Source organism: Pseudoxanthomonas japonensis (assembly GCF_010093445.1).
In the GTDB taxonomy this organism is placed as follows: Bacteria; Pseudomonadota; Gammaproteobacteria; order Xanthomonadales; family Xanthomonadaceae; genus Pseudoxanthomonas_A; species Pseudoxanthomonas_A japonensis.
Genome location: NZ_PDWW01000004.1, coordinates 1 through 112,194, shown reverse-complemented (window position 1 = coordinate 112,194; position 112,194 = coordinate 1). Strand labels below are relative to the sequence as shown.

107 protein-coding genes, 1 other RNA gene and 1 pseudogene (1 of these 109 only partly in view) are annotated in these 112,194 nt (G+C 68.1%); 55 read left to right on the top strand and 54 right to left on the bottom strand.

Features of this window, described 5'->3' with window-relative positions; all coding sequences use genetic code 11:
- The 10 genes from CSC78_RS04940 to gap all read right to left on the bottom strand — a co-directional run.
- Positions 1–39, bottom strand: partial view of a DHA2 family efflux MFS transporter permease subunit gene (locus CSC78_RS04940; protein WP_162336793.1) — the 5' end (the start) only. 1,518 nt of this gene lie to the left of the window's left edge; 39 of the gene's 1,557 nt are visible here — the first part of the coding sequence; the start codon lies at positions 37–39; its stop codon lies beyond the left edge, outside the window.
- Between the two features lie 140 nt (positions 40–179).
- A complete protein-coding gene (locus CSC78_RS04935) occupies positions 180–1,271 on the bottom strand; it encodes an HlyD family secretion protein (RefSeq protein ID WP_162336792.1) in 1,092 nt (363 codons plus the stop codon).
- 8 nt (positions 1,272–1,279) lie between these two features.
- Positions 1,280–1,753, bottom strand: a complete 474-nt coding sequence (locus CSC78_RS04930; RefSeq protein ID WP_162336791.1) for a MarR family winged helix-turn-helix transcriptional regulator — start codon at positions 1,751–1,753, stop codon at positions 1,280–1,282.
- Between the two features lie 556 nt (positions 1,754–2,309).
- Positions 2,310–3,314 carry a class I fructose-bisphosphate aldolase gene (locus tag CSC78_RS04925; protein ID WP_162336790.1) on the bottom strand — a complete coding sequence of 335 codons (1,005 nt, stop codon included), beginning with the start codon at positions 3,312–3,314 and terminating at the stop codon, positions 2,310–2,312.
- Between the two features lie 137 nt (positions 3,315–3,451).
- Positions 3,452–4,921, bottom strand: coding sequence for a pyruvate kinase (gene pyk / locus CSC78_RS04920; protein WP_162336789.1), 1,470 nt, complete (start codon positions 4,919–4,921; stop codon positions 3,452–3,454).
- Positions 4,922–5,196: 275 nt separating this feature from the next.
- Positions 5,197–5,838 (bottom strand): HAD hydrolase-like protein, encoded by a 642-nt coding sequence (locus CSC78_RS04915; RefSeq protein WP_162336788.1) that lies wholly within the window; start codon positions 5,836–5,838, stop codon positions 5,197–5,199.
- Positions 5,835–7,010, bottom strand: a complete 1,176-nt coding sequence (locus CSC78_RS04910) for a phosphoglycerate kinase (RefSeq protein ID WP_162336787.1) — start codon at positions 7,008–7,010, stop codon at positions 5,835–5,837. Before CSC78_RS04910 ends, CSC78_RS04915 begins: the two co-directional genes overlap by 4 nt.
- Before the next feature lie 71 nt (positions 7,011–7,081).
- Positions 7,082–8,440: a DUF3999 family protein gene (locus tag CSC78_RS04905; RefSeq protein WP_162336786.1), complete on the bottom strand. Its 1,359-nt coding sequence runs from the start codon at positions 8,438–8,440 to the stop codon at positions 7,082–7,084.
- Complete coding sequence (locus CSC78_RS04900; protein WP_162336887.1) at positions 8,437–11,142, bottom strand: DUF2339 domain-containing protein; 2,706 nt, start codon at positions 11,140–11,142, stop codon at positions 8,437–8,439. The genes CSC78_RS04905 and CSC78_RS04900 overlap by 4 nt, the downstream gene beginning before the upstream one ends.
- A gap of 222 nt (positions 11,143–11,364) precedes the next feature.
- Positions 11,365–12,369 (bottom strand): type I glyceraldehyde-3-phosphate dehydrogenase, encoded by a 1,005-nt coding sequence (gene gap / locus CSC78_RS04895; protein ID WP_162336785.1) that lies wholly within the window; start codon positions 12,367–12,369, stop codon positions 11,365–11,367.
- A 163-nt stretch (positions 12,370–12,532) separates the two neighbouring features.
- On the opposite strand from gap, the gene CSC78_RS04890 reads away from it, so the two are divergent.
- From CSC78_RS04890 to CSC78_RS04860, 7 genes are all read left to right on the top strand, one after another.
- The gene (locus CSC78_RS04890) at positions 12,533–13,153 is read left to right on the top strand and encodes an OmpW/AlkL family protein (RefSeq protein ID WP_162336784.1); all 621 of its coding nucleotides are present in this window, start codon (positions 12,533–12,535) and stop codon (positions 13,151–13,153) included.
- Between the two features lie 64 nt (positions 13,154–13,217).
- On the top strand, positions 13,218–14,033 hold the full coding sequence (locus CSC78_RS04885; RefSeq protein ID WP_162336783.1) for a S1/P1 nuclease: 816 nt from the start codon (positions 13,218–13,220) through the stop codon (positions 14,031–14,033).
- A 54-nt stretch (positions 14,034–14,087) separates the two neighbouring features.
- Entirely contained in the window at positions 14,088–14,876 is a 789-nt protein-coding gene (gene modA / locus CSC78_RS04880) for a molybdate ABC transporter substrate-binding protein (RefSeq protein WP_162336782.1), read from the top strand.
- 7 nt (positions 14,877–14,883) lie between these two features.
- A complete protein-coding gene (gene modB / locus CSC78_RS04875) occupies positions 14,884–15,585 on the top strand; it encodes a molybdate ABC transporter permease subunit (RefSeq protein ID WP_162336781.1) in 702 nt (233 codons plus the stop codon).
- Positions 15,585–16,202 carry a molybdenum ABC transporter ATP-binding protein gene (gene modC, locus CSC78_RS04870; RefSeq protein WP_162336780.1) on the top strand — a complete coding sequence of 206 codons (618 nt, stop codon included), beginning with the start codon at positions 15,585–15,587 and terminating at the stop codon, positions 16,200–16,202. Before modB ends, modC begins: the two co-directional genes overlap by 1 nt.
- A 38-nt stretch (positions 16,203–16,240) precedes the next feature.
- On the top strand, positions 16,241–16,798 hold the full coding sequence (locus CSC78_RS04865; RefSeq protein ID WP_162336779.1) for a flavin reductase family protein: 558 nt from the start codon (positions 16,241–16,243) through the stop codon (positions 16,796–16,798).
- Between the two features lie 44 nt (positions 16,799–16,842).
- A complete protein-coding gene (locus CSC78_RS04860) occupies positions 16,843–18,783 on the top strand; it encodes an acetyl-CoA hydrolase/transferase C-terminal domain-containing protein (RefSeq protein WP_162336778.1) in 1,941 nt (646 codons plus the stop codon).
- A 185-nt stretch (positions 18,784–18,968) separates the two neighbouring features.
- On the opposite strand, the gene tkt is transcribed toward CSC78_RS04860, so the two are convergent.
- From tkt to CSC78_RS04795, 13 genes are all read right to left on the bottom strand, one after another.
- The gene (gene tkt / locus CSC78_RS04855; protein ID WP_162336777.1) at positions 18,969–20,966 is read right to left on the bottom strand and encodes a transketolase; all 1,998 of its coding nucleotides are present in this window, start codon (positions 20,964–20,966) and stop codon (positions 18,969–18,971) included.
- Between the two features lie 100 nt (positions 20,967–21,066).
- On the bottom strand, positions 21,067–22,380 hold the full coding sequence (locus tag CSC78_RS04850) for a dicarboxylate/amino acid:cation symporter (protein WP_202924119.1): 1,314 nt from the start codon (positions 22,378–22,380) through the stop codon (positions 21,067–21,069).
- A gap of 138 nt (positions 22,381–22,518) precedes the next feature.
- Positions 22,519–24,192, bottom strand: coding sequence for a BatD family protein (locus tag CSC78_RS04845; RefSeq protein ID WP_162336776.1), 1,674 nt, complete (start codon positions 24,190–24,192; stop codon positions 22,519–22,521).
- Positions 24,189–25,934, bottom strand: coding sequence for a VWA domain-containing protein (locus tag CSC78_RS04840; RefSeq protein WP_162336775.1), 1,746 nt, complete (start codon positions 25,932–25,934; stop codon positions 24,189–24,191). The genes CSC78_RS04845 and CSC78_RS04840 overlap by 4 nt, the downstream gene beginning before the upstream one ends.
- Positions 25,931–26,941 (bottom strand): vWA domain-containing protein, encoded by a 1,011-nt coding sequence (locus tag CSC78_RS04835; protein ID WP_379608828.1) that lies wholly within the window; start codon positions 26,939–26,941, stop codon positions 25,931–25,933. The genes CSC78_RS04840 and CSC78_RS04835 overlap by 4 nt, the downstream gene beginning before the upstream one ends.
- Before the next feature lie 8 nt (positions 26,942–26,949).
- The gene (locus tag CSC78_RS04830) at positions 26,950–27,402 is read right to left on the bottom strand and encodes a DUF4381 domain-containing protein (protein ID WP_162336773.1); all 453 of its coding nucleotides are present in this window, start codon (positions 27,400–27,402) and stop codon (positions 26,950–26,952) included.
- Between the two features lies 1 nt (position 27,403).
- On the bottom strand, positions 27,404–28,300 hold the full coding sequence (locus CSC78_RS04825) for a DUF58 domain-containing protein (protein WP_162336772.1): 897 nt from the start codon (positions 28,298–28,300) through the stop codon (positions 27,404–27,406).
- A gap of 19 nt (positions 28,301–28,319) precedes the next feature.
- On the bottom strand, positions 28,320–29,309 hold the full coding sequence (locus CSC78_RS04820) for an AAA family ATPase (protein ID WP_162336771.1): 990 nt from the start codon (positions 29,307–29,309) through the stop codon (positions 28,320–28,322).
- 168 nt (positions 29,310–29,477) lie between these two features.
- Positions 29,478–31,397, bottom strand: a complete 1,920-nt coding sequence (locus CSC78_RS04815; RefSeq protein ID WP_162336770.1) for a type IV pilus secretin PilQ — start codon at positions 31,395–31,397, stop codon at positions 29,478–29,480.
- 14 nt (positions 31,398–31,411) lie between these two features.
- Positions 31,412–31,936 (bottom strand): pilus assembly protein PilP, encoded by a 525-nt coding sequence (locus CSC78_RS04810; protein WP_162336769.1) that lies wholly within the window; start codon positions 31,934–31,936, stop codon positions 31,412–31,414.
- Entirely contained in the window at positions 31,936–32,625 is a 690-nt protein-coding gene (locus CSC78_RS04805; RefSeq protein ID WP_162336768.1) for a type IV pilus inner membrane component PilO, read from the bottom strand. Before CSC78_RS04805 ends, CSC78_RS04810 begins: the two co-directional genes overlap by 1 nt.
- Positions 32,622–33,386: a PilN domain-containing protein gene (locus CSC78_RS04800; RefSeq protein ID WP_162336767.1), complete on the bottom strand. Its 765-nt coding sequence runs from the start codon at positions 33,384–33,386 to the stop codon at positions 32,622–32,624. The genes CSC78_RS04805 and CSC78_RS04800 overlap by 4 nt, the downstream gene beginning before the upstream one ends.
- Positions 33,386–34,444: a pilus assembly protein PilM gene (locus CSC78_RS04795; RefSeq protein WP_162336766.1), complete on the bottom strand. Its 1,059-nt coding sequence runs from the start codon at positions 34,442–34,444 to the stop codon at positions 33,386–33,388. Before CSC78_RS04795 ends, CSC78_RS04800 begins: the two co-directional genes overlap by 1 nt.
- Before the next feature lie 216 nt (positions 34,445–34,660).
- Here CSC78_RS04795 and CSC78_RS04790 point away from each other — a divergent pair, with 216 nt between their 5' ends.
- Positions 34,661–37,084 carry a penicillin-binding protein 1A gene (locus tag CSC78_RS04790; RefSeq protein WP_162336765.1) on the top strand — a complete coding sequence of 808 codons (2,424 nt, stop codon included), beginning with the start codon at positions 34,661–34,663 and terminating at the stop codon, positions 37,082–37,084.
- Between the two features lie 104 nt (positions 37,085–37,188).
- Positions 37,189–37,845 carry a hypothetical protein gene (locus tag CSC78_RS04785; RefSeq protein WP_162336764.1) on the top strand — a complete coding sequence of 219 codons (657 nt, stop codon included), beginning with the start codon at positions 37,189–37,191 and terminating at the stop codon, positions 37,843–37,845.
- A gap of 97 nt (positions 37,846–37,942) precedes the next feature.
- On the opposite strand, the gene CSC78_RS04780 is transcribed toward CSC78_RS04785, so the two are convergent.
- The 7 genes from CSC78_RS04780 to CSC78_RS04750 form a co-directional block, all read right to left on the bottom strand.
- Complete coding sequence (locus tag CSC78_RS04780) at positions 37,943–39,232, bottom strand: citrate synthase (RefSeq protein WP_162336763.1); 1,290 nt, start codon at positions 39,230–39,232, stop codon at positions 37,943–37,945.
- 260 nt (positions 39,233–39,492) lie between these two features.
- Positions 39,493–39,735, bottom strand: coding sequence for a type B 50S ribosomal protein L31 (locus CSC78_RS04775; protein ID WP_162336762.1), 243 nt, complete (start codon positions 39,733–39,735; stop codon positions 39,493–39,495).
- A gap of 74 nt (positions 39,736–39,809) precedes the next feature.
- Positions 39,810–40,748, bottom strand: a complete 939-nt coding sequence (locus tag CSC78_RS04770; protein ID WP_162336761.1) for a nucleoside hydrolase — start codon at positions 40,746–40,748, stop codon at positions 39,810–39,812.
- A gap of 84 nt (positions 40,749–40,832) precedes the next feature.
- Positions 40,833–42,938 carry an ATP-dependent DNA helicase RecG gene (gene recG, locus CSC78_RS04765; protein ID WP_162336760.1) on the bottom strand — a complete coding sequence of 702 codons (2,106 nt, stop codon included), beginning with the start codon at positions 42,936–42,938 and terminating at the stop codon, positions 40,833–40,835.
- Between the two features lie 86 nt (positions 42,939–43,024).
- Positions 43,025–45,496, bottom strand: coding sequence for a TonB-dependent receptor (locus tag CSC78_RS04760; protein ID WP_162336759.1), 2,472 nt, complete (start codon positions 45,494–45,496; stop codon positions 43,025–43,027).
- Positions 45,497–45,540: 44 nt separating this feature from the next.
- The gene (locus CSC78_RS04755) at positions 45,541–46,713 is read right to left on the bottom strand and encodes an SO2930 family diheme c-type cytochrome (RefSeq protein ID WP_162336758.1); all 1,173 of its coding nucleotides are present in this window, start codon (positions 46,711–46,713) and stop codon (positions 45,541–45,543) included.
- A gap of 11 nt (positions 46,714–46,724) precedes the next feature.
- Positions 46,725–47,960: a parallel beta-helix domain-containing protein gene (locus tag CSC78_RS04750; RefSeq protein WP_202924118.1), complete on the bottom strand. Its 1,236-nt coding sequence runs from the start codon at positions 47,958–47,960 to the stop codon at positions 46,725–46,727.
- Between the two features lie 119 nt (positions 47,961–48,079).
- Here CSC78_RS04750 and CSC78_RS04745 point away from each other — a divergent pair, with 119 nt between their 5' ends.
- Positions 48,080–49,117 carry an AraC family transcriptional regulator gene (locus tag CSC78_RS04745; RefSeq protein ID WP_202924117.1) on the top strand — a complete coding sequence of 346 codons (1,038 nt, stop codon included), beginning with the start codon at positions 48,080–48,082 and terminating at the stop codon, positions 49,115–49,117.
- Positions 49,118–49,261: 144 nt separating this feature from the next.
- Here the strand turns inward: CSC78_RS04745 and CSC78_RS04740 are convergent, their stop codons facing one another.
- The 5 genes from CSC78_RS04740 to CSC78_RS04720 form a co-directional block, all read right to left on the bottom strand.
- Positions 49,262–49,645 (bottom strand): RidA family protein, encoded by a 384-nt coding sequence (locus CSC78_RS04740; RefSeq protein WP_162336757.1) that lies wholly within the window; start codon positions 49,643–49,645, stop codon positions 49,262–49,264.
- A gap of 158 nt (positions 49,646–49,803) precedes the next feature.
- Positions 49,804–51,975: a RelA/SpoT family protein gene (locus CSC78_RS04735; RefSeq protein WP_162336756.1), complete on the bottom strand. Its 2,172-nt coding sequence runs from the start codon at positions 51,973–51,975 to the stop codon at positions 49,804–49,806.
- Positions 51,976–52,100: 125 nt separating this feature from the next.
- Complete coding sequence (gene rpoZ / locus CSC78_RS04730; RefSeq protein WP_162108735.1) at positions 52,101–52,400, bottom strand: DNA-directed RNA polymerase subunit omega; 300 nt, start codon at positions 52,398–52,400, stop codon at positions 52,101–52,103.
- A gap of 261 nt (positions 52,401–52,661) precedes the next feature.
- Positions 52,662–53,276, bottom strand: a complete 615-nt coding sequence (gmk, locus tag CSC78_RS04725; RefSeq protein WP_162336755.1) for a guanylate kinase — start codon at positions 53,274–53,276, stop codon at positions 52,662–52,664.
- A gap of 132 nt (positions 53,277–53,408) precedes the next feature.
- Entirely contained in the window at positions 53,409–54,269 is an 861-nt protein-coding gene (locus tag CSC78_RS04720) for a YicC/YloC family endoribonuclease (RefSeq protein WP_162336754.1), read from the bottom strand.
- Positions 54,270–54,379: 110 nt separating this feature from the next.
- Here CSC78_RS04720 and rph point away from each other — a divergent pair, with 110 nt between their 5' ends.
- The 12 genes from rph to CSC78_RS04660 all read left to right on the top strand — a co-directional run bounded on the left by rph (position 54,380) and on the right by CSC78_RS04660 (position 64,451).
- The gene (rph, locus tag CSC78_RS04715; RefSeq protein ID WP_062357532.1) at positions 54,380–55,105 is read left to right on the top strand and encodes a ribonuclease PH; all 726 of its coding nucleotides are present in this window, start codon (positions 54,380–54,382) and stop codon (positions 55,103–55,105) included.
- A 107-nt stretch (positions 55,106–55,212) separates the two neighbouring features.
- Positions 55,213–55,602, top strand: coding sequence for a VOC family protein (locus CSC78_RS04710; protein ID WP_162336883.1), 390 nt, complete (start codon positions 55,213–55,215; stop codon positions 55,600–55,602).
- Positions 55,603–55,608: 6 nt separating this feature from the next.
- A complete protein-coding gene (gene rdgB / locus CSC78_RS04705) occupies positions 55,609–56,202 on the top strand; it encodes an RdgB/HAM1 family non-canonical purine NTP pyrophosphatase (protein WP_162336753.1) in 594 nt (197 codons plus the stop codon).
- Positions 56,203–56,205: 3 nt separating this feature from the next.
- Positions 56,206–57,360, top strand: coding sequence for a radical SAM family heme chaperone HemW (gene hemW, locus CSC78_RS04700; RefSeq protein WP_162336752.1), 1,155 nt, complete (start codon positions 56,206–56,208; stop codon positions 57,358–57,360).
- An 89-nt stretch (positions 57,361–57,449) separates the two neighbouring features.
- Positions 57,450–60,008, top strand: a complete 2,559-nt coding sequence (locus CSC78_RS04695) for a DUF1631 domain-containing protein (RefSeq protein ID WP_162336751.1) — start codon at positions 57,450–57,452, stop codon at positions 60,006–60,008.
- A complete protein-coding gene (locus CSC78_RS04690; RefSeq protein ID WP_162336750.1) occupies positions 60,005–60,352 on the top strand; it encodes a PilZ domain-containing protein in 348 nt (115 codons plus the stop codon). Before CSC78_RS04695 ends, CSC78_RS04690 begins: the two co-directional genes overlap by 4 nt.
- A 79-nt stretch (positions 60,353–60,431) precedes the next feature.
- Positions 60,432–61,772, top strand: coding sequence for a Xaa-Pro dipeptidase (gene pepQ, locus CSC78_RS04685; protein WP_162336749.1), 1,341 nt, complete (start codon positions 60,432–60,434; stop codon positions 61,770–61,772).
- Positions 61,773–62,556: 784 nt separating this feature from the next.
- Positions 62,557–62,889, top strand: a complete 333-nt coding sequence (locus tag CSC78_RS04680; RefSeq protein WP_338015128.1) for a hypothetical protein — start codon at positions 62,557–62,559, stop codon at positions 62,887–62,889.
- Positions 62,886–63,308: an MAPEG family protein gene (locus tag CSC78_RS04675; RefSeq protein ID WP_162336748.1), complete on the top strand. Its 423-nt coding sequence runs from the start codon at positions 62,886–62,888 to the stop codon at positions 63,306–63,308. The genes CSC78_RS04680 and CSC78_RS04675 overlap by 4 nt, the downstream gene beginning before the upstream one ends.
- A 29-nt stretch (positions 63,309–63,337) precedes the next feature.
- Entirely contained in the window at positions 63,338–63,553 is a 216-nt protein-coding gene (locus CSC78_RS04670; protein WP_162336747.1) for a hypothetical protein, read from the top strand.
- A gap of 39 nt (positions 63,554–63,592) precedes the next feature.
- The gene (locus CSC78_RS04665) at positions 63,593–63,976 is read left to right on the top strand and encodes a YciI family protein (RefSeq protein ID WP_162336746.1); all 384 of its coding nucleotides are present in this window, start codon (positions 63,593–63,595) and stop codon (positions 63,974–63,976) included.
- A gap of 19 nt (positions 63,977–63,995) precedes the next feature.
- Positions 63,996–64,451 carry a GFA family protein gene (locus CSC78_RS04660; protein WP_162336745.1) on the top strand — a complete coding sequence of 152 codons (456 nt, stop codon included), beginning with the start codon at positions 63,996–63,998 and terminating at the stop codon, positions 64,449–64,451.
- Between the two features lie 365 nt (positions 64,452–64,816).
- Here CSC78_RS04660 and CSC78_RS04655 read toward each other — a convergent pair whose 3' ends face one another.
- Together CSC78_RS04655 and CSC78_RS04650 are read right to left on the bottom strand one after the other, a co-directional pair.
- Positions 64,817–66,139 carry an aminopeptidase P N-terminal domain-containing protein gene (locus CSC78_RS04655; protein WP_162336744.1) on the bottom strand — a complete coding sequence of 441 codons (1,323 nt, stop codon included), beginning with the start codon at positions 66,137–66,139 and terminating at the stop codon, positions 64,817–64,819.
- Positions 66,139–66,681, bottom strand: a complete 543-nt coding sequence (locus tag CSC78_RS04650; RefSeq protein ID WP_162336743.1) for a UPF0149 family protein — start codon at positions 66,679–66,681, stop codon at positions 66,139–66,141. The genes CSC78_RS04655 and CSC78_RS04650 overlap by 1 nt, the downstream gene beginning before the upstream one ends.
- Before the next feature lie 136 nt (positions 66,682–66,817).
- On the opposite strand from CSC78_RS04650, the gene CSC78_RS04645 reads away from it, so the two are divergent.
- The 7 genes from CSC78_RS04645 to rpiA all read left to right on the top strand — a co-directional run bounded on the left by CSC78_RS04645 (position 66,818) and on the right by rpiA (position 71,956).
- Positions 66,818–69,076, top strand: a complete 2,259-nt coding sequence (locus CSC78_RS04645; RefSeq protein WP_238391160.1) for a putative bifunctional diguanylate cyclase/phosphodiesterase — start codon at positions 66,818–66,820, stop codon at positions 69,074–69,076.
- A gap of 113 nt (positions 69,077–69,189) precedes the next feature.
- Positions 69,190–69,411 carry a TIGR02449 family protein gene (locus CSC78_RS04640; RefSeq protein ID WP_162336742.1) on the top strand — a complete coding sequence of 74 codons (222 nt, stop codon included), beginning with the start codon at positions 69,190–69,192 and terminating at the stop codon, positions 69,409–69,411.
- Complete coding sequence (locus CSC78_RS04635; RefSeq protein WP_162336741.1) at positions 69,408–69,704, top strand: cell division protein ZapA; 297 nt, start codon at positions 69,408–69,410, stop codon at positions 69,702–69,704. The genes CSC78_RS04640 and CSC78_RS04635 overlap by 4 nt, the downstream gene beginning before the upstream one ends.
- Positions 69,705–69,788: 84 nt before the next feature.
- A non-coding RNA gene (gene ssrS, locus CSC78_RS04630) (6S RNA) lies at positions 69,789–69,974 on the top strand.
- Between the two features lie 206 nt (positions 69,975–70,180).
- Entirely contained in the window at positions 70,181–70,783 is a 603-nt protein-coding gene (locus CSC78_RS04625; RefSeq protein WP_162336740.1) for a 5-formyltetrahydrofolate cyclo-ligase, read from the top strand.
- A complete protein-coding gene (locus CSC78_RS04620; RefSeq protein ID WP_162336739.1) occupies positions 70,780–71,247 on the top strand; it encodes an EVE domain-containing protein in 468 nt (155 codons plus the stop codon). The genes CSC78_RS04625 and CSC78_RS04620 overlap by 4 nt, the downstream gene beginning before the upstream one ends.
- 58 nt (positions 71,248–71,305) lie before the next feature.
- Positions 71,306–71,956: a ribose-5-phosphate isomerase RpiA gene (gene rpiA, locus CSC78_RS04615; RefSeq protein WP_162336738.1), complete on the top strand. Its 651-nt coding sequence runs from the start codon at positions 71,306–71,308 to the stop codon at positions 71,954–71,956.
- 27 nt (positions 71,957–71,983) lie between these two features.
- Here the strand turns inward: rpiA and CSC78_RS04610 are convergent, their stop codons facing one another.
- Positions 71,984–72,373, bottom strand: coding sequence for a transcriptional regulator (locus CSC78_RS04610; protein ID WP_162336737.1), 390 nt, complete (start codon positions 72,371–72,373; stop codon positions 71,984–71,986).
- Between the two features lie 152 nt (positions 72,374–72,525).
- Here CSC78_RS04610 and CSC78_RS04605 point away from each other — a divergent pair, with 152 nt between their 5' ends.
- From CSC78_RS04605 to CSC78_RS04595, 3 genes are all read left to right on the top strand, one after another.
- The gene (locus tag CSC78_RS04605; protein ID WP_162336736.1) at positions 72,526–72,960 is read left to right on the top strand and encodes a hypothetical protein; all 435 of its coding nucleotides are present in this window, start codon (positions 72,526–72,528) and stop codon (positions 72,958–72,960) included.
- Between the two features lie 62 nt (positions 72,961–73,022).
- Positions 73,023–73,469 (top strand): DUF192 domain-containing protein, encoded by a 447-nt coding sequence (locus CSC78_RS04600; protein WP_162336735.1) that lies wholly within the window; start codon positions 73,023–73,025, stop codon positions 73,467–73,469.
- A gap of 38 nt (positions 73,470–73,507) precedes the next feature.
- Positions 73,508–74,356: a SirB1 family protein gene (locus CSC78_RS04595; protein WP_162336734.1), complete on the top strand. Its 849-nt coding sequence runs from the start codon at positions 73,508–73,510 to the stop codon at positions 74,354–74,356.
- Between the two features lie 94 nt (positions 74,357–74,450).
- Here the strand turns inward: CSC78_RS04595 and CSC78_RS04590 are convergent, their stop codons facing one another.
- Positions 74,451–74,672 carry a rubredoxin gene (locus CSC78_RS04590; RefSeq protein WP_083537922.1) on the bottom strand — a complete coding sequence of 74 codons (222 nt, stop codon included), beginning with the start codon at positions 74,670–74,672 and terminating at the stop codon, positions 74,451–74,453.
- 35 nt (positions 74,673–74,707) lie between these two features.
- Between CSC78_RS04590 and thiE the strand changes: the two genes are divergently transcribed.
- The 6 genes from thiE (at position 74,708) to CSC78_RS04560 (ending at position 80,524) form a co-directional block, all read left to right on the top strand.
- Complete coding sequence (gene thiE / locus CSC78_RS04585) at positions 74,708–75,346, top strand: thiamine phosphate synthase (protein ID WP_162336733.1); 639 nt, start codon at positions 74,708–74,710, stop codon at positions 75,344–75,346.
- A 101-nt stretch (positions 75,347–75,447) separates the two neighbouring features.
- Positions 75,448–76,740, top strand: coding sequence for a glutamate-1-semialdehyde 2,1-aminomutase (gene hemL / locus CSC78_RS04580; protein ID WP_162336732.1), 1,293 nt, complete (start codon positions 75,448–75,450; stop codon positions 76,738–76,740).
- A complete protein-coding gene (locus CSC78_RS04575) occupies positions 76,737–77,366 on the top strand; it encodes an HAD-IA family hydrolase (RefSeq protein ID WP_162336731.1) in 630 nt (209 codons plus the stop codon). Before hemL ends, CSC78_RS04575 begins: the two co-directional genes overlap by 4 nt.
- A gap of 66 nt (positions 77,367–77,432) precedes the next feature.
- Positions 77,433–78,551, top strand: a complete 1,119-nt coding sequence (locus CSC78_RS04570; RefSeq protein ID WP_162336730.1) for a DJ-1/PfpI family protein — start codon at positions 77,433–77,435, stop codon at positions 78,549–78,551.
- Positions 78,552–78,554: 3 nt separating this feature from the next.
- Complete coding sequence (locus CSC78_RS04565) at positions 78,555–79,244, top strand: response regulator transcription factor (protein WP_162336729.1); 690 nt, start codon at positions 78,555–78,557, stop codon at positions 79,242–79,244.
- Complete coding sequence (locus CSC78_RS04560; RefSeq protein WP_162336728.1) at positions 79,241–80,524, top strand: sensor histidine kinase; 1,284 nt, start codon at positions 79,241–79,243, stop codon at positions 80,522–80,524. The genes CSC78_RS04565 and CSC78_RS04560 overlap by 4 nt, the downstream gene beginning before the upstream one ends.
- Before the next feature lie 12 nt (positions 80,525–80,536).
- On the opposite strand, the gene CSC78_RS04555 is transcribed toward CSC78_RS04560, so the two are convergent.
- Entirely contained in the window at positions 80,537–81,760 is a 1,224-nt protein-coding gene (locus CSC78_RS04555) for an acetylornithine transaminase (RefSeq protein WP_162336727.1), read from the bottom strand.
- 109 nt (positions 81,761–81,869) lie between these two features.
- On the opposite strand from CSC78_RS04555, the gene CSC78_RS04550 reads away from it, so the two are divergent.
- Positions 81,870–82,754 carry an ion transporter gene (locus CSC78_RS04550; protein WP_162336726.1) on the top strand — a complete coding sequence of 295 codons (885 nt, stop codon included), beginning with the start codon at positions 81,870–81,872 and terminating at the stop codon, positions 82,752–82,754.
- Between the two features lie 8 nt (positions 82,755–82,762).
- Here the strand turns inward: CSC78_RS04550 and CSC78_RS04545 are convergent, their stop codons facing one another.
- From CSC78_RS04545 to CSC78_RS04525, 5 genes are read right to left on the bottom strand one after another with little or no spacing between them, the layout of a single operon-like run.
- On the bottom strand, positions 82,763–83,299 hold the full coding sequence (locus CSC78_RS04545; protein WP_162336725.1) for a cysteine hydrolase family protein: 537 nt from the start codon (positions 83,297–83,299) through the stop codon (positions 82,763–82,765).
- 25 nt (positions 83,300–83,324) lie between these two features.
- Positions 83,325–83,762, bottom strand: a complete 438-nt coding sequence (locus CSC78_RS04540; RefSeq protein WP_162336724.1) for a VOC family protein — start codon at positions 83,760–83,762, stop codon at positions 83,325–83,327.
- The gene (locus tag CSC78_RS04535) at positions 83,759–84,217 is read right to left on the bottom strand and encodes an HIT family protein (RefSeq protein WP_162336723.1); all 459 of its coding nucleotides are present in this window, start codon (positions 84,215–84,217) and stop codon (positions 83,759–83,761) included. Before CSC78_RS04535 ends, CSC78_RS04540 begins: the two co-directional genes overlap by 4 nt.
- Positions 84,214–85,035: an SDR family oxidoreductase gene (locus tag CSC78_RS04530; protein WP_162336722.1), complete on the bottom strand. Its 822-nt coding sequence runs from the start codon at positions 85,033–85,035 to the stop codon at positions 84,214–84,216. The genes CSC78_RS04535 and CSC78_RS04530 overlap by 4 nt, the downstream gene beginning before the upstream one ends.
- 34 nt (positions 85,036–85,069) lie before the next feature.
- Entirely contained in the window at positions 85,070–85,726 is a 657-nt protein-coding gene (locus tag CSC78_RS04525) for a protein kinase family protein (RefSeq protein ID WP_162336721.1), read from the bottom strand.
- A gap of 68 nt (positions 85,727–85,794) precedes the next feature.
- Here CSC78_RS04525 and CSC78_RS04520 point away from each other — a divergent pair, with 68 nt between their 5' ends.
- Positions 85,795–87,822 carry a bifunctional DedA family/phosphatase PAP2 family protein gene (locus CSC78_RS04520; protein ID WP_162336720.1) on the top strand — a complete coding sequence of 676 codons (2,028 nt, stop codon included), beginning with the start codon at positions 85,795–85,797 and terminating at the stop codon, positions 87,820–87,822.
- 125 nt (positions 87,823–87,947) lie between these two features.
- On the opposite strand, the gene CSC78_RS04515 is transcribed toward CSC78_RS04520, so the two are convergent.
- The 4 genes from CSC78_RS04515 to CSC78_RS04500 form a co-directional block, all read right to left on the bottom strand.
- Positions 87,948–88,526, bottom strand: a complete 579-nt coding sequence (locus CSC78_RS04515; RefSeq protein ID WP_162336719.1) for an LON peptidase substrate-binding domain-containing protein — start codon at positions 88,524–88,526, stop codon at positions 87,948–87,950.
- Positions 88,527–88,645: 119 nt separating this feature from the next.
- Positions 88,646–90,007 (bottom strand): UDP-N-acetylmuramate:L-alanyl-gamma-D-glutamyl-meso-diaminopimelate ligase, encoded by a 1,362-nt coding sequence (gene mpl / locus CSC78_RS04510; protein WP_274379344.1) that lies wholly within the window; start codon positions 90,005–90,007, stop codon positions 88,646–88,648.
- A gap of 48 nt (positions 90,008–90,055) precedes the next feature.
- Positions 90,056–91,765, bottom strand: coding sequence for a cellulase family glycosylhydrolase (locus CSC78_RS04505; RefSeq protein WP_162336718.1), 1,710 nt, complete (start codon positions 91,763–91,765; stop codon positions 90,056–90,058).
- A 141-nt stretch (positions 91,766–91,906) separates the two neighbouring features.
- Positions 91,907–92,485: an adenylate kinase gene (locus CSC78_RS04500; protein ID WP_162336717.1), complete on the bottom strand. Its 579-nt coding sequence runs from the start codon at positions 92,483–92,485 to the stop codon at positions 91,907–91,909.
- 122 nt (positions 92,486–92,607) lie between these two features.
- Between CSC78_RS04500 and CSC78_RS04495 the strand changes: the two genes are divergently transcribed.
- From CSC78_RS04495 to CSC78_RS04485, 4 genes are all read left to right on the top strand, one after another.
- A complete protein-coding gene (locus tag CSC78_RS04495; RefSeq protein ID WP_162336716.1) occupies positions 92,608–93,864 on the top strand; it encodes a 6-phosphofructokinase in 1,257 nt (418 codons plus the stop codon).
- A gap of 7 nt (positions 93,865–93,871) precedes the next feature.
- Positions 93,872–94,264 (top strand): DUF488 domain-containing protein, encoded by a 393-nt coding sequence (locus tag CSC78_RS04490; RefSeq protein ID WP_162336715.1) that lies wholly within the window; start codon positions 93,872–93,874, stop codon positions 94,262–94,264.
- A 70-nt stretch (positions 94,265–94,334) separates the two neighbouring features.
- A complete protein-coding gene (locus CSC78_RS19155; RefSeq protein WP_274379343.1) occupies positions 94,335–94,466 on the top strand; it encodes a hypothetical protein in 132 nt (43 codons plus the stop codon).
- 34 nt (positions 94,467–94,500) lie between these two features.
- Complete coding sequence (locus CSC78_RS04485; RefSeq protein WP_162336714.1) at positions 94,501–94,869, top strand: nuclear transport factor 2 family protein; 369 nt, start codon at positions 94,501–94,503, stop codon at positions 94,867–94,869.
- Positions 94,870–94,872: 3 nt separating this feature from the next.
- Here CSC78_RS04485 and CSC78_RS04480 read toward each other — a convergent pair whose 3' ends face one another.
- Positions 94,873–95,394 (bottom strand): hypothetical protein, encoded by a 522-nt coding sequence (locus tag CSC78_RS04480; protein ID WP_162336713.1) that lies wholly within the window; start codon positions 95,392–95,394, stop codon positions 94,873–94,875.
- A 260-nt stretch (positions 95,395–95,654) separates the two neighbouring features.
- On the opposite strand from CSC78_RS04480, the pseudogene CSC78_RS04475 reads away from it, so the two are divergent.
- Positions 95,655–97,682, top strand: a pseudogene (locus tag CSC78_RS04475) (sodium-translocating pyrophosphatase); the annotation flags it as partial.
- Between the two features lie 60 nt (positions 97,683–97,742).
- The gene (locus CSC78_RS18975; protein ID WP_238391164.1) at positions 97,743–98,078 is read left to right on the top strand and encodes an OmpA family protein; all 336 of its coding nucleotides are present in this window, start codon (positions 97,743–97,745) and stop codon (positions 98,076–98,078) included.
- 225 nt (positions 98,079–98,303) lie between these two features.
- On the opposite strand, the gene CSC78_RS04470 is transcribed toward CSC78_RS18975, so the two are convergent.
- Both CSC78_RS04470 and CSC78_RS04465 read right to left on the bottom strand, forming a co-directional pair.
- Positions 98,304–98,852 (bottom strand): hypothetical protein, encoded by a 549-nt coding sequence (locus CSC78_RS04470; protein ID WP_162336711.1) that lies wholly within the window; start codon positions 98,850–98,852, stop codon positions 98,304–98,306.
- Between the two features lie 459 nt (positions 98,853–99,311).
- Positions 99,312–100,340 carry a LysR family transcriptional regulator gene (locus tag CSC78_RS04465; RefSeq protein ID WP_162336710.1) on the bottom strand — a complete coding sequence of 343 codons (1,029 nt, stop codon included), beginning with the start codon at positions 100,338–100,340 and terminating at the stop codon, positions 99,312–99,314.
- A 131-nt stretch (positions 100,341–100,471) separates the two neighbouring features.
- Between CSC78_RS04465 and CSC78_RS04460 the strand changes: the two genes are divergently transcribed.
- The 8 genes from CSC78_RS04460 (at position 100,472) to CSC78_RS04425 (ending at position 109,545) form a co-directional block, all read left to right on the top strand.
- The gene (locus tag CSC78_RS04460) at positions 100,472–100,699 is read left to right on the top strand and encodes a hypothetical protein (RefSeq protein ID WP_162336709.1); all 228 of its coding nucleotides are present in this window, start codon (positions 100,472–100,474) and stop codon (positions 100,697–100,699) included.
- Positions 100,696–101,163 carry a hypothetical protein gene (locus tag CSC78_RS04455; RefSeq protein WP_162336708.1) on the top strand — a complete coding sequence of 156 codons (468 nt, stop codon included), beginning with the start codon at positions 100,696–100,698 and terminating at the stop codon, positions 101,161–101,163. Before CSC78_RS04460 ends, CSC78_RS04455 begins: the two co-directional genes overlap by 4 nt.
- 5 nt (positions 101,164–101,168) lie before the next feature.
- Positions 101,169–101,966, top strand: a complete 798-nt coding sequence (locus CSC78_RS04450; RefSeq protein WP_162336879.1) for an SDR family NAD(P)-dependent oxidoreductase — start codon at positions 101,169–101,171, stop codon at positions 101,964–101,966.
- 125 nt (positions 101,967–102,091) lie between these two features.
- Positions 102,092–103,297 (top strand): efflux RND transporter periplasmic adaptor subunit, encoded by a 1,206-nt coding sequence (locus CSC78_RS04445; protein ID WP_162336707.1) that lies wholly within the window; start codon positions 102,092–102,094, stop codon positions 103,295–103,297.
- Positions 103,298–103,512: 215 nt separating this feature from the next.
- Complete coding sequence (locus CSC78_RS04440; RefSeq protein ID WP_162336706.1) at positions 103,513–106,683, top strand: efflux RND transporter permease subunit; 3,171 nt, start codon at positions 103,513–103,515, stop codon at positions 106,681–106,683.
- 31 nt (positions 106,684–106,714) lie between these two features.
- Positions 106,715–107,464: an SDR family oxidoreductase gene (locus tag CSC78_RS04435; RefSeq protein WP_162336705.1), complete on the top strand. Its 750-nt coding sequence runs from the start codon at positions 106,715–106,717 to the stop codon at positions 107,462–107,464.
- Positions 107,458–108,873 (top strand): efflux transporter outer membrane subunit, encoded by a 1,416-nt coding sequence (locus CSC78_RS04430; protein WP_162336704.1) that lies wholly within the window; start codon positions 107,458–107,460, stop codon positions 108,871–108,873. Before CSC78_RS04435 ends, CSC78_RS04430 begins: the two co-directional genes overlap by 7 nt.
- A gap of 174 nt (positions 108,874–109,047) precedes the next feature.
- Positions 109,048–109,545 (top strand): acyloxyacyl hydrolase, encoded by a 498-nt coding sequence (locus CSC78_RS04425; protein ID WP_162336703.1) that lies wholly within the window; start codon positions 109,048–109,050, stop codon positions 109,543–109,545.
- Between the two features lie 153 nt (positions 109,546–109,698).
- Here the strand turns inward: CSC78_RS04425 and CSC78_RS04420 are convergent, their stop codons facing one another.
- Positions 109,699–110,205, bottom strand: a complete 507-nt coding sequence (locus CSC78_RS04420; RefSeq protein WP_379608831.1) for a lipocalin family protein — start codon at positions 110,203–110,205, stop codon at positions 109,699–109,701.
- A 153-nt stretch (positions 110,206–110,358) separates the two neighbouring features.
- The gene (locus CSC78_RS04415; RefSeq protein WP_162336701.1) at positions 110,359–110,712 is read right to left on the bottom strand and encodes a BON domain-containing protein; all 354 of its coding nucleotides are present in this window, start codon (positions 110,710–110,712) and stop codon (positions 110,359–110,361) included.
- A 169-nt stretch (positions 110,713–110,881) separates the two neighbouring features.
- Between CSC78_RS04415 and CSC78_RS04410 the strand changes: the two genes are divergently transcribed.
- Complete coding sequence (locus CSC78_RS04410) at positions 110,882–111,922, top strand: oxidoreductase (protein WP_162336700.1); 1,041 nt, start codon at positions 110,882–110,884, stop codon at positions 111,920–111,922.
- The last annotated feature ends 272 nt before the right edge of the window (positions 111,923–112,194 follow it).

The window sequence follows — 112,194 nt, the reverse complement described above, 5'->3', positions numbered from 1 at the left end:
TTCCTGCGCGGGGGCCGCGGTAGCGGTGGAAGTGCTCATGGGATAGTCCGGAACGGATCGACGCGCACGGAGCACGACGATCCAGAGGTCACCCGGGGCGCGGCGTCGGCGGGGCCGGGCCCCACCACAGTGCCCTCGCCCGCGTCCGCGCACGCCCGGGATGACATGGAAAAGAAGCCTCAGCGCGCGGCAGTCGCGCGACTGGAAGCGCTGCCGCCATCGCGCAGCTCGACATGCACGTCGGCGCTCATGCCGGCGCGCAGTTGCGGCGCATCGGCGTCGGCACTGTCGATCTCGAGGCGCACGGGAATGCGCTGCACGATCTTCACCCAGTTGCCGGTGGCGTTCTGCGGCGGCAGCACGCTGAACTCGGCGCCCGAGGCGGGCGCGATGGAGGCGACGTGCGCCTTCCACTTCACGCCCGGATACGAGTCGACCTCGACCGTCGCGGCCTGGCCGACCTGCATCTTCGTCAGTTCGGTTTCCTTGAAGTTGGCTTCGACCCAGATCGGCGAGGTGGCCACCAGGGGCATCGCCGTCTGGCCGACGTTGATGTATTCGCCCACCTGCAGGTCGTGCAGGCCGACGATGCCGTCGACCGGTGCGCGCACTTCGGCGTGCGCCAGGTCGAGCTTCGCCTTGGCCAACATGGCCATCGCGGCGCGGTATTCCGGAAGGTCCTGCGTCGGCGTCCCCGGGCTGCCGCTCAGCGACGCGGTGGCTTCGGACTGCGTGGCGATGGCGTCGGCCAGGTCGGTGCGCGCTTCGGCGACCGCGTGGCGCGCGTCGTCCAGCATCTTGCGCGAGACCAGCTGCTGTCCGGCGAGCTGCTGCATGCGCTGGAAATCGCGCTGCGCCCACGCCAGCGTCTCGCGCGCGGCCTGGATGGAGGTACCGGTGCCGACGACCTTCGCGCGGCTGGCGCTGGCGCTGTTCGCCATGCGCGCGACCAGCGCTTCGTTCTGCGCGACGGCGATCGTCAGCGGATCGGCGTCGATGCGGAACAACAGGTCGCCCTTCTTCACCGGCTGGTTCTGCTGCACGGCGACTTCGACGACGCGTCCGCCGACCTGCGGCGCGATCAGGATGCGCTCGGCCTTGATGTAGGCGTTGTCGGTGCTGACTTCGCGCTGCGAGGCGACGTATTCCCAGCCGAAGAAGCCGGCCACGGCGAGCGGGCCGGCGACCCACAGCCACACCGGCACGCGGCGACGCTTGGGAGCGGGAGTCCTGGCCGCGTTCTCGGCGGCCTCGTTGATCTTGCTGGTCATGGTGGGGGTCAGCTCTTGCGGAGGGAGGACTCGGCGCGACTGGCGCGGTCGAGCAGGGAGAGGTTTTCGCGGATCTGGCCGAGCACCTTCAGGGCCGTTTCCAGTTCGTCCGCATCGATGCCGGCCAGGCAGTCCTCGCGGACGGAGGTGGCCACCGCCTCGATGTCGTGCATCACCGCGTCGGATTGCGGCAGCAGGTGCAGGCGCCACACCCGGCGGTCGTCCGGATCGCTGCGGCGCTCGACGAAGCCGGCCTTCTGCAGGCGGTCGATCACGCGACCGACGGCGATCGGCTCCATGTCGAGCAGATCCGCCAGTTCGGACTGGGTGATGCCTTCGCTCTGATGGATGCGCTTGAGCGCACGCCACTGCACGCGGGTCAGGCCCAGGTGCGCGGCGCGGCGGTCGAAGACGCGGCCGAACAACCGGCTCAGGTCCGCGATCAGATAACCGATGGTGCTTTGGCCGGCAGGTGTCTTCATGGGTGCCTATGATATAGATGCTTAGGCAATTATATTCAAGGCGAAGAAACTTGTTCAGCCGCGCTTTCGCTACGGAGTAGGGTCTTCAGGGATGGCAGCCCGTCCTGCAGGACAGTCGCCGAGCCCTTCTTCAGGCTCGCAGCGGCGGGGCCGCATCGGGCGAAGGAAGGAGGCCCGTCCTCCCCGCGCAGGCGGAGACCCAGCGACTTTCCCGCCGTGAAGCCGAAGGCATTGGGTTCCCGCCTTCGCGGGAACGACGGTGTGCTGGGCCGGATGCCCCGCTGGCACGGAGCTTGAGCCCCGCAGAGGACGGTCGCCGCGTCCCTATTCAAGCGAACGGGTGCCCGCACTGAGTCGACGGAACGAGGGCTGTCATCCCCGCGCAGGCGGGGACCCAGCGACTTTCCGCCGTGAAGCCGAAGGCGCTGGGTTCCCGCCTGCGCGGGAATGACGCATCGGCGGAGCGGCGGACACGCTTGAATGTCGGATTCCGACCCCGGAAACGACGACGCCGGCACGAGGCCGGCGTCGGAATCACTTCAGGTGGCGCGGGCGATCAGCCTTCCCACTTGCCCAGCGCAGCCAGGCCGTTTTCCTTGGCGCGCTCGTACACCACGGCCTGGGCCTTGGCGAAGTTGCCGGTCAGGTCCTGCGACCACAGCTTCAGCGCGGCCTGCTGCATGGCGCGGCCGTAGGAGAAGCTCAGCGGCCACGGCAGGTTGCCGAGCTGGTTCATGGCGTTGAGGTGGGCGGTGGACTGCTCGTCGGTCTGGCCGCCGGACAGGAACACCACGCCCGGCAGGATCGCCGGCACGGTGCTCTTCAGGCACATCACGGTGGACTCGGCCACTTCGTCGACGTCGGCCTGCTCTTCGCAGTCCTTGCCGGCGATGACCATCGAGGCCTTCAGGATGGTGCCTTCCAGCAGCACGTTCTGCTCGTACAGCGCGCCGAACAGCGAGCGCAGCACGGCTTCGGTCACTTCATAGCAGACTTCGATGTTGTGGTCGCCGTCCATCAGCACTTCCGGCTCCACCATCGGCACCAGGCCGCATTCCTGGCACAGCGCGGCGTAGCGGGCCAGCGCGTGCGCATTCGCCTCGATGCAGGTGCCGGACGGGATGTCCTCGCCGATGGTGATGACCGCACGCCACTTGGCGAAGCGCGCGCCCAGCTTGTAGTACTCCTTCAGGCGGTCGCGCAGGCCGTCGAGGCCTTCGGTGACCACTTCACCCGGGCAGCCGGCCAGGGCATGCGTGCCCTTGTCGACCTTGATGCCGGGGATGATGCCGTGGTCGGCCATGTACTTGGCGAACGGCACGCCGTCCTTGGTGGACTGGCGCAGGGTTTCGTCGAACAGGATGGCACCGGAGATGTAGTCCGACAGCTTCGGCGTGGTGAGCAGCAGCTCGCGGTACGCGCGACGGTTCTCTTCCGTGTTCTCGATGCCCACGCCCTGGAACCGCTTGGCGATGGTGGTGGTGGACTCGTCGATCGCGATGATGCCCTTGCCCGCGGCGACCATGGCCTGGGCGGTTTCGGCAAGCTGTTCGATGCTCATGGGATTCCTGTGGCGGGACGAAAAAGAGACCAATTATAGACCGCACCCCGCCGAGAGCGGGCAATCACGGCGAAGAACGCGCCGCAGCGCGCCCGGCTCCGGCAGCCGCAGCGGTTGTGCCGCGCGGCCGGAACCGCTTACAGCTCGCCCAGACCCTCGGCCTTGCCACGCTCGCCCATCTGCAGCAGGCGCAGCGTGTTGGTGGCGCCGTGGCGTTCCATGTGGTCGCCGCTGGTGAAGATGACGCGGTCGCCCTCGGCCAGCAGTTCGCGGTCGTGCAGCACGCGCATCGCATCGCGCGCGGCCTCGCGAGGCGCCAGGCCGCGGCTGTCGAACGCGATCGGGAACACGTCGCGGATCATCGCCATCTTGCGGCGCGCGCCGTCGTGACGCGAGAACGCATAGATCGGCGCATTGGAGCGGAAGCGCGACAGGAAGCGCGCGGTGCCGCCGGATTCGGTCATCGCCACGATCGCACGCACGCCGATGTGCTCGGACAGGAACATCGTCGCCATCGCGATGGCCTGGTCGGCGCGTTCCAGGTTGCGCGGCGCCTTCTCGAAATCGGTGTCCATCTCAAACTGTTTCTCGGCGCCCAGGCAGATGCGCGCCATCGCCTCGACCGCGCGGACGGGATAGCTGCCCGCCGCAGTTTCCGCCGACAGCATCACCGCGTCGGTGCCGTCGATGACGGCGTTGGCCACGTCCAGCACTTCGGCGCGTGTGGGGATCGGGCTGTCCACCATCGACTGCAGCATCTGGGTGGCGGTGATGACCACCTTGTTGCGCGCCAGCGACTCGCGAATGATCTTCTTCTGCAGGCCGGGCAGTTCGGCATCGCCGATCTCCACGCCAAGATCGCCGCGCGCCACCATCACCACGTCGCTGGCGTCGACGATCTCGGCCAGGTTCTCGATGGCTTCGGTACGCTCGATCTTGGAGACGAGCGCGGCATCGCAGCCGTGTTCACGCGCGATGCGGCGCGCTTCGTTCATGTCGTCAGCGTTGCGGCAGAACGACACGGCGATGAAATCCACGCCGATGTTTTCGGCCACGTAGGCGATCAGTTCGCGGTCGCGCTCGGTCAGCGCGCCCAGCGACAGGCCGCCGCCCTGCTTGTTCAGGCCCTTGCGGTCGGACAGCACGCCGTCGTTGAGCACGGTGCAGACGATGCGCTCGCCTTCGACCGACACCACCTTCAGCTGCATCAGGCCGTCGTCGAGCAGCAGCACATCGCCGGCCTCCACGTCACCGGGCAGGCCGAGGTAGCTCACACCCACCTGCGAGACATCGCCGGGCGGCGCGTTGACATTGGCCACCAGGTCAAAGCGGTCGCCCGTCTTCAGCACCACCTTGCCTTCGGCGAACCGCTCGACGCGGATCTTCGGGCCCGGCAGGTCGGCGAGGATGCCGACCTCGGCGCCGACACGCTGCGCGGCGAGGCGCACCGCCGCGGCGCGCTTCGCCTGTCCGGAAGGATCGCCGTGCGAGAAGTTCAAGCGCACCACGTTGACGCCGGCACGGAACAGGTCTTCCAGCACGCCCGGCGGGTCCGTCGCCGGTCCGAGGGTGGCGAGGATCTTGGTGCGGCGCTGGCGTTCGGTCATGGTGCGGGTTCCGTGTGATCGCGCAAACGCTACCACAGCGAAACAGCGTCGTTGAGGCCGGGCTTCGCGACGTCATGCGACTGTCCCGGGACAGCGTGCCTCACGCTTGCGGCGACGTGCGGAAAGCGCTGTTTTCAAGCGCTTTGGTCAGCATCGCGCACACCGGACGACTGGTATTTTTTTGGTCTCTGCGCATGCGATGGATGCTGCGCACGCACACCCGACTGCGCAAAAAACGAGACGATGAAACGCGCGTTTGATCGCGCGCGTCCCGCTCAGGCGAACAGTGGCCGCAATTGGTCGGGGGCGCCCGCGAGCCGGTTCGCGCCCGCGTCGCGCAACTCCGCTTCACCGCCAAAGCCCCACAACACGCCGACGCTGCGCATGCCGTGGTGATGCGCGCCATCGATGTCCATGTGGCGGTCGCCGATCATCCAGCAAGCATCCGGCGTCAGCGCCAGACGACGCAGTGCTTCGCCGATCAGATCCTTCTTGTGGCTCAGGCGGCCATCGGCGGTGGCGCCGATGATGTCCTCGAAGCGGTGCCCGAACGGCAGATGCGCCAGGATCTTGCGCGCATGCGGTTCGTTCTTCGCGGTGACCACGGCGAGCCGGTGGCCATCGGCGTGCAGCGCCTCGATGGCCTCGCCGATGCCGGCATAGACCTGGTGCTCCAGCCAGCCGTGTGACTCGAAGCGCTCCCTGTAGTGTTCGACGGCGGCTTCGACCTTCACCGGATCGCCGAGCAGCGGCAGGAAGCTGGTTCGCAGCGACGGGCCAATCCAGCCACGCAGCTCGGCCTCCGGTGGAACCGGATGCTCGAGCTGCGTAAGCGCATGCGCGATGCAGCGGGTAATGCCGACGGCCGAATCGATCAGGGTGCCGTCGAGATCGAAGAACAGCGTATCGCGGCTCACTGCGCGCGTGCTTCCAGCGCGGCAACGGCCGGCAGCGTCTTGCCCTCCAGGAATTCCAGGAACGCGCCACCGCCGGTGGAGATGTAGCTGACGTCATCGGCGATGCCGTACTTGTCCACCGCCGCCAGCGTGTCACCGCCACCGGCGATGGAGAACGCCTTCGACTGCGCGATGGCGTGCGCCAACGTCTCGGTGCCCTTGCCGAAGGCATCGAATTCGAACACGCCCACCGGGCCGTTCCATACCACCGTGCCGGCCGACCTGATCAGCTCGGCGTAGCGCTGTGCGGTCTGCGGACCGATATCGAGGATCAGGTCGTCGGCCGCGACCGCATCGACGGCCTTCACCGTCGCCGGCGCATCGGCGGCGAACGCGGTGGCGACCACCACGTCGGTCGGCAGCGGAATCTCGGCACCGCGCGCCTTGGCGTCGGCGTCGATCTTCTTCGCGGTATCGATCAGGTCGGCTTCGTACAGCGACTTGCCGACCGCATGGCCTTCAGCCGCGATGAAGGTGTTGGCGATCCCGCCGCCGACGATCAGCTGATCGACCTTGCCGACCAGGCTGGTCAGCAGTTCCAGCTTGGTGGAGACCTTGCTGCCGGCGACGATGGCGAGCAGCGGACGCGCGGGGTTGGCGAGCGCCTTGTCCAGCGCATCCAGTTCGGCCATCAACAGCGGGCCGCCGGCGGCGACCGGGGCGAAGCGGATCACGCCGTGGGTCGAGGCCTGTGCGCGGTGTGCGGTGCCGAAGGCGTCCATGACGAACACGTCGCAAAGCGCGGCGTACTGCTTCGACAGTGCCTCGTCGTCCTTGCCCTCGCCGACGTTCATGCGGCAGTTCTCGAGCAGGACGATCTGCCCGGGTGCGACATCGACGCCTTCCACCCAATCCTTCACCAGCGGCACGTCGACGCCGAGCAGTTCCGACAGGCGCGCGGCGACCGGCGCCAGCGAATCGGCTTCGCTCCACACGCCTTCCTTGGGTCGCCCGAGGTGCGAGGTGACCATGACCGCCGCGCCCTTCTGCAGCGCCAGCTTCAGCGTCGGCAGGGACGCGGTGATGCGCTGCTCGGAAGTGATGCGGCCACCGTCGATCGGCACGTTCAGATCCTGGCGGATCAGCACGCGCTTGCCGGCGAGGTCGAGGTCGGTCATGCGGACGATGGGCATGGGAGGTCCTGGGCAGCGGGAAAGACCGCTATTGTCCCGCCTGCCCCCGCATGCCGCAAACGAAGCGCGGACTACGCCGGTGGACGGCTGCGCAACAGGCTGAAGGCGAAGGCCGCCACCAGTGCGGCGCCCAGCACCAGCAGGCCCCACAGCAGCCAGGTCTTCCAGTCGCGCGGCGTGGGCGGTGCGATCAGCGCCGCATCACCGGCGAGCGCCGAGGCCGGCGACAGGTACGCAGGCGCAGGCTGCCAGTCTTCGCCCCGGTCACGACGCAGCGCATCCACCAGCGCCGGCATCGGCACGACGGCTCTGCGTGCCGTTGCGCTGCCTGCCACCAGCGCGTACGGCGGCGTGCCCTGCGCAAGGAAGACCATCACCTCGGGGCGGTACCCCAGCCTCAGCGTAGGCACCTGATCGGGCAATGCGCTGCGATTGCGCAGGCGCCAGTAGCGGTCGCGTGCCGGCTCGCTCGCCAGCGGCTGCGCGGGCGACGCGCTCGGACGATCGCCACCGACCCGATACGCCACCCACGGACCGGCACGAAGCCGCCATGGCGCATCGGTCGCGTCGCGGCTTTCCAGCGTCCACTCGCCCACCGCGTAGTCTTCCATCGCCAGGTCGGCGAAGGCGACCGGATGGCGACCGGTGTTCTCGTAGATGAACGCGTCGACGCCCTGCTCGGACACGCGCTTTCCCTGCAGTTCCGACCACTGCACGGCCTGTTGCAGATGCACGGCGTCCAGGCGCACGCGGACTTCGCGGATCGGCAGTGCGGGCGACGCATCCAGCGGCACGAAGCGCACGTAGCGCAGGCCGCTCTGGATCGGCACGTCGTCGCGCAGCAGGCGTTGCGCGCCCCGCTGCAGTTCCACCAGCGTCACCCGATCCTGCACCACGTCCCAGGCCTGCAGGTCGTGGCTGCCCTCCACGCGATAGCTCGCCTCGCGCGGCGTGCCGGTGTCCCAGGTGAATTCCAGCGCTTCGGCACGGTCGCGGATGCCGCTCAGGTCGACCAGGAAGGCTCGCGATGGACCCGCCCCGGTGGCGGCGCCGGTGTCGGCTTCGATGCGGACGATGCGCCCGTTCTCGCCGAACTGGGCCGACACGCGCGACGACGTGCCGGCATCCTGCATCGACGCCGGCAGCGGGAACCACGGCACGACGATGCGTCGCGCCGGCAAGGCCGTCGGTTGCTCGGGGCCGAACAGCGCCGCCGCGACCGGCTTGCCGTGCGCATCCAGCACGTCCACGTCGCGGAGGTCGGGCCACGCAGTGGTGGCGTAGACCTCGGGGGCCAGCACGACGCGATACGCGCCGGCCTGCTCGCCGGACAGCACCAGCGGCCAGCGCTTCGCGTAGGGCGCGGGCGCGGGCGCCTGCGCGGCCGCCATCAGCGGCAGCAGGCCGAGGAGCATCAGGAACTTCTTCATGCGGTCGCTTCCTCGTTCTCGACGCGGCGCGGCGGTGCCGGCGCCAGGTAACCCACCACCGTGCACAGCAGGCCGTACGCGATGAACGAACCGATGCCCAGCAAGTTGCCCAGGTGCTGACGGTCGACGAACACCAGTTTCGCCAGTACCACGCCCATCAGCACCGCACCGCCCAGCCACAGCATGCGCTGGCCGCGACGCGACCCGATCACCCAGCCGAGCACGCCCAGCACGCTCCAGGTGATGGTCAGGCTGGTCTGCGCCAGGCTGCCGGAGACCAGGCTGTCGTTCCACGGCACGCCACCCCAGTGATGGACGGCATGCAGCACCACCGAGGTGATCCACACGAACGCCAGCGACGACAGCAGCACGATGCGCGACGGCGGCAGCACGCGCGCCTCCGGCATCCACCAGCGCAGCAGCAGTACCAGTGTAGCGAGTTGCGCCAGTTCCATCGGATTCAGCACCGGAATCCAGGGCAACGGATGCGCGTCACCGGACATGAAGAGCGAAACCAACCACCAGAGTCCGAGCACGACGAACAGCACGCTGAACAAGGGCGTGCGCCATGCGTCGAAGCGCCCGCCCAATGGGGCCGCCAGCCAGTCCCAGCGGAACAGCGCCAGCGCAACGACCACCAGCCACGGCAGCGCGACGAGGCCGGTCTGCCAACCGCCGCCCATGCCCTCCACGTGGCCGGGCAACCAGGCCAGAAGCAGGCTCGCGACCAGCGGCCACACCAGCCACCACACGAACTGCGCCGCGCCGGCAAGGCGATGATCGCTGTCGCGCAGGCACATCAGGCTGCGCACACCCAGCACGGCGTAGGCGAGCCACGCCCAGGCGCCGTGACCCGCGAACGGCTGCTGGTGCACCTCCGATTGCCACAGCGCGAACGGAGCCGCGGATGCCAATGCGGCCAGCGTCGTCCACGCCAACGCGGTGGATGGACGATGACGATGCACTTCGGCCGCCAGCCAGCCGGTCAGCGCGGCGAATGCCAGCAGTGCGTCGGGTTCGGCGCGATAGGCGACATGCGTATCGATCTCGACCATGCCGTTGCCCAGCCACCACGCGAGGGCCCACAGGTAGTAGACCAGCGCCACGCCATGGCCACGCGCGCGGTACGCCCACGCACTGGCGAAACCGGCCACCGTGATCAGCAGGGCGCTCATGAACGACGCATTGGCGAACATCGTCGCGTCCACGGTCTCGCGCCACGAGGCAACGTCGACCTGGGCGATGAAGAACGCCACCGCCGCCGCGATCTGCAGACCGGCACCGGTCAGCTGCGGCAACAACCGCGACTGCCGCAGTCCCAGCCACGCCAGCGCGGCGCCTTCCAGCGCGAACACGCACGCCGTGGCCTGCGCCGACAGCGCCAAGGGGACCGACAGGGTGGCGAAACCGACCGCCAGCAACGCGTACGACTGTGCGAGCACGTCGTAGTTCGCGCGGCGACGCAATGTCCACGACAGCCCCGCATACAGCACCCCCAGGCCCAGCGCGCAGAACGCCAGCGGCAGGCGGCTGTCCTCGAAGCTGCCGCCCTGCATCAGGCCCGCCTGCAGCGAGAACGCCACCAGCGGTATGCCGAACACCAGGCAGCCATCGATGAAGTCGCGGCGACCGGCCGGCTGGCGACGCGCAAACAGCAACGGGATCAGCAGATAGAAGACGAAGAACAAGGCCAGGAACGGCTGCGTACTGGCGTACTTCTCCGGTGCGTAATCGAACAGCCCCCATGCGGTGCCGATGCCGAAGGTGAAGACGAAGCCGAGCAGGTTGAGAATCCGCCAGGATCTGTACCAGGCGATACCGACGATGGCCGCATTCAATACCGCGTAGTACGAGAACAGCGCGACATGGTTGCCGCTGCCGGTGGAAAGCCAGATCGGCGCGAGGAAACCCGCGAGCAGCGCGAACACGGCCAGCGACTTAGCGTCCTGCAGGACGGCCAGCATGCCCGCGCCGGCGATCAGCACGATGCTCAGCGCGAAGGCCGCGCCGGCCGGGATCACCCCGAAGATCTTGACCGCGGCGAACACCACCAGCAGCAGCACACCGATGGCGCCACCCTGCAGGCTGAGCGCGAACGTGCGGTTGCTGTCGCGCTTGCGCCACGCGAACACCAGCGCGCCCAGCGCCGCGGCGGCGATGCCGGCCAGGCGCAGCTCCGGCGGCAGCGAGAACCAGCCCTGGTCGGCGCCGTATTTCAGCAGCGCAGCCACACCGGCGAACAGCACCAGCACGCCGATCTTCACCGGCACGTTGCCGACGGTGAACCAGCGCTGCACCGCGCGGAGCGCAACGGTGAACACATCAGGCTTGGCGGGACGCGGCGGCGGTTCGTCGCGCGGCGGACGCGGCGGCAACGCGGCCGCAGGTTGTGCGGGGATCTCCGGCGGCGGCGCCTGGCGCGGAGGAATCGGCGGTGGCGTGGTCGCCCGCACGGGAGGCGGCGTTTCCACGCGCGGCGGCGGCGAGCGTACGAGTTCCGCCAGGGTGGGTCCGGTGTCGGCGGGCACAGGCGCCACGGCCTCCGGTGCGACCACGGCGGCCTGCGGCACGCGCAGCTGGCTTACCTGCCGCTCCAGATCGGCGACGCGGCGCTTCAGGCCGCTGATCGCCACCAGCGCCACGATCAGCAGTACCGGCACCGCCAGTACGGCCAGGCCGAGCAACACCAGAATTCCCGCCAGATCATCCATCGCCTACCCCGTCGTTGCGTGTTCGGTGCGGGAACGGGCATCCGCTCCCCGGCCGTCCCTTCAGCCTCGCCGCAGCCTCGGGCAAGGCCACCGGATTTGCAAGAATCCGATGCGCCGGTGGCGCGATCCCGCCCATCTCGTATCACATGACGATACCCGGAAACGACACGGGCGCCCCAAGGGCGCCCGTGCGATACGGCAGCTCAGAGCGCCTTACTTGCCGGCGACCACGCGGACCATTTCCAGGCACTTGTTGGAGTAGCCCCACTCGTTGTCGTACCAGCTGACGATCTTGACGAAGGTCGGGTCCAGCGCGATGCCGGCTTCCGCGTCGAAGATCGAGGTGCGGGTGTCACCGCGGAAATCGGTGGCGACCACCTTGTCCTCGGTGTAGCCGAGGATGCCCTTCAACGCACCCTGGCTCTGCGCCTTCATCTCGGCCTTGATCTCGTCGTACGTCGCCGGGTTCTCGAGCTCGGCGGTCAGGTCGACCACCGACACGTCGCTGGTCGGCACGCGGAACGACATGCCGGTCAGCTTCTTGTTGAGCGACGGGATGACCACGCCGACGGCCTTGGCCGCACCGGTGGACGACGGAATGATGTTCTCGAGGATGCCGCGGCCGCCGCGCCAGTCCTTGTTGCTCGGGCCGTCGACCGTCTTCTGCGTGGCGGTGGCCGCGTGCACGGTGGTCATAAGGCCGCGCTTGATGCCCCACTTGTCATGCAGCACCTTGGCGATCGGCGCCAGGCAGTTGGTCGTGCACGAGGCGTTGGAGATGATCGCCTCGCCGTTGTAGGTCTCGTGGTTCACGCCATAGACGAACATCGGCGTGTCGTCCTTCGACGGTGCCGACAGGACGACCTTCTTCGCGCCCGCGTCGAGATGCTTCTGCGCGGTGGCCTTGTCGAGGAACAGGCCGGTGGATTCGATGACGATGTCAGCGCCGACCTCGTCCCACTTCAGGTTGGCGGGGTCGCGTTCCTGGGTGAGGCGGATCTTCTTGCCGTTGACGAACAGCGCGCCGCCTTCGACCTTCACGTCGCCGTCGAAGCGGCCATGCACGGAGTCGTACTGCAGCATGTAGGCCAGGTAGTCCGGCTCCAGCAGATCGTTGATGGCGACGATCTCGATGTCGTTGCCGAAGTTCTGCACGGCGGAACGCAGCACGTTGCGTCCGATGCGGCCGAAGCCGTTGATACCCACCTTGATCGACATTGCTCGGGACTCCTGCGGCCGCGCCTGGCGCGGCGGGGTTGACGGGGGCCGACATTCTAACAGGCCGCCCCGCCGGCACGTCCCCGCAGGCATTGATCAGGATCAAGGCGGCACGGGAAACGCGGGCAGAGACTGGCGCCACATTCCAACGAGCGTCACCACCATGAAGAAGACCCTTGTCCCGATTGCCATCGCCCTCGCCCTGGGCGCCGCCGTTCCCGCCTTCGCCCAGTCCAAGGGCGACTGGACGCTGGGCGTGGGCGTGCACCAGGTCAACCCGAAATCCGACAACGGCACCCTCGCCGGCGGCACCCTGCCGCTGGAGATCGACAGCGACGTCAAGCCGACCGTGACCTTCGAATACTTCCTGCGCGACAACCTGGGCCTGGAAGTGCTGGCCGCACTGCCGTTCAAGCACGACATCTCGGTGAAGGGCGTGGGCAAGGTGGGCGAAACCAAGCATCTGCCGCCGACCGTGTCGCTGCAGTACCACTTCAACAGCGAGGGCAAGGTGTCGCCGCTGCTCGGCGTGGGCCTGAACTACACGACCTTCTTCAGTGAAGACACCACCGGTGCGCTCGAAGGCACCAGGCTGAAGCTGGACGACTCCTGGGGCCTTGCCGCCCATGCCGGCCTCGACTTCAAGGTCAGCGAGCGCAGCGCGGTGCGCGTGGACGTGCGCTGGGCCGACATCGACACCAAGGTGGAAGTGGACGGCGCCAAACTGGGCACGGCCAACATCGACCCGCTGGTGTACGGCGTGGCTTATGTCCTGAAGTTCTGAGCACGCGCTCGATCCGGCGCCTGCGGTAAATCGGGGAACGGCCTGTGTCGGTTACAGTACCGGCATGGTCCGTTCCCTTCTTTTCGCGCTCACGCTCGTCGCTTCGCTCGCATTCGCGCTGATGCCGGTTCCCGCGCACGCCTGGGGCCTGCTAGGCCATCGGCTGGTGGCGTTGCTGGCCTGGGACGATCTTTCGCCCGACACCCGCCGCCAGATCGACATCCTGCTGCAGGGCGAGCCCGATCCCACGCTGGCGGGGATCGCCGGCTGGGCCGACGACCTGCGCAAGAACGATCCCGCACTCGGACGCGAATCCGCGAACTGGCACTTCGTCAACATCGGCGAGCACGACTGCGCCTACCTGCAACAACGCGACTGCCCCGGTGGCAACTGCGTGGTGGAAGCGATCCGTAAACAGACCGCGATCCTGGCCGACGCGCGGCGTCCGCGTGCCGAGCGCCTGCAGGCACTGAAGTTCGTCGTGCATTTCGTCGGCGATGCCCACCAACCGCTGCACGCCGGTTATGGACACGACAAGGGCGGCAATGACTTCCAGATCAACTGGAACGGGCGCGGCACCAACATGCACACGCTGTGGGACAGCCGCATGCTGCTGTCCACCGGCCGCAGCGAGCAGGCGTATCTGGACCATCTGCGCACGCTGCCACGTCCCACTCTCCCGGCGATGACCCTGCCTCCACCGGCGGCGGCCTGGGCCGAGCAGTCGTGCCATGTGGTGACCCAACCGGATTTCTATCCCCGCCGCGCGAAGCTCGAACAGGCCTACGTGGACAAGCACCTGCCCATCGCCGAGCGCCAGCTGCGCGCCGGCGGCGTGGCACTGGCAGCGGTGTTGAACAAGGCGCTGGATGGGCGCTGAGCGCGATGCGGCATCGCCCGCATCGTCCCGTGATCTTCTTCAGGAGTCGTTCGCATGAACCTGTCCGCGTTGCTCCGCCCCGTCGCAACCGCCGCCCTGCTGCTCGCCACCGTGCTCGCGCCACCCATCGCGCGCGCGCAGGACAATGCCGGCCTTACCGTCTTCGCCGCCGCCAGCCTGAAGGAATCGCTGGACGAAGCCGCCACCGCCTACCAGACGCAGACCGGCGTCCCGGTCCGCGTGTCGTACGCCGCCAGCTCCGCGCTCGCACGGCAGATCGAACAAGGTGCGCCAGCCGACGTGTTCTTCTCCGCCGACCTGGAGTGGATGGACTACCTGCAGGAGCGCAACAAGCTCGAGGTCGCCACGCGCCGCAGCCTGCTGGGCAACCAGCTGGTGCTGGTCGCGCCGAGGGCGAGCAAGGCACGCGTCGACCTGAAGCGGCCCGCCACGTTCCTCGCCGCCCTCGGCGACGGACGCCTCGCGGTAGGCCAGACGCAGACGGTGCCGGCCGGCAAGTACGCGAAGGCCTCGCTGGAATCGCTGTCGCTGTGGAACGGCGTCAAGGCGCGGCTGGCCGAATCCGACAGCGTGCGTGCGGCGCTGATGCTGGTGGCGCGCGGCGAGACGCCGCTGGGCATCGTGTACGCCTCGGACGCGAAGGCGGAGCCGGGCGTACGCGTGCTCGCGACCTTCCCGGAGGATTCGCATCCGCCGATCGTCTACCCGGTGGCGGCGCTGCGCGGTGCGCGCTCCGCGCAGGCGACGCAGTTCGTGCACTGGCTGGCCTCGCCCGCCGCCGATGCGATCTTCCAGCGCCGCGGCTTCGCCGTGAAGCCTTGACCTGCGCATGCTCGACGCGTTCTCGCCGGAAGAACTCACCGCCATCCGCCTGAGCCTGAAGGTGGCGCTGGTGGCGGCGCTGGCCAGCCTGCCGTTCGGCGTGCTGGTCGGCTGGCTGCTGGCGCGCACGCGGTTTCCCGGCAAGGCGCTGCTCGATGCCCTCGTGCATCTCCCGCTCGTGCTGCCGCCGGTCGTGATGGGGTACGCGCTGCTCGTCACGCTCGGTACGCAGGGCGCGGTCGGGGCATTCCTGCAGGAGCACTTCGGCATCGTCTTCGCGTTCCGCTGGACGGGTGCGGCACTGGCCTGCGCGGTGATGGGCTTCCCGTTGATGGTGCGCTCCATCCGGCTATCGCTGGAAGCGACGGACCGCCGGCTGGAACAGGCCGCGTCCACGCTCGGCGCCGGGCCGTGGCGCGTGTTCTTCACCATCACCCTGCCGCTGGCCTGGCCCGGGCTGGTCGCCGGCAGCGTGCTGGCCTTCGCCAAGGCGCTGGGCGAATTCGGCGCCACCATCACCTTCGTCTCCAACATCCCCGGTGAAACGCAGACGCTGTCTTCCGCGATCTACGGCCTGATGCAGGTGCCCGGCGGCGAAGCCGGCATCTGGCGGCTGGCCGCGGTGGCCGTGGTGATCTCGCTGGCCGCGCTGCTGTTCTCCGAATGGCTGGTACGGCGCCACTACACGCGCCACGGGGAGGAGAGCTGATGCTGAAGCTCGACATCGAACTGCGGCGCGGCCACTTCCACCGCCATGTCCGTATCGACGACGAAGCACGCGTGATCGCGCTGGTCGGTCCGTCGGGCGCCGGCAAGACCTCCGTGCTCAACGCCATCGCCGGGCTGGTGACGCCGGCCTCGGGCCGCATCGAAGTGGATGGCCATTGCCTGTTCGACAGTACGCGACGCATCGATGAACCCGTGCACCGGCGGCGCGTCGGCTACGTGTTCCAGGATGCGCGCCTGTTCCCGCACCTCGATGTGCGCCGCAACCTGCTGTACGGACGGCATGGCGGACGCGGTGCACCACGGTTCGGCTTCGATACGGTGGTCGACCTGCTCGGCATCGCGCCGCTGCTGGCGCGGCGCACGCGCAACCTGTCCGGCGGCGAAGCGCAGCGCGTGGCGATCGGCCGTGCGCTGCTGTCGCAGCCCTCGCTGCTGTTGTTCGACGAGCCGCTATCGGCGCTGGATCAGGCGCGCCGCGAGGAACTGATCCCCTATCTTCAGCGCGTGCGCGACGAGATCCGCCTGCCCATCGTCTACGTCAGCCACCACCCGGACGAAGTCCGGCGCGTGGCGGATTCCATACACGCTCTCGACTGAGCCGCGCGTAGGCTGCTTCCTGACATCGGAGCCGCCACATGACCAAGAAGCGCTGGAAGACCCTGCCGCCCGACCGGGCGCGACGCTATCTGGAGCCCGGCCCCGTCGTGCTGCTCAGCACGGTGCACCGGGACGAGCGCGCCATCATGACGCTGGGTTGGCACATGATGCTGGGCTACGACCTGGTCGGCACGTACCTCTGGCAGGCGAACCGCAGCCACGCGCTGGCCCGCGCCAGCCGCGAGTGCGTGATCAACCTGCCGACGGAGGACCTGCTCGATACGGTGGTGCGGATCGGCAACTGCAGCAGCAGCGAGCAGGACAAATTCGAACGCTTCGGCCTGACCGCATTGCCGTCGCGCGAGGTCGACGCGCCCGGCATCGGCGAATGCCACGCGCGCTTCGAATGCCGCCTGCACGAAACCCGCATCACCGCCGACTATCCCCTCTTCGTCTGGCGCATCGTCCACGCGCATGTCGCCACCTCGCCCCGCCTGCCGCGCACCGTGCATTACCGGGGCGATGGCCGCTTCATGGTGTCGGGCCGGGAAGTCTCGCGGCGACGGCTGTTCCGGCCGGACATGCTGGAGCAGTGAGCCAGCCCATGGCCGGTTAACATCCGGCTGGGTACGCTGGCGCCATGGCCAAGCACCTCACCGACCTCGACGACGCTGTCGACCTCATCCTGTCCCACACCTACGGGCCGTTGCGCATGGGCGCGCCGCTGGGCATCGGAAAGCCGCATCGGCTGTTGAATGCGCTGTATGCGCGGATCGCCGCGGAACCGTCGCGGTCGTGGATGCTGTACACCGCGCTGTCGCTGGATCCGCCGGGCGGGGGCAAGGGACTGGAAGGCCGCTTCGTGAAGCCGTTCGCGGCGCGCCACTTCGGCGAGGATTTCCCGCGCCTCGCCTACGTGCAGGCAATCAAGCGTGACGCGCTTCCGCCGAATATCGAGGTCGAAGAGTTCTACATGCAGGGCGGCGCGCTGCTGCGCTCGACCACGGCACAGCGGCACTACGCCAGCCTGAACTACACGCACGTTGCGCGCGCGCTGGTGGACCGCGAACTCAACGTCATCGTGCAGAAGGTCGCGCGCGAGGCGGGTGGCACGCGGCTGTCGTTCTCATGCAACAACGACCTGACCCAGGACGCCGTGGATGCCATCGTCGCGCGCGGTCTGCCGCGTCCGCTGCTGGTAGCCGAAGTGGATCCCGAGCTGCCGTGGATCGGCGGCACCGCAGCGGTGGACGAGGACTACTTCGACCTGGTCGTCTCGCCGCCCGGCCCTTATCCCGCGCTGTTCGGCCTGCCGCGCCAGCCGGTGTCGGACGTCGACTACGCCATCGGCCTGTACGCCAGCACGCTGGTGCGCGATGGCGGCACGCTGCAGATCGGCATCGGCGCGCTGGCCGATGCGCTGTGCCATGCGCTGGTGCTGCGCCACACCGACAACGCGACCTACCGGCGCGTGCTGGCCGCGATGGATCCGGAACTGGAACGCCACCCCGCCGTGATCGCCAGCGGCGGCCTCGATCCGTTCGCCATCGGCCTGTACGGCTGCAGTGAAATGATCAACGAGGGTTTCAAGCGATTGGTCGAAACCGGCGTGATCCGCCGCAAGGTGGCGGACGACGAGGCACTGATGCAGCGGCTCGCCGACGGCACCGCCAACCTCGGCGACCAGGCACGACTGGAGCGCGATGGCGAATACCTGCACGGCGCCTTCTACCTCGGCTCGCCGGCGTTCTACGAGTGGCTACGCACGTTGCCGGACGACCAGCGTCGCGCCATCGGCATGCGCCGCATCAGCCTGATCAACGAGCTGGAACGCGGACGCGAATCGCTGGCCCGCCTGCAGCGCCACGACGCGCGCTTCTTCAACTCCTGCATGATGGCGACCGCACTGGGCGCCGCCGTCTCCGACGGGCTGGAGGACGGCCGCGTGGTCTCGGGTGTCGGCGGGCAGTACAACTTCGTCGACATGTCGAACGCACTGGACGGCGCACGCAGCGTGCTGATGTTCCGCGCGGTGCGCGAAGACGCCGGTGCCGCCGAATCGAACGTGCGCTGGAACTACGGGCACACGACCATCCCGCGCCACCTGCGCGACGTCTACGTCAACGAGTACGGTATCGCCGATGTGCGCGGCAGGAACGACGAGGACTGCATCATCGCGATGGGCGGCATCACCGATGCGCGCTTCCAGCAGGCGTTGATGGCGCAGGCGCAACAGGCCGGCAAGCTGCGTGCCGGCTTCCATGCGGCCGCGCACTGGATCGACAACACGCCGGCGCACCTGTCCGCGCGGCTGCGTGCGTTCCGCCACGACGGCACCCTGCCCGACTACCCGCTGGGCAGCGATTTCACCGACGTTGAGCAGCGCATCGTCAAGGCGCTGGGCTGGCTGAAGGCGAATACCGCCACGCCATGGAAGAAGATCGGTACGGTGCTGCGTGCGCTGGGGGCGAGATCCGATGACAGCGAGGCGATGGCGCGGATGGAGCTCGCTGCGCCCGGCAACCTGAGCGAGCGCATCGAAGCGAAGTTGCTGGCGCTGGGACTGCGTGAAACGCGGTGAACATCGGCGTCACCTCAAACGACCCACACGACCGTCATCCCGGCGAAAGCCGGGACCCAGCGACTTCGCTGCGAAACTAAAGGCACTGGATCCCGGCCTTCGCCGGGATGACGAGCCAGGGGCTACGGGCAAAAAACAAACGGGCGCGCCGTAGCGCGCCCGTCGCCATCCGGCCAGCCGTCGCTTCAGAGCGACTTCGCCGCCTCGACCACCGCCTCCGCGGTGATGCCGAAGTGCTTATACAGCGCGTCGGCCGGCGCGGAGGCACCGAACGTGGTCATGCCGATCACCGCGCCGTCCAGGCCGACATACTTGCCCCAGAAGTCGCTGATCGCCGCTTCCACTGCCACGCGCTTGCGCACGGCCTTCGGCAGCACGGCTTCGCGGTAGGCGGCGTCCTGGCGGTCGAACACGTCGGTCGACGGCATCGACACCACGCGCGTCTTGATGCCCTGTGCGTCCAGCGTCGCCTTGGCCTGGGTGGCCAGGCCGACTTCCGAACCGGTGGCGATCAGGATCACGTCCGGCGTGCCGTCGGCATCGGCCAGCACGTAGCCGCCACGCGCGATCTCGCCGACCTGCGCGTCGGTACGCGGCTGGTGCGGCAGGTTCTGGCGCGAGAACACCAGGCAGCTCGGGCCGTCCTGGCGCACGATCGCCTGCTTCCATGCCACCGCCGACTCGACCGCGTCGCACGGACGCCACACATCGTTGTTTGGGATGTAGCGCAGCGAGGCGAGGTGTTCGACCGGCTGGTGGGTGGGACCGTCTTCGCCCAGGCCGATGGAGTCGTGCGTGTACACGTGGATGGCGTGCGCCGGGATCAGCGCGCTCATGCGCACGCCGTTGCGGGCGTAGTCGCTGAACACCAGGAAGGTCGCATCGAACGGCACGAAGCCGCCGTGCAGCGCCAGGCCGTTCGCGATCGCGGTCATGCCGAACTCGCGCACGCCGTAGTACACGTAGTTGGCGTTCGGGTCGGTGGTGGAGACCGACTTGCTGGCCTTCCACAGGGTCAGGTTGGAATGCGCCAGGTCGGCCGAACCGCCGACCAGTTCCGGCAGCAGCGGCGCGAAGGCTTCGATGGCGTTCTGCGAGGCCTTGCGCGAAGCGATCACCGGGCCTTCGGCCTGCACCTTGGCGATGTACGCGTCGGCCTGTGCGACGAAGTCGGCCGGCAGTTCGCCGGACGAACGACGCATCAGTTCGGCGGCCTGCTCGGGGAACTGTGCGGCGTAGGCATCGAACTGCGACTTCCACTCGGCTTCCAGCGTCTTGCCGGCGTCGACCTTGTTCCAGCCGGCGTAGATGTCGGCGGGCACTTCGAACGGACCATACGGCCATTCCAGCGCGGCGCGCGTGGCGTCCAGCTCGTCCTTGCCCAGCGGCGCGCCGTGGCTGGATTCCTTGCCGGCCTTGTTCGGCGAACCGAAACCGATGGTAGTCCGGCAACAGATCAGCGTGGGCTTGTCGGTCTTCTTCAGCGCTGTATCGATGGCGGTCTTGATCTCGACCGGATCGTGGCCGTTGACGTTGCGCACCACCTGCCAGCCATAGGCCTCGAAGCGGGCCGGCGTGTCGTCGGTGAACCAGCCATCGGTGTTGCCGTCGATGGAGATCTTGTTGTCGTCCCAGAAGCACACCAGCTTGCCCAAGCCCCAGGTGCCGGCGAGCGAGGCGGCCTCGTGCGAGACGCCTTCCATCAGGCAGCCGTCGCCCATGAAGACGAAGGTGCGGTGATCGACGATCTCATGGCCTTCGCGGTTGAAGCGCTGCGCCAGCAGCTTCTCGGCCAGCGCGAAGCCGACGGCGTTGGCGAAGCCCTGGCCCAGCGGACCGGTGGTGGTTTCGACGCCGGGAGTCTCATGACGCTCCGGGTGGCCGGCGGTCTTGCTGTGCAGCTGGCGGAAGTTCTTGAGTTCCTGCAGCGGCAGGTCGTAGCCGGACAGGTGCAGCAGCGCGTAGTGCAGCATCGAGCCATGGCCGTTGGACAGCACGAAGCGGTCGCGGTTGAACCAGTGCGGGTTCGATGGGCTATGGCGGTAGTAGTCGTTCCACAGCACTTCGGCGATGTCGGCCATGCCCATGGGCATGCCGGGATGTCCGGAGTTGGCGGCCTGCACCGCGTCGGCGGCGAGGAAACGGATGGCGTTGGCGAGCTGGCGGCGGGTGGGCGTCGTCATGGGGATCGGGACAGAGGGGGCGGCGCCCGGCGGGCTGCGGGCGGCCCATTGTCCCACCCCCCGCCCGCCGTGTCGCGGTTGCGGGCCGGTTGTCGGGGTGTTAGCCCGCCTGCCCCGGCAGCGTCAGGTCGTTGCGCTCGCCCTTGGCCACCAGCGAGGCCAGGGTCAGGTCGCCGGTGACGTTGAGCGTGGTACGGCACATGTCGAGGAAGTGGTTCACGCCCAGGATCAGGCCGATGCCGATCGGGTTCACGCCCACCATCGCGCAGATCAGCGCCACCACCGGCAATGAGCCGGACGGCACGCCAGCCGTGCCGATGCCACCCAGGATGCACACCAGCATCACCATAAACTGCTGGCCCAGCGACAGGTCAACGCCGAAGAACTGCGCCAGGAAGATCACCGTCACGCCCTCGAACAGCGCGGTGCCGTTCTGGTTGGCGGTGGCGCCGACCGTCAGCACGAAGCGCGACACCGTGCGCGGCAGGCCGAGCTTCTCGTCGGCCACGCGCAGCGCGGTCGGCAGGGTGGCGTTGCTGGAGGCGGTGGAAAAAGCCATCACCATCGCTTCCTGCGCGCCGCGGAAGAACTTGAGCGGCGAGTAGCCCGCCAGCTTCAGCGCGATCGAATAGCTGACGAACTGGTGCAGCGCCAGCGCCAGCACCACCACGAACACGTACTGGCCCAGCCGCACCAGCAGGTCGAAGCCGAAGATCGCGGCGAGGTTGAACATGAAGCAGGCCACCGCATACGGCGCCAGGCGGATGACCAGGCCGATCAGCGTCATCGAGATCTCGAACACGCCTTCGATACCGCGCTTGAGGATGCCGGTGTTCTCCGACGGGGTCAGCACCAGGCCGATGCCGAACATCACCGCGAAGAACATCAGCGACAGGATCGCCGCATTGCTGGACGCGGCGCCGATCACGTTGTCCGGCACGATCGACAGCAGCATGTCCATGCCGGTTGGTTGCGTGCCGACGCTGGCGACGATCTCCTTGGTGCGTTCGGCGTTCTCGGCGATCAGCTGCTGCGCCAGCGCCGGATCGACGCCGACGCCCGGCTTGAACAAGTTGACCAGCACCAGACCCAGCAGCACGGCGACCGCCGACAGCACGATGGTGTAGGCCAGCGTCTTCCAGCCGATCCGGCCCAGCGCGCGGATGTCGCCCATCTCGGCGATGCCGCAGACCAGCGCAGAGAACAGCAGCGGCACGATCAGCATGAAGATCAGGTTGAGGAAGATCTTGCTGAAGGGCGTGGTGACGTACTTCGTGACCTGGCCCACCCACGCCGCGTCGCCCTGCCCCGTGGCATGCACGATGAGCCCAACCAGCAGGCCGATGCCGAAACCGATGGCCATCTTCCAGTGCAGCGGCAGTTTGGTGCGGGTGGCGGGCGTGGCGTCGGTCATCGGCGGGTCCTGCGGAGACAAGTTCGGGAGCTTAGCAAACCCGGCGTGACACCCCGTTCTTGCACGACAGGCCGTTCCGGGTCGCGTGCAGCGCGGGTGCCTGCAACGAAGGGATGACGAACGTTGGCCCGTTTTCCCCTATCGCGGGTAGAGCGGCGGCAGCGGTTCGTCCGTCACGCCGGCATCCATGGCGTGCCAATGGGGACCACCCCGGAAGGCCTCGCGCAGGGCGAGGCGGGCCTGCGCGGGATCGCCACCGGCCCAGCGGGCACGGCGCAGCAGGTCCAACGCCGCGCGTTGCGCGGCTGATGCCAGGCGGCGCTGCAGATCATCAAGATCGGTGGCCAGCGGACGCGCCATGCCGCAGAGCACCGTCTCGATGTCGTCGAGATCCCCCGCGTCCAGCACACGCTTCAGGTCGGCGGCCGTGTGCGTGGCGGATGCCACCGTCCCGTGCGAGTCCGTCAGAGATGGGCGGGCACGCGACACGCCGGCGCCGCCCTGCCGACGCGACAGCCCCCACACCAGCGTGACCAGCCAGAGCAGCGCGAAGCCGGCCGCGAGCCAGGGCCACAGCTGTGCGGGCACCTGCCGCCCACCGGCAAGCGCGATCACGCCGTCATCCTTCGCGCCCGGCGACGCCGGTGCGGCGTCCGCAGGTGCCGGCGGGCGCGATGCCTGGCCACTTCCCGCCACGACGGGAATGCTCAGGTCGGACAAGGTCGCGCGCTTGCCGGTTCCCGTGCGCACGTCCCACCAGGCCATCGCGACGCCGGGTACGGCCAGCGTGCCCGCCTGCGATGGCACCAGCGAATAGCGGCGCGTCAGCTTCACCTGCGGCGTGCCGCCCGCGAAGCTCTCGTCGTACTGCGGAGGTTCTGCGAACACCTGCGCACCAGGCACCACCGGTGCCGGCAATTCCGGCAACTGCGCCTGGGTCGCACCGATGACCGTGGTCTCGATGGTGAGGGTGGCGGCTTCGCCGGTACGCATCTGGTCGGGCACCGCGGTGTACCGCAACCGCAGGTCGCGCACCGGCAACCAGGGCTGCGGTGCGTTGGCCGGTTGCGGTCGAACCTGCAACGTGCGCGGCGTGCCGGTGATGTTGACCTCGCGGCTGTTGCCACCCAGCAGATCGTCCATCCAGCCACCCGCGCCGCGACCGCTGAAGCGCGCACCCGGCAACGTCAGCGGACCGCTGCGCTCGGGTACCAGCAGGAAGCGGCGCTCGGCGGTGTTGTAGCGGCGCCCATTGATCTCGCGGCTCGACTGCACGATCTCGCCGACCCGCTGCAGCAGCGCGCCGTCGGGTGGATCCAGGTCGAGCTGGCCGGACACCAGCGGCGTGGCGTAGGACAGGCGCACCGTGACGCCGACCGACTGCTGTACGTAGGGATTCCCGTCGTCGACTTCGGTTTCGACGAACACCAGCCCGTTGGACGCCGCGCTCGCGGTCGGGGTCGCGGCGACCTCCAGCACCAGCGGCACGGTACGCTCGGCACCCACCTGGAGCGCGGGAATCGCCAGCGTGCCCGTGCGCCGTGGGCGCAGCGTGAGCGCGAACGTCGTGCGGCTGCTCACGCGCCCGTTCACCAGTTGCACGCTGCGGCTGTCGGACTGCCCTTCCACCTCGAAATCGCGCATCAGCGGCGTCAGGTCAGGAGTGGCGGATACCGCATCGGTTTCGACATTCAACGTCACGGCCTGGCCGAGCGACACCTCGGTCTGCTCGAGCCACGCACGGGTCGCCGCCAGCGACGACAGCGGCCACGCCAACAGCAGACACAGCAGCAGCCACACCCGAGCTTTCATCGTCCTTCCCTCTGTCGCCGTTCCTGTTCGAGGCGGAACTTCGCCTTCAGCAGCGAGCCCGGTTCGTCCGGCACGCGTTTCAACCATGCATCCACCGCCTGACGGCGCTCGCGCTGTTCCGCGGTCTCCGCCTGCACGGCCGGCTGGCCCTGTTTCTCCTGCTCCGCACGCTGTGCGGCAGCCTTCGCCATCGCCTCGCGCATGCGCTCGCGTTGCGCGGCATCGGCGGCCGATTGCGCCGACGCATCCGCCGGTGACGAAGAAGGCGGACGGGAGGGTGCCGTCGCAGGCGGCGTCTTCTCCTGGCCCTGCGAGGATGGCTCACCCTTGGCCTGCGAGGGCGAGGGGTTTTTCTGTTCGCCCGGTTGCGGCTTCGCGTCACCCTGCGAGCCTGCTCCCTGCTTTCCATCGCCCTTCTGTCCGGACTTGCCCTGGCTCTCGTCCGACGACGGCGGTCGCTTGCGGGCGGCATCGACTGCGGCGCGGTTCGCGACCGCATCGGGCATGCCAGGCTGCGCGCGCAATGCGCGGTCGTAGGCGGCGATGGCATCGTCGTAGCGCTGCTGCTTGGCCAGCGCGTTGCCGAGGTTGTACCAGCCTTCGGCCGTATCGACGCCCGTGAAGGCTTTCTCCGCCGCCGCGAAATCGCCCTGCCGGTACGCATCGGCGCCTCGGACTACACGCGCGTGTTCGACCTGGTCGGCACGCTGCCACCAGTCGACACCGGCGGCGGAGGCGGGCGACGCCATCGGCAGCCACAACGCGCCGACCAGGACCAGCGCCGCACCCCGGCGGAAGCCGAGCAGGGCGATCGCCATCAACGGAATCAGCAGCCAGTAACCCTCATCCCGCCACGCCTTGCCGCCACCGGCCGTGGCGGCTTCGCCTGCGCTGTCGACGGGTGTCCGCAACCCCAGTGCCGCAAGATCGCCATCGTCGGCCGTCAACGCGTGGTAGCGACCGCCGCCGGCCGACGCGAGACCACCCAGTGAGGAGGCATCGAGTGCAGCGTGTCCGATCGCACCGTCGCTTCCGCGGTACGCCGCGCCGGCCGCGGTACCGAGGCCGAGCGCCGACACGGCATAGCCTCCCGTACGCGCGGATGCCGCCTCCGTCATGGCCGCGGGATCCGCGCGATCCGTGAGCACGAGGATGTCGCCGCTGCGCGCCTCCGCCTGCGAGAGCAGCCGCGCCGCCCATGCGATGCCGCGATCCGTCCGTTGCCCGTCCGCCGGCATGATCTCGGGCGCCAGGTCATCGAGGAACAGCCGGATGTTCGCGGTGTCGTCGGTCAAGGGCGTGACGGTGAAGGCGTCCTCGGCGTACGCCACCAGTGCGACCGGGCTGCCCGCACGGGCCTCCAGCACCTGCGCCAGCTTCGCGCGCGCCTGCAGCAGGCGAGAAGGCGGCAGGTCGCTGGTCGTGGTGCGGCTGGAGAGGTCCAGCACGATGACCAGTGGCCGCTTCACTTGCCAGAGCGGCTGTTCGGCCTGTCGCCAGCTGGGGCCGGCCAGCGCGAGCACGGCCAGCGTGCAGGCCGCCAGCGCGGCGATCAGGCCGGTGCGCGCGCCGGCGCCCCCCTGCACCAGCACATGTGGCAGCAGGTGAGCATCGACGTGTCCCCGCCATGCGCTGCGGCGTTGCCGTTGCGCGCGCCAGGCCCAGGCCAGCACGGGCAACGCCAGCAGCGCCCACAGCCAGTGGGGACGCAGGAAATGCAGGGCGGCCCAGTCGACGCTCATGCCCGCCTCCGTGGCAGCACGAACGCGATCAGCGATATCGCCAGCGCAGCGGCGAGCGGCCACGCATAGCGCTCGATGCGCGGACGCACCGCCTTGCCGGGTTGCTCCACGGGCTCGAGCCGATCGAGTTCGGCATAGATGCCCGCAAGTTCGCGCGTATCGCGTGCGCGGTAGAAGCGACCACCCGTCTGTTCCGCCACCGTGCGCAGCGTCGCTTCGTCGATGGCGTCGGACGCACTGGCCGGCATCGGCAACGGGATGCCGAACACGCTGACGCCCCCATCGCCGCCGAAGGCGATGGTATGGATGCGCACGCGCTCTTCCTTCGCCAGTTCCGCCGCCTTCTGCGGCGTCAGCACGCCCGCCGAATTGACGCCGTCGGTCAACAGGATCAGTACGCGCTGGCCATCCTGCTGCATGCGCAGGCGGCGCACCGCAAGCGCGATGGCGTCGCCGATGGCGGTCTCGCGTCCCGCGAGGCCGGCGACGGCGTCTCGCAACTGTTCGCGCACCGTGTGCAGGTCGCGCGTCAGCGGGGTCATCGCGTAGGCGCGCTGCCCGAACACCAGCAGGCCGACGCGGTCGCCATCGCGGCGGTCGAGGAAGTCCGCCAGCACTGCTTTCGCCGCGGTCAGGCGATCGACCACGGCGCCGCCCAGCTCCATGTCGGGTTCGGTCATGCTGCCCGACAGATCCACGGCCAGCATCAGGTCGCGTCCACTCACCGGCGGCGTCACCGCATCGCCGAACTGCTGCGGGCGTGCCGCCGCAGCGCATAGCAGGAACCACGCCAGCCAGGCGAGCGCGGCGGCATGGCGTGGCGACGCGCGACCGCCACGTTGCGCGATGGCCTGCATCGCGTGGCCATAGGGGACCTTGAGCGCATCACCATGCGAACGGCGCGCGGGCAGCAGCCAGCGCACCAGCCACGGCAGCGGAAACGCCAGCCACAACCACGGCCACGCGAAGCCCGCATAGCCGTCATGCAACCACTGCAGGGTGGGCAGCGACAGGCTCACCGCACGCCCCCCATCAGTTCGAGGAAGCGGGCGCGTGCAACCGCGGTGGCGGCAGCGAGCTCAGCCGGCGGAACGTCGCGGCGGTAGCCTCCATCCATCAGCAGGCGACCGGGGCCTTGCGAGAACGCCTGGCCACGCCGGCCATCGAGGAACTGCAGCCACGCCTCGCCTTCCAGACGATCCGCCGCGGGATCGACGCGCCGTGCGGCGCGGCGCAGGCGTTCGGACATCGCGGCCACCCGGTCCGCCGCCGAATACGCCTCGCTTGCGGCATCGAACCAGTGCTGCCAGCGCCGCCGCCTGCAGCGGACGGAGAATCGCCACGCTGCGATCCAGGCTACCGACAACGCGACGATGGCGAACACCACCCACCACCCGGGTGCCGGCGGCCAGAACGAGGGCGACGCAGGCACATGCACGTCGCGCAACACGAGCGCCGCCACGTCCATCTCACGCCACCTGCGGCTGCATGCGCCCCAGCGCGGCCAGCCAGGCGTCGCTGGGCGCATCGGTCGCGAGCATCCTCACCTGCACGCCGCGCGCCGGAAGCAGATCGAGAGCGCGGTCGAGCGGACGCTGGAATTCGGCACGCCACGCCTCGCGCTGTGCATCGCTCGCCAGGTCGAGTTCGACGCGCTGGCCACCCGAGACGAACGGCAGGCGCTGCGACGGCGGCGCCGTTTCGAGCGGATCCGTCAGCAGCAGGACGACGACGTCATGATGGGCGGCGAGCGCCGGCCAGCGCGATTCGGGAATGGCGGCCACGCTGTGGGGCTCGGCCAGGACCAGCAATCGCGAACCGGGCCGCAGCAGGCGCGCGGCGTGATCGAGCGCGAACGCCAGGCCGAGATCGTCCGGCGGCGTGGCCGCATACCAGCGCACCAGCGCATCGAGCACGCGCAATGCGCCGCGCGTACCGGAAGCCGGCGGCACCGGCGCTTCCGCCATGCTGCCGCGGACGATGGCGATGCGATCGCCCTCGCGCACCGCCTGCCAGGCGGCCACGGCACCTGCGCGCGCCGCCTGCACCGACTTGAAGCGGGTACGCGTACCGAAGTACAGCAACGGCGACGTATCGGCGACGAGGAGCGTCAGCCGTTCGCGCTCGGCCTGGAACAGCTTGGTATGCGTGCGACCACTGCGTGCCGTCAGCCGCCAGTCGATGTGGCGCACGTCGTCGCCGGCGACGTACTCGCGTGATTCGGCATATTCCATGCCGCGTCCGCGTAGCGGCGAGGCGGACGGACCGGTGACCGAGTGCCGGCCGCGGCGCGCGGGCGGGCGTCGTTGCGCGCTCGCCCGCAATGCGATGAGCTCGGACAGGCTGGGGATGATGCCTTCGTTCATGGAGCGGTGCGATCCCGACTCAGGGCAGCGGAACCACGTCGAGCAACGCCTTCACCAGACGATCGCCATCCCAGCCTTCCGCCGTCGCCTCGTAGCTGGGCAGCACGCGGTGGCGCAGTACGTCGGGCGCGATGGCACGGATGTCGTCGGGCGTCACGTAGTCGCGCCCCGCCAACCAGGCGCGCGCGCGCGCGCAGCGTTCCAGCGCGATGGAGCCACGCGGACTGGCGCCCCAGGCGATGCGCCGCGCCAGCGTCGCGTCGTAACGGGAAGCATCGCGCGAGGCGAGCACCAGCTCGATCAGGTAGCGCTCCAGCGCCGGCGCCAGGTGCAGGTCGAGCACCTGCGTGCGCGCTTCGAAGACATCCTCCAGCGGCATCCGGCTCAGGGCGTCCCGAGCCGGCTGCATCTGCTCGCGCGCACGATCACGCGCCAGTCGCAGGATGTCGGCTTCGGCCGCGGCTTCGGGATAGCCGATTTTCACGTGCATCAGGAACCGGTCGAGCTGCGCTTCCGGCAACGGGAAGGTGCCTTCCTGCTCGATCGGATTCTGTGTCGCCATGACCAGGAACAGCGCCGGCAGCGGATAGGTATGACGGCCCACCGTCACCTGGCGTTCGCCCATCGCTTCCAGCAGCGCCGACTGCACCTTCGCCGGCGCCCGGTTGATCTCGTCGGCCAGCAGCAGCGGATGGAAGATCGGCCCGGCCTGGAACTCGAAGCGTCCGTCCTGCGGGCGCCAGACCTCTGTGCCCGTCAGATCGGCCGGCAGCAGGTCGGGCGTGAACTGCACGCGGGCGAACTCGGCCTGCAGTCTCGACGCCAACGCGCGGATGGCGGTGGTCTTGGCGAGCCCGGGCGCGCCTTCGACCAGCAGATGACCGTCGGCCAGCAACGCGATCAGCAGGCGCTCGACCAGCGCCGACTGCCCGACGATGGTCTGCGAGAGATCCTCACGCAGGGAAACGAATCGCTCGAACAGGCGAGCATCGGCGGCGGGATGGTCCATGGGCTTCCGGGCAGGGCGGGGTGCGCGTGGGACCGCCAGTGTGCCACGCGGGTTCCCGGAACCCCCTGTGAGGAACGGCACGGATTCAGCGGGAATTCCCGCCCCGCCTTCCGCAAATGAAGACGGGCCGCAGTGCGGCCCGTCCTCTCTGTTCCGGATCGACCAGCCTCAGCGCTTGGCGACCGTCAGCACCTTCGGGGTGATGAAGATCAGCAACTCGGCCTTCTGCTTGCTGCGACCTTTCTTCTTGAACAGGTTGCCCAGGAAGGGGATGTCGCCCAGGAACGGCACCTTGGCCACGCTGCTGCGATCGGTGAACTCGTACACACCGCCGATCACGACGGTCTGGCCATCCTCCACCAGCACGGCGGTGTTGATCTCGCGCTTGTCGATGGTCGGCACCGTGCCGTAACCCTCGAGCGTGATCAGCTCCGCCACTTCATCCTTCTTGACGTTGAGGTTCAGGAACACGCGGTCGTCGTTGGTGATGGTCGGCATCACCTTCAGCTCGAGCAGTGCTTCCTTGAACTGCACATTCGGCGTCGTAACGCCGCCCTGGCCTGCCGTGATCGTGACGTAGCCGATTTCCCTGCCTTGGCGGATCACGCCCTCGCGCTGGTTGGCGGTGACGATGCGCGGGTTGGAAATGACCTCGCCACGCCCCTCCTCCTGCATCGCCGACAGCTCGAGATCGATGGAGAAATTGCGCCCCAGCAGCGTGTACGCCAGCGCGCCCGCTGTCGTATCCGTGAAATTGCCTGCCGGCAGATTGACGTTCAGCGCACCTGGCGTAATCGGACGCGCGGGATTGGTGACATTGCCCGCATTCCCACCCAGCGAGCCACCGATGCCCTGGCTGCGATCACCGAAACGACGCCCCTGGATGCCGAACCTCGCACCCAGGTCGCGCGCGAAGGTATCGCTGGCGATGACGATGCGGCCTTCGATCAGCACCTGGTCCACGGGACGGTCGATCATCGAGATCAGCTCGCGCATCTGCGCGACCTTCTTCGGGATGTCGCTGATCATCAGCATGTTGGTGCGTTCATCGGCAACGAGGCGGCCACGCGGGGACAGGAAGCCGTTCTCGTTCTGGCTGTTGCCGCCGCCACCGCCGCCGCTGCCCTGGTTGCCGATGCCCTTGGCCTCGGTGAGCGCCTTGAAGATAGCCGCGGCGCTGTGATAGTTGATCTGGACGTAGTCGGTGACCATGTCCTCGCGGTTCTCGATCGCGATGCGCGCGTCTTCCTTGTCCTGCTCGAACTTGGCCAGCTCGGGCTGCGGTGCGACCCAGACCACGGCGCCGTCGCGGCGCTTGTCCAAGCCCTTGGCACGCAACACGATGTCCAGCGCCTGGTCCCACGGCACGTTGACCAGGCGCAGGGTGACGTTGCCCTGCACGGTGTCGGACGCGACGATGTTGAGGTTGGATTCTTCGGCGATCAGCTGCAGCACGGTGCGCACCGGCACGTCCTGGAAGTTGAACGTCACCGGACGGCCGCTGTAGCGGCGCGCTTCGGATGCCACCTTCTGCGCGGCGGCCACCACCGCCGATGCGCTGGTGCCGGACGTGGCAGTCGCGCTGCCCATGGCCTTCTTGCCGGCGGCCGGCACGATCTCGACGACGTACTCGTTGCCGGACTGGTAGGCCAGCGACTCGAAGTCGCCGCGCGTACTCAGGACCAGCTGCGTGCCGCCGCCCTTGCTCTGGGCTTCGACGCGCTGCACCGGGGTGGCGAAGTCGACCACGTTGAGCGGACGCTGCAGCGAGGCCGGCAACGTGGCGTTGCCGACGTTCACCACGACGCTGTCGCCCTGGTTGCGCAGATCGGGCGCCGCGCCCTGGCCATCGAACTTGACGATCAGGCGGCCGGAACCATCCTCGCCCCGACGGAAATCGATGTTCGATACCGCGACGCCCGATGCCGGCTGGGCGGCGGCAACGGGGGACGCGGCCTGCGGTGCAGGCGACGCGGCGCCAGCGGCGCTCGCCGCGGCAAGCAGGCCGATGGCCAGCCCCAGAGAGCAGAGCCGGAAGGTCGCCAGGCGCCGGGACGGCCGCGGGCGGTAGGCATTCGTTGCGGTCATCGTGTATCCCCCAATCATTGATCTTCAAGCGAGAGCGACGCCGGCCTTTCCAGCCAGCCGCCCGCGCCATCCGGCACTAGTTCGACAAGTTCGACGCCATCTTCGCGGACCGAGGTGACCCGGCCATCGCTCTGGCCCAGGTAGTTCCCCGGACGTACCCGGTAGGTGACCTTGTCGGGTCCCATCACCAGTGCCACCAGACCTGCCCCCTTTCCGATCGTACCGACCATGTCCAGGCTGTCCAGCGGGTACTGCTCCAGTGTTTCCTTGCGCCGGTTCGGGTCGGGCCGCAACCCACCCGCATCGGCATTGCTCCAGGCGTTGCTGAAGGGATCGCGCAGCGTCTGCGCGGCGTACTCGAAGGTTTCGAACTGCTGCATCACCGGCAACGGTTCGAGCGGCGGCGCGGGGCGCGCACGCACGTCCTCCACCCACTTCTCGAGATTGGGCGCATCGCCCGGAGTGCTGGTGATTCCACGTGCGCAACCCGATGTCGCGACCACCGCGGCGAGGATCATCCAATGCCAGTTGCTGCGCATCACGGGGCTCCTCCCGATGCGGGGGCATTCTTCTTGCGGGCCGCCTTCGACACCTCGGCCGCGGCGGCTTCCTGCTCGGCCACCTCGGTCTCATCGAGGTAGCGGTAGGTCTTGACCGTACCGGAGAGCTCAAGCGCGCCACGGTTGACGCCGCCCTTGCCTTCCTTCGGCTGCAGCGAGATGTCGTGCATGGTCAGGATGACCACGCGCGGCAGGGACGCAACGCCGCTGACGAAGGCGCCGAACTGGTGGTAGTTGCCCACCATGCGCAGCTGGATCGGCTTCTCGGCGTAGAACTCCTTCAACGTTTCCGGCTGCGGCTGGAACAGCTCGTTGGTCAGGCCGCTGGACAGCGCGGTCTGCGAGATGTCGATGATCAGGTCCGGCATTTCGGTCTTGCTGGGCAGCTGGCGCAGCATCTGCTGCAGGACCTGCTCCATCTGCGCGAGCTGCTGCTTCAGGGGTTCGAGGTTGGCGGCCTTGGCCTGCTCCTTCTCGAAATCCTGGCGCAGGCGTACCTCTTCCTGCTCAAGCGATTCCAGCGTCTGGGTCTTCCCCCTGACGAACAGGAAATACGACAGGGCCAGGATGAAGATGGCCAGCACGACGCAGAAACCCACCTTCGCGTTCTGGGGCCATGCGCCGATGTTGTTGATGTCGAGGTTCTTGAGCGACGTCTTCTGGCTCATGATTTGCTCCCGGCGGCCGGGGTGGAAGTCTCCACGGGCGCGGCCGGCTCCGAAGACGCCGGGGCCGCAGGTGCGGGGGCGGCGGGCTGGCCTTCCAGCGGCGCGGACGCCGGTGCGGGTGCCGGAGCCGTGCCGTCGGCGGGCGTGGTGCCGTCGGCCGCGGCGGCCGTCTCGGCTTCCTGCTCGGCCGTCGGATTGGCCAGGCGCACCTGCAGCGTGAAGACGTAGGGCAGCGCGCTGCCGGCACCGGTGTTGGTCAGCGTTTTGACCTCTTCCGGCTTGGCTTCGATGATCGACAGCTCGGGCTTGGTCATCCAGCCGGAGGTCTCGAGGTTGCGCATGTAAGCACTGACCCGGGCGTTGGACTGCGCACGGCCCTGCAGCGTCAGCACTTCACCTTCCTGCTTGATGTTGGCGAGCATCACGCCATCGGGGATGGTGCGGACCAGCGAATCGAACAGGTGGACCATCTGCGAACGGTTGGCCTGCAGCTTCTCGATGACGTCCTTGCGGGCGAGCAGGCGGCGCTTCTGTTCGTCGAGCTTCTCGATTTCCTTGTTCTGCGCCTGAACCTTGGCGATCTCGTCCTTCAGGAAATCGTTGCGCTCGGTCTGGCCGGCGACCTGGCGGTCGTAGTGGAACCAGAGCAGGAAGGACAGCAGCAGGCCGGCGATCGCGGCGGCGCCCAGCATGACGTAGAACTCGCGCTGGCGCTGCGCACGGCGTTCGGCACGCCATGGGAGTAGGTTGATTCTTGCCATCAGTCGAAGCTCCTCAAAGCCAGGCCGGTGGCGATCATCAGCGCGGGAGCGTCCTGGGCCAGCGCGTGCGCCTGCACGCGGGGTCCGAGGGTCATCTGCGCCAGGGGATTGGCGACCACAGTCGGCACGCCGAGCTGTTCTTCCACCATCTCGGGCAGGCCGGGCAACGCGGCGCAGCCACCGGCGAGCACGATCTGGTCGACGCGGTTGAACTCGCTGCCGGCGTAGAAGAACTGCAGCAGGCGGCTGATCTGCTGGACCGTGGCTTCCTTGAACGGCTCCAGTACTTCGATCTCGTAGCTTTCCGGCAGGCCGCCCTGGCGCTTGGCCAGTCCGGCTTCCTCATAGGTCAGGCCGTAGCGACGCATCACCTCGTCGGTAAGCTGCTTTCCGCCGAAGACCTGTTCGCGGCTGTACAGGCTGCGGCCCCGGCGCAGGACGTTGAGCGTGGTCATGGTGGCGCCGATGTCGACCAGGGCCACCACGCCGTCCTGCGGGATCGGCAGGTCGGTGGCCATCAGGGCGAAGGCGTTCTCCACCGCGAAGGCTTCCACGTCCATGACCTTGGCGGTCAGGCCGCCGAGTTCCAGCGCGGACTGGCGCAGCTCCACGTTCTCCGAGCGCGAGGCAGCGAGGAGTACCTGCACCATCTCCGGGTTGTTGGGCATCGGGCCCAGCACCTCGAAGTCGATGTTCACTTCCTCGATGGGATACGGGATGTAGTTGACCGCCTCGAGCTCCACCTGGGCTTCCAGGTCGCTCTCGTCCAGGTCCGCAGGCATCGGGATGATCTTGGTGATCACCGCCGAGCCGGCCACGGCGGCAGCGGCGTGCTTGGCCTTGCTGCCGGCGCGGTTGACCGCGCGGCGGATGGCCTCGCCGACGGCCTCGACCTCGACGATGTTCTTCTCGACCACGGCATTCGGCGGCAGCGGCTCGACAGCGTAGTGCTCAACCCGGTAACGGTTGCCCACGCGCGACAGCTGCAGCAGTTTCACCGCAGTCGAACTGATGTCGACGCCGATCAGCGGCGACTGGCTTTTTGGGATTAGCCCCACGGTCTTTCCCCTTCCGACGGGCACTGGACGCACAACGTGCGCCGACATTAATAACCAACTTTTTACGCTTGGCAACCGCCGGTGACGTGGCTGTGCGGCTTGTCACGTTTCACGAGGGTTGTTCCCCAAGTCCCTGTTCCCCTTGGAATCGCCTGTGGCGATCCCGGCGGTCATCTATACTCTGCCGTTACGAATTCTGCAATCGGAAAGCACTGGATGTCCCGGTTCCGTCGTCTTCTCCGTTGGACCCTCATCACGTTCCTGATACTTGCCCTGGCCGGCGCCGTCGGCCTGGGGGTGCTGTATTACACGGTCTCGGCCAAGGTTCCGGACGTCCAGTCCCTGCGGAACGTCGAACTGCAGGAGCCCCTTTACATCTACGCCAGCGATGGCCGCCTGATGGGCCTGTACGGCGAGATCCGCCGCTACCCGGTGCAGATCGACAAGGTCCCGGCCCGGGTCAAGCAGGCCTTCGTGGCGGCCGAGGACAGCAAGTTCTACGAGCACAACGGCATCGACCCCACCGGCATCGCCCGTGCCGTCTGGCAGATCGTCAGCCGCAAGGAAGGCCGCGTGGCCGGCGGCAGCACCATCACCCAGCAGGTCGCCCGGCAGTGGTTCCTCAGTTCGGAGTACAGCTACACCAGAAAGCTGGTGGAGATGATGCTGGCGATGCGCATCGAGAACATGCTGACCAAGGACGAGATCCTGGAGCTGTATCTCAACAAGAGCTTCTTCGGCAACCGCTCCTACGGCGTGGCCGCCGCGGCCGAGTACTACTACGGCAAGACCCTGGACCAGCTGACCCTGGCGGAGACCGCCACGCTGGTCAGCGCACTGAAGTTCCCCTCCAGCGGCAACCCGATCAGCAACCCGGGCCGCAACCAGCAGCGCAGCGCCTACGTCGTGGAGCGCATGCGCGAGGACGGCTACGTCACCGCCGCCGAGGCCGCGCAGGCCAAGGCCGAGCCGATGCATGCCAGGCCGCACGAGCGGCCGATCGAGGTCTATGCCCCCTACGTGGCCGAAATGGTGCGCCAGGAGATGATCGCGCGCTTCGGACCGGAGGCACTGACCAAGGGTTACCACGTCACCACCACGCTGGACGCCGTGGCGCAGGCTGCCGCCAACGACGCTGTCCGCGATGGCCTGGGACTGTACGACCACCGCCACGGCTGGAACGGCGTCGAACAGCACGTCGACGTGGCCGCCGATGCGGATGCGAAGGTGTTGGCCGCCCACCTGCGGGGGATTCCCGCGCAGAACGGCCTGCTCCCGGTCATCGTGGCACGCGTGGCCGACGATGGCAGCGCGACGGTCGTGATGGCCGATGGCAGGGAGGTCGTCCTTCCCGCCGCCGCCAGCAAGTGGACCGGACGCTCCCTCGCCAAGCTGCTGAAGCGTGGCGACCTGACCCGCATCAAGTCGGGCAAGGAAGAAGGCAGCTACGTGCTCGACCAGATCCCGCGCGCGCAGGCGGCGCTGGTCTCCCTCGACGCGAACAACGGTGCCGTGCGTGCACTGGTCGGCGGCTACAGCTTCGCCGGCAACAAGTTCAATCGCGCCACGCAGGCACGCCGCCAGCCCGGCTCCAGCTTCAAGCCGTTCCTGTACGCCGCCTCGTTCGAGAAGGGCTTCAACCCCGCGTCCATCGTGCTGGACGCGCCGGTCGTGTTCCGCGACCGCCGCGGCCACATGTGGCGTCCGCAGAACGACGGCGGCGGCTTCCGCGGACCGATGCGCCTGCGCGAAGCGCTGGTGCAGTCGCGCAACCTGGTGTCCGTGCGCCTGCTCGACGGCATCGGCGTCCCGTTCGCGCGCACCTACATCAGCCAGTTCGGCTTCGAAGAGGCGGAACTGCCGCCCAACCTGTCCATGTCGCTGGGTACGGCTTCGCTGACGCCGCTGTCGGTCGCACGCGGCTATGCGGTGTTCGCCAACGGCGGCTCGCGCGTGACGCCCTGGTTCATCGACCAGGTGAAGGACCGCGAAGGCAACGTGGTGTTCAAGGAGAATCCTGCAGTCGCCTGCCGTGGCTGCGGCGCGGGCCAGTACGGTGCGAGCACGGCGGCGGCACAGGTCGTGGACGGATTCAACTTCGGCCCTGCGGAAGCCGCCAAACCGGCGACGGCGACGGCACCGAAGGCCAAGGCCGAGGAGAAGCCGGCCGATCCGAACGTCGTGACGGCGCCACGCGCCATCGACGAGCGCACCGCCTACCAGATGGTGTCGATGATGCGCGACGTCGTCCAGCGCGGTACCGGCACCGCGGCCAAGGTGCTGGGGCGCGAAGACGTCGGCGGCAAGACCGGCTCGACCAACGATCACCGCGACGCCTGGTTCGGCGGCTTCGGTGGCGGCTACGCCACGGTGGTCTGGGTGGGTCGCGACAACTTCCAGTCGTTGGGCTATCGCGAGTACGGCGGCAAGGCGGCCCTGCCGATCTGGATCGACTACATGCGTGTCGCCCTGAAGGACACGCCGATCGCGGCGAACGATCCGCCCGACGGCATGGTGCAGGCCACGCTCAACGGCGTGACCGAGTGGGTGAAGGTCGAGGACATGGACCGCATCCAGGACTACGACCTGTACGGGCCCGAAGACGCGGTGCCCGACGAGGAAGCGTTCGACATCTTCTGATCCCGCAGCCCTCGTGAAGGCGCCATGACGGTGTACCCGCACCGTCATGGACACGTCGGGGACATGGTGTACATTCGCGGTCAGTTTCGACGCGGAGGCCTGCCATGCACCACGCCCGCCAGCATGCCGAAACGCGCACCCGCGAACGGCGCCAACGATTGGCGCACGAAGCCGCCCGGCTCATGGCCGAAGGCGGCATGCGCGACTTTCACCAGGCCAAACTCAAGGCCGCCAGCCGGCTGGGCATCCACGACGATGCCTCCCTGCCCCGCAACCGCGAGATCGAGGAGGCCCTGCGCGAGTACCAGCGCCTGTTCGCCGGCGAGGCGCACGCCACCGGCCTGAGGCAGCGGCGCGAGGCCGCGCTGCGCGCCATGGAATTCCTGTCCGGCTTCTCACCACGTCTGGTGGGCCCGGTGCTCGAGGGCACGGCCGACGCCAACACGCCCGTCCACCTGCATGTCCACAGTGACGACCCGGACGCAGTGACACGCTGGCTGGAAGATCATCGCATTCCCGCCGATGCCCGCGATCGCCGGCTGCGCATGGACCGCGAGCGGGTGGCCGATGTGCCGGTCTGGGTATTCAGTGCCGAGGAGCTGAGCTTCGACCTGACCGTGCTGCCGCACGACGCGCTACGGCAGGCACCGCTTTCGGGCATCGACGAGAAGCCCATGAAGCGCGCCTCTGCCGCGCAAGTTCGCCAGTTGCTCGCCGAGGAAGACATCGCCGGCTACGAACGGGATGCGGCGCGCCGGTGAGCCGGCCTGCCCCTTCTCGCGCCGCGCCGCCCGCCGGCCGAGTGCACCAAAGAAAAAGGCCCCGCGAGGGGCCTTTTTCATCGTACCGCCGACGCGTTCAGCGCTTGCCGGTCGGCACGTAGTCGCGCGGCGCGTAGCCGGTGTAGATCTGGCGCGGACGGCCGATCTTGGCTTCCGGGTCGACCTGCTGTTCCAGCCAGTGCGAGACCCAGCCGGCGGTGCGGCCGATGGCGAACATGACGGTGAACATCTCGGTCGGGATCTTCAGCGCCTTGTAGATGATGCCGCTGTAGAAATCGACGTTCGGGTAGAGCTTGCGCTGGATGAAGTACTCGTCCTTCAGCGCGGCCTCTTCCAGACGCATCGCCACTTCCAGCAGCGGATCGTCGACGCCCAGCTCGCCGAGCACCTTGTGGGTCATCTCGCGGATGATCTTGGCGCGCGGATCGAAGTTCTTGTAGACGCGGTGGCCGAAGCCCATCAGGCGGAAGCCCGATTCCTTGTCCTTGGCCTTGGCGACGGCCGACGCGACGTTCTTCGCATCGCCGATCTCTTCCAGCATTTTCAGCACGGCCTCGTTGGCGCCGCCATGGGCGGGACCCCACAGGGCAGTGATGCCGGCGGCGACCGAGGCGTACGGGTTGGCGCCCGTCGAGCCCACCAGACGCACCGTCGAGGTCGACGCGTTCTGCTCGTGGTCGGCGTGCAGGATGAACAGCAGGTCCAGCGCCTTGGCGACCACCGGGTTCAGTTCCAGCGGCTCGCTCGGCACCTCGAACATCATGTGCAGGAAGCGGTCGACGTAATCGAGGTTGTTGCGCGGATAGCGGATCGGCCAGCCGATCGAATAGCGGTACGCGGCGGCGGCCAGGGTCGGCATCTTCGCCAGCAGGCGGATGGCGGCCAGGCGGCGCTGCTCGGGGTCTTCCAGGTCCAGCGTGTCGTGGTAGAACGCCGACAGCGAGGCGACCGTGCCGGCCAGCATGGCCATCGGGTGCGCGTCGTAGTGGAAGCCGTGCAGGAAGTTCTTCAGCGACTCATGCATCATCGTGTGATGCGTGACTTCGTGTTCGAACCTGGCGAATTCGTCCGGGGTCGGCAGTTCGCCGTTCATCAGCAGGTACGAGACTTCCAGGAAGTTCGAGTGCTGGGCGAGCTGTTCGATCGGGTAGCCGCGATACAGCAGGACGCCGTTGTCGCCATCGATGTAGGTGATGGCCGACTTGCAGCTGGCCGTGGCGGTGAAACCGGAGTCGTAGGTGAAAAGACCCGTTTCCTTGGTCAGCTTGGAAATGTCGACGCAGTCGTTGCCAAGCGTGGGTTTCAGGACTGGCAGGACGACGGATTTGTCGCCGGCATTCAGCGTGACCTGGTCAAGTTCGGACACAGTGTGCGCTCCTTCGTGGGGTAACGCCGTCCGGGGTCCGGTCGGCGCGTGACGGGAGTCCAGGGAGTGAACCTTGGATGACCCGAATTATCGCACACGGCATTTGGAGCCGTCGCTCGATACCGCACCAGCGTCAGACCAAAGACTAAGGCCGCAGGCGCAACCGTCCGTTTCGTAGAAGCACACGATCCGGCTCGCGCAAACGCGAACGGCCGCGCACAAGGCGCGGCCGCAGGCGGATCAGGCGAACGACGGTTCGATCAGCGCGCGTAGCGCTTCTGGAACTTGTCGATACGGCCGCTGGTGTCGATGACCTTGTGCTTGCCCGTGTAGAACGGGTGCGAGGCCGAGGAGATTTCGACCTTGATCAGCGGGTACTCGTTGCCGTCTTCCCACTTCGTCGTTTCCTTGCTGCCCAGCGTGGAGCGCGTCAGGAACTTGAAATCGGAGGTCACGTCGTGGAAGACGACTTCGCGGTAATTCGGGTGGATGTCGGCCTTCATGGCGGTAACACCGTGTCGCGGGAATGGAAGAGCGGCATTGTAGACCGCCCTGCCCGTCCCGCGCAACCCGGTTCTCAGCCCGCCGCCAGCGCCGCCTCGATAAGGGCCTCGAACCGGGCCTGGTCGTAGCGCAGCAGGATATTGGCCTTGTCCGGCCCGCCTCCTTCCCGGCGCCAGTCCACGATCGAGGCGCCCCGGGCGTGGGCGCCCTGCAGTTCGACGGCGAGGGGGCGTTCGGCCAGCTCCAGCGCGCCCTCCGGCGCCAGCACAAAGGCCATGGCCAGCGCGTCGGCGGCGAACCAGTGGTCGCCGCGGCGGTCGGCGGACCACGACCGGGTCTTTTCGGAAATACGGTCGTAGAAGCGGGCACGGTCGGAATCGGCGCGCAGCCAAGCGGCCACGCGCTCGTGGTGCAGGCCATGGGCGATGGTGGCTTCCCAGTCGGCCAGGTCGTAGCGTTCGAAGGCCTCGAGCACCAGATGCGCCGCTTCGGGATCGAAGTAGAAATTGAACTCCGCCGCCGGCGTGATGTTGCCGTGGCAGGTCACCGCACCGCCCATCACCACCAGGCGCGCGATGCGCTGCGGCAGCGTCGGGTCCAGCTTGAGCGCCAGCGCCACGTTGGTCAGCGGCCCCAGCGCGACCAGCACCAGCCGGCCGGCGTGTTCATGCGACAGACGCAGGATCGCCAGTGCCGCATGTTCGGCCTCCGCCTGGCGCGCCGCCGGCGGGAAGCCGACATCGCCGAAACCGTCCTGACCGTGCACGTAGCCCGCGTCCGGCGACGGATGCAGCAACGGCGCCGGCGCGCCGGCGAATACGGGAATGTCGTCGCGGCCCGCCACCTCGCACAGCTTCAGCGCGTTGCGCACGGTGTGCTGCAGTCCCACGTTGCCGGCCGCGATGGTCAGGCCGACGATCTCGTGGCGCGCATCGTTGAACGCCATCAGCAGCGCCAGCGCGTCATCGACACCGGGATCGGTGTCGATCAGCAGGGGAATCCTGTCCGTCATCTTCTTCTCTTCGTCTTCTCGGCCGCCGAGTCTCGCACCGCCGGCGGCCCCATGGAAGCACGGGGCGCTCAAGCGCAGACCGCGTTACGCAGACGCGTATCTCGCCGCACCGCCCACCCAGCGATGGATCACGCGGTCCGCCGCCGCGGGATCGTCGGCAAGCAACCGCTCCGCCAATGCGTGCACCTGCGGCAACAAACCGGCATCACGCGCAAGGTCCGCAACGCGGAACGCCGCCAGTCCGGTCTGCCGAGTGCCGAGCAGTTCGCCGGGACCACGCAGTTCCAGATCCTTCTCGGCGATGACGAAGCCGTCATTGGTCTGTCGCATCGTCGCCAGGCGATGCTTGGCCATCATCGACAGCGGCGGCTGGTACATCAGCACGCAGGTCGATGCGGTCGCACCACGACCGACGCGCCCGCGCAACTGGTGCAGCTGCGCGAGGCCAAGCCGTTCCGCGTTCTCGATGATCATCAGCGAGGCGTTGGGCACATCGACGCCGACTTCGATCACCGTGGTCGCCACGAGCAGGTCGACCTCGCCTTCCTTGAAGCGACGCATGGTGGCCTGTTTGTCGGCCGCCTTCATCCGTCCGTGCACCAGCGCGACGCGGGCATCGGGCAACGAGGCGGACAGGGCCTCGAACGTGGTCTGCGCGGCCTGCGCCACGACCTCGTCGCTGTCGTCGATCAGCGTACAGACCCAGTACGCCTGTCGGCCTTCTGCGCAGGCGGTGCGGATGCGCTCGACCAGCTCAGGCCGTCGCTCGGCGCTCAGCGCAACCGTCTGCACAGGGGTACGTCCCGGTGGCAGTTCATCGATGGCGGAGACATCCAGGTCCGCATACGCCGCCATGGCCAGCGTGCGCGGGATCGGCGTCGCTGTCATGACCAGCTGGTGGGGGACGCGGTTCCTGCCGGCTCCCTTGTCGCGCAACGCCAGGCGCTGGTGCACGCCGAACCGGTGCTGTTCATCGACGATGGCCAGGCCAAGATCGTGGAAGGTCACCGCCTCCTGCATCAGCGCGTGCGTGCCGACGACGACCTGCGCCTCGCCCGATGCCACCTGCGCCAGCACAGTCGCGCGCGCCTTGCCGGTGACCTTGCCGGCCAGCCAGGCCACGCGCACGCCGAGCGGCTCCAGCCAGGCACGCAGGTTGGCCAAGTGTTGCTCGGCCAGCAGTTCGGTCGGCGCCGCCAGCGCCACCTGCTTGCCCGCCTCGACGGCGAGCATGCCGGCCAGCGCCGCGACCACGGTCTTGCCGCTGCCAACGTCGCCCTGCACCAGCCGCAACATCGGCGATGGTTTGGCGATGTCTTCGCGGATCTGCTTGAACACGCGCTGCTGCGCCCCCGTCAGCGTGAACGGCAGCGCCTTGACCAGGGCCTTGACCAGCGCGCCCTTGCCCTTCAGCACCGGCGCGCCGTGCTGCTGCAGCGCCAACCGTTGGCGGCGGAGACTGAGGTGATGGGCCAGCAGTTCCTCGATCGCCAGTCGACGTTGTGCGGGGTGCGTGCCCAGTGCGAGGGCCGCGACATCGGCATCGCGTGGTGGGCGATGCATGGTGAGCAGCGCATTGCGCAGCGATGGCAGGCCTAAGCCTTCAAGCAATGTGGCAGGCAGCAGTTCCAGACTGTCGTTGTCGGGCAAGCGTTCCAGCGCCTCACCGATCAGCTTGCGAATGCTCGCCGGACCGAGGCCTTCCACCGCCGGATACACCGGATCCAGCGCCTCGCCCAGCGCCGCGTCGTCGCCATCGCCCAGCACGCGGTAGCTGGGATGGACGATTTCCAGTCCGTGCTGTCCCGGCTTGGGCGTGCCGTAGCAGCGGATACGCGCGCCGACGGCGAACTGCGCGACCTGGGCGGCACGGAAATGGAAGAAGCGCAACACCAGCGTGCCGCGGGATTCGTCGCCGACGGCCACCCGCAGCACCGGCCGATAACGGAAACCGCGCTCGACCGCTTCGACGCGCCCCTCGATCTGCACCGGCACGCCGGGCTGCAGCAACCGGATCGGCGTGATCGCGGTGCGGTCCTCGTAACGCAGCGGCAGGTGCAGCCACAGATCCTGCATCGTCAACAGACCACGCACCGCCAGCTTTTCCGCCACGCGAGGACCGACGCCCGGCAGACGACTCAGGGGTTCGGCAGAAAGATCGATGGACGGCGTGTCGCGACGTACGGGCATCGCGCAAGGATGCCGGGAACCACGCAAAACAAAAACCCCGGCACCTCACGATGCCGGGGCCCACGTCCGACGCGTCGCCGCGCGGCTCAGAACTTCACGGCCACTTCCATGCCATAGGTGCGCGGCTCCGTGATGGTGGCGCCCACCACACCGAGCGGGCCGCGACCATAGGTGTTCAGCCCCTTCACATACTGGTTGTCGAACACGTTGTTGCCGTAGACCGCCCAGCTCCAGTGCCCCTTGGGCGCGGTCCAGCCGATGCGGACGTCGGTGCGGTCGCGCGCCTCACCGATGTCGAGCAGCGCATTGACACCGCAATCGCCCTGCAGGTCCGAGCCTTCGTTGCAGCGGCTGCGGCCCCGGTAGGCGTGCCGCGCCGAGAAGCGAAGTTCGCCATGACCGGCCAGGTCGACCTTGTACGCCGCACCCATCGAGGCGGTGAAGCGCGGTTCGCCGGTCGGCTCGCCATCCAGGTCCACGCCTTCCGGCGTCACGTAGTCCTTGTACTTGGAATCGATCCACTCGGCCTGCGCGTCCAGCGTGAAGCCGTCGGTGACCTTCCAGCGCAGGTCGACGTCGATGCCGGTCGCTTCCAGATCGCCGGTGTCGAAGACGAAGCGCGGGATGTCGACCGGGTTGTTCGGGTCCGGATCGATCAGCCGCACCGACTGGCGGTTGTCGTAGCGGTAGTGGAACACGGAGGCGTTCCAGGCGAAACGGCCCAGCGACTGCTTGATGCCGGCCTCCAGGTTCCACACATCCTCGTTCTCGAAGGCCGGACCGATCTGCAATGCGTTGAAGCCGCCTGCCTTGTAGCCCTTGGCCAGCGAGCCGAACACCATGGTCCTGTCGTCGAGGTGGTAATCCACCACGAAGCGCGGGCTGACGTCGCTCCAGCTCTTCTTGTCGCGATTGGTGATTCCCTTGTTGACGACCGCCGGCGGGTCGACGAAGGCCACCGAGGTGGTGAGGGCGTACATGATCTGGGCTGCGGCTTCCGGCGGAAGATCCGCCAGGAACATCTGCGGAATGCCGGCACCGAGGTACGCATTCAGCACCGCATCGAACTCGGCTGCGTTGCGCGGTCCGTTGAACCAGCTGAAGCTCTTCTCGTCGCGGGTGTAGCGCAGGCCGAAGGTCAGGTTCAGCTTGTCGGTCGCGCGCCAGATGACATCGCCAAAGGCCGCATAGGCCGTGGTTTCGAGGGTGTTGTTGAAGACTTCGTTCCAGCCATAACCCAGCAACGACGGCAAACCGTTCGCCTGCCCGATCTGCGACATGACGAACAGCAAAGGGGTACCCTCGGGCGCGAACGGGAAGCCCGCCGGTGCCGCGAACCCCTGATTCGCCAGGATGCTGCCGAGCGCGGTCGTGTTGGTGTTCACCTCGCTGGTCTGCCTGGCGTCTTCCTTGAAATAGCTGGCGCCTGCCACCCAGTCCAGCCGCGCGGTGCTGCCGGCGAACTTGAACTCCTGGTAGAAGGTCTCGTTGCTTTCGGTGTTGACGGAGTCGATGTAAAGGTCGGCGCGGTTGGTGCCGTCTTCCTCGGTCTGGTTCTTCGAGTCGTACTCGCGCCACGACGAGGTCGAGGTCAGGTTGCCCCAGGTGAAGGCGTGATCGACGATCAGGTTGACGCCGTCGAACGTGCGCCACTCGGCATTCTCGGCATCGCTGTAGGTCGGCGTCCTGCGCGGATCGAGGTAATCGTCCGGATCCACCGGCACCGGCGGCCGTTGCGGAAACGCCGGCAACGGCACGATGCCGGTGGTGACGCGGCCGTTCTGGTCGAGGCTTTCATGGTCCCAGCTCAGCAGCGCGGTGGTGTTGTCGCCGATGCGCAACTGCCATGCCGCGCGCGCGGCCCACACGTTCTCGCCGCCCAGGTCCTTGCCGGTGGCCCCATCCTGGAACCAGCCGTCGCTGTGGTTGAACAGCGCATTCACCCGGAACGCGGAAACGTCGCTGACCGGGATGTTCCACATCGCATCGACGTACTGCTTGCCGTAGTTGCCGAGCCGCAGGCGCAACCTCGCCTCGGTCTCGTCCTGCGGCCGCCGCGTCACCAGCGAGATCGCGCCCGCGGCGGTATTGCGTCCGAACAGGGTGCCCTGCGGCCCCTTCAGCACTTCGATGCGCTCGACGTCGAGGAACGGCAGCAGCACGCCGCCGCCGCGACCACCGTACACGCCGTCGACGAAGATGCCGACCGCCGGATCGGTGCCGATGCCGAAGTCGTTGGTCTCCACGCCACGCAGGCGGAACGACGGCTGGGTCGGCTGGGCGGCGTCCACCACCAGGCCCGGCACGAACGCATCGATGTCGCCCAGGTTCTCCGCCGCAACGTCATCGAGCAGTTGCTGGTCGACGACCTGCAGCGCGATCGGCACGTCCTGCAGTTCCTGCTGGCGACTCTGCGCGGTGACGGTGATGGTGTCGAGGTTGGTGGCCTGCTGTTCCCCTTCAGGCGTCGCCTGTGCCCAGGCCGACCCGCTCGCGCCCAGCGCCACGCAACCGCCGAACAGCGCGCGCCGAAGCCCCACGACCAGATTCCGTTGCATCACTCTCATCACGCCCTCCCGGAAGCGTTGTGCGGAAACCGGCCTCAGGTGGCCGGCGGTGGTTCACTTTCCTTACTTGCCGTATCGCAACTGCCTGCCTGCGCGTCGATCCATGCGCGGATCAGTTCGACCCCTTCCCGATGGACGACCGAGCGCCCCAGCTCCGGCATCATGATCGCGGGGTCGTCGCTGTCCAACCGGTAGTCGAAGATGGAATCGGCCGCATGCCCCGGCACGATGTCGTAGCGCCGGTTGCCGGTCCCCTTGCCCGCCGCGATCGGCTGCTTGCAGAAGCCCAGCTTCAGCCGGTCCTGCGTGTGCGCATCCAGCCACAGGCCCGAGGTGATCGCCGGGCCGGTGGCGCTGTGGCAATGGCCGCAATTGACATCCAGGTAGGCGCGCGCGCGCGCATCGAGCGGCGCCTGCGCATCCATGGCGTCGGCCAGCCGCGGCGGCGACGCAGGCACGCCGGTCAGGTACCCGACGCGCACCAGATGCGCCAGCTGGTTCTCCTTGCCGCCCGCATAGTCGAAGTCGCGGTTCAGGTGCCGCGCCTTCGGACCGATCGGCAGCAGCTTGCGCGACTTGTTGTCGGTGATGTGGCAACCGCCGCACTGGTTCTGGTCAGGCACCTGGTAATCGGCGGACTCGCGCTTGCCCTGCGCATCGACGAGTTCGAGCGCGACCAGTTCGCCGGTGCGCTTCAGCGTCGCCGCCGTCTGCGCGTCATTCCACACGTAAGGCAGCGCCACCCAGCCCTCGGCCCGGTGCACGAGCAGGCGTGTCTCGATCAGGCGTACCTTGGCCAGGTCCAGCGCCTCGCCTTCCAGCGACGACTGCGACGGCGGCGTGCGTGCGACGGACGTGCCATCCCACGGCTTTCCTTCCGGCAACGGGTAGTAGAACGTCTTGCTGAGGATGGTGCCGACGGGAAAGTCGAAGCTCTGCTCCGCCTGGTACGTCGCCGATGTGCCCGCCGGCATCCACACGGTGCGCAGCTTGTGCGCGTAGTCGCTGAACAACGGCGTGTTGAGGTCGTAGGGCACCACGCCTTCGTTGAGGCGCAGATGACCGTCTTCGACTCGCAGCACCCCCCACTCGTCCAGCGCCGCCGGCTGGCCTTCGGCGAAGAAATGCACCTGCGGTGCCTGCCTGCACGCGGGCAGCGCCATGCACGCCACCAGGACGGCAAGCCATATCACCACGCGATACCGCATGCGCGAGCGCCTCAACCGCGCTTCAGGTCGACCGCCGGCAAACGCGGCAGCTCGCAGTCGTGCACCTTCGCGTCCTTGTTCGGATTCCTGTAGCCGCCCGGACCATCGGCGTTGACCACGCCGTTGACGTCGCGCAGGCAGATCTGCGGACCGGTCTTCTTGCCGTCCACCACGCGGTCCTTGTTGTAGTAACCGTCCCACAGCACGTCGGGGAAATTGCCGCGCAGGCCGTAGGTCGCCACCTTCAACGCCTTCAGGTCGAACCCGTCGGGCGAATCGCCGCCTCCCGACAGGGTATTGCCATGGATGAAGATGCGCTCCGGATACGGGTCGAAGTTGGGCGAGGCGCTGCTGTCCTTGTAGCCGGTGGAATAGACGCTGGAGACGATGATGTTGGCGGTCGCGTTGTCGCGGATCTCGTTGCCGAACACTTCGATGTCGTCGTTGGAATTGATCACGATGCCCGATCCCGCCGGCACGCTGGCCACCGGCGTGCCCTTGGCGCCGAAATTCTCGTGGTTGTTGGCGATCACCTTGTTGTCGTAGACGCGGATGTTGCCGCCCTGCTGCGACAGGCCCGGCATGTTGAACACCAGGATGCCGCCGGTGTTGCCGGTGGCGACGTTCTCGTAGACGTCGGCGTTGATGGTGTTCTCGATCTCGATGCCGGCCACGTTCTGCTCGGCGCGGCTGCGGCGCACGATCACGCCATCGGACTGGCCCACGTAGATGCCGGCATCGGACGCGCCGATCGACACGGTGTCCTCGATCAGCACGTTCTTCGTCAGCACGGGGTAGATGCCGTAGGCGCCGTTCTTCGTGCTCGGCCCGCCGGTCCATTGCACCTTGACGCCGCGGATGGTGATGTTCGACGACTCGCTGATCTTCAGGCCGTCGCCCCTGGAATCCTCGATGGTGAGGTTCTCGATGGTGAAGTCGTCGCCATTGACCAGCAGGCCCTCGGCGCCGGCCTTCTGCCCCTTGAAGCTCAGCACGCTCTTGTCCATGCCGGCGCCGCGGATGGTCACCCCGTCCGCGCGCAGGGTCAGGCTGCGGTCGAAGCGGTGGCGGCCGGCCGGGATGTCGATGACGTCGCCCGGCCTGGCGTCCAGCAGGCGCTCCTGCAGGGTGGCGGCGAAGCCGGCGTCGGCCGCCGGGGCGCTGGCGGTTTCGGGCGCCTTGGGCTGGCAAGCGCCCACCACGAGCGCCAAGGCGCCGGCCACTGCCACGGACATGATGCGCTGCATGAGTCTCCCCTCCCATACGCCTGCGTAGTGCCCCGCAGTCTGGTGTGCGGGCAGGTGCGACACGGAGGGCGGGAGCGGCATACTACGGGGGGCAAAGCGGACAAGCTGGAGGGGCTCCGATGCGCTGGAAAACCGGACTGGGCAATCGCCTGTCGATCGCCAACCTGCCCACCAACATGCTGTGCGGGCTGGTGCTGCTCGCCGGCGAGTTCGGCGTGAACGCCGAGGGCTGGTTCGCCGGCATGCGGATGAACGTGCAGGAGATCCACGACCCGCTGGCCCGCGTGTCCTACCGCCAGGCCAGCGAGATCATCCGCCGCGCCCTGCCGACCCTGCCCATCGACGGCGTGGGCCTGGCCATGGGCGAGAAGCAGAACGGCGGCAACTTCGGCCTGCTGGGGCTGGCGATGAAGACAGCGCCGACGTTCGGCGACGCGGTGCAGATCGGGCTGGAGTACCAGCGCAACCTCGGTCCGCTGATGGACCTGGACATGCAGGACCGCGACGACGGCAGCCTGGCCGTGGTTGCCACCGCGCCGGACGAAGCCGCCGACCTGCTGCCGTTCCTGTGCGAGGAGATGTTCGCCAGCACGCTGATGCTGGCGCGCGAACTGGCGGGTCCGGAGTTCCATCCGGTTCGGCTTGAGCTTGGCTATCCGGCGCCACGTTACGCCGCGCGCTACGGCGACCTGTTCGGCTGCGAGGTGCGTTTCGACCAGCCGCAGCACGCCATGGTGGTGGACCGGCGCTGGATGGAGCTGCCGTTCGCCAGCTACAACCCGGTGACCTCGCGACAGGCGCTCGCGCTGTGCCGGGCGCAACTCACCGCGATGTCGCTGCGCGGCGAGACCACCGCCGCGGTCGAACGCCAGTTGCGGCCACGCCTGCGCGACAACCCGCAGATGACCGACGTTGCCACCGCGCTGCACCTGAGCGAGCGCACGCTGCGCCGCCAGCTCGCCGAGGAAGGCACCAGCTTCAGCGCCGTGCACGACCGTGTACGCACCGAACGTGCGCTGGAACTGCTGCAGGATGCGGAAACGACCATCGCCAGCGTCGGCAGCCAGATCGGCTTCAACGACGTGCGCGAGTTCCGCCGCGCATTCAAGCGCTGGACCGGACACACGCCGAGCGAGACGCGGCGGTCACCCGCGTAGAGCGGAGCTTGCTCCGCTGCCTTTCATCTCCACACCAGGGTCCGTGCCACGCCTTCGTAGAGCGGAGCCTGCTCCGCTGCTCTCTGTTCCTGCGGCGGACAGCGTGTGGTGCCGAGCGAGCTCGGCACTACGGATACGCTGTCCTCAGTCGAGCACCATCACCGCATCGACTTCGAAGGCCGCGCCCTTCGGCAGGCCCGAGACTTCGATCGTCGAGCGCGCGGGATACGGCGCGACGAAGTAATCCTGCATCACCGCATTGACCGCCGCGAACTGCGACAGGTCGGTCAGGTACAGGCCGAGCCGCACGATGCGGTCGAGCGAGCCGCCCGCTGCTTCCGCCACCGCCTTGAGGTTGTCGAACGCGCGACGCGCCTGCGCGGCGATGTCGCCATCCACCAGATTGCCGGTGGCCGGATCCAGAGGAATCTGACCCGAGAAGTACACCGTGTTGCCGGCACGCACGGCCTGCGAGTAGGGGCCGATGGCGGCGGGCGCCTGGTCGGTGTGGATGATCTGCTTGCTCATGCGCGACTCCTGTGTGGATACCGGATTCTACGTAGGGCGGGCCCAGGCCCGCCATCGCGACCGGTCGGATCACGATGGCATTGAACGAAAAGCGACGCTGCCCCACGACGTCGGCGCGAGCACAGACACCAACACGGCGGGCCTGAGCCCGCCCTACGTCACTGCCGGCGAACGCCGTGCACGACGTTGAGGCGCCGCAGCCGGCGCATCACTTCCGCCAGATGGTTGCGGTCACGGACCTGGATCGAGAAGCGCAGCACGGCGACGTTGATGTCGCGCTCCAGATACTCGACGCGCTCGATATTGGACTGGCTCTTGGCGACCGCGGCGGCGACCTGCGCCAGCACGCCGGGGCGGTTCTCCACGTCGATCAGCAGCGCGGCATCGTAGTCGCCGGTGACCTTCGCGTCCCACGCGATCGGCACCCAGCGCTCCGGCGACTTGCGGAACTCGGTGACGTTGGGGCAATCCAGACGATGCACCACGATGCCCTTGCCGGCCGTGTGGTACCCCATGATCTCGTCGCCCGGGATCGGCTGGCAGCACTGCGCGAAGCTGACCACACCACGCTCGCCGCCGGTGATCAGGATCTTCTCCTGCGAATGCTTGGAGTGCCCGCCGGCACGCAGTTCCGCGAAGGCGGTCAGCGCCTGCGCCGCCTGCGCCGGCATCCAGTTGCCCAGCGCCACGTCGGCCAGGAAGGCCTCCAGGCGCGGGTACTTGTGTTCGGTGAGGAAGGCTTCCAGACGCTGCTGCGGCAGGCGCTCCAGCGAGCTGTCGAGGTCCTCCAGCGCGCGGTCGAGCATGCGGTGGCCGAGTTGCACGGCGTCCTCGTGCTCCAGCTGCTTCAGCTGGTGGCGGATGGCGGTGCGTGCCTTGCTGGTGACCACGAATTCCAGCCACTGCGGCTTGGGCGCTGCGGACTTGGCGGTAATGATCTCCACGCTCTGTCCGCTGACCAGCTTGGTGCGCAGCGGCACCAGCTTCTTGTCCACGCGCGAGGCGACCGCCTGGTTGCCGACGTCGGTGTGCACCGCATAGGCGAAATCCAGCGCGGTGGCGTTGCGGGGCAGCGACAGGATCTTGCCCTTCGGCGTGAACAGGTAGACCTCGTCCGGGAACAGGTCGACCTTGACGTTGTCGAGGAACTCCAGCGACGAGCCGGCGGCGCGCTGGTTGTCGATCAGTTCCACAATCCACGCGTGCGCGCGGTTCTGCGCGCTGTTCGGCGCGTCGGTGCCGAACTTGTACGTCCAGTGCGCCGCGATGCCGCGCTCGGCGACCAGGTCCATCTCGGTGGTGCGGATCTGCACCTCGATCGGCGACCCGTAGGGGCCGAACAGTACCGTGTGCAGCGACTGGTAGCCATTGGCCTTCGGAATGGCGATGAAATCGCGGAAGCGCCCGTCCAGCGGCTTGTACTGCGCATGCACCGCGCCCAGCGCGTGGTAGCAGTCCGGCACCGAATCGACGACGACACGGAAGCCGAACACGTCCATCACCCGGTCGAAGCTTTTCCCTTCGCCGCGCATCTTGTTGTAGATGCTCCAGGGCGTCTTGACCCGGCTGACCAGGCGATGCTCGATGCCTTCCTTCGCCAGCCGCTGCGACAGGTGGGCCTCGATCTGGGCCATCGATTCGCGACGCATCACCGGCTGGCTGCGGATGTGCTTGTCGATCACCGCGTGGCGCCACGGATGCAGCGCGCGGAAGCCGAGATCCTGCAGCTCCGACTTGACCAGGTTCATGCCCAGTCGCTGCGCGATGGGCGCGTAGATCTCCAGCGTTTCGCGTGCGATGCGCCCGCGTGCCTCGCTGCTCTGCGCGCCCAGCGTGCGCATGTTGTGCAGGCGGTCGGCCAGCTTGATCATGATCACGCGCAGGTCGCGCGACATGGCCAGCAGCATCTTGCGGAAGCTCTCGGCGGCCGCTTCCTGGCGGTCGCGGAACTTCAGCTTGTCCAGCTTGGTGACGCCCTCGACCAGTTCCGCGACCGACTCGCCGAATTCCGCGGCGATGTCGGCGCCGGTCAGCGGCGTGTCCTCGATGGTGTCGTGCAGGATCGCCGCGATCAGCGTCTCGGCGTCCATGCCCAGTTCGGCCAGCACGCCGGCCACCGCCACCGGATGGGTGATGTAGGGCTCGCCGGACTTGCGGGTCTGGCCCGCGTGCGCGGCGGCACCGACTTCCCAGGCGCGCCGCAGCAGCGGCAGCTGCTCCTTCGGCAGGTACGTCACCAGCCGCTCGAACTGGCTGACGTACTCCGGCACGCTCTCGTCACGCGACGAAGCGGGGGTGCGGAGCGCCTTGGCGGTGCGGCCTGAAGTCATGCCGCCAGACTATGCCAGTCACGTCGCCACGGCAACGCGGATCGGCGGCCCCGGAACGCGAAAAGCCCGCTTGCGCGGGCCTTTCGTCGATCATCCGTTCCGATCGGAACGTTAGTCGAAAGCGATCAGTCGTCGCCCTTCGACAGGTCGTCGTCGGCGACCACTTCCGCGGCGGCCCACTCCAGCGCTTCGCGCTCGGCGCGCTCGCGCTCGGCCTTCTCGACGCGGTCGATCAGGTCGTTGTCGATCTTGCGCGCGGCGATCTCGCGCAGCGCCAGCACGGTGGGCTTGTCCTGCGCTTCGGTGTTGTCGATCTGCGCGTCCACGCCGTTGGCCAGCTGGCGGGCGCGCTTGGCGGCCATGGTGACCAGCTCGAAACGGTTGTTGACGACTTCCAGGCAATCTTCGACGGTGATGCGGGCCATGCGGGCTCCCGGCGACCGGCTGGCCGCCCAGTGAATACGGAAAGGGGCCGGGATTGTAGGCAGCCGGCCCCGGCATTGCAAGCCTTTTCTTTAAAATCAATTATTTAGGGCCACATCATCCCGCTTTCGTAGAGCGGAGCAAGCTCCGCTGCTTCTGGCGGGGCCAGCAACCGAGGCCGGGCAAACCCCAAGCCATGACGGTTTCCTTGCAGGTTGATGGCGCGTAGAGCCGAGCGAGCTCGGCTCTACGGCGGTCGGGCGCTATTCGGCCAGCAGCGCCGCGATCAGGCCGGCGTGGCGTGCGTCCTGCGCTTCGCGGCGCAGGCGGCTGGCAGTGAAGATGGCGTGCATCTGGGCGACCGCCTCGTCGAACACGTCGTTGACGATGACGTAGTCGAACTCGTCGTAGTGCGACATCTCCTCGCGGGCGGCGGCCAGACGGCGCTGGATCACCTCTTCGCTGTCCTGTCCGCGGTTGCGCATGCGCTGCTCCAGCGCGTCGCGCGAGGGCGGCAGGATGAACACGCTGACCGCGTCCGGCACCTTCTCGCGCACCTGGCGCGCGCCCTGCCAGTCGATCTCCAGCAGCACGTCCTTGCCGGCGTCGAGCTGCGGCTCGACCGACTGGCGCGCGGTGCCCTTCCAGTCGCCATGCACTTCCGCGTACTCGAAGAAGTCGCCGGCGCGGATCATCGCCTTGAACTCGTCGGCGCTGATGAAGTGGTAGTGCTGCGCATGCCGTTCACCCGGGCGTGCGGCGCGCGAGGTGAAGGAGATGGACAGCGCGATGTCCGTGTCCCGCGCCAGCACGGCGTTGACGATGCTGCTCTTGCCCGCACCGGAGGGTGCCGCGACGATGTAGAGGGTTCCGCGCATCAGGGGACCGGGAATGGGGAATGGGGAGTGGGGAATTGTAGAATCAGCGCAATGCGCACGTCGCAGAAGGCATAGCGAACGGAAGCGCTCTCGCTTCTCCCATTCCCCACTCCCCATTCCCCATTCCCGGTCTTATTCAATGTTCTGCGCCTGTTCGCGGATCTGGTCGATCAGCACCTTCAGCTCCACCGCGATGTTGGTGGTGCGGATGTCGACGGACTTGGAGCCCAGCGTGTTGGCCTCGCGGTTGAACTCCTGCAGCAGGAAGTCCAGCCGGCGTCCCTGCGGTTCCTTCTGGGTGAAGACGCGACGGATCTCCTTCACGTGGCTGTCGAGGCGGTCGAGTTCCTCATCCACGTCGAGCTTCTGCAGCCACAGCACCAGTTCCTGCTCCAGCCGGCCCTGCTCCATGTTCTGGGCCACGTCGGCCAGGCGTGCCTCCAGCTTCTGCCGCTGGCCGGCGCGGATCTGCGGGATCAGCGTGCGCACCTCGGCCGCCAGTGCGGCGATGCCGTCCACGCGCTCCAGGATCGCCGCCACCAGCTTGCCGCCCTCGCGCTCGCGCGCGGCGACGAACTGGTCCAGCACCGTGTCCAGCAGCGCCAGCGCCTCGGCCTGCAGCGCTTCCATGTCCACGCCCTTGCTCTGCAGCACGCCGGGGAACTGCAGCAGATCGGTCAGCTCGGTGCGCAGGTTGGGCACGCGCAAGGCCAGGTCCGCGGCCAACTCCGACAGCTGCCCCACGACGTTCGGATTGAGCTGCAGCGCGCCGCCGCCTTCCGGCGCACGCAGGCGCAGGGTCAGGTCCAGCTTGCCACGCGACACGCGCGAGGCGACGCGCTCGCGCAGCGCCGGTTCCAGCACGCGCAGTTCGTCCGGCAGGCGGACGCCCAGTTCCAGGAAGCGGTGGTTGACCGCGCGCAGTTCGGCCCCCAGCGTGCCGCCGTCGGTGGCGCGTTCGGCGGTGGCGAACGCCGTCATGCTGCGGATCATGTGGAAGCCCATCGGGTCAACGAGCGGCGCATCTTAGCAGCCCCTGCCCCCGGGACCGGGCCCGGCGGGGCGGACTGGTAGACTTCGCCCCCCTCATTGCGGATGCCCCCATGTCCTTTTCCCGCCCCAGCGGCCGCCTGCCCGACCAGATGCGCGATGTGAGCATCCTGCGCAATTACACCCGCCACGCGGAAGGCTCGGTGCTGGTCAGCTTCGGCCACACCCGCGTGCTGTGCACGGCGACGGTGGAGAACAAGGTGCCGGGCTTCCTGCGCGGCAAGGGCGAAGGCTGGGTGACCGCGGAATACGGCATGTTGCCGCGCTCCACGCATACCCGCAGCGACCGCGAAGCCTCGCGCGGCAAGCAGGGTGGACGCACGCTGGAAATCCAGCGCCTGATCGGCCGCACGCTGCGCGCCTGCGTGGACCGCGGCGCACTGGGCGAACGCACCATCACGCTGGATTGCGACGTGCTGCAGGCCGACGGCGGCACGCGCACCGCCGCCATCACCGGCGCCTATGTGGCGCTGGTCGACGCGGTGAACTGGCTGAAGGGCCGCAACGAGATCAAGCGCGATGTGGTGCATGGCGCCGTCGCGGCGGTCTCGGTGGGTATCTACCGCGGCGTGCCGGTGCTGGACCTGGATTACCCCGAGGACAGCGACTGCGATACCGACATGAACCTGGTGATGAACGACGGCGGCGGCTTCATCGAGCTGCAGGGCACGGCCGAAGGGCATGCCTTCCGTCGCGACGAACTGGATGCGCTGCTCGCCCTGGGCGAGAAGGGCATCGGCGAACTGTTCGCGGCGCAGCGCGCGGCGCTGGCCGGCTGATCCCGCACCCCTTGTAGGAGCGCCCCATGGGCGCGATGCTCTTCGATCAGATCATGCAGAAAGGCATCGCGCCCATGGGGCGCTCCTACAGAGACAAGGATTTCGTCATGCAGACCCTCAGCCTGGTTACCTTGCTCGTCGACGACTACGACCGCGCCATCGCGCATTACCGCGATGCGCTCGGCTTCGAGCTTCGCGAGGACACCGACCTCGGCGGCGGCAAGCGCTGGGTGCGCGTGGCCCCGCAAGGCGAAGGCACGACGGACCTGCTGCTCGCGGTCGCAACAACGGACGAACAACGCGCGCGCATCGGCGACCAGACCGGCGGACGCGTGGGCTTCTTCCTGCAGACCGACGACTTCTGGCGCGACCACGCGCGAATGACCGCCGCTGGCGTCGAGTTCCTCGAGACACCGCGCGAGGAAAGCTATGCCACCGTCGCCGTGTTCCGCGATGCCTACGGCAACCGCTGGGACCTGCTGCAATCCAAGGGCTGATCCACGATGAAACTCGCTCTCGCCTCCTCCAACCCGGGCAAGCTGGAAGAACTCCGCGGTCTGCTGGCCGATACCGGCATCGAGCTCGTCGCGCAGTCCGACCTGGGCGTGGCCGATGCCGACGAGACCGGCACCACCTTCGTCGAGAACGCGCTGATAAAGGCGCGCCACGCCAGCCTGCAGACCGGACTGCCAGCGCTGGCCGACGACTCGGGCATCTGCGTGGATGCGCTGAACGGCGCGCCCGGCCTGTACTCGGCGCGCTACGCCGGCGAGCACGGCAACGCGGACCGCAACATCGACAAGCTGCTCGACGCGCTGAAGGACGTCGCCGGCGAACAGCGCGGCGCCCACTTCTACTGCGTGCTGGTGCTGCTGCGCCATGCGCACGATCCGCAGCCGCTGATCGTCGAAGGCGAATGGCGCGGCCGCATCCTGCACGAACGCCGCGGCACGGGCGGGCACGGCTACGACCCGGTGTTCTTCGACACCCAGCGCGGACAGACCGCGGCGGAAATGCCGCTGGCCGAGAAGAACCGCATCAGCCACCGCGGCAAGGCGCTGGCCGGGCTCAAGCAGCGGCTGCTCGACCTGCCCTGATCCATGCTCATCCCGCCGCCCCTGTCCCTGTACGTACACATGCCGTGGTGCGTGCGCAAATGCCCGTACTGCGACTTCAACTCGCATCAGGGCAAGGGCGAGCTGCCGTTCGACGGGTACGTGGATGCGCTGCTGCGCGACCTCGACCACGACCTGCCGCTGGTGTGGGGACGCACCGTGCACAGCGTGTTCTTCGGCGGCGGCACACCCAGCCTGTTCCCGCCGGCGGCGATCGACCGCTTCCTGCAGGGCGCGAGCAGCCGGCTGCGCTTCGCGCCGGGGCTGGAGATCACGCTGGAGACCAACCCCGGCACCGCCGAGCACGGCCGCTTCGAGCACTACCGCACTGCCGGCGTGAACCGCATCAGCTTCGGCATCCAGAGCTTCGACGATGAAAGCCTGAAGAAACTCGGCCGCATCCACGACAGCCACGAAGCCGAGCACGCGGTGAAGCTGGCGCAGGATGCCGGCTTCGACAACGTCAACCTCGACCTGATGTACGCCCTGCCCGGGCAGACGCTGGCGATGGCCGAACACGACCTGCAGCGCGCGTTCGCCCTGCAGCCGGCGCACATCTCGCACTACCAGCTCACGCTGGAGCCGAACACGGTGTTCTTCGCCCGCCCGCCGCAGGGCATCCCCGACGAGGACCACGCCTGGGACATGCAGGAGCATTGCCAGGCGCTGCTGGCCGACGCCGGCTATGGCCACTACGAAGTCAGCGCCTATGCGCGTCCGGATCGCCGCTGCGCGCACAACCTCAACTACTGGCGTTATGGCGATTACATCGGCATCGGCGCCGGCGCGCACGGCAAGATCACCGTGGGTGCGACGCAACAGATCCTGCGCCGCTGGAAGGTGAAGCATCCGACCAGCTATCTGGCCACGGCGGGTACGCCGCAGGCCATCGGCGGCGACGACGACATCACGCCGGCGCGCCGCCCGTTCGAGTTCATGCTCAATGCGCTGCGCCTGCACGATGGCTTTGCATTGGCCGATTTCACCGCCACCACGGGGCTGCCGCTGACGAGCATCGCGCCGGCACTGGAACAGGCCTTGCAGGCCGGGTGGCTGGAGGTGTCCGACACCCACGCGCGACCCACCGCGCTGGGCCGCCGGTTCACCAACGACGTGATCGAACTGTTCCTGGATGCCTGACGCCCGTCGTGCTGCGGCACGGCCATGGAAGGTGCGCAAGCGATACGGGGTGTGATAATGATGGAACACGAGGGGAGCCGACCGTACCGATGACCGCGACACGACCGCCGACGTCCGCTGCCGCGCCGACCACGATCGCATCGTCGGCGCTGCCGCCGCGCGTGCGGCGCGTGCTGCAGAACCTGTTCGACCACATCGCCACCGATTTCGTCGCCGCGTTGAACGGCATGCTGGTGGAATTCGAGCAGCAGCTGTTCAAGCAGGCCGAACAGGCCCGCAGCAACCACGCGCAGACGCAGATCTTCGTGGACCTGCGTTCGCTGCAGAAGAACCGGGTCGAGCTGGTGCCCCACTACATGTTCGCGCTGGAAGCGGAACTGGCCGGCATCCGCAGTGGACGGCCCGCCGGCGAACCGGCACCGTTGCGGCTGGACTACCAGACGCTGACCCTGGTCGAAGATGCGGCGATGGACCAGGAGATCGTGCTGCGCGAAGTCGCGCGGCGGCACGAGCAGCGCGGCAATGCGCAGATCCTGATGCTGGGCCAGCGGTTCGGCGTGCTGGCCTGCCGTCCCGCCTACGAGGCCGACACGCTGCCGCTGGGCCCCCACAGCCTGTGCCACCTGCTCAAGGACGCGGCCGCCTGCCTCGAGCTCTCCATCGACGCGCAACTGGTGCTGTACCGCAGCTTCGACCACAAGGTGATGCAGAACTACACCGAGTGGGCCAACACGGTGAACCAGTTCCTCGTCCGCGAGGGCATCCTGCCGGGCCTGGCCTACATGCCGCGGCGCGCGCGCAATCTCGAGGTCGTGCGTCCGCCGAGCGACGAAGCGCGCGGCACCACACGCCCGATGACCGGCTGGCAGAGCCAGGCCGGTGCGCACTGGGCCACGCTGACGCCCGAACAGCTGCATGCGGTCGCCGGCGCGCTGACCGGCGGCACGGCAAGCGGTGGCGTGGGCACGGGCACGACGGCCCCGGCACCGGCACCGGCACCGGGCGGCGCTACGTCCGATGGCACGGCGGCCGCCGGACAGGCCGCACAGGACACGACGGGCTCGTTCGAGGTCCTGCAGAAACTGCTTTCCATCCGCCGCGGCGGCCTGCAGGCCGATGCGCTTGCCCGGGCAGGCGAGATCGACTCGATGGCGGATGAGCCCGGCGCGGCTACCGGCGGTGCGGCTACCGGCGGCATGCCTAGCGCGGGCCACCGCGATGGTGGCCAGGCGGAGGGCATGGCGGGCCCGGGCGGAACCGCCGGCACGTCCGGCGGTGGCGGTGGCGGTGGCGGTGGCGGTGCACATGGAACCACGGGCACCCCTGTCGCACGTCGCCTGCTGCCCACGCCCGATGTCCTCAGCACGTTGCAGGTCCTGCAGACGGCGCCGCTGCCCGTGCGCACGCCGGACCAGCCACGTCGCACCGTCGCGGACCTGCAGCAGCTCATGCTGTCCGAGGTGCGCGCCAAGCACGGCCCCGGCGCGACCCTGGCCAGCGCGGATTCGGACACGTTCGAGCTGCTCGACCTGCTGTACAACGAGATCGAACGGGAAGTGCAGCACGATGCGCCGGCCGCCGACATGCTGGTGCGGCTGCAGGTGCCGGTCGTGCAGGCCGCGCTGCGCGACCGCAACTTCTTCCTGCGTGCGCAGCACCCGGCGCGCGACCTGCTCAACACGGTGGCCGAGTCCGGCGCCACGTGGCTGGGCGATGACGACGTGGACCCGCATCTCGTCCAGCGCCTGCACAAGGCCGTCGAAACCGTCGTCGAGACCTACGAGGGCGACGAGACCGTCTTCGAGGACGCCAACCGCGACGTGCAGCAGCACCTGCAGGCGGCGGCGCGCAAGGCCGAGCTGGCCGAACGCCGACAGATCGAGGCCGCACGCGGCAAGGACCGGCTGGAGATCGCCAAGCAGAAGGCCGTCGACACCATCGAGTCGGCGATGGCCGAGGCCAAGCCGCAGAAATTCGTGCAAGCCCTGCTCAGCCAGGCGTGGGCCGACGTGCTCACGCTCACCCAGCTGCGCAACGGCGAGTCGTCGCAGGAATGGGCCGACCAGCTGCAGACCACGCTGGAAATCGTCGCCGCCACGACCGCCTCGCAGCCCGCCAACCCCGAGCTGGCCGGCAAGATCGAGAAATCGCTGGTGCAGGTCGGCTACCACGAGGACGAAGCCGCGGCGATCTCGCGGCGGCTGTCCAGCGCCGAGGAAGACGAGACCACCTCGCGCACCGAACTGACCGCGCGCCTGAAGGCACGTGCGCGCCTGGGCGGCCAGGGCGAGGCGAAGAAGAAGGTCGTGCAGCCACGGACGCCGCAGGAACAGGAGTGCTACGACTACCTGCGCGCGCTGCCGTTCGGCACGTGGTTCGAATTCACCCGCAACCAGCAGGGCGACGTGCAACGCCAGCGCCTGTCGTGGTTCAGCCCGGTCACCGGCAACGCGCTGTTCGTCAACCAGCGCGGCCAGCGCGTGGGCGAGCATTCGCTGGACACGCTGGCGCACCTGATGGCCAAGGGCCAGGCGCAGGTGGTCACCGAAGACCGCGGCCGCCTGATCGACCGTGCCTGGAACGCCACCCTCAACGCGCTGCGCAGCCTCACCGGCCGCAGCGGCGAACCCGCAGGAGACGCCGCATGATGCGCGAGTTCCGCCGCGCCCGCCGGCGCGCCGTGCCCAAGCCGGTCCCGGTGTTCGACCTGATGACCGAGCAGGTCATCGGCCGGCTGGGCAATCTCTCCGAGTCCGGCATGTTGCTGGTCGCCACCGAGCCGGTGGTCGACGACGCGCTGTACCAGTTGCGCTTCCATCTGCAGGATGCTCGCGGCCAGGACCAGCCGATCGACGTGGGCGCACACCTGGTCTGGTCGGCGCCGGCGAACACGCCCGGCCAGGCCTTCGCCGGCCTGCGCTTCCTGACCATCGACCGCGAGCCGCTGGAACGGCTGCGGAACTGGGTCAACGCCGGGCCCGAAGCGGAATAGCGCGCCAGGCCACCGACGACGCAACGCCTGCCCGGGACGATTGCGGCAAAATGGCGGTTCTTTCGCACGAGCCGCCGCCATGAACGCACCCGCCTCCTTCGACACCGACCTCGTCCCGCTGTACGCCGACCACCTGGCGACGATGAAGCGGCGTGCGGACGAAGCGCTGGCGCGCGGCGGTTTCGATCATCTCGTGGTCCCCAGCGGCACGCAGCACTGGCAGGTCTTCGACGACCGAGACTATCCGTACGCGGTGAATCCGCAGTTCAAGGCGTGGCTCCCGCTCACGCGCCTGCCCTACAGCTGGCTGGTGTACACGCCCGGCCAGCGGCCGAAGGTGATCTTCTACCAGCCGTTCGACTACTGGCATGTCGTGCCGGATGCGCCGAGCGGCTGGTGGGTGGACCACGTCGATGTCCACATCATCCGCAAGCCGGAGGACGCCGCCGCGCTGCTGCCGCCGGCCGCTCGCAGTGCGATTCTCGGCGAGCCGCAGAGCACGCTGGGCGACTACGCCCCGAACAATCCCGAGCCGGTGATCCAGTACCTGGAATACCAGCGCTCGTACAAGACGCCGTACGAGATCGCGCTGATGCGGCAGGCGCAGCGCTTGGCCGTGCGCGGCCACCGCGCAGCGGAAGCGGCGTTCCGCGCCGGCGAGAGCGAGTTCGGCATCCACATGGCCTACTGCACCGCGGTGGGCCAGGACGCCAACGAGCTACCCTACGGCAACATCATCGGCCTCAACGAGCACGCGGCGATCCTGCACTACATGGAACTGCAGCGCGTCGCGCCGGATCCGCTGCGCAGCTTCCTGATCGATGCCGGCGCCAGCTTCCACGGCTACGCCAGCGACATCACCCGCACCTATGCGTACGACACCGGCAGCGAGTTCCAGGCGCTGATCGACGCGGTCGACACCGCGCAACAGACGATGTGCGCCGGCGTGCGCGCGAACGTGGACTACAAGCAGCTGCACGTCGATGCGCACCACACCCTGATGGGCATCCTGAAGGACTTCGGCGTCATCACGGTGTCTCCGGAGGCGGCGGTCGCCACAGGCGTCAGCGCCGCGTTCTTCCCGCACGGCCTGGGCCATCCGATCGGGCTGCAGGTGCACGACGTCGCCGGTTTCGCCGCCAGCGACCGCGGCGGGCGCATCGAACGCCCCGCCGGCCATCCCTACCTGCGCATGACCCGCGTGCTGGAGCCCGGCATGGTGGTGACCATCGAGCCCGGCCTGTACTTCATCGACCTGCTGCTGGACGAGTTGAAGAACAACGGCCACGCCGCCAGCGTCGACTGGGCGCGCGTCGACGCATTCCGCCCGTATGGCGGTATCCGCATCGAGGACGAAGTGCTGTGCACCGGCGGCGATGCGGACAACCTGACGCGGCCTGCGTTTGACGAGCAACCCTGAGGAATCGCCTGTCGTAGCCTGACTAAGGCCGTATGCCGCACCCGGGAATCGGACTGGTTCCGTACCAAGCGCCCCCGGACGCGAATCGCTTAACTGGGTTAACACTTGCTCCGATTGCATCAACCGCGTCAGCCGCTTTTTTCAGAAGCTTGAGTTGAATTGGGGAGATGGTTGTGAGGGCATTTGGAAGGACTGGAGACAGGGTTGCAATGATAGGCATCCTACTCAACAAATCGTCCGAGTATGGCGATCGACTCGATTGCGCCAAATATCTCGGTGACTACGTGGAAGAGGATGCAGAGAGTGCCCTTCTCGTTGTCGCCTGCGATGCGGCGGAGGACGAAGACCTCGTCGAGGACTGCAGCGAAGCTTTGGCGGGAGTTTGGATAAAGAGGGGGCGTGTCAATCGTGACTACTTGTCCAGGCTGCCTACTCGGGCAAGGCAAGCGGCGCAGGCAGTTCTAGATTCCCAAAAGGGCTGAGAATCAGTGGGCCGGCGCCCAAGCTATTCGTCACTGCCGATCGGCACGGGCGTCGTTACGAGGCGCTCGCCAACGGGATTTCGTCTCGATCATTCTCGACTCCCGCCTTCGATCACGACGGGGACTGACTATGCAACGGGCTGGAGACGACATCGGCGTACTCGGCGACGGCGACGACGGATTCATCCACCCCCAATGTTGGTGTACACGCAGCACCACCATGATTTGACGCCACCCCGACGCCCCCACAGAATCCTGTCGACGTTCGAAGGAATCCGCATGCACGCAACGGGACGGCACGCATGATGTTCATGATCGGCCAGGGCGAGCGCGTGGTGCCGGTGGGTGAGCCGGAGCCGCAGCACTGTCCGCGCTGCGATGAGGAGCGCGACTTCCAGCCGCAACTGGCCTACAAGTACGGCGAGTTCGATCTGCTGTTCGGCTTCGTCTACGGCCGGCGCTACCAACTCGCCTGTCCCGAATGCAATCATGGCTGGCGACTGGATCGGCGCGAGGCCGAGCGGCGCTACGGCAAGCCGGACATCCCGTTCCGCCTGCGCTACGGCTTCTTCCTCCTGCTTGGCCTGTTCGCTGCGCTCGGCGCGGCGTATCTCGCCAACCCGCCGCTGCCATGACATCGCTCGCGCCCGTGGATACCGCCCTGCTGCTGCCGATGGCGACGCATGTCGCGCTCGCCGCGTTGCTGTATGTCCTGCTGACGATCGCGCGTGCTCCCGCCATCTGGGGCATCGGCCGTCGCGCGGACGGCAGCAACCCGTGGGCGACGGTCGAACCGCGTATCAGCGCCAACCTGTCCAACCAGTTCGAATGGCCGCTGTTCTTCCACGTCGCCTGCGTCGTGCTGATGCTGCTCGGCACCCACCACGCTGCGATTGCGCTGGCGTGGTTCTTCGTTGCCGGCCGCGTGCTGCACAGTGGCGTGCAGGTATTGACCACGAACGTGCGCCTGCGCGGCCTGGTGTTCACCGTGAACTTCCTCGCCGTGCTTGGCCTGTGGGGCCTGCTGCTGCAGCGCGCGCTGGCACCCGCATAATCCGCCCACCGCACCCGACGGATACCCGCATGGCGCTCTTCGATGCTCTGGATCTGCTCGACCTCCTGGACCTGTTCCTGTCCTGGCGCTTCTGGGTCTGTCTGCTCGCCGGCATCGGGGTCGGATTTGCGGTGTATATCCTCGGCAATGAATCGAGCATCGCCGCCGTCATCGGTCTGGTCATGGGTGCGACAGGCCTGACCACCGGCCTGATCTGGGAATGGCGCCATGCCCGCACCCTCTGACGCACGCCGCCTTCCGCCATCCGTCTGCGAGATACGCTGATGACCGCCTCCGACTACCTCCTCATCTCCCGCGGCCAGTGGGACGACAGCGCTTCGAAAGAAGAAGTGCAGGACGCCATCGACCGCTTCTATGTCTGGTACGAGCAGGGCCTGGCCGATGGCGTACTCAAGCCCGGCAGCCGGCTGGAGCAGCGCGGCAAACAGGTCTCGCGCAGCGGCATCACCGACGGCCCGTTCGCCGAGGCGAAGGAACTGGTCGGCGGCTACTGGTTCATCGTCGCCGGGTCGCTGGACGAGGCCGCACGCATCGCCGCGCAGAATCCCTGCCTTGCCTTCGGGCTGACGCTGGAGATCCGGCCACTGGAAGCAGCGCGGGCGCGCGCGGAGACCGTCACCAACGAAACGCCGTCGGCCTGGCGGTAGACGGAAGGCTGGGTTGCCGGTGACGACACCGTTCTCCACGCTCGAAGGCGGATGCCATTGCGGCGCGATCACGCTCGCCCTCTCCACCGCCCTGGTGCCGGCGACCACCGCGGCCCGCGCGTGCGACTGCAGCTTCTGCCGCGCGCATGGCGCAGCGTGGATCTCCGATCCTGAGGCCGGTCTTGTCATCCACACCCATCGCCCGGACCGCCTGCGCCGCTATCGGCAGGGATCGCAGGCGGCGCAGTTCCTGCTGTGCGGCGACTGCGGCGTGCTGGTGGCCGTGGTGTTCGAAGAAGGCGACCAGCGGTTCGCGGCCGTCAACGTCGCCTGCCTGCAGGCGCGCGACACCTTCGCGCCACCGGTGGCCGCTTCGCCGCAGTCGCTCCCGCCTGACGAGAAGACCGCGCGCTGGCGACGGCTGTGGATACGGGACGTCCAGGTAGTGGCGGCACGCGTCGGCCTTTCTCCCTGAGCCACCAGGCCTCGCGACCCCGTCCTTCCACGGGCCGCGCCTGCCCGAGCGCTCGTTACTGTGAGAATTCAACCCGGAATGGTGCGCGCGCAAGGCGTTGAGGTGAGATGACGAGGCAAAAAGCCTTGCGGGCAAGGCTTTCTGGTTCGACCGCAAGGCAAAAAGCCTTGTGCGCACGCCCTTCAAGGTGAGACGACAGGAGAATCCGCCTCGACATCGAGGCTTTCAGGTGAGTCGACGAAGCAATCTGCCTTGCCGTCGAGGCTTTTCCGGTTGCGCGCAAGGCTTTTTGCTCTGCCGGCGCACCATCGAGGTGCGTACGCGAAGCTCGGAGCTCTGACCGCGAGGCACGTTGCCTCGCCGGCTCACCCCGCCATCGCCGCTTCGATCTCGTCAGCGCTGCGTGCCAGCGCATCGGTGAGCACGCGCGGCTCGCCGTCGGTGACCAGCACGTCGTCCTCGGTACGGATGCCGATGCCCCGCCACTTCGCATCGACCGTGGTGTCGTCGTGGCCAACGTAGAGGCCCGGCTCGATGGTGAACACCATGCCGGCTTCCAGCAGGCGGGATTCGCCCTCGATGCGGTAGTCGCCCACGTCGTGCACGTCCAGGCCCAGCCAATGGCCGGTCTTGTGGCGGTAGAAGCGGCGGTACGTACCTTCGGCCAGGTGTTTTTCCAACTTGCCCTTCAGCAGGCCGAGTCTGAGCAGGCCTTCGGTCAGCGTCTCGACCGCCGCGACATGGCCGGCTTCGTACGGCACGCCGACGCGCGCGCAGTCCAGCGCGGCGCGCTGGGCCTCGCCGACCAGGTCGTGCAACGCGCGCTGCGCGGGGGTGAAGCGGCCGTTGACCGGGAACGTGCGGGTGATATCGGCGGCATAGCCGCGGTACTCGGCGCCGGCATCGATCAGCACCAGCTCGCCGTCGCGCGCCTGCGCGGTGTTCGCGCGGTAGTGCAGCACGCAGGCGTTGCGGCCGGCGCCGACGATGCTGTTGTAGGCCGGCCAGGCGTCGTTGGCGCGGAACACGCGCTCCAGATCCGCCTGCAGTTCGTACTCGCGGATGCCGGGACGCGCGGCACGCATCGCCGCACGGTGCGCTTCGACGCTGATGTCGGCGGCGCGCTGCATCAGCTTGATCTCGTCCTTCGACTTGAACAGACGCAGGTCGTGCAGCAGGTGGCCGAGTTCGAGGAATTCGTGCGGCGGCTGCGCGCCCTGCTTCACGTGCGCACGCACATGGCGCACCCAGCCGATCAGCTTGAGGTCGAAATCGGCGTCGCGGCCGAAGTGGTAATAGACGCGCGAACGCCCTTCCAGCAGGCCGGGCAGGATCTCGTCGAGGTCATCGATGGGATACGCATCGTCCATCCCGTAGTCGTTGACCGCCCCGTCCTGGCCCGCGCGCGGACCGTCCCAGCCTTCGCGCTCGGGGTCGCGTTCGCGGCAGAACAGGATGGTCTCGCCGTGCTTGCGGCCAGGCACCAGCACCAGCACCGCGTCCGGCTCGGGAAAGCCGCTGAGATACCAGAAATCCGAATCCTGCCGGTACGGGTAGTGCGTGTCGTGGCTGCGCACGCGCTCGGCGGCGGCAGGGAGCACCAGGATCGCGTCGTTGCCGGCCAGCCGCATCAGCTGCTTGCGGCGGCGGGCGAACTCCGCCGCGCCGATGCCGGCGACCGCCCTCATCAGTTCAGGCTCCGGCGATGCCGGGGCCCGAGCACGCAATCGCCATGCAGCAGCAGGACGGCGACGCGGACGAACTCTTCCAGTTCGGCCAGCGCATCCTCGTCTTCCTCGTCGTCGCTGCTCTCGGCCGAGGCCTGCGCCAGGCGCGCCAGGTCCTGCAGTGCCTCCTGTCCTTCCTCGGACAGCGGCGGCGACGCGCCCGCCGCCAGCCCGAAGGCGCCGAGGAAACCCTGGCACCAGGAGAACAGCGCTTCGGCGCGCTCGTCCAGCGGCCGGTCCGCCGCGGGCAGCAACAGGTCGAAGGAGAAACTGCGGTCTTCCAACTGGGCCACGGCGCACTGGCGCAGCTGGTCCAGCGCACTGCCTGCCGCGGGGGCGGGCAGCTGGTCGTCGGCCAGCGCGCGGGCCAGCCAAGTGTCGTCGGCAGCGCCGCCGCCGGCCAGCCAGCCGCACAGCGCGCCGTGCAGTTCCGGGGCGTCCATGGCCAGGCCGAGCTGGCGGGAAGCGGCCGCCACGTCGGCGATATCGGGAAGGTCGGGCATAGAAGAACGCAATCCGTCAGGGGTTTCGGACAACCTCGCAAGTGTATCAACGAAAAGCCGTTTCCCTCCTTGTTGTGCATGTGTACGCATGCCTACACTCGCGTATTGCCTCCGCTCCGGGCCCCGTCCTTCCTCCATGCACGCCTCTTCTGTCGCTGCAATCCTGGCAACGGCGTCCCCGCTGTCGTCCCGGCTGGCCATGGGACTGGCGGGCGTGGTGCTGGTGGGCGTGATCGTGATCGGCACGCGGCGCTGGTGGCAGGCATGGCTCGACAGCCGCCAGGTACCGGCCGAACCACTGCGCAGCGAATCCCTGCGCAACCGCGACGAGCGCCTGAAGCTGGCGCTGTGGGCATCGGGCGAACAGTTCTGGGATTACGACCTGGTGCAGCGCCGGCTGTACCGCATGCGCGCGGACGAGACCGCCACGCAGAGCGCAGACATCACCGTGCTCACCCGCCAGGGCGAGGTTCCGACCATCCACGAGGAAGACCTGCCGCTGGTGCAGGAGCGGCTGCGCCTGCACCTGCAGGGCAAGGCGCCGCTCTTCATGTCCGAGCACCGCATGGACATGCAGGGCAACGGCACGTGGGTGTGGGTGCGCGCCCGCGGCCGGGTGGTCGAGCGCGACACCGACGGCCAGCCGATCCGCATCGCCGGCACCGCCCGCGACATCACCGCCAGCCGCAACGCCGAGTACGAGCACCGCATCGCCGGCGAGGTGATGCGCAGCATGAACGAAGCGGTGGCGGTGCTGGACTGGGCGCACCAGTTCATCACCATCAATCCGGCCTTCACCCGTATCACCGGCTACGCGGATGAGGAGATCATCGGGCAACCGATGACCATGCTGGACAGCGACCAGCACGAGGACGCCTTCTTCGAACGCATGAATCGCGAGCTGCGCCTCACCGGGCGCTGGTCCGGCGAGATCTGGAAGGTGCGCAAGGACGGCGAGGAGATCCTCTGCCGGATCGAGACCAACGTGGTGCCGGACGCCAGCGGCGAGCGCCCCCTGTACGTACAGGTACTCACCGACATCACCGAGCAGAAGCGCGCCGAGCAGGAACTGCGCTACCTGGCCAACTACGACACGCTGACCAGCCTGCCCAACCGCTCGCTGCTGTCCGAGCGCCTGTCGCGCGCCATCGTGCGGGCGCGGCGCGAGCACGGGCACGTCGCGGTGCTGTTCATCGACCTGGACCGCTTCAAGGACATCAACGATTCGCTCGGCCACGCCACCGGCGACCGCATCCTGCGCTCGGCCGCCGCGCGCGTGCAGCAGACGGTGGGCACGCAGCACACGGTGGCCCGCCTGAGCGGCGACGAGTTCACCGTGGTGCTCGAGGACATCAACGGCATGCCCGATGCCGAAGAGGTGGCCCAGCGCATCATCAACGCCTTCCACGCGCCGCTGAACTTCGGCGAGCGGCTGGAACTGGCGGTCTCGCCGTCGATCGGCATCAGCCTCTATCCCGAACATGCGCAGGTGCCGACCGAACTGCTGAAGCACGCCGACACCGCCATGTACCAGGCCAAGGCGATGGGCCGGCACACCTACGAGGTGTATTCGGAATCGATGGACGAGAAGAACCGCCATCGCGCGATCCTCGCCAGTGCGCTGCGCCGCGCGATCGACCGCAACGAACTGTCGCTGGTGTTCCAGCCGCGCCTGTCGATCTCGCGCCAACGGATCACCGGCGTGGAGGCATTGTTGCGCTGGGACAGCAAGGAATTCGGCATGGTCTCGCCGGCGCAGTTCATCCCGCTGGCCGAAGAGTCGGGGATGATCCTCGAACTCGGCGCCTGGGCGCTGCGCAATGCGTGCATGACGTTGCGCGAGTGGCATGACGCAGGCCTGGAGGAGCTCAGCGTGGCGGTGAACGTCTCGGCCACCCAGTTGCAGCGCGGCGACCTGCAGACCGTCGTGGCCCGCACACTTCAGGAAACCGGCGTGCCCGCGAACCGCCTGGAGCTGGAACTGACCGAGAGCGTGGTCATGGCCAGTCCCGAGCAGAACGCCGACACGCTGCGCGCCTGCCGCCGGCTGGGCATCTCGCTGGCGATCGACGACTTCGGCACCGGCTATTCGTCGCTGGCGTACCTGAAGCGGTTGCCATTGACCACGCTGAAGATCGACCGCGAATTCATCAGCGACCTGACCCACGACACCGACGACGAGGCGATCACCAGCACCATCATCACGATGGGCCAGTCGCTGGCGCTGAAGGTGGTGGCCGAGGGCGTCGAGACCTGGGACCAGTACGAGTTCCTGCGCAACCACGGCTGCGACGAGGTGCAGGGCCACTGGGTCTCGCAGGCGCTGGGCGCCGACCAGTGCCTGCGCTTCATCAGGGACTATTACCCCGGCTCCGGGATGCGCGTCGCCTCCTGATGCCATGTGGGAGCGACGTCAGTCGCGATCGACGTCCCGGGATTGCGCCTGACGCCGTTCCCGTGCCCGGGCGCCCTTGACCAGCCGCCAACCACCTGCCTATCGTGGCCGCCATGGACACCGCCGACCTCCTCGACCAGCTGCGCGCGCTCAGTACGCGCATCCAGGACCTGGCCGACCGCTGCCAGCGCCTGACGGACGAGAACCGCAGCCTGCGCCAGCAGCAGGAGCATCTGGTCGGCGAACGCTCGCAACTGCTGGCCAAGAACGAGCAGGCGCGCTCGCGCGTGGAAGCGATGATCAGCCGCCTCAAGTCGCTGGAGCAGCACACATGAGCGCCAACGAACCGGTCAGCGTCCATATCCTGGACCGCGAGTACACCGTCGGCGTCGCGCCGGAAGAACGCTCCAGCCTGATGGCCGCCGCCAAGCTGCTCGACAGCCGCATGCGCGATGTGCGCGGCAGCAACCGCATGGCCGCCGTCGATCGCGTCGCCGTGCTGGCCGCGCTCAATCTGGCACACGAATTGCAGCAGCTGCGCGACGAGCAGCACGCGCGCAACCGCGAGGTCGAACGCACGCTGCAGGATCTGCATCGCAAGCTCGATGGCGCACTCGGCGCGCCGTAACGGCGTGCACATGTCACCGACTGCCTACTGAATCCGCCGACGAACGGGCTAGGCAAAAAATCTCCGCTCGCTATACTGGCTTCGCGTCCTCTGCTGTACTCGACAGTGAGCGCAAACATTCGCCTTGTCCCTTAATGACGACCACGGGATGGTGACGTAACCGGGAGTGCAGGTCTGCCTCGCAGCGGAAAGCCCGATGGTTGCCCAACCTTCCCACTTGAACCCCGGGTTCAAGGTCGTTTCGCGAACATCGTGTATGGCGGAGGACGTATTTTTCCCGCGGCAGCGGCATCAGCCGCGACCCGGCCGGTCCTGTTGCACCCGCCCTTGAGCGGGATGACTTCGAAACGAAGCCGACTGCACGAGGGATCCGACGCACAGGGCCGTGACTGACGCCGCTCCCGCGGTCCCACACCGGCAACCCCGGTGCGCATGCCGTAAAATTCGCGCATGCCTTTCCCTTCTCCCTGTTCACCATGACCGCCGGGCGCGATGCGCTGCGGCGCGAACTGCGTGCGCGCAGGCGCGCCCTGCCCGCCGCCGAGCGCATCGCCGGCGCGGATGCGCTGGCGACGCGCCTGTTCGCGCTGCCGTTCTTCCCCGACACCGGCTACGTGGCCGGCTACTGGGCGATGGATGGCGAGATCGGCCTGCACAGCTGGCAACTGCGGCTGCCGCCGGGCCTGGTCTACTGCCTGCCGGTGCTGTCGGACGACGGGACGCTGCGCTTCGCGCCATGGCGCCCGGGCGACGAGCTGGTCACCAACCGCTACGGCATCCCGGAACCGGACGTGGGTCCGCGCTCCGGCCTGCCCGCCTCCGACATGGCCCTGATCGTGGTGCCGCTGGTGGGCTTCGACGCCGCCGGGCACCGTCTCGGCATGGGGGGCGGCTGGTACGACCGCACCCTGGCGCCGCGTCTGCAGCATCCCGCGCCGCCATGGCTGGTCGGGGTCGGTTTCGAAGCGCAGCGCATCGACGCGCTGGGCGCGCAGCCCTGGGACGTGCCACTGGATGCGATCTGCACCGAGCGCGACACCCTGCTCCCTTCACCTTCCCTGGTAGACGCCCCGCCATGACCACCCGCAAGCACTACTGGCTGATGAAGTCCGAGCCGGACGCCTTCTCGATCGACAACCTGAAGAAGGTCGGCACCGAGCCGTGGAACGGCGTGCGCAACTACCAGGCGCGCAACTTCATGCGCGCCATGCAGGTCGGCGACGGCGTGCTGTTCTACCATTCCAACTGCAAGGAGCCGGGCATCGTCGGTACCGCCACCGTGGCGAGCGCCGCCTATCCGGACGATACCCAGTTCAACCCGAAGTCCGACTACTACGACCCCAAGAGCACGCGCGAGGAACCGCGCTGGTCGCTGGTGGACGTGAAGTTCGAGCGCAAGTTGAAGCGCACCATCACGCTGGACGAGATCAAGCAGCATGCCGACGACCTGGGCGAGGGCTTCGCGCTGATCCAGCGCGGCACCCGCCTGTCGGTGCTGCCGGTGACCGCTGCGCAATGGAAGTTCCTTCTTTCGCTCGAATAATCGTACGCCTGTAGGAGCGCCCCATGGGCGCGATGCTTTTTCCCATCGAGATGACCCCATGAGCGAAGCAAAGCGCCTGGCCGGCGAAAAGGCCATCGAGTTCGTCGAGGACGGCATGATCGTCGGCGTCGGCACCGGCTCCACCGTGGCCTATTTCATCGATGCCCTGGGCGGCATCAGGGATCGCATCAAGGGGGCCGTGTCCAGTTCGGAACAGAGCACGGCGCGCCTGAAGCAGCACGGCATCGAGGTGCTCGACCTCAACCACACCGGCACGCTGTCGCTGTACGTGGACGGCGCCGACGAGTGCGATCCGCACAAGCGCCTGATCAAGGGCGGCGGCGCCGCGCTGACGCGCGAGAAGATCATCGCCGAGGCCAGCAAGCAGTTCGTCTGCATCGTCGACCCGAGCAAGCAGGTGCCGGTGCTCGGCAGGTTCCCGCTGCCGGTGGAGGTCATCCCGATGGCGCGCAGCCTGGTGGCGCGCGCGATCCTGGCGATGACCGGCGGCCAGCCGGTGTGGCGCGACGGCGTGACCACCGACAACGGCAACGTCGTACTGGACATCCACAACCTGTCGATCACCGATCCGGTGGCGATGGAACGCGAGATCAACCAGATTCCGGGCGTGGTCAGCGTCGGCCTGTTCGCGCGCCGTCCGGCGGACATCGTCATCGTCGGCGGCGAACCGCCCATCGTGCTGCGCTGATGGCCGTGCGCGGGCGGAAGCCCGCGCCTATGCCTCGCTCGAGAGCAGCTTCACGAGTTCTCCGACCACCTCGCGCTTTCTCTGCGGCAGCCGCAGGAAGGCGTCGATGACGTGGCGATCACGGCTGCCCACACCCGCCGGCCACACCGCCTGCGTCTCCGCCACGCGCGATCTCGCAGAGCTGCCGTAGCGAAGGGCATGGGGTTCCACACCCAACACGCTGGCGATCACCTGCAGCTTGTCCTGTGCCGGGATTGCCTTTCCCGCCAGCCAGCGCGACGTCGTCTGGAAGGTGACCGAGCGTCCGCGATAGTGGCTGTTGAACAGGTTGAACAACACCTTCGGGCGCACGTCATACCCCGCCTGCTGCATGGCATTCGCCAGCCGTTGCGAGAATTTTTCGCGCTCGTTGCCCATGGCGGCCACGTTAGCGGCGTGAAGTCACACTTATTCACTATCAGAGTTAATTGACGCGCACTTTTTGAGTTCATAGAGTGGCTGCGCATCGCGCAAACGAGCGGGATGATGCTCATCCACGCGATGCCATCCCCGGATACAGGACGACTCCGATGACATCGAAGGATCGCGATACCCATACCCCGACATCACCCGACGACACGCAGAACCTGCAGCCCGCGCTGCGGGAATCGTCCGGCGCACCCCTCGACGACGCCCTGCACCTGCTGCAGGTCGATCCGGGCCACAGCCTGGCGGATCCCGGACTTGCCCGCCTGACGCCCACCGGCCTGGATCGCCTGCTCCTCGCCGCGCGACACCAGGCCGACCGCAACCACGACGGCATCCTGCTGTTGCTGGATCTGCTGCAGCTCGCGCAGCGCGCGGAGGGTGCCGGCACACGCCGGCTGATGCCCGGCGTGATCCGCCAGTTGCGCCATCATGTGGAGGACCAGCGTCGCTGGCAGGCGCTCGCGGACAACGCGGCGTACTACCGCGACAACCGGCAGGTGGCCGAACGCATCGCTGCGCGGCTGGAAGCGGGCTGATCCCGGCCACGTCCGCGGAACCCGGCGCTACACTACGCGTTCTTTCGATGCCGGATGCCGACATGCGCCTTTCAACATGGTCCGTCCTCGCCGTCACCCTCCTCCTCAGCGCCTGCGCCAACGGCGGCCCCTGGGTCGAAGTGGGCGGTGAGCGGTTCAAGGTCGAGATCGCGGACGACGATGCCGAGCGGGCGCGAGGGCTGATGTTCCGCGACGAACTGGCGACCGGCACCGGCATGCTCTTCATCCACGAGGACGAGCAGCCGCAGGCGTACTGGATGAAGAACACCCGCATTCCGCTGGACATCCTGTACTTCGACAACGACCGCAAGCTGGTGACGCAGCAGCGCAACGTGCCGCCCTGTTCCGGCGGCAACCGCTGCCCGTCCTATCCCAGCGACCAGCCGGCCCGTTACGTGCTGGAGCTCAATGCCGGCGAGGCCGAGCGGCTGAAGCTGCAGGACGGTGCGGAAATGACCTTCGGCAAGGGTATTCCGCCGGTCCGCTGAGGCTTGATTGTGCGGCCGATTGGCCGCAGTCTGTGGCCATGGGGGATCGACTGACATTGCCGGAATGGAATGCGTTGGCCAGCCAGGCGGACGACACCGTACCGCTGCTGGAAACCGCGCTGCTGATCGCGCGCGACGAGTACCCCGACCTCGACGCCGACCTGTACGACACGCTGGTCCAGAGCCACGCCGAGCACCTGCGGCACGAGATCGGCACCATCGAGCCGTGGCCGCTGAAGATGGCCGCGATCAACCGCCACCTGTTCGACGAGCTCGGCTATACCGGCAACCACGACGAGTACTACGACCCGCGCAACAGCTACCTCAACCAGGTGTTCGAGCGCCGGCTGGGCAATCCGGTGTCGCTGGCAATGGTGCAGATGGAAGTCGCGCACCGGCTCGGCGTACCGCTGGACGGCGTGTCCTTCCCCGGCCATTTCCTGGTGCGGCTGCCGGTGGACGACGGGTTGCTGGTGATGGATCCGTTCAACGGCGGTCGGCCCCTTGGCGTGGACGAGCTGCGCGAACGCGCCAAGCCGCATCTCGGCGGCGACGTGCCGGACGATGCGGCACTGCTGCACATCCTCAATCCCGCCTCGCCGCGCGCGATCCTGGTGCGCACGCTGCGCAACCTGCATGGCGTCTACGCCGAGCGCGAGGAATGGGACCGCGCAGCGCGCAGCGCCGATCGCGTGCTGAAGCTGACGCCGGACCAGCCCGATGCCCTGCGCGATCGCGGACTGGCCTACCTGAAGATGGACTACAAGGCAGGGGCTCAGCGCGACCTTGCGCGCTACCTGCACCTGTCGCCGGAAGCGAACGACGCCCCGGCGATGCGCGAGCAGCTGGTGGAGCTCAACGCGGTGCGCACCTCGCGGATGCATTGATGCGGCATGCATCTGCATCCGTGGGAGCGACGTAAGTCGCGATGAAGCCTCGCGGGACCGCCATCGCGACTTACGTCGCTCCCACAACCACAGCTCAATCCAGCTCCACCATCTCGAAATCGTCCTTGCCCACGCCACAATCCGGGCAGGTCCAGTCGTCCGGAACATCCTCCCACCGCGTGCCGGGGGCGATGCCCTCCTCCGGCAGTCCGTCCGCCTCGTCATAGATGAAACCGCAGACCACGCACATCCAGGTGCGGAACATGGTGTCGGTGGCGTCGGTCATCGGATAATGCCGGCTGGAAGGAGCGGCCATTGTCCCATCGCCGCCCGCGCACCGGAAGTTCATCGATGACCTCGCTGCCGCCGTCCGTCCGCCCTGCCCGCGGGCTGTACCTGATTACGCCGGAGGAAACGGACACCTCGCGCCTGCTGGCGCGCGTGTCCGCCGTGTTGCCGCATGCCACCTGGCTGCAGTACCGGCAGAAGGGCGCGGATGCCGGTCTTCGCCATGCGCAGGCCGCGGCCTTGCAGGCACTGTGCACGCAGGCCGGCGTCCCGCTCATCATCAACGACGATGCCGCCCTCGCCGCCGACGTGGGCGCCGCGGGCGTTCACCTCGGCGAAGACGACGGCGATATCGCGGCCGCGCGTGCCTTGCTGGGACCGCTGGCCATCGTCGGCGCGTCTTGCTACGACGACGTAGCGCTGGCCGAGCGCGCGGTGGCGGCGGGCGCCAGCTACGTGGCCTTCGGCGCCTTCTTCCCGACCACCAGCAAGGTCACCACGCGGCGCGCGACGCCGGCGCTGCTGGCCGCAGCAGCAGTATTGGGGGTCCCGCGGGTGGCGATAGGCGGCATAACGCCCGACAATATGGGCCCGCTGGTGGCCGCCGGCGCCGACCTGGTCGCCGTGATCGGCGGCGTATTCGAGGCGCCTGACCCGCTGGCTGCTGCGAAGGCGTACCGGCAAGCCTTCGCGGGCGCCTGATGCGTTGTGGGGGCGACGTAAGTCGCGATGATGGGCCGACGGTGGTTCATCGCGACTTACGTCGCTCCCACAGCGCAAATCTCCCCCTTTCTGGAACTCCCATGAACCACGACCAGTCCCACGCCCTCTTCGCCCGCGCCCAGCAGTTGCTGCCCGGCGGCGTCAATTCGCCGGTGCGCGCGTTCAAGTCGGTGGGCGGCGAGCCGTTCTTCGTGCAGCGCGCGGATGGCGCGTACCTGCACGACGTCGACGGCAACCGCTACATCGACTACGTCGGCTCGTGGGGCCCGATGATCGTCGGCCACAACCACCCCGCCGTGCGCGATGCGGTGCAGAACGCCATCCAGAACGGGCTGTCGTACGGCGCACCCTGCCCCGCCGAAGTGACCATGGCGGAGACCATCACGCGGCTGGTGCCGTCGTGCGAGATGGTGCGCATGGTCAACTCCGGGACCGAGGCCACGCTGTCGGCGATCCGTCTGGCGCGTGGTGCCACCGGGCGCAACCGCATCGTCAAGTTCGAAGGCTGCTACCACGGCCACGGCGACTCGTTCCTGGTGAAGGCCGGCAGCGGCATGCTGACGCTGGGCGTGCCGACCTCGCCCGGCGTGCCGGCTGGCCTCAGCGAACTGACGCTGACACTGAGCTACAACGACTTCGAAGGTGCGACACAGCTGTTCGAACAGTTTGGCGGCGAGATCGCCTGCCTGATCATCGAACCCGTGGTCGGCAACGCCAACTGCCTGCCGCCGCGCGAGGGCTACCTGCAGCACCTGCGCGACCTGTGCACGCAGCACGGTGCGCTGCTGATCTTCGACGAAGTGATGACCGGCTTCCGCGTCGCGCTCGGCGGCGCACAGGCGCATTACGGCATCACCCCGGATCTCACCACGTTCGGCAAGATCATCGGTGGCGGCATGCCGGTGGGCGCCTACGGTGGCCGCCGCGAGCTGATGCAGCAGATCGCGCCGGCCGGCCCGATCTATCAGGCCGGCACGCTGAGCGGCAATCCGGTGGCGATGGCCGCGGGCCTGGCGATGCTGGACCTGATCCAGGCGCCCGGTTTCCACGACGGCCTTGCCACCGCCACGGCGACGCTGTGCGACGGCATGGAAGCGGCCGCGCGCGAGGCCGGCGTCCCGCTGACCACCACGCGCGTCGGCGCGATGTTTGGCCTGTTCTTCACCGACCAGCAGGTCGACACCTACGCACAGGCCGTGGCTTGCGACACCGCGGCGTTCAACCGCTTCTTCCACGCCATGCTGGAGCGGGGCGTGTACCTGGCCCCGTCGGCATTCGAAGCCGGCTTCATGTCCAGCGCGCACACGCCGGACGTGATCGAGGCGACGCTGGCCGCCGCTCGCGAGGCCTTCAAGGTGGTCGCGGCGGGATGAAGCCGCGGATCCACCAGGTGCTGTTCGATTTCGACGGCGTCCTGGCGCACTACCGCCACGAGGTGCGCATCGCGCATCTCGCCACGCATGCGAAGTGCGAACACGAACACGTCCGCAGCGTGCTGTTCGCCTCCGGCCTGGAAACCGAATACGACAGCGGCGCCATCGATACCGCGACCTATCTGCGCCGGCTGGGCGACGGCATCGGCGAAACGATCGACGAAGGCACCTGGATCGCCTCGCGGATGGCCGGCAGCACCGCCATCGACGATGTGCTGACCAGGATCGCCGCGCTGCACGCGGACGTGGCGATGGGCGTGCTGACCAACAACGGCGCGCTGATGACGCAGGCCATTCCGCGCATCGTCGCGCCGCTGGCGTCGCGGATCGAAGGCCGCGTGCTGACCAGCGGTGGCCTGCAGCGGCGCAAGCCGGCACCGACGACGTTCACGCATGTGCTCGACGTGCTCGGCTGGGACGCAGCGAGCACGCTGTTCGTCGACGATCTTTTCACCAATGTGCAGGGCGCGCGCGAGGCCGGCCTGCACGCGGAGACCGTCACCGACGCCCGCAGTCTCCGCAAGGCGCTGAAGCGCTACGTGTTCGGGCCGCAGACCGGCTGGTAACGGCGGCCTTTGAAACTTGATTGATACGGCAACGGGACACTGGTGGCCACCCATCGGAGACCCGCCATGTTCCCCCGCCACCGCTTTCTGCTCGCCTGTCTGCTGGCCGTCGGCATCGCAGGCCACGTGTATGCCGGCGATGCCGGCCGCATCCTGATCGTCGTCAGCGGCGAAGGCCGCGACCAGGGCAAGACCCGTCCCGGCTACGAATTCGACGAACTCTCGCAGGCGTGGCTGATCTTCAAGGCCAACGGCTTCGCCATCGATGTCGCCAGTCCGCAGGGGGGCGCGGTCGAAGCCGACAAGTACAACCCGCAGGAGCCTTTCAACGCCGCCCTGCTCGCCGATGCCGACGCCATGCGCGTGCTGGCCAATACACGCGCGACGAAGGAAGTGAAGGCGACGGACTACGCCGCTGTCTATGTCGTTGGCGGCAAGGGTGCCATGTTCGACCTGCCGCACGACGCGGCGCTGGTCGCCCTGCTGGCCGATGCCTACGAAGGCGGCGCGGTGATCGGCGCGGTCTGCCACGGCCCGGCCGCACTGGCCGACGTGCGCCTGCGCGACGGAACGCCGCTGGTGCAGGGCAAGGCAATGACCGGATTCACCAACGAGGAAGAAGCCCTGTTCGGCAAGCGCTGGGCGAAGGAGTTCCCCTGGTTGCTTGAGGACCGGCTGCGCGAACGTGGCGCCCAGTGGCAGGAAGCACCGCTGATGATGGTCAAGGTGGTCGTCGACGGACGCCTGGTCACCGGCCAGAACCCCTACTCCACCGCCGGCATGGCCGAGGCCATCGTGCGCACCACCGGCCGCACGCCCGTTGCACGCACGCCATGGCGCGACGAATTGACGATGGCACTCGCGGCGCAGGCGCGCGACGGCGACATCGCGGGCGCACGCGATGCCTTGGCTGCCGACACCACGCGCTACCACGTCGACCTGCTCGGCCTGCTCGGCTACTACCAGGCACAGGCTGCGACGCGTGACGGGGACCTGCGTCCTGCGCTGCAATTGATGCAGTTGGCGATGCCCTACATGGCGCAGCCCGAGTTGAAACTGGGCGCGGCCGAGGCGCATCTCCGGCTCGGCGAACGCGATGAAGCACGAGCGCTGGTGCAGCGCGTGCTGGCCGCGACACCCGACATGAAGGAAGCTAAGGCCCTCCTGCAACGCATCGACGGCTGAACAATGACGGCTTCCCGGCTGCGCCTCCTGGTGATCGAAGACAACCCGCTGCTGCGCGCGCAGCTGGACGGGTTGTTGTCGGCGGAGGGCATCGAGGCCGATTTCGCCGGCGACGGGCTCAGCGGATTACAGATGGCGCTGTCATCGCCGCCGGACGTGCTGGTGCTCGACCTCGGGCTGCCGGGCCTGGACGGCCTGCGCCTGTGCGAACGCCTGCGTGCAGAAGCCGACCGGCATGTGCCGGTGCTGATGCTGACCGCACGCGATGCGCTGGAGGACAAGCTGCAGGGCTTCCGCGCCGGTGCCGACGACTACCTGGTCAAGCCGTTCGCCGGCGCGGAGCTGCTGGCGCGCTGTATCGCGCTGTCGCAGCGTCACCGTGCGGGGCAGACGCATGTGCTGCGGATCGGCACATTGCAGGTAGACAGGCGCAACGGACGTGCGCAGCGGGACGGTCGCGACCTGGACCTGCACGCGACCAGCTACCAGATCCTGCTGGCATTGGCCGAGGCCTGGCCGCGCACGCTGACGCGCAGCGAGCTGATCCAGCAGCTGTGGGGCGACGCGCCGCCGGAGTCCTACCCGCTGCGCACCCATCTGTACCTGCTGCGGCAGGCGCTGGACAAACCGTTCGCCATGCCGATGCTGAAGACCGTGCACGGCGTCGGTTTCCGGCTGGAGGCCGATGCATGACGCCGCTTGCCACACCACCGCGCCGACGCCTGCGCAACCGTCTGATGCTGGCGTTCGCCGGCTTCACCGGGCTGGTTACCGTGCTGTTCGCCCTCTACGTGGTGCTGTTCGTCTACACGGTGGAAGACCAGCTGTTCGAGACGATGCTGGACCGCGAGGTCGCCACGCAGCAGGCGTACCACGACGGACACGGACGCTGGACCACACCCCGTGACGGCTTCATGTCCATCGTCCCGGCGGCATCGGACCTGCCTGACGGCATCGCCGCCGTGCTGCGCGAGGAACCGCGGCGGCGCGAGTTCACAGGCCGCGCAGGTCGCCACTACCACCTGCGCCTGCTGCAGCCGCACGATGCGGATGAGGCGCCTGCCTGGCTGGTCGCGGAAGTCAGCGCGCTGCTCGTCGTCCGGCCCATGCGTGGGCAGATCCTGCACCTGCTCGCGTGGTCGGGCGTGGCCATGGTGGCGCTCGCGCTGTTGCTGGGCGGCTGGCTGGCGCGGCGCACCACCGCGCCGCTGTCGCGGCTTGCGGATGCCGTCGCCGACGCGACACCGGAACGGCTCCCGCCCGGTTTCGCCGCGGGCTTCGCGGACGATGAGGTGGGCGTGGTCGCGTGCCGGCTCGACAACCTGATCGCGCGCGTCGGCGAGTTCGTCGAACGCGAACGCGAGTTCACCCGCGATGCCAGCCACGAACTGCGCACGCCCCTGACCGTGATCCGCACCGCGACCGAGCGCTTGGGCACGGAACCCGGCCTGTCGGAGGGCGCTCGGCGCCACCTCGACCACATCGCACAGTCGGCACGTCAACTGGAGCAGACGGTCGTCCTGCTGCTGTCGCTGGCGCGGGAGCAGACCTCGACCGAGGCGGCGCTGGCGATCCCCGTACTGCCGGTGCTCGAACGGGTCATCGTCGAGCAGTCGCCGCTACTGGAACACAAGCCGGTCGACGTGCAGGTCGATGTCGACGGCGACATCTTCGCCGCACTGCCGGCGGCCGTGCTGAACATCCTGCTGTCGAACCTGGTCGGCAACGCCTTCGCGCACACCCGCGCAGGCCGCATCGTGGTCGACATGGATGGCCGCACGTTGCGCGTCAGCAACCCGGGCGGCGACGTGCAGGAGCGCGATTTCGCACCCTTCGCGAAAGGCGGCGAGAGTAGCGGCTTCGGCCTGGGCCTGGCCATCGTGCGGCGGCTCTGCGAGCGCCACGGCATCGCGCTGCGCATCGACACCGTGTCCGGCCGGACGATCGCACGGCTTACTCTGCCGGCGGCCTGATCCCGAGTCCCGTCAGCCTGCGAATGCCCGCAGCGCGGTATGCAGGCGCTTCAGCCCTTCGGCCACTTCCGCGTCGGTGATGTTGAGCGACGGCACGAAGCGCAGCACATCGGGGCCGGCCTGCAGCATCAGCAGGCCCTGTGCCGCGGCGAGATCCAGCACTTCGCCGGCGCGGCCGGCGTACTTCGCATTGAGCACCGCGCCCAGCATCAGGCCGCGACCGCGCACCTGCGAGAACAGGCCGAGCTCGGCGTTGATTGCATCCAGTCCCTTGCGCAGGGCGGCCGACTGGCGCGCCACGTTGTTGGCGATCTGCGGCGACGCCAGCTTGCGCAGCGCCACGCGTGCGACGGCGGCGGCCAGCGGATTGCCGCCGAAGGTGGTGCCGTGCGCGCCGAACTGCATCACCTCGGCCACCTTCGGTCCGGCCAGCATCGCGCCGATCGGGAAGCCGCCGCCCAGCGCCTTCGCCAGCGTCACGATGTCCGGCACCACGCCGTCCTGCCAGTGCGCGAACAGCGTGCCGGTGCGGCCCATGCCGGCCTGGATCTCGTCCAGCACCAGCAGCGCGCCATGGTGGTCGCACAGCGCACGGACGGCGCTCAGGAAGCCGGGGGCGGCCGGCATCACGCCGCCCTCGCCCTGCACCGGCTCGAGCATCACCGCGGCGACGTCGCCGCACGACATGGCGATCTCCAGCTGGGTCAGGTCGTTGAAGTCGACATAGCGGAAGCCGGCCGGCAACGGCTCGTAGCCTTCCTGGTACTTGGGCTGCGCGGTCGCGGTGACCGCCGCCAGCGTCCGGCCGTGGAAGCTGCCGCGGAAGGTCACGATGACGCGCTGGTCCGGCGCACGGCCCTGCGAGGTCGCCCACTTGCGCACCAGCTTGATCGCCGCTTCGTTGGCTTCCGCACCGGAGTTGCACAGGAACACGCGCTCGGCGAAGCGCGAGGCGCTCACCAGTTCCTCGGCCAGGCGCAGCGGCGGCTCGCTGTAGAACACGTTGCTGGTGTGCCACAACTTGCCCGCCTGCTCGGTGAGCGCGGCGACCAGGTCCGGATCGTTGTGGCCCAGACCGCACACGGCGATGCCGGCCGACAGGTCCAGGTACTCGCGGCCCTCGCTGTCCCAGACGCGCGCGCCCTGGCCGCGCTCCAGGATCACCTCACGCGGACGGTAGACCGGCAGGTAATAGCGCTGTCCGTTCGACAGCAGGTCGGGGGTCGTGGCGCTCATGGCGGAACCGCAGTGGCAGCAGGAGCGCATATTGTGACGCATGCCGGTGGGGGCTGCAGTTGCAGAACGACGACGCACGCAGCGGTCGCTTGGTGCATCATGGCGGCCCATGAAGTTCCAGCCGCGCCTGTTCTCCGACCCGCAGCTCAACCCCGCCACGGAGGATGGCTGGCGCAGGCGCTGGTTCGACATCATCTACCGGCACGACACGCCGCCCTCGCGCAATTTCGATCTGGTGCTGGTGCTGGCCATCCTCGCCAGCGTCATCGTCATCATGCTCGACAGCGTGCAGTCCTTCCACGCGCGCCACGCCGGCGTTCTGTACGCGCTGGAGTGGGCCTTCACGCTGCTGTTCACCGCGGAGTACGTACTGCGGCTGGCGACCGTGCGACGCCCGCTGCGCTACGCGGTCAGCATCTGGGGAATCATCGACCTGCTGTCGATCCTGCCCACCTACCTGTCGGTCCTGGTACCGGGCGCGCAGAGCCTGCTGGTGGTGCGCATCCTGCGCATCCTGCGGCTGTTCCGCATCCTCAAGCTGACGCAGTACGTCGAGGAGAGCGGCCAGCTGGTGGGCGCGCTGTGGCGCAGCCGCCGCAAGATCTTCGTCTTCATCTGCGCCGTGCTGACGCTGGTGGTCATCTTCGGCGCACTGATGTACGTCGTGGAAGGCCCCGAGCACGGGTTCACCAGCATTCCCACCAGCATGTACTGGGCCATCGTGACCATGGCGACCGTCGGCTTCGGCGACATCGCGCCGCAGACGACGGCCGGCCGCGCCATCACTTCGGTGCTCATCCTGATCGGCTACAGCATCATCGCCGTGCCTACCGGCATCTACACGGCGGAACTGGCGAGCAGCCTGCGCGAAGCCTCGCACGAGCGGGGTCACCTGGACCGCCGCGGTTGCCCCGAGTGCGGGCTGGAAGGGCACGATCCCGATGCCCTGCACTGCCGCCACTGCGGTACGCGACTCCCTGCACCGATCGGCTGACAGCCTCGTCAGCCGGCGAACGCGATCTCCGCCGCCGGCAGCGCACGGATGCCCACGCCGAAGCTGCGGATCGCCGGCAGCGTGGCGTTGTGGTGGGCGCGGATCTGTGCGGCATCGGCATGCGCCTTGTCGTGCGTGGTGTGCGCATCCGACGCCAGCACCACGTGGTAGCCGTGCGCGGCAGCGCTGCGCGTGGTGGTGTCCACGCAGAACTCGGTGGCGTAACCGCACAGCACCACGCCTTCCACGCCACAGAACGACAGCACTTCGTCCAGCCCGGTGCGCAGGAACGAGTCCGGCGTGGTCTTGCGGATGCGGTGGTCGCCCTCGACGACCTGCAGCGCCGGGTGCAACGCCCAGCCTTCGGATTCCGCCTCCAGATCGCCACCACGCTCGTGCTGCACGAAGACCACCGGGGCGGCGGCTTCGCGCGCCTTCTGCGCCAGCGCATTGATCCGCGCAACGACGGCATCGGCATCGGCCGGCGGCGGTTGCGGCTCGAACAGGCCACGCTGCACATCGATCACGACCAGGGCGAGATTCATCGGACGGACTCCTTGTTCGGCTGCGTTACCAGCTTCCCGTATTCGGCATCGAAAGCCAAGGCTCCTGCGGCGGCAGCGATGCGCCCTTCTGCAGCAGTTCGATGGAGATCAGGTCCGGCGTGCGCACGAACGCCATGCGTCCGTCGCGCGGCGGGCGGTTGATGGTGATGCCGAGCGACTGCAGGTGCGCGCACAGCGCGTAGATATCGTCGACCTCGAAGGCGAGGTGGCCGAAGTTGCGTGCGCTGCCGTAGTCCTCGGGCGGCGTACCGTCTTCCGGCGGCCAGTTGTAGGTCAGTTCGACTTCCGCTTCCGGATTGGCCGGCGCGCCGAAGTACACCAGCGTGAAGCGGCCCTGCGGACTTTCCATGCGCCGGGTTTCGGTCAGGCCCAGACCCTCGGTGAGGAAACGGCTGGTTGCGTCCAGGTCGTGGACACGGATCATGGCGTGCAGGTATTTCATGGCAGGCTCGTCGTGAGGGAAGAAGTGGCTTCGGCCAGTTGACGGCGCACGTTGTCCGCCAGCCTGTCCAGCAGGTCGCGCGGCGACGGTGCAGGCGGACCGTGCGGATACAGCCCAAGCAGGCCATCCCCGTGTTGCCGTGGCTGCACATGCAGGTGAACGTGCGGCACCTCCTGCCCGCCAGCGTCGCCATTGGACTGCCAGAGGTTCAGTCCGGGCGGATCATCCACTGCGCGCAGCGCCCGCGCGATGCGCACCGCAAGCTGCATCATCTCCGCAGCGGTATCGGGCGGCAGGTCGTAGAGCGTCTCGACATGGGCGCGCGGCACGACCAGGACGTGGCCGGGCACCCCCTGTCGCAGGTCCATGAAGGCGACCACGTGGGTGCCTTCCGCCACGCGACTCGCGGATGCCTCGCCTCGGACAATCGCGCAGAAGGGACAGTCGTCGCTCATGGGTCGAGGAAGAGATCCGGCAGCAACGTCTGCGAGGCCTCGACGGCGTACGGCGCGAAGTCGGTGACACCAGCCTCGCGCAGCACCTCCTCGTCGATCAGGAACCGGCCGTGGAAGCCGCGGGCCTCGCGCACCAGCACCACATGTGCGGCATCGGCGACGATTTCCGGCGTGCGGCAACGTGGAATCTCGACGCCGGGAATCATGTTCAGCGCATCGGTGGCGATGATGGTGCGCGGCCACAACGCGTTCACGGCGATGCCCTGCGGACCGAACTCGCCGGCCAGGCCCAGCGTCACGAAGCTCATGCCCATCTTCGCCAGCGTGTAACCGGTATGCGGCGCCCACCATTTCGGATCCAGCGACGGGGGCGGCGCCAGCGTCAGGATGTGAGGGTTCGCGGCCTGCATCAGGTACGGAAGCGCAGCCTGCGCGCACAGGAAACTGCCGCGCGCATTGACCTGCTGCATCAGGTCGAAGCGCTTCATCGGCGTGTCCAGCGCGCCGGCCAGCCAGATGGCGCTGGCATTGTTGACCAGGATGTCGATGCCGCCGAAGGCGTCGGCCGTGGCGGCCATCGCGGCCTTCACCTCGTCCTCTTCGCGGATGTCGCACTTCAGCGCCAGGCCGCGTCCACCGGCGTCGTTCACCGCCTGCGCGGCGGTGTGGATGGTGCCGGGCAGTTTCGGATTCGGCACCGACGACTTGGCGGCGATCGCCACGTTGGCGCCATCGCGCGCCGCGCGCAGGGCGATGGCCAGGCCGATGCCGCGGGAGGCGCCGGTGATGAAGAGGGTCTTGCCGGCCAGCGAGGTCATGGCGTGCTCCGGGGAGGAATGGGTGCGGCGGCGCTCACGGTTTCGGTCCCTGTCCCTCGTTGTCTTCCCACTTGAGGAGGCGACGGGTGATGAAGCGATAGACGGGCTTGCCGGTGTGGAACCACAGGTCGCGCAGCCACGACGTGCGCTTCAGCACGCGCCGCTCGACAGGCGTGATGGATGCGGCGCAGTACATGCGCTTGTGCTTGAGCAGGTGGCGCAGGTCCTGGCGCGCCAGCAGGCGCATCCAGCGCGAGCGCGGATCGCCGCGGGTGGCGAGCTGGAAATCGATGATGGCGGGGCGTCCATCGGCCAGCACCAGCCAGTTGGCTTCCTTGGCGAGGTCGTTGTGCGCGATGCCGCGACGGTGAAGTTGCTGCAACAACCGGCGGGCGGCGCGGAAATAGGCCAGGTCGCCGCGCGGAGGACGCTGGTACATCGCCGCGCCCTCCATGTAGCTGCGGTCCAGCCGGCGACCCGTCCAGTCCAGCAGCTGCGGGACGTCGGCCATGCCGGCGACCTTGCGCAAGGCCAGGGCCTCGCGACGCGCCAGCCACCAGGCCGGCAGTCGCAGCCACAGCGGCACGTGCGCTAGGTCGCGCCGCACGAACGGCCCGTCGGGTCCCTGCATCAACGAGATGCGGCCGAAGCTGTCGGCCTTGAGTGCAGCGATTTCGGAAGGCGAGCGCAAGTCCACCCCGTCATTCTACGTCCATAGGTCGCAGACGCGGGTCATGTACCGCCGCCTATAATCCGCCGATGGAAGCCTCCTGGTTCGACAACCTGCTGGCCTGGATCAGCGCGCATCCCGTGGCCGCAGGGCTGGTGATCTTCGCGATCGCGTTCTGCGACGCGGTGATCATCCTCGGCGCCATCGTGCCGGCCCTGCCGCTGCTGTTCGCGGTGGGCGTGCTGATCGGGCTGGGCGAAATCTCCGGTCCCTACGCCGTCGTCTGCGCCACGCTGGGCGCGCTGATCGGCGATGCGACGAGTTACTGGGTCGGCCACCGCTGGGGCCAGCAGCTGCGCACGGTGTGGCCGTTCCGCAAGTACCCGCAGTTGCTCGACCGCGGCGAGATCCTGTTCCGCCGCAATGCGTGGAAGAGCATCTTCATCGCCCGCTTCGTCGGCCCGATCCGGCCATTCGTGCCTGCGGTCGCCGGCATCTCGCGCATGCCGCTGCGGCGCTACGTGGTGGCCAGTGGCGCGGCCTGCGTGGCGTGGGCCGCCGCGTTCCTGTTGCCGGGCTGGGTGCTGGGCCATGCCTACGACGCGGTCGCGGCGGTGGCCGGGCGGCTGGCGCTGGTGCTGGGCCTGATGGTCGTGGTGCTGGCCGTGGCATGGGCGCTGGTGCTGTACACCTACCGCTGGTTCGCCGCGCATGCGGACGCGCTGCTGGCGCGCGTGCTGGGGTGGTCGCACGCGCATCCGGTACTGGGCCGCTACACGGCAGCCGTGTTCGACCCGGCACGGCGCGAATCGGTGCCGCTGGCGCTGCTCGCCATCCTGCTGCTGGCCATCGTCTGGGTGTGGTTCGCGTTCCTCGTCATCGTGATCGGCCACGGCGAACCGCTGGCGGTCGACCTGTGGGTCTACGAACTGATGCGCGCCCTGCGCAATCCGCTCGCGGACTACCCGCTGGCGGCGATCGCCTCGCTCGGCGACGAGCAGGTGCTCGCGCCGGCCTCGCTGCTGGTGCTGGGCTACCTGTGCTGGCGCAAGCGCTGGATGGCGGCCGGGCATTGGCTGGCGGCGCTGGCGTTCGGTCTGGCGCTGACGGCGTGGCTCGGTGCATCGGTCGACATTCCCAAGCCGCCGAGCGTCAGCAGCGGCTTCGGCTTCCCGTCGATCGCGGTGACGATGTCGACGATCACCTTCGGCTTCTTCGCGGTGCTGATCGCGCGCGAACTGCCGGGCCGCACGCGGGTGTGGCCGTACCTGGTGTCGGGCCTGGTGGTGGCGCTGATCGGCTTCGCGCGCATCTACCTGGGCGCACACTGGTTGAGCGACATCATCGGCGGCATGTTGTTCGGCCTGGTCTGGCTGCTGGTGCTCGGCATCGCCTACCGCCGGCGCATGGTGCGCTCGTTCTGGATCAAGCCGATCGCATGGCTGTTCTACGGCAGCTTCGTGCTGGCGGCGTTGTGGCATGCGCCGCGCAACGTGGACACCATGCTGGCGCAGTTCCAGGCGCCGGTGATCGAGCGCTCCGTCGCCCTGCAGGCCTGGTGGAACGACGGCTGGCAGTCGCTGCCGGCGCGACGCAACGAGTTCGACGATGCGCAGCGCTGGCCCCTCGACGTTCAACTCGCCGGTCCGCTGGCGCCGTTGAAGGCGACGCTGTCGGCCGCCGGCTGGCGCGAGCAGCCGCAGGCGGGCTGGGAAGACGCCCTCAACCTGCTCGACATCGACCTGGCGGACGACAGGCAACCGGTGCTGCCGGCCACGCTGGACACGCGCGCCGAGAGCCTGCTGATGCTGCGTGATGGCGACCAGCCGGGCGAGATCTACGTGTTGCGCCTGTGGCCGGCCGACACGCGCCTGCAGCCGGGCGACGTGCCCTTGTGGATCGGCAGCGCGCAGGTGATGCAGCAGCAGCGCGCGTTCAACCTCATCCGCCTCTGGCGGCCATTGCGCGAGGCGCGCACGGCACTGGATGCGGTGACGCAGGCCACGTCGGACCTCGACCATGCGATCGCACCGCATCCCGATTCCGGGCTTCCGGTGCTGCGCCTGCGTACCGAGGGCGCGGACGTCCGTCCACCCGCGACGTCGGAAGACAAGTAGAGCGGAGCTTGCTCCGCTTGCAGCATCCGCGCTTTACGGACAGGCATGCGCAGTCGAGCAAGCTCGACTCTACGACCCTCTGATGAATCACGGGAGCCGGGCGAACCCGGCGTATGGCGGCGCCGTCAGTCGATCCACTCCAGCAGGCGCTGCAGGCGGGCGTTGACGTCGTTCTCCTGAAGCAGCGACACGCGCTGCAACGGCGTGATGGGCAGCACCTGTGCAAGCCGCCAGCCGACCCACCCGGCATGTTCGAACACACGCGCAGGCAGCTTGCTGATGTCGGTGCCCACCTTCTCCATCATCGTCTGCAGCAAGGTGCCCAGCAGCGCATGCTCCGGCAGGATCTCGAGATCCTCATCCGAATGCAGCCATTCCACGTCGGCCATGACCAGTCCGTTGTCGCGCACGCGCGTGCGCACCACGTGGAAGCGGCGATGCCCGCGCACGCGCAGCGACAGCAGGCCGTCCTCGCCCATGTCGAAGTTCTCGATCAGCGCCTCGACCCCATACGCCGCCGGCGTGGCAGGCGCGCCGGCTTCGCTGCCTTCCAGGATCAGACAGACACCGAAACCGGTGCCGGAGCGTCCGCAATCGCGCACCAGATCCAGATAGCGCCGCTCGAAAATGCGCAGATCCATCGCCGCACCGGGCAACAGCACCTTGTGCAGGGGAAACAGCGGAAGCGATTCGACGGACGTCATGCGCGCAGTGTACGGAACCGCGACCGCAGATGCCCGCCAGCGCCGTCAATGTGAACTCATCGGCCGGCACTCCCGACCGCGACACGGTCCGCGTTTCCACTCGGACCGTGAACTGCGGATCACCCGTCCTGCAGTGCCGCCAGAAAACGTCGCGGTGCGCCGTCGAAACCGCCGTTCGACATGAACACCACATGGTCGCCGGGGCGCGCCTGCGCCTTCAGCGCGGCGATCAGCGCATCGGCATCGGGCACGGTGCGCGCGTCGCCACGGATCGCGGCGACGACCTTGCCGGCATCCCACGCCAGTTCCGGGCGATGCAGGAACACCACGCCATCGGCGATGTCGAGCGACGGCGCCAGCGCCTCCGCATGCGCGCCGGAGCGCATCGAATTGCTGCGGGGCTCCATCGCCACCAGGATGCGTGCGGCGCCGACGCGCGCGCGCAGGCCCTCGAGCGTTGTGTGGATGGCGGTGGGATGGTGGGCGAAATCGTCGTAGATGGTGATGCCATCGTGCTGGCCGATCACTTCCAGCCGCCGCTTGACGCTGCGGAACGCGGCCAGCGACGGCAGCACGGTGGCCACGTCGACACCGACCGCATGGCAGGCGACCAACGCAGCGAGTCCGTTCAGCACGTTGTGACGGCCGAGCATCGGCCAGTGCACCTCACCGATCTCGGTGTCGTGGTGGCGCACGGCGAAGGCGCTGCCGTCCTCGCGGATAAGACGTGCGCTCCATTCCATCGCGGCATCAAAACCGAAGCGCTCCACAGGTGTCCAGCAGCCCATCGCCAGCACCTCCGCCAGGCGCGCATCCTCACCGTTGACGATCAGGCGGCCGCGGCGCGGCACGGTGCGGACGAGATGGTGGAACTGGCGCTGGATCGCCGCCACGTCCGGGAAGATGTCGGCGTGGTCGTACTCCAGGTTGTTGAGGATCGCGACCAGCGGGCGGTAGTGGACGAACTTGCTGCGCTTGTCGAAGAACGCGGTGTCGTACTCGTCCGCCTCGACGACGAACTCACGGCCGCCACCGATGCGCGCGGACGCGCCGAAATCCTCAGCCACGCCGCCGATCAGGAAGCCCGGTGAGCGGCCTGCCGCGTCCAGCAGGTAGGTCAGGATGGTCGTCGTGGTGGTCTTGCCGTGGGTGCCGGCGACCGCCAGCGTGTCGCGGCCGGGCAGCACGCGCTCGGACAGCCACTGCGCGCCGGAGATGTAGCGGCGGCCCTGGTCGAGCACGGCCTCGACGGCCGGGTTGCCGCGCGACAGCGCGTTGCCGATCACGATCTCGTCGCAGTCCGGCGCGATGTTCTGCGGCTGGTAGCCCTGCGCCAGCGCGATGCCGAGCTTTTCGAGCTGGGTCGACATGGGCGGGTAGATGGCCTGGTCGCTGCCTTCGACCGTGTGGCCGAGTTCGCGCGCCAGGGCGGCGACGCCGCCCATGAACGTACCGGCGATGCCGAGGATGTGGATCTTCAAGACGGGACTTCCGTGGAAACTGCGCAGACTTTAGCCGAGCGCGCCGGGTCAGCGCGAGAAGCGCAGCGTCTGCAGATCGACGGTGCCGCTCTCACCCTTCACCACCAGCGTATTGCGGCCCGGCGCCAACACCAGGCCACGGAACCCGCGCGCCCTGTCCACGGCGCCCACCGGCGTGCCGTTGAGCACCAGCGACACGCGCCCCTTGCCCTGCCCGTCCAGCGCCAGCCGGTAGGACCCGCCTGCGCCCGCGTCGAAGGTGTACTTCAGCCATTCACCGCGCTGCAGGCCGGCGACATACAACTGCCCGCCGGCGCCCTTGCCGAGGTCGACGCCATCGTTGCGGTACGTCATCGCCGGATTCCACACCACGCGTTCGCCGCCATCGGAGATATGGTGGTTGGCGGGCGTCAGATCGAAGTACGCGACGCCGTTGCGGCCCATGTCGAAGTCGACGGCGGCGATGGCACCGCCCGCCTCGCCGATCACGTGCGCCCTGAACGGCACCGACTGGTCCGAATGCGGTGCGCGGAACAGCGCATCGATCACGTCCGGATGCTGCACGTTGTTGTCGTAGCGCACGTCCTCTTTGGCGAAGCGCATCAGCGCGGCTTCGGCGGCCTCCGCGGACGGCTTCGGACCCTCGCCCTTCCAGTAGGCCAGCACCTGCCGGTAGCCCTCGTTCGGCACCACCTGCAACGGGTTGTTGTAGCGGATCTTCTTCAGCGGCCACCACGCCCAGCCGATCCCCTCGCCTTCCACCAGCGCGACGGTGCGCGCGAACCAGTCGTTGGAGTTCTCGCCGGTCTCGCCCAGCCACAACGGCATGTTGTGCTTGTCGCGCAGCGCCAGCGAGTCGGCGATGCTCTCGCGGGTGGTGGCGTTCCAGTACTTGTGGAAGCTGATGACCAGGTTATCGTCCCATGGGCCGTCGTCGAGCACGCCGCGGTAGTTGTTGCCCCAGCAGTTGCCCTCGATGACGATGATGTGGCGTTTGTCCACTTCGCGGATCGCGCGCGTGGTGCGCACCAGCAGGTCCTTCAGCGGTGCGTTGCCGTCTTCCTTGCAACCGTTGGTGTCGGCCTTGTCGGCGAAACCCCAGTTCGGCTCGTTGATGATGTCGTAGGCGGCGATGTAGGGCTCGTCCTTGTACCGCTGCGCCAGCTGCTTCCACAGCGCGACCATCTTGTCCTGGTGGCGCGGATCCTCCCATAGCGAGGGCGTCGCGGGATCGCGGTCGGCGATGTTGTTGTCGTTGCCCTGCCCGCCCGGTGCCGCATGCAGGTCGAGGATCAGGTAGAGATCGTTGGCCTTGGCCCAGGCCAGCAGGTCGTCGGTGCGGCGGAAGCCTTCCTCGACCCAGGTCTGCCGGCCTGGCACCGGCTCCTGTTCCACCGGCAGCGTGTACAGCGCGTAGTGCATCGGCAGGCGGACGGAGTTGAACCCCCAGCGCGCCATCGCATCGATGTCGGCCTTGGTGGTGTGGTGGTCGCGCCAGGCCTGGTAGAAGGCGTCGGCCTTCTCCGGACCGATCAGCCCGGCGATGCGCGCATGGATGCTGCGCTGCGTGCCCACGCCGTCGATGTCGAGCATGTAGCCTTCCTGCAGCATCCAGCCGCCCAGGCCCATGCCGCGCAGGATCACCGGCTTGCCACTGGCATCGACGATCTGCGTGCCCTGCGCGCGCAGGAAGTCCTTGGCGTACGCGGTCGGCGGCAGGCACAGGCAGGCGAGCAGCAGGCAAGCGATGCGCTTCATCGACGACTCCGGACGGTCCTTCGGGACCGCGACCATAACAGCCGCTCCACCCGCGAAGCGCTGTGCACCATCACAGCCCCGGAAAGCAGAAGCCCCGCATGGGCGGGGCTTCTGAAGGAACTGCGAGGTGGGGAACGGGCGTCAGCCCACTTCCTTCGCCGGCGCCAGCGCCTCGGTGATGCGGGTGAACACCTCGTCCAGCGAGCCGACGCCGTCGACGACGGTCAGTTCGCCCTGCTGGCGGTAGAAGTCGATGACCGGTGCGGTCTGGTCGGTGTAGACCTGCAGGCGCTTGCGCACGGATTCCGGATTGTCGTCGGCGCGGCCCTCGGCCTTGGCGCGGCCGGCAATGCGCTCGACCAGCAGGTCGGTCGGCACGTCCAGCTGCACCGCGAAGTCGAACTTCTGCCCCAGCTTGGCCAGCAGCTGGCCCAGCGCCGCGGCCTGCACCAGATTGCGCGGATAGCCGTCGAGGATGAAGCCGGCCCGGGTGTCGTCGCGGGAGAAGCGGTCTTCCAGCATGCCGAGCAGGATGTCGTCGCTGACCAGCTCGCCGCGCGCCATCACTTCCTTTGCCTGCAGACCCAGCGGGCTGCCGGCGGCGACTTCGGCGCGCAGCAGGTCGCCGGTGGAAATATGCGGTACCTGCAGGTAGTCCTTCAGGCGCGCTGCCTGAGTGCCCTTGCCCGACCCGGGGGGGCCCAGTAGAACCAATCGCATGCTGTCACTCTCCCGAACTGGAATCCTGCGGGCGGTGGATCGCGCCGGGCGCCGGGCGCCGCGCTGCACCGCGTCATCTGTGTGAAGCTTACCGCATCCCCGCACCCCGGAACGAACTCCACATGGCGTCTGGCACCCTACTTTATGCGCAGTCCGGCGGCGTCACCGCCGTCATCAACGCCTCTGCATCGGCGGTCATCACCGAAGCGCGGGCCCGCAAAATCAAGGTCTTGGCCGCGCGCAACGGCATCCTCGGCGCCCTGCGCGAGGAGCTGATCGACACCAGCAAGGAATCGGCCGCCGCCATCCGCGCCCTCGCCCACACCCCGGGCGGCGCCTTCGGCAGCTGCCGGGTCAAACTGAAATCGCTGGAGGCCGACCGCGCGAAATACGAGCGCCTGCTGGCCGTGTTGAAGGCGCACGACGTGCGCTACTTCCTCTACAACGGCGGCAACGATTCAGCCGACACGGCGTGGAAGGTGTCGCAGCTGGCGCAGGCCTTTGACTACCCGCTGACCTGCATCGGCGTGCCGAAGACGGTCGACAACGACCTCGCCGTCACCGATACCTGCCCCGGCTTCGGTTCGGCCGCGAAGTACACCGCCGTCTCCGTGCGCGAGGCCGCGCTGGACGTGGCCGCGATGGCGGAGACCTCCACCAAGGTGTTCGTCTACGAAGCCATGGGCCGCCACGCCGGCTGGCTGGCCGCGGCCGCCGGCCTGGCCGGGCAGACCCGCGACGAGGCGCCGCACCTGATCCTGTTCCCCGAGCGTCCGTACGACGAGGCCGACTTCCTCGCCCAGGTGAAGAAAACGGTGGAGCGCGTGGGCTGGTGCGTGGTGGTCGCCAGTGAAGGCATCCAGTACGCCGACGGCCGCTTCGTCGCCGATGCCGGCGGTGGCAAGGACTCCTTCGGCCATACGCAGCTCGGCGGCGTGGCGTCGTACCTGGCCGGTCGCGTAAAGGACCAGCTGGGCATGAAGGTGCACTGGACCCTGCCCGACTACCTGCAGCGTTCGGCGCGCCACATCGCCTCGAAGACCGACTGGGAGCAGGCGCAGGCCGTCGGCAAGGCGGCGGTGCAGTACGCACTGAAGGGCCAGAACGCGGTGATGCCGGTGATCGTGCGCACCTCCGATGCGCCGTTCCGCTGGAAGATCGAGGCCGCGCCGCTGTCGAAGGTCGCCAACCACGAAAAGAAATTCCCGCCCGCCTTCATCCGCAAGGACGGCTACGGCATCACCGACAAGGCGCGCACCTACCTGCAGCCGCTGATTCGCGGCGAGGCCTACCCACCCTACGGCGCCGACGGCCTGCCGAAGTACGTGGCGCTGAAGAACGTGGCGGTGAAGAAGAAGCTGCCGGCGTGGGAAGGCTGACGGACGGATGTCCGTCCGCATCGCCCGCCTAGGCAGTCCGCGTACGAAGGACGAAGGCCTGCGCATCGGCACGGCGCGCAGGCCGCCGCGCGGCGTGCCGAAATCGGAGTTCGCCTCGCAGGACTGGTACGACGTCTGGTATCCGAACCTCGCACCCAGCGCTGAGCTGGTGAAGCAGGCACAGGACGCGGACACGCCCAACGCCTGGGCCGTTTTCGTGAAGCAGTATCGGGCCGAGATGGCCACGCCCGACAACGCCCGCACGCTGGCCCTGCTGGCGGCGTTGTCGCACCACAGCGCCTTCTCGGTCGGCTGCAACTGCCAGGACGAAGCGCATTGCCACCGTTCGGTGCTGCGCGCGTTGCTGGACGAACGCGGCGCCCGCCTCAAGGCAGGATGACTTCAGGCACCGGCCCGGTGCCTGCGGCGGTGCTAGCGTGGGATCGTCGCCACGCTACCGGGAGTCCGCCATGTTCCGCAAAGTGCTCGTCGGATTGCTTGCCGTCGCCATCGGCCTCGCCATCGCCGGTGCCGGCTATCGCTTCGGCCAATACCTCGCACAGAAGGACGATGCGGCACCGCCCGCGCACACGACGTCTTGAAGCTCGCCAATGTCCATCGCGCTAGCATGGCGCGATGAACGACCTGCTCGCCGAACTGACGACGCTCGAAACCGAGCTCCACCATCCCGGTACGACCTGCACGCGCGAGCGGCTGGAACGCCTGCTGCATCCGGACTTCCACGAAGTCGGCCGGTCGGGCGCGCGCTACACGCGGCAGGCCGTCATCGACTTCCTTGCCGATCGCGGCGCTCCGCCGCAGGTGATCGCCTACGATCACCGCATCGAGCAACTCGCGGCCGACATGGCACTGCTGCACTTCGGCTCGCATGAAGTCGCCGCTGACGGAACGCATCGCCATGCCGCGTTGCGCATGTCGGTATGGCGGCGAACGTCGGCCGGATGGCAACTGCACTACCACCAGGGAACACCCACCGCGCCGTAAGCCTCAGCGGCAGGCGTTGCCCTCGATATCCAGTTTCGCCGCGAACAACGTCAGCGACGGCGCCTGTGCGGCGGTGCCGGCCTGCTGCTTCGCATCCTGCAGGTAGATGCGCGACTGGCCCTGCCCATCGAGCGGCGGCGGCGTGGCACTGCCCGGCTTGCGCCACACGCGCAGAACGGCCTGCCGCGAAGGACAGGCCGCGTCCGGTACGCGGATCACGTCGTTGAGTTTCCAGCCCGCGGCGACCGATGGCTTTGCCTTGTCGAAGTCGACGAAGCGCGCGCGCGGCTGGCAATGCGTGCTGGTGCGCACCGGCGCGTAGCGGTAGGGCTGCGCGGCGTCGCCGGTGAAGGCGCCTTCCAGTCGGGCGCAGGCCTCGGGAATCTGCCGCAGCGTGTGCACGGCGCCGACGGCCTGCGGCGCGCCCGCGGGACGCTGGATCTCCGGCACGGGATCGGCCGCACGCAGCGGCGATGCCACCAGCAGGCACGCGACGAGCAGGGGAAGTGCGACGGTCTGACGCATGGCAACTCCTTGAAACGGATACGAAAACACGATCAGGGTCGCAAGGCTGGCACGGAATGCCTGAACCGGTCCGTCACCGCTGGCGGCCCGCAGCGCATCCGGTCATACTCGGGCCAGCTCCAGGGATGTCTGAACAAGGGTTTCGTGCTGCAGTCCATCGCAGCGGTCGAGTGCGCTCAATCGTTCAACAGGCTCCACCGGGATTGGGTTGCGTGTTCATGCTTTCTGCTGGACGACATCCATCAACCTTGGGAGGGGTCATGCTGGAACAACACGGTTTGACGCTGGCGCTGATCTGCGCCGGCGTGGCGATCATCTACGGCGTGGTGGCGGCGCGCTGGATCCTGAAACAGCCCGCGGGCAACGCCCGCATGCAGGAAATCGCGGCGGCCGTGCAGGAAGGCGCCAGCGCCTACCTCAACCGCCAGTACACCACCATCGGCATCGCCGGCGCCGTCCTGCTCGTGCTGATCGGCTTCTTCGTTTCGTGGCCCAGCGCCATCGGCTTCCTGATCGGCGCGGTGCTGTCCGGCGCCGCCGGCTACATCGGCATGAACGTGTCGGTCCGCGCCAACGTGCGCACCGCCGAAGCGGCGAACAAGGGCATGAGCGCCGCGATGGACGTGGCCTTCAAGGGCGGCGCCATCACCGGCATGCTGGTCGTCGGCCTGGGCCTGCTGGGGGTGGCCGGCTACTACGCCGTGCTCCACCTGCATCTTGGCTACGGCACCGCCGACGCGCTGCATGCGCTGGTCGGCCTGGCGTTCGGCTCCTCGCTGATCTCGATCTTCGCGCGCCTTGGCGGCGGCATCTTCACCAAGGGCGCCGACGTCGGCGCGGACCTGGTGGGCAAGGTGGAAGCCGGCATCCCCGAGGACGATCCGCGCAACCCGGCGGTGATCGCCGACAACGTGGGCGACAACGTCGGCGACTGCGCCGGCATGGCGGCCGACCTGTTCGAAACCTACGCGGTCACCATCATCGCGACCATGCTGCTGGGCAGCCTGATGATGGCGCAGGCAGGCGAACACGCCGTGCTCTATCCGCTGGTGCTCGGCGGCGTGTCGATCATCGCCTCGATCATCGGCGCGATGTTCGTGAAAGTAAAAGCCGGTGGTTCGATCATGGGCGCGCTGTACAAGGGCGTGATCGTGTCGGGCGTGCTGGCCGCCATCGCGTTCTATCCGATCACCACGCAGCTGATGGCGGATTCGGCCTACGGCGCGATGAACCTGTACTTCTGCGCCCTGGTCGGCCTGGTGCTGACGGGCGTGATCGTCTGGATCACCGAGTACTACACCGGCACCCAGTACGCACCGGTCAAGCATGTGGCCGCGGCATCGACCACCGGTCACGGCACCAACATCATCGCCGGCCTGGGCGTGTCGATGCGTTCGACCGCGTGGCCGGTGGTGGCGGTGTGCATCGCGATCCTCGGCGCCTACGCGCTCGGCGGCCTGTATGGCATCGCCATCGCCGCGACGGCGATGCTGTCGATGGCCGGCATGATCGTCGCGCTGGATGCGTACGGCCCGATCACCGACAACGCAGGCGGCATCGCGGAAATGGCGGAACTGCCGCCGGAGATCCGCAACATCACCGATCCGCTGGATGCCGTCGGCAATACCACCAAGGCGGTGACCAAGGGTTACGCGATCGGCTCGGCCGCACTCGCCGCGCTGGTCCTCTTCGCCGACTACACGCACAACCTGCAGACCGCGCACCCCGGCACGATCTTCACCTTCGACCTGTCCAACCACCTGGTGATCGTCGGCCTGCTGATCGGCGGCCTGATTCCCTACCTGTTCGGCGCAATGGCGATGGAAGCCGTCGGCCGCGCCGCGGGCAGCGTGGTGGAGGAAGTGCGCCGGCAGTTCCGCGAGATTCCCGGGATCATGGCGGGCACGGCCAAGCCGGACTACAGCAAGGCCGTCGACATGCTGACCAAGTCGGCGATCAAGGAAATGATCGTGCCGTCGCTGCTGCCCGTGATCGTGCCGATCATCGTCGGCCTGCTGCTCGGTCCGCAGGCGCTGGGCGGCCTGCTGATCGGCACCATCGTCACCGGCCTGTTCGTCGCCATCTCGATGACGACCGGCGGCGGCGCGTGGGACAACGCCAAGAAGTACATCGAGGACGGCCACCACGGCGGCAAGGGCAGCGAGGCGCACAAGGCCGCGGTCACCGGCGACACCGTCGGCGATCCCTACAAGGACACGGCCGGCCCCGCGATCAATCCGCTGATCAAGATCATCAACATCGTCGCGCTGCTGCTGGTGCCGGTGTTGCCGGTCAACGGCTGGCTGGGCAGTCCCACGTCGTCGGAGGTGGCCGCGCACGCGGCGCCGATGACGGGCAGCGAGGTGGTGGACGGTCGCAGCGCGCGCATCCTGTTCGACAGCGGCTCGGCGGTGGTGCCCGCGGACACCAGCGCGCGCCTGTCCGGCGTGCTGGGCACGCTGGGTGCCTATCCCGCCGCCCACGTGCGCGTCTCCGGCTTCCACGACGCCAGTGGCGATGCGGCTGCGAACGAAGCCTTGGCGAAGCAGCGCGCGGAAGCCATCCAGCAATGGCTGGTGGTGAACGGCGTGGCCGCCGAACGCATCACCCTGGACAAGCCGGCGCAGACCACCGGCAGCGGCGATGCCGATGAAGCCAGGCGTGTGGACGTGCTGGTGGAATAACCAGCGGCGGCATGACGTACAAGAAAGGGCGGCCATTGGCCGCCTTTTTTTGCAGTTCTGTAGGAGCGACGTGAGTCGCGACCGCGCGCTGTCCGTACACGGAAGCGACATCCGGAGATGAATGGGGAAGCGCCTGGCTTCCAGCCTACCTGCCTGTCCGAGGACTCATGCCATGTGAGGCCGTGCGGTCGCGACTCACGTCGCTCCTACAGTGCACTCCCCCGATCACGACGTCGGCTGCAGCGCCACCACACGCACATCGACGTCCTTGCACGCGTCGTCCTTGCAGATGCCATTCACCCAGGCCTCGCCGTTGCCGAACATCACGCCCTTGTAGTTGACCATCAGCTGCGAGTACTTCTGCCGCTTGATCGCTTCGGCGATGGCCGGCGTCATGATGCGGTCGTACTCGCGCACGAAGGCGTCGGCATCGGCCACCTTCAGCGGCTGGCCGTCGCGCACGGTGGAGAACGGGTAGTCGACCAGCGCGGCCACAGCGGCTTCGTCGTTCGCCGTCACCGCCTGCTGGAGCTGCCGGATCACGGCCTCGTAGCGGACGTGGTCGCCCAGCACCTCGTCGATGGCCTGGTTGACCGCGAGCGGGTCGTCGACGACCTCGGCGACGGGAAGCGTGGTTGCAGGCGATGCGGACGTCGCATCGGCGGACGCCGCCGCGGGCGGTGCGGCATCGGCGGCCGGTGGTGCGGCATCGGGCGCGGCGGGTGTGCAGCCCGCCAGCCACAGCGCCGCGAACACGGCGATCGGAGTCTTCATCGTGCGGATTCCTGGTCAGGTGGAGACGCGGTGCGACAGACCATCCATGGCGACAACCCAACTCCGGCGATGCGACCCCATCCTAGCCAGCCCCGCGCGCGATTGCGTTCGGGAATCGTTAGGGCGGGGCGTCCGGACTTCGCGCGCCGCGCGGCTTGCGTTACGCAGCATCAGCGCCGTCGTCCCAGCGAACGCTGGGACCCATGTTGCCTTTGCCCGGGCTCGTGAGCAGCCACAGCACAGGCAAGCGACCCTGAAGCTCAGCTTGCGCCGGAATGACATCCCGGAGGCCGCTGTCTATCCAGATTTCCAAACACTCATCGACGCCCGACGCGCCCCATTCCGATCGCAGCACCGTCGTCCCGGCGAACGCCGGGACCATCTTGCTCCGCTGTGGCCGAACGACGAAAAGCCCATGGATCCCAGCGTTCGCTGGGATGACGGCAATGTGCACTTCCGTCAGCTCAGCACATCGGCCAACACCTTCCGCCCGACCGCAGCGGCCGCCTCGACTTCCGGCGTCGCTTCGGCTGCCGCACGCGCTTCGGCCTGTTGCTGCAAGTACACCGGGCAGTGCTGCATCATGTAATCGACATCGAACTTCATCCGCTCGACCAGGAAGTCGACGAACGCGCGTACCTTCGGCGACTGCACGTGGCCGCGCGGGAAGACGGCATTGAATTCGTACTCGGGCCCGGTCCAGCCGGCCAGCACGCGCTGCAGGTGGCCCTGCTCCAGGTAGGGCTTCACCATCACGTCGGCGCCCAGCATCAGGCCTTCGCCGCACAGCAGCGCGCCCTTCAGCGCGGCCGGATCGTTGGCCACCAGGATGGGATTGATCGGGTAATCGCGCTCGCCCTCGGTGCCATGCAGCGTCATCGCCCAGCCGTTGCCGCTGCGGTGCTTCTGCATCGCCAGTACGCGGTGGTGCTGCAGGTCGTCCGGGTGCAGCGGCTCGCCGTACCGCGCCAGGTATTTCGGGCTGGCATACACCTGTGTGCGCAGGGTACTGAGGCGGCGCGCGACCAGGTTGGAATCCGGCAGGCTGCCGACACGCAGCGCGACGTCGATCTCGCCGGAGATCAGGTCGAGCGTGTCGTTGGCGAGCAGCATCTCCACGCGGATTTCGGGGTACTGCGCATGGAACTCGCCCAGCAGCGGCGCGATCTTGTCGATGCCGATCGAATACGGCGCGGTGAAGCGCAGCCAGCCGCGCGGGCCGGCGTGCAGCTGGCTGACCGCGCTCGCCGCTTCGTTCAACTCGCGCGCGATGCGCTGGCAATGCTCGTAGTAGACGTTGCCCGCCTCGGTGAGGCCGAGCTTGCGCGTGGTGCGATGGAGCAGCTGCGCGCCGAGGCGTGTCTCCAGTTCCTGCACCTTGCGGCTGACGGTGGTCTTGGGCAGGCGCAGCACGTTGGCGGCAGCGATGAAGCTGCCCTGCTCCACCACCTTGACGAAGATCAGGGTGTCGTTGAGATCGTGGCTCATCGTGGGGACTCCGGTAGGCGAAGGGCACATTGGCCCGCTGACGGGATGATTATTCCCCTAAATCAGGACTAATCAAGTCCTCATTGTGGGCGTACCTTGGCACCCATCGTCCTCCACCGGGTACCGCCCCCATGCTGCTCGCCCGTCTCTTCCAGTCGCTGGAACACCCCGAAGACTCCCGTGAAGTCACGTCCGAGCGGGCTTTCCGACGCAGCAAGAGCCTGCTGCTGCGTGATGTCTCCGGTCATGTGGCTGCGCCGCGTTCGCAGCGTGGCGGGGTGGTCGGTGGCGGCCGGCGGTTGGGCAGCCTGATGTCTGTTTCCGGGATTATCCCGGTCACGGGAGGATTCATCCCATGAGCGGGACACTCGCCCGCCGTGTTCCGACGAACGGCAGCACATCCGACCCAGGCTGCGCGCACGCCTCGCAACTGCGCCTCGCACACTGCCGGGCGTTCGTCGCCCCGGCGATCGACAGCACGCAGGATCGTGCAATCGCACAACAGGATCCGGATATCGCCATCGCGGCGCCGGTCGCCAGACTGGCCGCCATGCCCGCTTCCCTTCCGACTGCCGCCTTGCGCTGGCTGCGCGCCGTTTCGCGCACGCTGGCCGAACGCTTCCGCAGGCCGACCGACCCGTCGTCATCCTCCCCCGCGACGGGTCGGTCCGCCATGCGCCTGCCGTTCGTGCGCAAGACCACCGGCTTCCGCGAGTTCACCCTGCCGCGCCACCTGGCCGACGGCGGTGCGCTGCGCCTGCGCGTGAAGTCGGCCGGCGTAAGCACGCGCATCTTGCCCGTCGCCGGGCGGAGGCTGCCGTGACCACGATGAAGGACGCCCTGACGCCCGGCGCGCTGGTGCTGGGGGCGAGCGGCAACGTCGGTTTCGGCGTGGTCGGCGCGCTGCTGGAAGCCGGCTGCCCGGTACTCGCCGTCGGTCGCGAAGGTCCGCGCATGAGCGCGCTGGCCGAGCATTTCGAGGACGAGCCCGGCCTGCAGCTGCTGCACTCGCCGTGCATCCACGACGACCGCGGCGCCGCGCGCCTGGCCGATGAAGTGCGCGAACGCGGCCGTCCGCTGCGCGCGGTGTTCGCCAGCATCGGTACGCCGCTGCAGGCGGGACGCCTGCTGGATCGCCCGGCGTCGTTCCTGCTCGAGAAGCTGGAAGCGGACCTGATCCCGCATCTCGCCGCCGCACGCCATCTGTTGCCGCTGCTGTCGGAAAGCCAGACCGCCGCCAACTACGTGCTGATCGGTGGCCCGTATGCGGAACGCGGCTGGTCGGGCTACGGCCATGCGTCGGTGACCGGCGCTGCGATGCGCATGCTGACCCAGGTGCTGCATGAGGAAGCGCAGACGATGGGCGTACGCGTGCAACTGCTGTCGGTCGACAAGCCGGTATGCACGCCCGAGAACGCCGTCAATGCCTGCGCGGAATGGCCGAATGCGCTGGCGGTCGGCCGCAGTGCGGTTTCGTTGCTGTCGCGGAGCGGTCGTGCCGCGCAGTCGATCGTCACCTGGTCGGCGCACGATGCCAAGCCGCCGGAGCAGACGCTCGCCCGCGACTTCGAGGACGCGCTGTTCGCCGTGGCCGGGGCCAAACGCAACGGCCGCGCGTCCGCCTGACTGTCACGCCATCGCGTTCCCCTTCGTCCTTGTCCCGATGCCGATGTTCCGCTTGACCTCAACCTGACTTCAGGTCGCACCCTTCCCACCCGTTTTCCTCCTCTCCCCCAAAGAGACCACCACCCATGAACACGCACTCCCCTTCTTCTCCGCGGTCGCAGCGCCTGCTGGCGCTCGCCGCGTTCAGTGCACTCGCCATCGCGGTGCTGGCCGGCTGCAGCGGCCAGGCCGCCGAGAATGGCGCACCGCCACCGCCGGAAGTCAGTGTCGCCGCCGTGCCGGTCAAGTCCATCAGCCAGTGGGATGAATTCAGTGGCCGCGTCGAAGCCATCGAGCACGTCGATCTGCGTCCGCGCGTCTCCGGCTACATCGACCGCGTCGTCTACACCGAAGGCCAGGAAGTGAAGAAGGGCGACGTGCTCTTCACCATCGACGCCCGCAGCTACCGCGCCGAACTGGCGCGCGCGCAGGCCGAACTGGCCCGCGCACGGACCCAGGCCGAACTCGGCCGCAGCGAAGCTTCGCGCGCCAAGCGCCTGGCCGACCTGCAGGCGTTGTCGACCGAGGAGTACGAGCAGCGTCGCGCCAACGCGGATCAAGCGGGTGCGAATGTCGCCGCGGCGCAGGCCGCGGTGGAGACCGCCCGCCTCAACCTGGAATGGACCCAGGTGCGCGCCCCCATCGACGGCCGCGCCGGCCGTGCGCTGGTCACCGCCGGCAACCTGGTCAGCGCCGGCGATGCCGCCAGCGTGCTGACCACGGTGGTGTCGCTGGACAAGGTGCACGTGCATTTCGACGCCGACGAACGCGCCTTCCTGCGCTACGCCGAAATGGCACGCAAGGGCGAACGCCCGAGCGAGCGTGATGGCAAGGTGCCGGTGCAGGTCGCGCTGGCGGACGAGTCGGACTTCCCGCATGCGGGCACGGTCGACTTCCTCGACAACCAGGTCGACCGCAGCACCGGCACCATCCGCGCGCGTGCCGTGCTCGACAACGCCGACCGCACGTTCACGCCGGGCCTGTACGCCCGCGTGCGCCTGCTCGGCAGCGGCGAGTTCAAGGCCGCGCTGGTCGACGACAAGGCGGTGCTGACCGACCAGGACCGCAAGTACGTCTATGTGGTCGACAAGGAAGGCAAGGCGCAGCGCCGCGACGTGAAGGTGGGCCGCATGGCCGATGGCCTGCGCATCGTCGAGCAGGGCCTGGCCGCCGGCGACAAGGTCATCGTCAGCGGCGTGCAGAAGGTCTTCTTCCCGGGCATGCCGGTGCAGGCCAAGGCCGTGGCGATGGGTGCGAGCGACGCGCCGGCCGCTGCGGTCGCCATGAAGTAACCAGCGTCGCCCCCGCGCAGGCGGGGGCCCAACGACTTTCGCATCAGCGTGAGGAAAGTCGCTGGGTTCCCGCCTTCGCGGGAATGACGGCAGGGGATCCGCGCGATCTGATCGATCACCGCATCCCACGCCATCCAGCGCCAGACATCGATTCCCTCCACGGTCCATGCGGACAGTGGTGAGCCCTTTGCATCTTCCCTCCAGGAAATCCACCCATGGACTTCTCCCGTTTCTTCATCGACCGGCCGATCTTCGCGGCAGTGCTGTCGATCGTGATCTTCGCCGCCGGCCTGATCTCGATCCCGCTGCTGCCGATCGGCGAATACCCCGAAGTGGTGCCGCCCTCGGTGGTCGTGCGTACCGTGTACCCGGGCGCCAACCCCAAGGTCATCGCCGAAACCGTCGCCACGCCGCTCGAGGAAGCCATCAACGGCGTCGAGGACATGATGTACATCAAGTCGGTCGCCGGCTCCGATGGCGTGCTCTCGCTGACCGTGACCTTCAAGCCGGGCACCGATCCCGACGAGGCCGCGGTGCGCGTGCAGAACCGCGTGGCGCAGGCGCAGGCGCGCCTGCCCGAGGACGTGCGCCGCCAGGGCGTGACCACGCAGAAGCAGTCGCCGGTCTTCCTGATGGTGGTCCACCTGACCTCCAGCGACGGCAAGTACGACTCGCTGTACCTGCGCAACTACATGCGCCTGCACGTGAAGGACGAACTGGCGCGCATCCCCGGCGTCGGCGACGCGCAGCAGTTCGGCGGCGGCGACTACGCCATGCGCCTGTGGCTGGACCCGGACAAGGTGGCCGCGCGCGGCATGACCGCCGGCGACGTGCTGCGCGCCGTGCGCGAGCAGAACGTGCAGGTCTCGGCCGGCCAGCTCGGCGCCGAGCCGATGCCGAACGGCAGCGACTTCCTGCTGCCGATCAACGCCAAGGGCCGCCTGGAAAGCGTCGAGGAATTCAGCAACATCGTGCTGAAGAGCGGCGCCGATGGCGAGATCGTGCGCCTGGCCGACGTGGCCCGCATCGAGCTGGCGGCCGGCGACTACACGCTGCGCGCGCGACTGGACGGCAAAAACGCGTCCGCCATCGGCATCTTCCAGGCGCCGGGCGCGAATGCGCTGGAGATCCGCGACGCCGTCGTGGCCAAGATGGACGAGCTGCGCCCGACCCTGCCGCCGGGCGTCGAGATCCAGTCGATCTACGACACCACGGTGTTCGTGCGCGACTCCATCAAGTCGGTGATCAGCACGCTCCTGGAAGCCACCCTGCTGGTGGTGCTGGTGGTGATCCTGTTCCTGCAGACCTGGCGCGCCTCGATCATCCCGCTGCTGGCGGTGCCGGTGTCGGTGGTCGGTACGTTCGCCGTGCTGCACCTGCTGGGCTACTCGATCAATACGCTGACGCTGTTCGGCCTGGTGCTGGCCATCGGCATCGTGGTGGACGACGCCATCGTGGTGGTGGAGAACGTCGAACGCCATATCGAACATGGCGCGACGCCGCTCGAAGCCGCGCACCTTGCCATGAAGGAAGTCTCCGGCCCCATCATCGCGATCGCGCTGGTGCTGTGTGCGGTGTTCGTGCCGATGGCGTTCCTGACCGGCGTCACCGGCCAGTTCTACAAGCAGTTCGCGGTCACCATCGCCATCTCCACGGTGATCTCGGCGATCAACTCGCTGACCCTGTCGCCGGCGCTGGCCGCCAAGCTGCTGCAGCCGCACGGCGCGCCGAAGGATCGCCTGTCGCGCGTGATCGACCGGCTGTTCGGCTGGCTGTTCCGGCCGTTCAACCGCTTCTTCAAGCGCAATTCCGAGCGCTATGAAGGCGCGGTGGGTCGTGCGCTGGGCCGTCGTGGCGCCGTGTTCGTGGTGTATGCCGTGCTGCTGGTCGGTGCGGGCCTGATGTTCCGCGCGGTGCCGGCCGGCTTCATCCCGGTGCAGGACAAGCAGTACCTGATCGCCGGCGTGAAGATGCCGGAAGGCGCGTCGATCGAACGCACCGACGCCACGCTGAAGAAGATGGCCGCCATCGCGATGAAGGTCGAGGGCGTGGAACACGAAGTCGCGTTCCCCGGCCTGAACCCGTTGCAGTTCACCAACACGCCCAACAACGGCGTGGTGTTCTTCACCCTGAAGCCGTTCAACGAACGCTCGCGCAGTGCCGAAGAAATCACCGCCGAACTGAACCAGAAGTTCGCCGGCATCCAGGAGGGCTTCACCTTCGCCTTTATGCCGCCGCCCATCCAGGGCCTGGGCAACGGCTCCGGCTGGTCGCTGTTCGTCGAGGACCGCACGCGCCTCGGCTACGGCGAACTGCAGAACGCGGTGCAGGCCTTCCAGGGTGCGGCGTCGCAGACGCCGGGCCTGGGCTTCCCGATCAGCAGCTACCAGGCCAACGTGCCGCAGCTGGATGCCGAGGTCGACCGCGTGAAGGCCAAGGCGCAGGGCGTGCCGCTGACCGAACTGTTCGACACGCTGCAGACCTACCTGGGCTCGGCCTACGTCAACGACTTCAACATGTTCGGCCGCACCTGGCAGGTGATCGCCCAAGCCGATGGTCCGTTCCGCGACAACGTCGAGGACATCGCCAACCTGCGCACCCGCAACGCCAACGGCGAGATGGTGCCGGTGGGCAGCATGGTGAACATCAAACAGACCTACGGCCCCGACCCGGTGATCCGCTTCAACGGCTATCCGGCCGCCGACCTGCTGGGCGAAGCCGACCCGCGCGTGCTGTCCTCCGGCGAAGCGATGGCCAAGGTCACCGAACTGGCGCAGCAGGTGCTGCCGCCGGGCATGGGCATCGACTGGAGCGACCTGAGCTACCAGCAGGCCACCCAGGGCAAGGCCGCGCTGGTGGTGTTCCCGCTGGCGGTGATGCTGGCCTTCCTGGTGCTCGCTGCGCTGTACGAAAGCTGGACGCTGCCGCTGGCGGTGATCCTGATCGTGCCGATGACGCTGCTGTCGGCGCTGGCAGGCGTGTGGCTGGTGGGTGGCGACAACAACGTGTTCGTGCAGGTCGGCCTGGTGGTGCTGATGGGCTTGGCGTGCAAGAACGCCATCCTGATCGTCGAGTTCGCCCGCGAGCTGGAGCTGCAGGGCAAGGGCATCGTCGAATCAGCACTGGAATCCTGTCGCCTGCGCCTGCGTCCGATCATCATGACGTCGGTGGCGTTCATCGCCGGCACCGTGCCGCTGGTGCTGTCCAGCGGTGCCGGCGCCGAGGTGCGCTCGGTCACCGGCATCACCGTCTTCGCCGGCATGGTGGGCGTCACCCTGTTCGGCCTGTTCCTGACGCCGGTGTTCTACGTGGCCCTGCGCAAGCTGGCCAACAAGCCGCTGGTCTCCCACGCCCCCGCCGCCGACACGGCAACGGCACATCACTGATCCACTCCATCTACTCAAGCGAGGTCATGCCATGAACGTTTCTTCCAAGATCGCCCTCGTCACCGGTGCCACCCGCGGCATCGGCCGCGAGACCGTCCGCCAGCTGGCCGAGGCCGGCGTGCATACCCTGCTGGCCGGCCGCAGCCGCGACAAGGCCGTCGAAGCGGTGCTGGACCTGCAGGCCCAGGGCCTGCCTGTCGAGGCCATCTCACTCGACGTCACCGACCCGGCCAGCATCGCCGCCGCCGTCAAGGAGGTCGAGCAGCGCCACGGGCGGCTCGACATCCTGGTCAACAACGCCGGCATCATGGTCGACGATGTCACCAAGGGCGTGTCCGGCCAGTCGCTCGACACCTGGCGCACCACGTTCGACTCCAACCTGTTCGGCCTGATCGAAACCACCCAGGCCTTCCTGCCGCTGCTGCGCAAGTCGAACGCCGGCCGCATCGTCAACGTGTCCAGCCTGCTCGGCTCGCTGTCCGAGCACCAGAATCCGGAGTCCTTCATCTACGGGTTCAAGGGCGTGCCGGCGTACAACGTCTCCAAGAGCGCGGTGAACGCGTGGACCATCCACCTGGCGCACGAGCTCAAGGACACCGGCATCAAGGTCAACACCATCCACCCGGGCTACGTGCAGACCGACATGAACAAGTCGGGCGACCAGCAGAACGGCGAGCTGTCCGTGCCGGAAGGCGCGCGCACCAGCGTGCAGCTGGCGTTGATCGACAACGATGGCCCGACCGGCGGCTACTACTACTTCGACCAGGTGCTGCCATGGTGATCCGCCCGCTCGTCCTCGGCGTCGCCGCCGTGCTGCTGGCGGGCTGCGTGACCGTGGGGCCGGACTACGCGGCCCCGCAGACCGCGCCGGCCACGTTGCAGCAGGCCGGTGCCGTCGACTACGTGACCGACCATCCGGTCGCCGCGTGGTGGAGCCAGTTCGACGACCCGGTGCTCGACCAGCTGGTGCGCGAAGCCCTGCTGGCCAACCTCGACGTGCGCATCGCGGTGTCGCGCGTCAACGAGGCCCGCGCGGTGTTCTCCGAACGCCGCCTGGACCTGGCGCCGCACGTCACGATGGGTGTCGAAGGCACCCGCACCAAGCAGCCGGTCGAAGGCCAGGGTCGCGTGGAGACGGACAGCTACTCCGCCGGTTTCGATGCCGCGTGGGAACTGGACCTGTTCGGCCGCGTGCGCCGCAGTGCCGAGGCCGCGCATGCGGACCTGCAGGCGCAACGCAACGACCTGCAGGCCGTGCAGGTCACGGTGGCCGCCGAAGTGGCGCGCAACTACTTCGAGCTGCGCGGCACGCAGAAGCGGCTGGACGTATCGCGGCGCATCCTGCAGACGCTGGGCGAGACCCAGCGCCTGACGGAGTCTCGCTTCGACCTCGGCGCGGGCAGCCAGTTGGAGGTGCAGAGCAGCCTGGCCCGCGTGCGCGCGGTCGAAGCCGAGGTGCCGATGCTCGAGGCGGCCGAAGGCCAGTCGCGCCACCGGTTGGCCGTGCTGGTCGGCCAGCGCCCGGGAGAACTGGATGCGCTGCTGGTCCCGCGCGAAGCCCCGGCCTTCGCCAAGGCGCTACCGATCGGCGACACCACCGAACTGCTGCGCCAGCGGCCGGACGTGCGTGCGGCGGAGCGTCGCCTGGCCGCTGCCACGGCCCGCGTCGGCGTGGCGACGGCGGACCTGTTCCCGCGGGTCAGCCTGCGCGGCTTCATCGGTTTCCTCTCCGGTGGCTGGGGCAACCTGGTCAACGGCGACAACCGCGCCTGGCAGGTGACGCCCTCGATCAGCTGGGCCGCGTTCGACATGGGCAGCGTCCGCGCTCGCCTGCGTGCGAGCGAGGCGCAGGCCGACGGCGTGGCCGCGCAGTACGAGCAGGCCGTGCTGGGCGCGCTGGAGGAAACGGAGAACGCACTGCTGTCCTATGCCAAGCAGCAGGCGCAGCTGAAACTCAGACTGGAACAATCCGTTGCCGCCCGCCGCGCAGCAGAACTGGCCGAAGTCCGGTATCGTGCCGGCTCGTCGGACTTCCTCACCCTGCTGGATGCACAACGCACGCAACTCGCGGCGGACGATGCACTGGCGCAGGCCGAGGCCGGCGTCAATGTCGGCGTGGTGACGATCTACAAGTCGCTGGGCGGCTGGGGCGAACAGGATGTCGCGCCCGCGCTGGCGGCGCTGCCCTGATACGTTTCCATCACGCCGTCTTTTCGATGGCGCATTGCATGCTGCGTCCACCACGGGCGCAGCCCACCCACTGATCGAGTGTCATCCGTGCCCGTTGCAGATCCTGTTTCCACCGCTGCTGTTTCCCACCGCCCTTCCCCACTCCCCCGCGTCGCCTACCGGCTGGCGCTGGGCATGATGTTGGCCGTCGCCGGCACGCAGGCGATGGCGACCGAGCCGCGCACCGCCTGGTATGTACAAGGCGGCGTGGCCGAGGATGCCCAGTCGCTGACGGTTGGCGCCAGCCGCGACTGGCGCTGGGAAAAGCAGTACCGCTATGGCCATGTGAGCGGCCAGTGGCAGGGCGAGGTCGCCCGTTGGCACAGCGAGAGCCAGAACAGCACCCAGGTCGGCGTCACGCCGGCGCTGCGCTGGCGCCCGAACGGCTGGCGCGAGGGCTGGTTCGTCGAGGGCGGTATCGGCGTGAACGTGATCTTCCCGAAGTACAACACGCGCTCGAAGGAATTCAGCACCACCTTCAATTTCGGCGACCACATCGCCATCGGCAAGCAGTTCGGCGCCGACCGGCAACACGAATGGTCGTTGCGCTTCCAGCACTTCTCCAACGCGCGCATCGAGAACCCGAATCCGGGCGAGAACTTCCTGCAGTTCCGGTACACGCGCAGGCTGTAACCGAGGCATCGCTTCTTTGTAGGAGCGACGCAAGTCGCGACCGGAAACTACCAACACGTCGGCATCCTTCCGCGCGCGGCTTCCGACAACACCTTGCTACTCGTGCCGTGCGGTCGCGACTTACGTCGCTCCTACAACAGCGGAACATGCTGCTTACCTCAGCGGCGCCGCCATGATCAGCGGCTTCAGGTCGTAGCCCATCGCCTCGGCCTTGGCTTTCAACTGGTCGAACTGCGCGCGATCCATCGTCGGTTCGCGCGACAGGATCCACAGATACTTGCGGTCCGGCTCGCCGACCATCGCCCACCGGTAGTCCGGATCCAGCGCGATCACCCAGTAGTCGGCCCACACCATCGGTACCCAGGACAGCCAGTCGGGCGCGAAGCGTACTTCCAACCGGCCGGGGTGACCTTCCACCGGCCGCGCGACACCCTGCGACTCGTCCATGCTGCCGTCTTTCGTCCTGCATGCATTGAGCACGCCGATCTTGCCTGGCGCATCCAGCGAATAACTCGCGGTGATGTCACCCACGCACTGCCGCTGGAAGAACATCGGCAGGTGCGCGATCTCATGCCACTGGCCCGCATAACGCGAGATGTCCAGTTGCGGCACGGACGTCACCGGTTCGACCGCCTGCGCGGACAGCGTCGCGCAGGCCATCAGTGCGATCGCGGACAGTCGGGTCAGGCAACGGCGGCTCATCGGTCACTCCGGGCGATTGAATCGGCGGACGGCATACGTCCCGGACAGAGAAGCGGATGCACCCTGTGCCGGCATGCATCCGCTTCGTGCCACACACGCTATTAGAGGTGCTCAGCGCGAGGCGAGGGTCAAGCCGCTGGCCTCGACGGACTTCACGCCCTTGATCTGCTTGGCGACGGCGATCGCCTTGTCCTTCTGCGCCTTGCTGGCGACGGCGCCGGACAGCGTCACCACGCCGTCGACGGTTTCGACCTTGATGTCGAGGCCCGAGACGTTCTCGGTGGCGAGCAGATCAGCCTTGACCTTGGTGGTGATCCAGGTATCGGTCACCGGCTGGCTCGAATCGTTCTGGGCATTCTCCTCCGGCTCGTTCGGCGGATTGGCCGCCATCACGTGCGAGGCGGAGAACAGCAGCGCCGTCGACAGGGCGGCGGCGAGCAGCGAACGGCTATGCAGATGCTTCATGATCTTCCTCCTGGTCGTGTTGCGGAACGAGTGTCGGCGCCACGGCGTACAACACGCGTGAAAAATGCCGTTCCGTTCATGCCCGTGTTGCGCGGGATTCACGCACGTGCACGCCGGATCAACACGGCGCGTGCATTACCATGGCGTCCTGCCCAAGGACACGCTGCGCATGGATACTCCACTCAAGGTCGCACTGGTCGGCTATGGCTTCGTCGGCAAGGTGTTCCACGCACCGCTGATCCAGGCCACCCCCGGCCTGGCATTGCATACGGTGGTGTCGCGGGACGCTGAGAAGGTGCACGCCGACTGGCCCGATGTCGCAGTGACGCCTGACGCGGACGCCGTCTTCTCCGATGCCCGGATCGACCTGGTGGTGATCGCCTCGCCGAACGGCACGCACGCGCCCCTCGCGATCGCGGCCCTGGCGCAGGGCAAGCATGTCGTCGTCGACAAGCCGTTCACCGTCACGCTGCAGGAAGCGCATGAGGTCATCGCCGCGGCGGATGCGGCGAACCGCCTGGTCAGCGTCTTCCAGAACCGGCGCTGGGATGCGGATTTCCTGACGGTGCAGCGGCTGATCGCCGATGGCGAACTGGGCCGCGTGGCGGAGTTCCATTCGCACTTCGATCGGTTCCGTCCCGTCGTGCGGGACCGCTGGCGCGAACGCGACGAACCCGGTGGCGGCCTCTGGTACGACCTCGGCCCGCACCTGCTCGACCAGGCGGTACAGCTGTTCGGGCTGCCACAGGCGGTGAACGCCGACATCGCGCGGCTGCGTGACGGCGCGAAAGCGCCCGACTACTTCGACGTCACACTGCGCTACCCGGGCCATCGCGCCATCCTGCATGCATCCGCGCTCGTCGCCGGCAACGGCCTGCGTTTCGCGGTGCATGGCACGCAGGGCAGCTACCTCAAGCACGGGCTGGACGTGCAGGAAGACCAGTTGCGGGCCGGCGTGGTGCCGGGCACGGACGGCTGGGGCGTGGATACGCGCGCCGGTGAACTCGTGCAGGAACGCGAGGGGCGGCTCGTCGCCGCCGTCGCGCACGCCGAGGTCGGCGACTATCGCCGCTACTACGCAGGCATGCGCGACGCGATCCAACTCGGGCACCCCGTCCCGGTGACACCGCAGCAGGCGCTCGATGTCATGCGGCTGATCGAGCTGGGCATGCGGAGCAGCGAGGCGCGGCGGGAGATTCCACTGGAGTAGCTCGCCGCTTTTCTGTAGGAGCGACGTCAGTCGCGACCGCACGCCCTAATGTCTGCACGACCTCAAGGGCGAGAATAGAGTTTCGTCGGCAAGGTCGCTTGACCCGGCGCCGACATCGATCAAGTTGCTCGGTCGCGACTGACGCCGCTTGTGTCTGCGGTTACCCCTAGAGTTGTGGCGGAGAGCGATGTGCGGCAGGCCGACAGGCCGCTGTGTTCGAGCACGTGTAGGAGCCAGGGCCGCCGCACATCGACCTCGATCCATAGCCCGAA

Excerpts from the sequence above, each read along its gene's own strand:
- CSC78_RS04650 (WP_162336743.1), bottom strand. The coding sequence starts at position 66,681 with ATGCCCGACCTTCCCGATATCGCCGACGTGGCGGCCGCTTCCCGCCAG.
- CSC78_RS04665 (WP_162336746.1), top strand. The coding sequence starts at position 63,593 with ATGACCGCCTCCGACTACCTCCTCATCTCCCGCGGCCAGTGGGACGAC.
- CSC78_RS04785 (WP_162336764.1), top strand. The coding sequence starts at position 37,189 with ATGCACCACGCCCGCCAGCATGCCGAAACGCGCACCCGCGAACGGCGC.
- CSC78_RS04565 (WP_162336729.1), top strand. The coding sequence starts at position 78,555 with ATGACGGCTTCCCGGCTGCGCCTCCTGGTGATCGAAGACAACCCGCTG.
- recG (WP_162336760.1), bottom strand. The coding sequence starts at position 42,938 with ATGCCCGTACGTCGCGACACGCCGTCCATCGATCTTTCTGCCGAACCC.
- CSC78_RS04850 (WP_202924119.1), bottom strand. The coding sequence starts at position 22,380 with ATGACCGACGCCACGCCCGCCACCCGCACCAAACTGCCGCTGCACTGG.
- CSC78_RS04530 (WP_162336722.1), bottom strand. The coding sequence starts at position 85,035 with ATGACCTCGCTGGCCGGCAAGACCCTCTTCATCACCGGCGCCTCCCGC.
- CSC78_RS04935 (WP_162336792.1), bottom strand. The coding sequence starts at position 1,271 with ATGACCAGCAAGATCAACGAGGCCGCCGAGAACGCGGCCAGGACTCCC.
- tkt (WP_162336777.1), bottom strand. The coding sequence starts at position 20,966 with ATGACGACGCCCACCCGCCGCCAGCTCGCCAACGCCATCCGTTTCCTC.
- CSC78_RS04500 (WP_162336717.1), bottom strand. The coding sequence starts at position 92,485 with ATGCGATTGGTTCTACTGGGCCCCCCCGGGTCGGGCAAGGGCACTCAG.
- CSC78_RS19155 (WP_274379343.1), top strand. The coding sequence starts at position 94,335 with ATGTTCCGCAAAGTGCTCGTCGGATTGCTTGCCGTCGCCATCGGCCTC.
- CSC78_RS04890 (WP_162336784.1), top strand. The coding sequence starts at position 12,533 with ATGAAGAAGACCCTTGTCCCGATTGCCATCGCCCTCGCCCTGGGCGCC.
- CSC78_RS04810 (WP_162336769.1), bottom strand. The coding sequence starts at position 31,936 with ATGCGCAGCAACTGGCATTGGATGATCCTCGCCGCGGTGGTCGCGACA.
- CSC78_RS04640 (WP_162336742.1), top strand. The coding sequence starts at position 69,190 with ATGGACACCGCCGACCTCCTCGACCAGCTGCGCGCGCTCAGTACGCGC.
- CSC78_RS04775 (WP_162336762.1), bottom strand. The coding sequence starts at position 39,735 with ATGAAGGCCGACATCCACCCGAATTACCGCGAAGTCGTCTTCCACGAC.
- CSC78_RS04425 (WP_162336703.1), top strand. The coding sequence starts at position 109,048 with ATGATGTTGGCCGTCGCCGGCACGCAGGCGATGGCGACCGAGCCGCGC.
- CSC78_RS04455 (WP_162336708.1), top strand. The coding sequence starts at position 100,696 with ATGAGCGGGACACTCGCCCGCCGTGTTCCGACGAACGGCAGCACATCC.
- CSC78_RS04830 (WP_162336773.1), bottom strand. The coding sequence starts at position 27,402 with ATGGACGTGGCGGCGCTCGTGTTGCGCGACGTGCATGTGCCTGCGTCG.
- CSC78_RS04415 (WP_162336701.1), bottom strand. The coding sequence starts at position 110,712 with ATGAAGCATCTGCATAGCCGTTCGCTGCTCGCCGCCGCCCTGTCGACG.
- CSC78_RS04655 (WP_162336744.1), bottom strand. The coding sequence starts at position 66,139 with ATGAGGGCGGTCGCCGGCATCGGCGCGGCGGAGTTCGCCCGCCGCCGC.
- CSC78_RS04695 (WP_162336751.1), top strand. The coding sequence starts at position 57,450 with ATGACCGCGACACGACCGCCGACGTCCGCTGCCGCGCCGACCACGATC.
- CSC78_RS04840 (WP_162336775.1), bottom strand. The coding sequence starts at position 25,934 with ATGAGCGTCGACTGGGCCGCCCTGCATTTCCTGCGTCCCCACTGGCTG.
- CSC78_RS04720 (WP_162336754.1), bottom strand. The coding sequence starts at position 54,269 with ATGATCCGCAGCATGACGGCGTTCGCCACCGCCGAACGCGCCACCGAC.
- CSC78_RS04805 (WP_162336768.1), bottom strand. The coding sequence starts at position 32,625 with ATGAGCCAGAAGACGTCGCTCAAGAACCTCGACATCAACAACATCGGC.
- CSC78_RS04860 (WP_162336778.1), top strand. The coding sequence starts at position 16,843 with ATGGCCAAGCACCTCACCGACCTCGACGACGCTGTCGACCTCATCCTG.
- CSC78_RS04480 (WP_162336713.1), bottom strand. The coding sequence starts at position 95,394 with ATGCGTCAGACCGTCGCACTTCCCCTGCTCGTCGCGTGCCTGCTGGTG.
- gap (WP_162336785.1), bottom strand. The coding sequence starts at position 12,369 with ATGTCGATCAAGGTGGGTATCAACGGCTTCGGCCGCATCGGACGCAAC.
- CSC78_RS04815 (WP_162336770.1), bottom strand. The coding sequence starts at position 31,397 with ATGACCGCAACGAATGCCTACCGCCCGCGGCCGTCCCGGCGCCTGGCG.
- rdgB (WP_162336753.1), top strand. The coding sequence starts at position 55,609 with ATGAAACTCGCTCTCGCCTCCTCCAACCCGGGCAAGCTGGAAGAACTC.
- CSC78_RS04620 (WP_162336739.1), top strand. The coding sequence starts at position 70,780 with ATGACCACCCGCAAGCACTACTGGCTGATGAAGTCCGAGCCGGACGCC.
- CSC78_RS04560 (WP_162336728.1), top strand. The coding sequence starts at position 79,241 with ATGACGCCGCTTGCCACACCACCGCGCCGACGCCTGCGCAACCGTCTG.
- gmk (WP_162336755.1), bottom strand. The coding sequence starts at position 53,276 with ATGCGCGGAACCCTCTACATCGTCGCGGCACCCTCCGGTGCGGGCAAG.
- rph (WP_062357532.1), top strand. The coding sequence starts at position 54,380 with ATGTCCTTTTCCCGCCCCAGCGGCCGCCTGCCCGACCAGATGCGCGAT.
- CSC78_RS04790 (WP_162336765.1), top strand. The coding sequence starts at position 34,661 with ATGTCCCGGTTCCGTCGTCTTCTCCGTTGGACCCTCATCACGTTCCTG.
- rpiA (WP_162336738.1), top strand. The coding sequence starts at position 71,306 with ATGAGCGAAGCAAAGCGCCTGGCCGGCGAAAAGGCCATCGAGTTCGTC.
- CSC78_RS04710 (WP_162336883.1), top strand. The coding sequence starts at position 55,213 with ATGCAGACCCTCAGCCTGGTTACCTTGCTCGTCGACGACTACGACCGC.
- CSC78_RS04750 (WP_202924118.1), bottom strand. The coding sequence starts at position 47,960 with ATGCAGCGCATCATGTCCGTGGCAGTGGCCGGCGCCTTGGCGCTCGTG.
- CSC78_RS04450 (WP_162336879.1), top strand. The coding sequence starts at position 101,169 with ATGAAGGACGCCCTGACGCCCGGCGCGCTGGTGCTGGGGGCGAGCGGC.
- CSC78_RS04410 (WP_162336700.1), top strand. The coding sequence starts at position 110,882 with ATGGATACTCCACTCAAGGTCGCACTGGTCGGCTATGGCTTCGTCGGC.
- CSC78_RS04445 (WP_162336707.1), top strand. The coding sequence starts at position 102,092 with ATGAACACGCACTCCCCTTCTTCTCCGCGGTCGCAGCGCCTGCTGGCG.
- CSC78_RS04570 (WP_162336730.1), top strand. The coding sequence starts at position 77,433 with ATGTTCCCCCGCCACCGCTTTCTGCTCGCCTGTCTGCTGGCCGTCGGC.
- CSC78_RS04505 (WP_162336718.1), bottom strand. The coding sequence starts at position 91,765 with ATGAAGCGCATCGCTTGCCTGCTGCTCGCCTGCCTGTGCCTGCCGCCG.
- CSC78_RS04865 (WP_162336779.1), top strand. The coding sequence starts at position 16,241 with ATGACCAAGAAGCGCTGGAAGACCCTGCCGCCCGACCGGGCGCGACGC.
- CSC78_RS04550 (WP_162336726.1), top strand. The coding sequence starts at position 81,870 with ATGAAGTTCCAGCCGCGCCTGTTCTCCGACCCGCAGCTCAACCCCGCC.
- CSC78_RS04555 (WP_162336727.1), bottom strand. The coding sequence starts at position 81,760 with ATGAGCGCCACGACCCCCGACCTGCTGTCGAACGGACAGCGCTATTAC.
- CSC78_RS04540 (WP_162336724.1), bottom strand. The coding sequence starts at position 83,762 with ATGAAATACCTGCACGCCATGATCCGTGTCCACGACCTGGACGCAACC.
- CSC78_RS04670 (WP_162336747.1), top strand. The coding sequence starts at position 63,338 with ATGGCGCTCTTCGATGCTCTGGATCTGCTCGACCTCCTGGACCTGTTC.
- CSC78_RS04745 (WP_202924117.1), top strand. The coding sequence starts at position 48,080 with ATGCGCTGGAAAACCGGACTGGGCAATCGCCTGTCGATCGCCAACCTG.
- CSC78_RS04625 (WP_162336740.1), top strand. The coding sequence starts at position 70,181 with ATGACCGCCGGGCGCGATGCGCTGCGGCGCGAACTGCGTGCGCGCAGG.
- CSC78_RS04770 (WP_162336761.1), bottom strand. The coding sequence starts at position 40,748 with ATGACGGACAGGATTCCCCTGCTGATCGACACCGATCCCGGTGTCGAT.
- modA (WP_162336782.1), top strand. The coding sequence starts at position 14,088 with ATGAACCTGTCCGCGTTGCTCCGCCCCGTCGCAACCGCCGCCCTGCTG.
- CSC78_RS04430 (WP_162336704.1), top strand. The coding sequence starts at position 107,458 with ATGGTGATCCGCCCGCTCGTCCTCGGCGTCGCCGCCGTGCTGCTGGCG.
- pyk (WP_162336789.1), bottom strand. The coding sequence starts at position 4,921 with ATGACCGAACGCCAGCGCCGCACCAAGATCCTCGCCACCCTCGGACCG.
- CSC78_RS04495 (WP_162336716.1), top strand. The coding sequence starts at position 92,608 with ATGGCGTCTGGCACCCTACTTTATGCGCAGTCCGGCGGCGTCACCGCC.
- CSC78_RS18975 (WP_238391164.1), top strand. The coding sequence starts at position 97,743 with ATGACGGGCAGCGAGGTGGTGGACGGTCGCAGCGCGCGCATCCTGTTC.
- CSC78_RS04755 (WP_162336758.1), bottom strand. The coding sequence starts at position 46,713 with ATGCGGTATCGCGTGGTGATATGGCTTGCCGTCCTGGTGGCGTGCATG.
- CSC78_RS04575 (WP_162336731.1), top strand. The coding sequence starts at position 76,737 with ATGAAGCCGCGGATCCACCAGGTGCTGTTCGATTTCGACGGCGTCCTG.
- CSC78_RS04465 (WP_162336710.1), bottom strand. The coding sequence starts at position 100,340 with ATGAGCCACGATCTCAACGACACCCTGATCTTCGTCAAGGTGGTGGAG.
- CSC78_RS04680 (WP_338015128.1), top strand. The coding sequence starts at position 62,557 with ATGATGTTCATGATCGGCCAGGGCGAGCGCGTGGTGCCGGTGGGTGAG.
- CSC78_RS04740 (WP_162336757.1), bottom strand. The coding sequence starts at position 49,645 with ATGAGCAAGCAGATCATCCACACCGACCAGGCGCCCGCCGCCATCGGC.
- CSC78_RS04910 (WP_162336787.1), bottom strand. The coding sequence starts at position 7,010 with ATGCCCATCGTCCGCATGACCGACCTCGACCTCGCCGGCAAGCGCGTG.
- rpoZ (WP_162108735.1), bottom strand. The coding sequence starts at position 52,400 with ATGGCCCGCATCACCGTCGAAGATTGCCTGGAAGTCGTCAACAACCGT.
- CSC78_RS04735 (WP_162336756.1), bottom strand. The coding sequence starts at position 51,975 with ATGACTTCAGGCCGCACCGCCAAGGCGCTCCGCACCCCCGCTTCGTCG.
- CSC78_RS04590 (WP_083537922.1), bottom strand. The coding sequence starts at position 74,672 with ATGGCCGCTCCTTCCAGCCGGCATTATCCGATGACCGACGCCACCGAC.
- CSC78_RS04845 (WP_162336776.1), bottom strand. The coding sequence starts at position 24,192 with ATGAAAGCTCGGGTGTGGCTGCTGCTGTGTCTGCTGTTGGCGTGGCCG.
- CSC78_RS04610 (WP_162336737.1), bottom strand. The coding sequence starts at position 72,373 with ATGGGCAACGAGCGCGAAAAATTCTCGCAACGGCTGGCGAATGCCATG.
- CSC78_RS04490 (WP_162336715.1), top strand. The coding sequence starts at position 93,872 with ATGTCCGTCCGCATCGCCCGCCTAGGCAGTCCGCGTACGAAGGACGAA.
- CSC78_RS04800 (WP_162336767.1), bottom strand. The coding sequence starts at position 33,386 with ATGGCAAGAATCAACCTACTCCCATGGCGTGCCGAACGCCGTGCGCAG.
- CSC78_RS04485 (WP_162336714.1), top strand. The coding sequence starts at position 94,501 with ATGAACGACCTGCTCGCCGAACTGACGACGCTCGAAACCGAGCTCCAC.
- CSC78_RS04520 (WP_162336720.1), top strand. The coding sequence starts at position 85,795 with ATGGAAGCCTCCTGGTTCGACAACCTGCTGGCCTGGATCAGCGCGCAT.
- CSC78_RS04470 (WP_162336711.1), bottom strand. The coding sequence starts at position 98,852 with ATGAAGACTCCGATCGCCGTGTTCGCGGCGCTGTGGCTGGCGGGCTGC.
- CSC78_RS04600 (WP_162336735.1), top strand. The coding sequence starts at position 73,023 with ATGCGCCTTTCAACATGGTCCGTCCTCGCCGTCACCCTCCTCCTCAGC.
- CSC78_RS04825 (WP_162336772.1), bottom strand. The coding sequence starts at position 28,300 with ATGAACGAAGGCATCATCCCCAGCCTGTCCGAGCTCATCGCATTGCGG.
- modB (WP_162336781.1), top strand. The coding sequence starts at position 14,884 with ATGCTCGACGCGTTCTCGCCGGAAGAACTCACCGCCATCCGCCTGAGC.
- hemW (WP_162336752.1), top strand. The coding sequence starts at position 56,206 with ATGCTCATCCCGCCGCCCCTGTCCCTGTACGTACACATGCCGTGGTGC.
- CSC78_RS04435 (WP_162336705.1), top strand. The coding sequence starts at position 106,715 with ATGAACGTTTCTTCCAAGATCGCCCTCGTCACCGGTGCCACCCGCGGC.
- CSC78_RS04820 (WP_162336771.1), bottom strand. The coding sequence starts at position 29,309 with ATGGACCATCCCGCCGCCGATGCTCGCCTGTTCGAGCGATTCGTTTCC.
- CSC78_RS04595 (WP_162336734.1), top strand. The coding sequence starts at position 73,508 with ATGGGGGATCGACTGACATTGCCGGAATGGAATGCGTTGGCCAGCCAG.
- CSC78_RS04635 (WP_162336741.1), top strand. The coding sequence starts at position 69,408 with ATGAGCGCCAACGAACCGGTCAGCGTCCATATCCTGGACCGCGAGTAC.
- CSC78_RS04760 (WP_162336759.1), bottom strand. The coding sequence starts at position 45,496 with ATGCAACGGAATCTGGTCGTGGGGCTTCGGCGCGCGCTGTTCGGCGGT.
- CSC78_RS04905 (WP_162336786.1), bottom strand. The coding sequence starts at position 8,440 with ATGAAGAAGTTCCTGATGCTCCTCGGCCTGCTGCCGCTGATGGCGGCC.
- CSC78_RS04885 (WP_162336783.1), top strand. The coding sequence starts at position 13,218 with ATGGTCCGTTCCCTTCTTTTCGCGCTCACGCTCGTCGCTTCGCTCGCA.
- CSC78_RS04925 (WP_162336790.1), bottom strand. The coding sequence starts at position 3,314 with ATGAGCATCGAACAGCTTGCCGAAACCGCCCAGGCCATGGTCGCCGCG.
- hemL (WP_162336732.1), top strand. The coding sequence starts at position 75,448 with ATGAACCACGACCAGTCCCACGCCCTCTTCGCCCGCGCCCAGCAGTTG.
- CSC78_RS04645 (WP_238391160.1), top strand. The coding sequence starts at position 66,818 with ATGCACGCCTCTTCTGTCGCTGCAATCCTGGCAACGGCGTCCCCGCTG.
- CSC78_RS04460 (WP_162336709.1), top strand. The coding sequence starts at position 100,472 with ATGCTGCTCGCCCGTCTCTTCCAGTCGCTGGAACACCCCGAAGACTCC.
- CSC78_RS04535 (WP_162336723.1), bottom strand. The coding sequence starts at position 84,217 with ATGAGCGACGACTGTCCCTTCTGCGCGATTGTCCGAGGCGAGGCATCC.
- CSC78_RS04515 (WP_162336719.1), bottom strand. The coding sequence starts at position 88,526 with ATGACGTCCGTCGAATCGCTTCCGCTGTTTCCCCTGCACAAGGTGCTG.
- modC (WP_162336780.1), top strand. The coding sequence starts at position 15,585 with ATGCTGAAGCTCGACATCGAACTGCGGCGCGGCCACTTCCACCGCCAT.
- CSC78_RS04930 (WP_162336791.1), bottom strand. The coding sequence starts at position 1,753 with ATGAAGACACCTGCCGGCCAAAGCACCATCGGTTATCTGATCGCGGAC.
- CSC78_RS04605 (WP_162336736.1), top strand. The coding sequence starts at position 72,526 with ATGACATCGAAGGATCGCGATACCCATACCCCGACATCACCCGACGAC.
- CSC78_RS04690 (WP_162336750.1), top strand. The coding sequence starts at position 60,005 with ATGATGCGCGAGTTCCGCCGCGCCCGCCGGCGCGCCGTGCCCAAGCCG.
- pepQ (WP_162336749.1), top strand. The coding sequence starts at position 60,432 with ATGAACGCACCCGCCTCCTTCGACACCGACCTCGTCCCGCTGTACGCC.
- CSC78_RS04675 (WP_162336748.1), top strand. The coding sequence starts at position 62,886 with ATGACATCGCTCGCGCCCGTGGATACCGCCCTGCTGCTGCCGATGGCG.
- thiE (WP_162336733.1), top strand. The coding sequence starts at position 74,708 with ATGACCTCGCTGCCGCCGTCCGTCCGCCCTGCCCGCGGGCTGTACCTG.
- CSC78_RS04440 (WP_162336706.1), top strand. The coding sequence starts at position 103,513 with ATGGACTTCTCCCGTTTCTTCATCGACCGGCCGATCTTCGCGGCAGTG.
- CSC78_RS04545 (WP_162336725.1), bottom strand. The coding sequence starts at position 83,299 with ATGAATCTCGCCCTGGTCGTGATCGATGTGCAGCGTGGCCTGTTCGAG.
- CSC78_RS04420 (WP_379608831.1), bottom strand. The coding sequence starts at position 110,205 with ATGGCCTGCGCGACGCTGTCCGCGCAGGCGGTCGAACCGGTGACGTCC.